At 63.8% G+C, this 98,121-nt stretch carries 100 protein-coding genes and 7 pseudogenes; 57 read left to right on the forward strand and 50 right to left on the reverse strand.

Annotated elements, in window-relative coordinates:
- A pseudogene (locus tag M727_RS36895) lies at positions 1 to 300 on the forward strand (MFS transporter); the annotation flags it as partial.
- Between the two features lie 100 nt (positions 301 to 400).
- Positions 401 to 637, forward strand: a complete 237-nt coding sequence (locus M727_RS41615; RefSeq protein WP_156941568.1) for a hypothetical protein — start codon at positions 401 to 403, stop codon at positions 635 to 637.
- Between the two features lie 16 nt (positions 638 to 653).
- Here the strand turns inward: M727_RS41615 and M727_RS0120435 are convergent, their stop codons facing one another.
- The 3 genes from M727_RS0120435 to M727_RS0120445 all read right to left on the reverse strand — a co-directional run bounded on the left by M727_RS0120435 (position 654) and on the right by M727_RS0120445 (position 3,039).
- Complete coding sequence (locus M727_RS0120435; protein ID WP_027154226.1) at positions 654 to 1,046, reverse strand: VOC family protein; 393 nt, start codon at positions 1,044 to 1,046, stop codon at positions 654 to 656.
- A gap of 87 nt (positions 1,047 to 1,133) precedes the next feature.
- A complete protein-coding gene (locus M727_RS36900) occupies positions 1,134 to 1,703 on the reverse strand; it encodes a histidine phosphatase family protein (protein WP_036262868.1) in 570 nt (189 codons plus the stop codon).
- Between the two features lie 97 nt (positions 1,704 to 1,800).
- A complete protein-coding gene (locus tag M727_RS0120445; protein ID WP_027154227.1) occupies positions 1,801 to 3,039 on the reverse strand; it encodes an MFS transporter in 1,239 nt (412 codons plus the stop codon).
- A gap of 401 nt (positions 3,040 to 3,440) precedes the next feature.
- On the opposite strand from M727_RS0120445, the gene M727_RS0120450 reads away from it, so the two are divergent.
- The 4 genes from M727_RS0120450 (at position 3,441) to M727_RS0120465 (ending at position 5,854) form a co-directional block, all read left to right on the forward strand.
- Complete coding sequence (locus M727_RS0120450) at positions 3,441 to 4,076, forward strand: ankyrin repeat domain-containing protein (RefSeq protein ID WP_036262836.1); 636 nt, start codon at positions 3,441 to 3,443, stop codon at positions 4,074 to 4,076.
- A gap of 141 nt (positions 4,077 to 4,217) precedes the next feature.
- A complete protein-coding gene (locus tag M727_RS36905) occupies positions 4,218 to 4,625 on the forward strand; it encodes a metalloregulator ArsR/SmtB family transcription factor (protein WP_036262839.1) in 408 nt (135 codons plus the stop codon).
- The gene (locus tag M727_RS0120460; protein ID WP_027154229.1) at positions 4,622 to 5,155 is read left to right on the forward strand and encodes an SRPBCC family protein; all 534 of its coding nucleotides are present in this window, start codon (positions 4,622 to 4,624) and stop codon (positions 5,153 to 5,155) included. The genes M727_RS36905 and M727_RS0120460 overlap by 4 nt, the downstream gene beginning before the upstream one ends.
- Positions 5,156 to 5,278: 123 nt before the next feature.
- Complete coding sequence (locus M727_RS0120465) at positions 5,279 to 5,854, forward strand: dihydrofolate reductase family protein (protein WP_027154230.1); 576 nt, start codon at positions 5,279 to 5,281, stop codon at positions 5,852 to 5,854.
- A gap of 69 nt (positions 5,855 to 5,923) precedes the next feature.
- Here M727_RS0120465 and M727_RS0120470 read toward each other — a convergent pair whose 3' ends face one another.
- The 4 genes from M727_RS0120470 to M727_RS0120485 all read right to left on the reverse strand — a co-directional run bounded on the left by M727_RS0120470 (position 5,924) and on the right by M727_RS0120485 (position 9,647).
- Positions 5,924 to 6,673 (reverse strand): glucose 1-dehydrogenase, encoded by a 750-nt coding sequence (locus M727_RS0120470; RefSeq protein WP_027154231.1) that lies wholly within the window; start codon positions 6,671 to 6,673, stop codon positions 5,924 to 5,926.
- 76 nt (positions 6,674 to 6,749) lie between these two features.
- On the reverse strand, positions 6,750 to 7,754 hold the full coding sequence (locus tag M727_RS0120475) for a sugar-binding protein (protein ID WP_023799119.1): 1,005 nt from the start codon (positions 7,752 to 7,754) through the stop codon (positions 6,750 to 6,752).
- 53 nt (positions 7,755 to 7,807) lie between these two features.
- The gene (locus M727_RS0120480; protein ID WP_036262843.1) at positions 7,808 to 8,869 is read right to left on the reverse strand and encodes an ABC transporter permease; all 1,062 of its coding nucleotides are present in this window, start codon (positions 8,867 to 8,869) and stop codon (positions 7,808 to 7,810) included.
- A 37-nt stretch (positions 8,870 to 8,906) separates the two neighbouring features.
- Positions 8,907 to 9,647 (reverse strand): ATP-binding cassette domain-containing protein, encoded by a 741-nt coding sequence (locus M727_RS0120485; RefSeq protein WP_023799117.1) that lies wholly within the window; start codon positions 9,645 to 9,647, stop codon positions 8,907 to 8,909.
- Between the two features lie 193 nt (positions 9,648 to 9,840).
- Between M727_RS0120485 and M727_RS0120490 the strand changes: the two genes are divergently transcribed.
- The 8 genes from M727_RS0120490 to M727_RS40200 all read left to right on the forward strand — a co-directional run bounded on the left by M727_RS0120490 (position 9,841) and on the right by M727_RS40200 (position 17,122).
- On the forward strand, positions 9,841 to 11,292 hold the full coding sequence (locus M727_RS0120490; protein WP_084646810.1) for an FAD-binding oxidoreductase: 1,452 nt from the start codon (positions 9,841 to 9,843) through the stop codon (positions 11,290 to 11,292).
- 11 nt (positions 11,293 to 11,303) lie between these two features.
- Positions 11,304 to 12,035, forward strand: coding sequence for a FadR/GntR family transcriptional regulator (locus M727_RS0120495; RefSeq protein ID WP_027154234.1), 732 nt, complete (start codon positions 11,304 to 11,306; stop codon positions 12,033 to 12,035).
- A complete protein-coding gene (locus M727_RS0120500; protein ID WP_027154235.1) occupies positions 12,032 to 12,475 on the forward strand; it encodes a VOC family protein in 444 nt (147 codons plus the stop codon). The genes M727_RS0120495 and M727_RS0120500 overlap by 4 nt, the downstream gene beginning before the upstream one ends.
- Before the next feature lie 67 nt (positions 12,476 to 12,542).
- On the forward strand, positions 12,543 to 13,589 hold the full coding sequence (locus M727_RS0120505) for an ABC transporter substrate-binding protein (RefSeq protein WP_027154236.1): 1,047 nt from the start codon (positions 12,543 to 12,545) through the stop codon (positions 13,587 to 13,589).
- Positions 13,586 to 14,365, forward strand: a complete 780-nt coding sequence (locus M727_RS0120510; protein WP_027154237.1) for an ABC transporter ATP-binding protein — start codon at positions 13,586 to 13,588, stop codon at positions 14,363 to 14,365. The genes M727_RS0120505 and M727_RS0120510 overlap by 4 nt, the downstream gene beginning before the upstream one ends.
- On the forward strand, positions 14,362 to 15,120 hold the full coding sequence (locus M727_RS0120515; RefSeq protein WP_027154238.1) for an ABC transporter permease: 759 nt from the start codon (positions 14,362 to 14,364) through the stop codon (positions 15,118 to 15,120). Before M727_RS0120510 ends, M727_RS0120515 begins: the two co-directional genes overlap by 4 nt.
- 159 nt (positions 15,121 to 15,279) lie before the next feature.
- Complete coding sequence (locus M727_RS0120520; protein WP_198032665.1) at positions 15,280 to 16,803, forward strand: serine hydrolase; 1,524 nt, start codon at positions 15,280 to 15,282, stop codon at positions 16,801 to 16,803.
- A gap of 148 nt (positions 16,804 to 16,951) precedes the next feature.
- Positions 16,952 to 17,122 carry a GIY-YIG nuclease family protein gene (locus tag M727_RS40200; protein ID WP_084646812.1) on the forward strand — a complete coding sequence of 57 codons (171 nt, stop codon included), beginning with the start codon at positions 16,952 to 16,954 and terminating at the stop codon, positions 17,120 to 17,122.
- A gap of 395 nt (positions 17,123 to 17,517) precedes the next feature.
- Here M727_RS40200 and M727_RS0120530 read toward each other — a convergent pair whose 3' ends face one another.
- The 5 genes from M727_RS0120530 to M727_RS0120550 all read right to left on the reverse strand — a co-directional run bounded on the left by M727_RS0120530 (position 17,518) and on the right by M727_RS0120550 (position 22,437).
- Positions 17,518 to 17,763 (reverse strand): MoaD/ThiS family protein, encoded by a 246-nt coding sequence (locus tag M727_RS0120530; protein WP_023799104.1) that lies wholly within the window; start codon positions 17,761 to 17,763, stop codon positions 17,518 to 17,520.
- Entirely contained in the window at positions 17,751 to 20,027 is a 2,277-nt protein-coding gene (locus M727_RS0120535) for a xanthine dehydrogenase family protein molybdopterin-binding subunit (protein ID WP_027154240.1), read from the reverse strand. Before M727_RS0120535 ends, M727_RS0120530 begins: the two co-directional genes overlap by 13 nt.
- Positions 20,028 to 20,029: 2 nt before the next feature.
- Complete coding sequence (locus M727_RS0120540) at positions 20,030 to 20,506, reverse strand: (2Fe-2S)-binding protein (protein ID WP_027154241.1); 477 nt, start codon at positions 20,504 to 20,506, stop codon at positions 20,030 to 20,032.
- Complete coding sequence (locus tag M727_RS0120545) at positions 20,506 to 21,366, reverse strand: xanthine dehydrogenase family protein subunit M (protein WP_027154242.1); 861 nt, start codon at positions 21,364 to 21,366, stop codon at positions 20,506 to 20,508. Before M727_RS0120545 ends, M727_RS0120540 begins: the two co-directional genes overlap by 1 nt.
- A 135-nt stretch (positions 21,367 to 21,501) precedes the next feature.
- Complete coding sequence (locus M727_RS0120550) at positions 21,502 to 22,437, reverse strand: hypothetical protein (protein ID WP_027154243.1); 936 nt, start codon at positions 22,435 to 22,437, stop codon at positions 21,502 to 21,504.
- Between the two features lie 280 nt (positions 22,438 to 22,717).
- Between M727_RS0120550 and M727_RS41620 the strand changes: the two genes are divergently transcribed.
- A complete protein-coding gene (locus M727_RS41620) occupies positions 22,718 to 23,095 on the forward strand; it encodes a hypothetical protein (RefSeq protein WP_156941569.1) in 378 nt (125 codons plus the stop codon).
- Positions 23,096 to 23,180: 85 nt separating this feature from the next.
- Here M727_RS41620 and M727_RS0120560 read toward each other — a convergent pair whose 3' ends face one another.
- Positions 23,181 to 23,804 (reverse strand): TetR/AcrR family transcriptional regulator, encoded by a 624-nt coding sequence (locus M727_RS0120560; RefSeq protein WP_036262870.1) that lies wholly within the window; start codon positions 23,802 to 23,804, stop codon positions 23,181 to 23,183.
- Between the two features lie 265 nt (positions 23,805 to 24,069).
- On the opposite strand from M727_RS0120560, the gene M727_RS0120565 reads away from it, so the two are divergent.
- Genes M727_RS0120565 through M727_RS0120575 form a run of 3 tightly spaced genes read left to right on the forward strand, consistent with a single transcriptional unit; the run spans position 24,070 to position 27,871 of the window.
- Positions 24,070 to 24,573, forward strand: coding sequence for a (2Fe-2S)-binding protein (locus M727_RS0120565; protein ID WP_027154246.1), 504 nt, complete (start codon positions 24,070 to 24,072; stop codon positions 24,571 to 24,573).
- Positions 24,570 to 25,553: a xanthine dehydrogenase family protein subunit M gene (locus M727_RS0120570; RefSeq protein WP_027154247.1), complete on the forward strand. Its 984-nt coding sequence runs from the start codon at positions 24,570 to 24,572 to the stop codon at positions 25,551 to 25,553. The genes M727_RS0120565 and M727_RS0120570 overlap by 4 nt, the downstream gene beginning before the upstream one ends.
- The gene (locus M727_RS0120575; RefSeq protein ID WP_027154248.1) at positions 25,550 to 27,871 is read left to right on the forward strand and encodes a xanthine dehydrogenase family protein molybdopterin-binding subunit; all 2,322 of its coding nucleotides are present in this window, start codon (positions 25,550 to 25,552) and stop codon (positions 27,869 to 27,871) included. Before M727_RS0120570 ends, M727_RS0120575 begins: the two co-directional genes overlap by 4 nt.
- 276 nt (positions 27,872 to 28,147) lie before the next feature.
- Here M727_RS0120575 and M727_RS0120580 read toward each other — a convergent pair whose 3' ends face one another.
- Positions 28,148 to 28,819: an outer membrane protein gene (locus M727_RS0120580; protein ID WP_027154249.1), complete on the reverse strand. Its 672-nt coding sequence runs from the start codon at positions 28,817 to 28,819 to the stop codon at positions 28,148 to 28,150.
- A 264-nt stretch (positions 28,820 to 29,083) separates the two neighbouring features.
- Complete coding sequence (locus M727_RS0120585; protein WP_245268712.1) at positions 29,084 to 30,229, reverse strand: LuxR family transcriptional regulator; 1,146 nt, start codon at positions 30,227 to 30,229, stop codon at positions 29,084 to 29,086.
- A gap of 110 nt (positions 30,230 to 30,339) precedes the next feature.
- Here M727_RS0120585 and M727_RS0120590 point away from each other — a divergent pair, with 110 nt between their 5' ends.
- A complete protein-coding gene (locus M727_RS0120590; protein ID WP_245268713.1) occupies positions 30,340 to 31,395 on the forward strand; it encodes an AraC family transcriptional regulator in 1,056 nt (351 codons plus the stop codon).
- 27 nt (positions 31,396 to 31,422) lie between these two features.
- Here the strand turns inward: M727_RS0120590 and M727_RS0120595 are convergent, their stop codons facing one another.
- On the reverse strand, positions 31,423 to 32,187 hold the full coding sequence (locus M727_RS0120595) for a slipin family protein (protein ID WP_027154252.1): 765 nt from the start codon (positions 32,185 to 32,187) through the stop codon (positions 31,423 to 31,425).
- On the reverse strand, positions 32,184 to 33,590 hold the full coding sequence (locus M727_RS0120600) for a nodulation protein NfeD (protein ID WP_027154253.1): 1,407 nt from the start codon (positions 33,588 to 33,590) through the stop codon (positions 32,184 to 32,186). Before M727_RS0120600 ends, M727_RS0120595 begins: the two co-directional genes overlap by 4 nt.
- 192 nt (positions 33,591 to 33,782) lie before the next feature.
- Here M727_RS0120600 and M727_RS0120605 point away from each other — a divergent pair, with 192 nt between their 5' ends.
- The 3 genes from M727_RS0120605 (at position 33,783) to M727_RS0120620 (ending at position 37,893) form a co-directional block, all read left to right on the forward strand.
- Positions 33,783 to 34,526, forward strand: coding sequence for a 2OG-Fe(II) oxygenase (locus M727_RS0120605; protein WP_036262853.1), 744 nt, complete (start codon positions 33,783 to 33,785; stop codon positions 34,524 to 34,526).
- A 463-nt stretch (positions 34,527 to 34,989) separates the two neighbouring features.
- Positions 34,990 to 36,075: a phosphate ABC transporter substrate-binding protein PstS gene (gene pstS, locus M727_RS0120615; RefSeq protein ID WP_245268714.1), complete on the forward strand. Its 1,086-nt coding sequence runs from the start codon at positions 34,990 to 34,992 to the stop codon at positions 36,073 to 36,075.
- Positions 36,076 to 36,162: 87 nt separating this feature from the next.
- Complete coding sequence (locus M727_RS0120620) at positions 36,163 to 37,893, forward strand: Na/Pi symporter (protein WP_027154257.1); 1,731 nt, start codon at positions 36,163 to 36,165, stop codon at positions 37,891 to 37,893.
- A 184-nt stretch (positions 37,894 to 38,077) separates the two neighbouring features.
- On the opposite strand, the gene M727_RS0120625 is transcribed toward M727_RS0120620, so the two are convergent.
- The 3 genes from M727_RS0120625 to M727_RS0120635 form a co-directional block, all read right to left on the reverse strand.
- Entirely contained in the window at positions 38,078 to 38,836 is a 759-nt protein-coding gene (locus M727_RS0120625) for a pseudouridine synthase (protein WP_027154258.1), read from the reverse strand.
- Between the two features lie 25 nt (positions 38,837 to 38,861).
- Positions 38,862 to 39,536 carry a GntR family transcriptional regulator gene (locus tag M727_RS0120630; protein WP_027154259.1) on the reverse strand — a complete coding sequence of 225 codons (675 nt, stop codon included), beginning with the start codon at positions 39,534 to 39,536 and terminating at the stop codon, positions 38,862 to 38,864.
- A gap of 243 nt (positions 39,537 to 39,779) precedes the next feature.
- Positions 39,780 to 39,995 carry a hypothetical protein gene (locus M727_RS0120635; protein ID WP_023799088.1) on the reverse strand — a complete coding sequence of 72 codons (216 nt, stop codon included), beginning with the start codon at positions 39,993 to 39,995 and terminating at the stop codon, positions 39,780 to 39,782.
- Between the two features lie 287 nt (positions 39,996 to 40,282).
- Between M727_RS0120635 and M727_RS0120640 the strand changes: the two genes are divergently transcribed.
- The 7 genes and pseudogenes from M727_RS0120640 to M727_RS0120675 all read left to right on the forward strand — a co-directional run bounded on the left by M727_RS0120640 (position 40,283) and on the right by M727_RS0120675 (position 45,701).
- Positions 40,283 to 40,546 (forward strand): metal-sensing transcriptional repressor, encoded by a 264-nt coding sequence (locus M727_RS0120640; protein ID WP_027154260.1) that lies wholly within the window; start codon positions 40,283 to 40,285, stop codon positions 40,544 to 40,546.
- Between the two features lie 8 nt (positions 40,547 to 40,554).
- Positions 40,555 to 41,541: pseudogene (locus tag M727_RS41630) on the forward strand (cation diffusion facilitator family transporter); the annotation flags it as partial.
- 81 nt (positions 41,542 to 41,622) lie between these two features.
- On the forward strand, positions 41,623 to 41,982 hold the full coding sequence (locus M727_RS44010; RefSeq protein ID WP_348627174.1) for a hypothetical protein: 360 nt from the start codon (positions 41,623 to 41,625) through the stop codon (positions 41,980 to 41,982).
- Complete coding sequence (locus M727_RS44015; protein WP_348627175.1) at positions 41,949 to 42,332, forward strand: sulfite exporter TauE/SafE family protein; 384 nt, start codon at positions 41,949 to 41,951, stop codon at positions 42,330 to 42,332. The genes M727_RS44010 and M727_RS44015 overlap by 34 nt, the downstream gene beginning before the upstream one ends.
- Before the next feature lie 218 nt (positions 42,333 to 42,550).
- Positions 42,551 to 43,036, forward strand: a complete 486-nt coding sequence (gene bfr, locus M727_RS36920) for a bacterioferritin (protein WP_036262856.1) — start codon at positions 42,551 to 42,553, stop codon at positions 43,034 to 43,036.
- 309 nt (positions 43,037 to 43,345) lie between these two features.
- Positions 43,346 to 45,115: a YbaL family putative K(+) efflux transporter gene (gene ybaL / locus M727_RS0120670; RefSeq protein ID WP_027154263.1), complete on the forward strand. Its 1,770-nt coding sequence runs from the start codon at positions 43,346 to 43,348 to the stop codon at positions 45,113 to 45,115.
- A 229-nt stretch (positions 45,116 to 45,344) separates the two neighbouring features.
- Positions 45,345 to 45,701, forward strand: a complete 357-nt coding sequence (locus tag M727_RS0120675; RefSeq protein ID WP_027154264.1) for an extradiol dioxygenase — start codon at positions 45,345 to 45,347, stop codon at positions 45,699 to 45,701.
- 61 nt (positions 45,702 to 45,762) lie between these two features.
- Here the strand turns inward: M727_RS0120675 and M727_RS0120680 are convergent, their stop codons facing one another.
- A complete protein-coding gene (locus M727_RS0120680; protein ID WP_027154265.1) occupies positions 45,763 to 46,128 on the reverse strand; it encodes a VOC family protein in 366 nt (121 codons plus the stop codon).
- Positions 46,129 to 46,276: 148 nt separating this feature from the next.
- On the opposite strand from M727_RS0120680, the gene M727_RS0120685 reads away from it, so the two are divergent.
- Together M727_RS0120685 and M727_RS36925 are read left to right on the forward strand one after the other, a co-directional pair.
- Positions 46,277 to 46,588 carry a hypothetical protein gene (locus tag M727_RS0120685; RefSeq protein WP_027154266.1) on the forward strand — a complete coding sequence of 104 codons (312 nt, stop codon included), beginning with the start codon at positions 46,277 to 46,279 and terminating at the stop codon, positions 46,586 to 46,588.
- A gap of 72 nt (positions 46,589 to 46,660) precedes the next feature.
- Positions 46,661 to 47,488: a sigma-70 family RNA polymerase sigma factor gene (locus M727_RS36925; protein ID WP_245268715.1), complete on the forward strand. Its 828-nt coding sequence runs from the start codon at positions 46,661 to 46,663 to the stop codon at positions 47,486 to 47,488.
- A 26-nt stretch (positions 47,489 to 47,514) separates the two neighbouring features.
- Here the strand turns inward: M727_RS36925 and M727_RS0120695 are convergent, their stop codons facing one another.
- The gene (locus M727_RS0120695; RefSeq protein ID WP_084646813.1) at positions 47,515 to 48,612 is read right to left on the reverse strand and encodes an AraC family transcriptional regulator; all 1,098 of its coding nucleotides are present in this window, start codon (positions 48,610 to 48,612) and stop codon (positions 47,515 to 47,517) included.
- Between the two features lie 76 nt (positions 48,613 to 48,688).
- Between M727_RS0120695 and M727_RS40215 the strand changes: the two genes are divergently transcribed.
- Positions 48,689 to 49,801: a DUF1330 domain-containing protein gene (locus tag M727_RS40215; protein ID WP_198032663.1), complete on the forward strand. Its 1,113-nt coding sequence runs from the start codon at positions 48,689 to 48,691 to the stop codon at positions 49,799 to 49,801.
- A 56-nt stretch (positions 49,802 to 49,857) separates the two neighbouring features.
- Here the strand turns inward: M727_RS40215 and M727_RS0120705 are convergent, their stop codons facing one another.
- Entirely contained in the window at positions 49,858 to 51,015 is a 1,158-nt protein-coding gene (locus M727_RS0120705) for a sulfite oxidase (RefSeq protein WP_027154269.1), read from the reverse strand.
- Between the two features lie 262 nt (positions 51,016 to 51,277).
- Between M727_RS0120705 and M727_RS36930 the strand changes: the two are divergent.
- Positions 51,278 to 51,901: pseudogene (locus M727_RS36930) on the forward strand (DUF1326 domain-containing protein).
- A 342-nt stretch (positions 51,902 to 52,243) separates the two neighbouring features.
- Positions 52,244 to 52,732: pseudogene (locus tag M727_RS43125) on the forward strand (DUF2182 domain-containing protein); the annotation flags it as partial.
- 97 nt (positions 52,733 to 52,829) lie between these two features.
- On the opposite strand, the pseudogene dinB reads toward M727_RS43125, so the two are convergent.
- Together dinB and M727_RS0120725 are read right to left on the reverse strand one after the other, a co-directional pair.
- Positions 52,830 to 54,073 (reverse strand): annotated as a pseudogene (gene dinB / locus M727_RS44020) (DNA polymerase IV).
- A gap of 330 nt (positions 54,074 to 54,403) precedes the next feature.
- Positions 54,404 to 54,772 carry a hypothetical protein gene (locus M727_RS0120725; protein WP_027154270.1) on the reverse strand — a complete coding sequence of 123 codons (369 nt, stop codon included), beginning with the start codon at positions 54,770 to 54,772 and terminating at the stop codon, positions 54,404 to 54,406.
- Between the two features lie 193 nt (positions 54,773 to 54,965).
- On the opposite strand from M727_RS0120725, the gene M727_RS0120730 reads away from it, so the two are divergent.
- Complete coding sequence (locus M727_RS0120730) at positions 54,966 to 55,268, forward strand: hypothetical protein (RefSeq protein ID WP_027154271.1); 303 nt, start codon at positions 54,966 to 54,968, stop codon at positions 55,266 to 55,268.
- 278 nt (positions 55,269 to 55,546) lie between these two features.
- On the opposite strand, the gene M727_RS0120735 is transcribed toward M727_RS0120730, so the two are convergent.
- On the reverse strand, positions 55,547 to 56,242 hold the full coding sequence (locus M727_RS0120735; RefSeq protein WP_027154272.1) for a helix-turn-helix transcriptional regulator: 696 nt from the start codon (positions 56,240 to 56,242) through the stop codon (positions 55,547 to 55,549).
- 354 nt (positions 56,243 to 56,596) lie between these two features.
- On the opposite strand from M727_RS0120735, the gene M727_RS36945 reads away from it, so the two are divergent.
- From M727_RS36945 to M727_RS0120750, 3 genes are all read left to right on the forward strand, one after another.
- Positions 56,597 to 57,103 (forward strand): hypothetical protein, encoded by a 507-nt coding sequence (locus M727_RS36945; protein WP_348627176.1) that lies wholly within the window; start codon positions 56,597 to 56,599, stop codon positions 57,101 to 57,103.
- Positions 57,100 to 57,699, forward strand: a complete 600-nt coding sequence (locus M727_RS0120745) for a DUF6456 domain-containing protein (protein ID WP_027154273.1) — start codon at positions 57,100 to 57,102, stop codon at positions 57,697 to 57,699. The genes M727_RS36945 and M727_RS0120745 overlap by 4 nt, the downstream gene beginning before the upstream one ends.
- Positions 57,700 to 57,814: 115 nt before the next feature.
- Complete coding sequence (locus tag M727_RS0120750; protein WP_198032666.1) at positions 57,815 to 58,078, forward strand: hypothetical protein; 264 nt, start codon at positions 57,815 to 57,817, stop codon at positions 58,076 to 58,078.
- Positions 58,079 to 58,362: 284 nt separating this feature from the next.
- Here M727_RS0120750 and efp read toward each other — a convergent pair whose 3' ends face one another.
- Positions 58,363 to 58,929, reverse strand: coding sequence for an elongation factor P (gene efp / locus M727_RS0120760; RefSeq protein WP_027154275.1), 567 nt, complete (start codon positions 58,927 to 58,929; stop codon positions 58,363 to 58,365).
- Positions 58,930 to 59,058: 129 nt separating this feature from the next.
- On the opposite strand from efp, the gene epmA reads away from it, so the two are divergent.
- The gene (epmA, locus tag M727_RS0120765; RefSeq protein ID WP_027154276.1) at positions 59,059 to 60,102 is read left to right on the forward strand and encodes an EF-P lysine aminoacylase EpmA; all 1,044 of its coding nucleotides are present in this window, start codon (positions 59,059 to 59,061) and stop codon (positions 60,100 to 60,102) included.
- Between the two features lie 3 nt (positions 60,103 to 60,105).
- On the opposite strand, the gene M727_RS0120770 is transcribed toward epmA, so the two are convergent.
- The gene (locus M727_RS0120770; RefSeq protein ID WP_027154277.1) at positions 60,106 to 60,474 is read right to left on the reverse strand and encodes an endonuclease domain-containing protein; all 369 of its coding nucleotides are present in this window, start codon (positions 60,472 to 60,474) and stop codon (positions 60,106 to 60,108) included.
- Positions 60,475 to 60,542: 68 nt separating this feature from the next.
- Entirely contained in the window at positions 60,543 to 61,139 is a 597-nt protein-coding gene (locus tag M727_RS0120775; RefSeq protein WP_027154278.1) for a DUF922 domain-containing protein, read from the reverse strand.
- Positions 61,140 to 61,371: 232 nt separating this feature from the next.
- On the opposite strand from M727_RS0120775, the gene msuE reads away from it, so the two are divergent.
- From msuE to M727_RS0120800, 5 genes are read left to right on the forward strand one after another with little or no spacing between them, the layout of a single operon-like run.
- Entirely contained in the window at positions 61,372 to 61,923 is a 552-nt protein-coding gene (gene msuE, locus M727_RS0120780; protein ID WP_027154279.1) for an FMN reductase, read from the forward strand.
- Positions 61,924 to 61,982: 59 nt separating this feature from the next.
- On the forward strand, positions 61,983 to 63,347 hold the full coding sequence (locus tag M727_RS0120785; RefSeq protein ID WP_027154280.1) for an LLM class flavin-dependent oxidoreductase: 1,365 nt from the start codon (positions 61,983 to 61,985) through the stop codon (positions 63,345 to 63,347).
- Positions 63,348 to 63,373: 26 nt separating this feature from the next.
- Positions 63,374 to 64,222, forward strand: a complete 849-nt coding sequence (locus M727_RS0120790; protein ID WP_027154281.1) for an ABC transporter permease — start codon at positions 63,374 to 63,376, stop codon at positions 64,220 to 64,222.
- A 57-nt stretch (positions 64,223 to 64,279) separates the two neighbouring features.
- The gene (locus M727_RS0120795) at positions 64,280 to 65,278 is read left to right on the forward strand and encodes an ABC transporter substrate-binding protein (protein ID WP_027154282.1); all 999 of its coding nucleotides are present in this window, start codon (positions 64,280 to 64,282) and stop codon (positions 65,276 to 65,278) included.
- Between the two features lie 13 nt (positions 65,279 to 65,291).
- Positions 65,292 to 66,053: an ABC transporter ATP-binding protein gene (locus M727_RS0120800; RefSeq protein ID WP_027154283.1), complete on the forward strand. Its 762-nt coding sequence runs from the start codon at positions 65,292 to 65,294 to the stop codon at positions 66,051 to 66,053.
- 90 nt (positions 66,054 to 66,143) lie between these two features.
- Here the strand turns inward: M727_RS0120800 and M727_RS0120805 are convergent, their stop codons facing one another.
- The 5 genes from M727_RS0120805 to M727_RS0120825 form a co-directional block, all read right to left on the reverse strand.
- On the reverse strand, positions 66,144 to 68,111 hold the full coding sequence (locus M727_RS0120805; RefSeq protein WP_027154284.1) for an acyltransferase family protein: 1,968 nt from the start codon (positions 68,109 to 68,111) through the stop codon (positions 66,144 to 66,146).
- A 542-nt stretch (positions 68,112 to 68,653) separates the two neighbouring features.
- Positions 68,654 to 69,016, reverse strand: a complete 363-nt coding sequence (locus M727_RS0120810; protein WP_027154285.1) for an SPW repeat protein — start codon at positions 69,014 to 69,016, stop codon at positions 68,654 to 68,656.
- Between the two features lie 138 nt (positions 69,017 to 69,154).
- Complete coding sequence (locus M727_RS0120815) at positions 69,155 to 69,376, reverse strand: alkylphosphonate utilization protein (protein ID WP_027154286.1); 222 nt, start codon at positions 69,374 to 69,376, stop codon at positions 69,155 to 69,157.
- A gap of 357 nt (positions 69,377 to 69,733) precedes the next feature.
- Positions 69,734 to 69,961 (reverse strand): hypothetical protein, encoded by a 228-nt coding sequence (locus tag M727_RS0120820; RefSeq protein WP_027154287.1) that lies wholly within the window; start codon positions 69,959 to 69,961, stop codon positions 69,734 to 69,736.
- A gap of 249 nt (positions 69,962 to 70,210) precedes the next feature.
- Positions 70,211 to 70,474: a hypothetical protein gene (locus M727_RS0120825; protein WP_023799059.1), complete on the reverse strand. Its 264-nt coding sequence runs from the start codon at positions 70,472 to 70,474 to the stop codon at positions 70,211 to 70,213.
- Between the two features lie 289 nt (positions 70,475 to 70,763).
- Here M727_RS0120825 and M727_RS0120830 point away from each other — a divergent pair, with 289 nt between their 5' ends.
- Positions 70,764 to 71,693, forward strand: a complete 930-nt coding sequence (locus M727_RS0120830) for a hypothetical protein (protein ID WP_023799058.1) — start codon at positions 70,764 to 70,766, stop codon at positions 71,691 to 71,693.
- Between the two features lie 139 nt (positions 71,694 to 71,832).
- On the forward strand, positions 71,833 to 73,842 hold the full coding sequence (locus M727_RS0120835; RefSeq protein ID WP_027154288.1) for an AI-2E family transporter: 2,010 nt from the start codon (positions 71,833 to 71,835) through the stop codon (positions 73,840 to 73,842).
- Between the two features lie 23 nt (positions 73,843 to 73,865).
- Here the strand turns inward: M727_RS0120835 and M727_RS40225 are convergent.
- From M727_RS40225 to M727_RS0120875, 8 genes and pseudogenes are all read right to left on the reverse strand, one after another.
- Positions 73,866 to 74,024: pseudogene (locus tag M727_RS40225) on the reverse strand (phosphatidate cytidylyltransferase); the annotation flags it as partial.
- A 25-nt stretch (positions 74,025 to 74,049) separates the two neighbouring features.
- Positions 74,050 to 74,769, reverse strand: a complete 720-nt coding sequence (locus M727_RS0120845; protein ID WP_156941572.1) for a hypothetical protein — start codon at positions 74,767 to 74,769, stop codon at positions 74,050 to 74,052.
- Between the two features lie 165 nt (positions 74,770 to 74,934).
- Entirely contained in the window at positions 74,935 to 75,864 is a 930-nt protein-coding gene (locus M727_RS0120850) for a phosphatidate cytidylyltransferase (protein ID WP_027154290.1), read from the reverse strand.
- A gap of 207 nt (positions 75,865 to 76,071) precedes the next feature.
- A pseudogene (locus tag M727_RS36950) lies at positions 76,072 to 76,713 on the reverse strand (lysophospholipid acyltransferase family protein); the annotation flags it as partial.
- Between the two features lie 8 nt (positions 76,714 to 76,721).
- Positions 76,722 to 77,150, reverse strand: coding sequence for a hypothetical protein (locus M727_RS0120860; protein WP_027154291.1), 429 nt, complete (start codon positions 77,148 to 77,150; stop codon positions 76,722 to 76,724).
- Positions 77,147 to 78,478, reverse strand: a complete 1,332-nt coding sequence (locus tag M727_RS0120865) for a phosphatase PAP2/dual specificity phosphatase family protein (RefSeq protein ID WP_027154292.1) — start codon at positions 78,476 to 78,478, stop codon at positions 77,147 to 77,149. Before M727_RS0120865 ends, M727_RS0120860 begins: the two co-directional genes overlap by 4 nt.
- Positions 78,479 to 78,480: 2 nt before the next feature.
- Complete coding sequence (locus M727_RS0120870; protein WP_036262863.1) at positions 78,481 to 80,262, reverse strand: bifunctional alpha/beta hydrolase/class I SAM-dependent methyltransferase; 1,782 nt, start codon at positions 80,260 to 80,262, stop codon at positions 78,481 to 78,483.
- Positions 80,263 to 80,292: 30 nt separating this feature from the next.
- Complete coding sequence (locus M727_RS0120875) at positions 80,293 to 80,895, reverse strand: CDP-alcohol phosphatidyltransferase family protein (RefSeq protein WP_027154294.1); 603 nt, start codon at positions 80,893 to 80,895, stop codon at positions 80,293 to 80,295.
- A 236-nt stretch (positions 80,896 to 81,131) separates the two neighbouring features.
- Here M727_RS0120875 and M727_RS0120880 point away from each other — a divergent pair, with 236 nt between their 5' ends.
- Genes M727_RS0120880 through M727_RS0120905 form a run of 6 tightly spaced genes read left to right on the forward strand, consistent with a single transcriptional unit; the run spans position 81,132 to position 87,593 of the window.
- On the forward strand, positions 81,132 to 82,121 hold the full coding sequence (locus M727_RS0120880; protein ID WP_027154295.1) for a TIM barrel protein: 990 nt from the start codon (positions 81,132 to 81,134) through the stop codon (positions 82,119 to 82,121).
- 34 nt (positions 82,122 to 82,155) lie between these two features.
- Positions 82,156 to 83,214 carry a substrate-binding domain-containing protein gene (locus M727_RS0120885; protein ID WP_027154296.1) on the forward strand — a complete coding sequence of 353 codons (1,059 nt, stop codon included), beginning with the start codon at positions 82,156 to 82,158 and terminating at the stop codon, positions 83,212 to 83,214.
- 58 nt (positions 83,215 to 83,272) lie between these two features.
- Positions 83,273 to 84,823 (forward strand): sugar ABC transporter ATP-binding protein, encoded by a 1,551-nt coding sequence (locus M727_RS36955; protein ID WP_051505666.1) that lies wholly within the window; start codon positions 83,273 to 83,275, stop codon positions 84,821 to 84,823.
- The gene (locus M727_RS0120895; protein WP_027154297.1) at positions 84,820 to 85,797 is read left to right on the forward strand and encodes an ABC transporter permease; all 978 of its coding nucleotides are present in this window, start codon (positions 84,820 to 84,822) and stop codon (positions 85,795 to 85,797) included. The genes M727_RS36955 and M727_RS0120895 overlap by 4 nt, the downstream gene beginning before the upstream one ends.
- Complete coding sequence (locus M727_RS0120900; protein WP_027154298.1) at positions 85,794 to 86,672, forward strand: MurR/RpiR family transcriptional regulator; 879 nt, start codon at positions 85,794 to 85,796, stop codon at positions 86,670 to 86,672. The genes M727_RS0120895 and M727_RS0120900 overlap by 4 nt, the downstream gene beginning before the upstream one ends.
- Before the next feature lie 30 nt (positions 86,673 to 86,702).
- Entirely contained in the window at positions 86,703 to 87,593 is an 891-nt protein-coding gene (locus M727_RS0120905; protein WP_027154299.1) for a ribokinase, read from the forward strand.
- A 319-nt stretch (positions 87,594 to 87,912) separates the two neighbouring features.
- On the opposite strand, the gene M727_RS0120910 is transcribed toward M727_RS0120905, so the two are convergent.
- Both M727_RS0120910 and M727_RS0120915 read right to left on the reverse strand, forming a co-directional pair.
- Positions 87,913 to 88,449, reverse strand: coding sequence for an Hsp20/alpha crystallin family protein (locus tag M727_RS0120910; RefSeq protein WP_023799044.1), 537 nt, complete (start codon positions 88,447 to 88,449; stop codon positions 87,913 to 87,915).
- A 58-nt stretch (positions 88,450 to 88,507) separates the two neighbouring features.
- Positions 88,508 to 88,972, reverse strand: a complete 465-nt coding sequence (locus M727_RS0120915; RefSeq protein WP_027154300.1) for an Hsp20 family protein — start codon at positions 88,970 to 88,972, stop codon at positions 88,508 to 88,510.
- A 252-nt stretch (positions 88,973 to 89,224) separates the two neighbouring features.
- Between M727_RS0120915 and M727_RS0120920 the strand changes: the two genes are divergently transcribed.
- Positions 89,225 to 89,437 (forward strand): hypothetical protein, encoded by a 213-nt coding sequence (locus M727_RS0120920; protein ID WP_027154301.1) that lies wholly within the window; start codon positions 89,225 to 89,227, stop codon positions 89,435 to 89,437.
- Positions 89,438 to 89,567: 130 nt separating this feature from the next.
- A complete protein-coding gene (locus tag M727_RS0120925) occupies positions 89,568 to 89,816 on the forward strand; it encodes a DUF982 domain-containing protein (protein WP_027154302.1) in 249 nt (82 codons plus the stop codon).
- A 122-nt stretch (positions 89,817 to 89,938) separates the two neighbouring features.
- Here the strand turns inward: M727_RS0120925 and M727_RS0120930 are convergent, their stop codons facing one another.
- Together M727_RS0120930 and M727_RS42400 are read right to left on the reverse strand one after the other, a co-directional pair.
- Entirely contained in the window at positions 89,939 to 90,226 is a 288-nt protein-coding gene (locus tag M727_RS0120930) for an usg protein (RefSeq protein ID WP_027154303.1), read from the reverse strand.
- Complete coding sequence (locus tag M727_RS42400; RefSeq protein ID WP_198032664.1) at positions 90,213 to 90,368, reverse strand: hypothetical protein; 156 nt, start codon at positions 90,366 to 90,368, stop codon at positions 90,213 to 90,215. Before M727_RS42400 ends, M727_RS0120930 begins: the two co-directional genes overlap by 14 nt.
- Positions 90,369 to 90,602: 234 nt before the next feature.
- On the opposite strand from M727_RS42400, the gene M727_RS0120940 reads away from it, so the two are divergent.
- Together M727_RS0120940 and groL are read left to right on the forward strand one after the other, a co-directional pair.
- A complete protein-coding gene (locus M727_RS0120940) occupies positions 90,603 to 90,920 on the forward strand; it encodes a co-chaperone GroES (protein WP_027154304.1) in 318 nt (105 codons plus the stop codon).
- A gap of 58 nt (positions 90,921 to 90,978) precedes the next feature.
- Positions 90,979 to 92,607 (forward strand): chaperonin GroEL, encoded by a 1,629-nt coding sequence (gene groL, locus M727_RS0120945; RefSeq protein WP_027154305.1) that lies wholly within the window; start codon positions 90,979 to 90,981, stop codon positions 92,605 to 92,607.
- A 198-nt stretch (positions 92,608 to 92,805) separates the two neighbouring features.
- Here groL and M727_RS0120950 read toward each other — a convergent pair whose 3' ends face one another.
- From M727_RS0120950 to M727_RS0120965, 4 genes are all read right to left on the reverse strand, one after another.
- Positions 92,806 to 93,822, reverse strand: coding sequence for an ABC transporter permease (locus M727_RS0120950; protein ID WP_027154306.1), 1,017 nt, complete (start codon positions 93,820 to 93,822; stop codon positions 92,806 to 92,808).
- A complete protein-coding gene (locus M727_RS0120955) occupies positions 93,819 to 95,390 on the reverse strand; it encodes a sugar ABC transporter ATP-binding protein (RefSeq protein ID WP_027154307.1) in 1,572 nt (523 codons plus the stop codon). The genes M727_RS0120950 and M727_RS0120955 overlap by 4 nt, the downstream gene beginning before the upstream one ends.
- Positions 95,391 to 95,621: 231 nt before the next feature.
- The gene (locus tag M727_RS0120960; RefSeq protein WP_027154308.1) at positions 95,622 to 96,572 is read right to left on the reverse strand and encodes a substrate-binding domain-containing protein; all 951 of its coding nucleotides are present in this window, start codon (positions 96,570 to 96,572) and stop codon (positions 95,622 to 95,624) included.
- 247 nt (positions 96,573 to 96,819) lie between these two features.
- Positions 96,820 to 97,701, reverse strand: a complete 882-nt coding sequence (locus M727_RS0120965; RefSeq protein ID WP_036262866.1) for a DMT family transporter — start codon at positions 97,699 to 97,701, stop codon at positions 96,820 to 96,822.
- Between the two features lie 238 nt (positions 97,702 to 97,939).
- Between M727_RS0120965 and M727_RS0120975 the strand changes: the two genes are divergently transcribed.
- Positions 97,940 to 98,121: hypothetical protein (locus M727_RS0120975; protein WP_027154311.1), on the forward strand; the 182-nt coding region annotated here is incomplete at its 3' end.

Genomic DNA, 98,121 nt, shown 5'->3' on the forward strand with positions numbered 1-98,121 from the left:
CCGACGCTCCCTCTGGCGCTCGCTTTGCTGCTGATTCGTGCCGCACTTTCGCAGATGGATGTGCCCACGCGCTCTTCCTACGTGATGGCGGTTGTCACAGAGGTGGAGCGGGCAGCCGCCGCGAGCTTCACATCGGTCCCGCGCAGCCTGGCCGCCGCAGCCAGTCCCGCGCTGGCAGGCGCTCTGTTCGCTGCCTCGTTCCGGGCTTGGCCCCTCCTCATNTGCGGTGCACTGAAGATCGCTTACGATCTGCTGCTGCTGATGCAGTTTCGGCACCTCAAGCCGCCGGAGGAACGGTGATGCAGCCGCACCGGTTTGGGGTGTTTGACCAGGATGGGTCAATCGCGAAGGAAAACGTTGGAAAGGTTGTCGATCACTTCCGGCTGTCGCGGAGCGTGAAATGTCGCCTCGCTTCCTGCTGACGTTATTCGCCGCCCTTTATCCGGCATCATCGGTGCACGCCGGTGTCGATGTCGAGCGCACACTGGAAGCCTTCCACAGCACCTGCCTGGCACACGGTGACCGCTTCGACCGAGCGGGTCACGACCGCGACGAGTTTTGGACGCGATTTCAGCAGACTGATCAGCTGGCTGCGGCAGAACACCGTGACAAGGCTCGCAGAACGTTCGCCGCCTGACTACACCACCGAGCGATCACGGGTTCCATCCGCCGCTGCCGTACTGACGGGTAATGATCTCGAGAAGATGACCGTTCGGGTCCTCGAAATAAACGCCGCGGCCGCCGTCGTGGTGGTTGATCTCGCCCAACTGCGTCCGGCTGGGGTCAGCCCAGTACGGGAGGTTCCGTTCACGAATCCTGGCGAAGATCTCGTCGAACTCGGCTTCGCTGACCAGGAAGGCGTAATGCTGCGGCCTGATTTCGCCGTCGGTATCCATATAGTCGAGGTTGGCACCGTTTTCGGTGGTGACCATCTGGAAAGGACCCCAGCGCCTCGCGGCTGGAAGGCCAAGCATTTCCGCCAGGAATTTTGCCGACGCCTCGCTGTCGCGGGCCGGCAGTATTGTGTGGTTGAAATCGATAGCCATGCCATCACTCCCTTTGATCTCTCCTCGCACGTCGTTGTTCCACAACTGAATCGATGCTGCACGAGATGGGGTTTAAGGCCATGATGCTCAAGCCGGCGTGGCAACCTGCCCGATGACCTGCACAGGGTCAGCTTCATGGATACGGACGATGATCATTTCGCCGCTCTCCGGCACCTCGCCGGTCAAACCGGTGATGTTGACCTGATGCGTGACAAGGACCACAGGTCCGCCGAAACGCTGCCCGCGGAGCCAGGCCAAAAGGGCAGCGGTGCGCACTTCTGCGGCCGAACTGTCGCCAAAGAACGAATTGAGCAGCTCAAGAGGCACGACGTCGCCGATCCCGAGCAGGCGAGCGGTATCCAGGCAGCGACACCACTGGCTCGAATAGACGGCTGCCGACGAGATGCCGTTCGCACGGAACAGGTCGCCGATCGCGCGGGCCTGCGCACGACCTTCTTCCGACAGATTCCGCTGGGTGCTGCAATCACCGAGCCTGAAGCCAGGCGGATCGCCGGAGCCCGGGGCCGCGGCATGGCGCAGCAGCGCAATGGCTTCGCCGGATCGCAGGGCTGCCCAGAGTGGCCCGGAGGCTTGGGCTGTGCCGAAGGCAGCCGTTCCGAGCGAAAGGATGAGAAATCGCCGACGTCCAATTCGCATCTTGCTTCTCACCTTTCCGATTAGCAGCCTGGCGCGGACCAGCACTTCATTCCGCAGGTAGCGACATAAATGTTGGTTTCGACGATTTCAGGACCGATCAGGAGCTGGAAAGATTCCAGCGGCGAGACAGGCCCCGCGTCAGCCTCCGCGACACCCGCCACATCAGCAAGGCGGCGGCCAGGCTGTAGACGCCCATCAACGCCAGTTGCAGCGCGTAGTCGACGCCGGCGTCGATCAGGTATCCGGTGATGCCGGGACCCATCGCCGAGGCCAGAACCATCACGGCCACCACAACCGAGCGGATCGCACCGAGATGCGCGGTGCCGTAGATCTCCGGCCACATGGCGCCCTCCAGGGTCGAGGAGAAGCCGTAGCTGATGCCAAGCAGCGCCATGAAGACGAAGATGGCGAAAGGCGCCGTCAGATAGGCAGCCGCGAAGCATGCCAGCGCCAGCGGCAGAAGGAATAGAGGCAGCAGCTGGACCGCCGAGAAGCGGTCGATCAGCCACCCGGCCAGAAGCGCAAAACCCATCGTCGTGGCGGACAGGACGGCGAAGCCGCTGGCGAAGAGTTGCAGCGGCCAGCCCCGGAGCTCGGTTAGATAGACCTGGTGAAAGAAGATGGTGGTGCCGACGAAGGCGGGAGCCAGGACGCCCAGGCAGATGGCGTAGAAGGTCGGATCGCGCAGGACTTCCGCCCGCGTCCAGTGCTTCACTGCGCGTTGCGCCCTCGGCTGGGCCTCGCTCTGCGGATTGCGTTCCTTCCAGACCAGCGCACAAACCAGAGGCAAGGCCACGACCAGGATGAAGGCTGCGCAGACGAACCAGCTTCCCCTCCAGCCGACGAGGCCGGCCACGAGGACGAACAGGAAAGGCAGCAGAGCGCCGCCGACATGAAAGCCAAGCGTGACGACCGAGACGGCGCGGCCCCGGTTCGCGGCGAACCAGCGACCAGTCGCCGTCAGAGCCGTCTGGGTCATCATCCCCTGGCCAAAAAGGCGCAGCAAATAGAGCGCAAGGAGCAGCGTTGGCAGCGACCCGGCGAACCCCATCGCAATGCTGGCGCAGGCAAGCATGAGCATCGTCGCGATCGCCATGGTCACTGTCGAATACCGGTCCAGCGACCGACCCAAGAACGGCAGGGTCGCCGCGCTAAGCAGCGTTGCCAGCATGTAAAGGCCGCCGAACTCGCCATGACTCAACCCGAACGTCTCGCGCATACCGCCGTTCGACAAGGCGATGAAGAAGGTCTGCCCGAAGGACGAGACGAGGGTCAGCAAAAAGGCGCCGGTGAGCCAGCGGACATTGTTGACGACGAATGCACTGAAGGACTGCATGTTGTGTCTCGATTGAGTGCGCGTTTGCTGTTCGTCTCTATCGGCTCCCGCTGCCGGAGGATATCGGCCAGTTCCGCTTTGAGCAGAGGCCTGGCTTCACGTTCGAGCCGGTCGAACTTCCATGCCGATTACCAACCAGCCAGTCCTACTTCGGCGTCCTCGGCACTCTGCTTGCGAGTGAAGTCAGTCGGACGCCGTCGCGCTCTTAGGTCAGGCACTCAAAGGCATCATGCCTCTCGCTCAAGCTCAGGTTCGCTATCTTCTCCTTCTTCCCCTCTCTGATTGTATTTGCGGACACCGTCGAATGAGAAAGGCTTTTCGATGGAAGCCGGTCATTCGGTGGATGTCGGCCGAACCGGAACAATGGTATCCTGCAGGGAGCATTCGGGGAGGCGACTGCATTGACCGAGAGCTTGGAAGTCGAAGGGGCGAGAGGTTGGTCGAATCTGCTGATCGCGGCAGAAAGCGGCGATGCGGGGGCCGTTCGAGCGGAATTGGCGGCCGGCGCCGATATCAACGAGGCGGACGGCGGCCGCTGGTCAGCCCTTCATCTCGCAGCCCTCAATGCCCGCACCGCGGCGGTCGAGGCGTTGATCGAACACCCAGCAATCGATGTGAATTCCAGAAACAAATGGAAGAGCACGCCTTTGAGCCTTGCTTCGGCCAAGGGCCACTACGCCTCTATTTTAGCCCTCGTGAAACATCCGGAAATAGAGATTAATGCAAGAGCCGACTACTACGGCAGAACGGCCCTTATTGAAGCAGCAAAGAACGGGCATCTGGATGTCGTTAAGTTGCTTGTCGAGAATGGCGCCGACGTGAATCTTACTGACAAGACCGGAAGAAACAACGCGCTTATCGAGGCTATCAAGGGACGGCACTACGAGGTCGCGGGATACCTGCTTGATTCCCGGAAAATGAACTTTCTCAACAAGGATATGAGACTGAACGCCCTGATCTGGGCTGGAAGCTGCCATAACCCTCAACTCATCGAAAAGCTGGAAGTCTCGATTCATACTTTCTTCGAAGGCAAGTGAAGGCCCGCTTCCGCCGCGGTGACCATGTCCGTGGTCTTGCACTGGCCGAATGTCCTCGATCGTCGCAGGCCGCCTGTGAAGTTCCAAGATCATTCAACCAATCGGTTGACAATTCGAAAGCGTGTCTCTATATTCAACTACATGGTTGAATTAGAGACGCCCCAGATCGACGCGGTTTTTCACGCCCTTGGCGACGCCACCCGCCGGCACATGCTTCGCGACCTCGCCGGCGGCGAGCGAACGGTGAGCCAGTTGGCGGAACCCTTCGCCATGTCGTTGGCGGCCGCCTCCAAGCACATCAAGACGCTGGAGAATGCAGGGCTTATTCGTCGAGAGGTGAGGGGCCGCACACATCTGTGCCGCCTCGAACCCGGACCGCTGGCCAGCGCCCACCAATGGCTCGGCTTCTACGAGCGGTTCTGGACCAACCGTCTCGACGTCCTCGAGCGTCTGATTCGCGAGGAGGACGCACGCAAAGCCCCAGGTGATTCCTGGGCCCGGGATGATTCCAGGAAATCGCCCGCCTCAAAAGAAGGAGACGACCAATGAACCAGATGAAAACCATCGAAGCCTATGGCGAGCTGACCGAGCCCGCGACGTTCACCATCCAGCGGCTTTTGCCCGGCCCGATCGAGCGGGTCTGGGCCTATCTCACCGAGAGCGACCTGCGCCGGCAGTGGATGGCTGCTGGCCAGATGGAAATGAAGGCCGGCACCTCGTTCGAGTTGATCTGGCGTAACGACGAGCTGACCGATCCGCCCAGCCAGCGCCCCGCGGGCTTTCCCGAAGAGCATCGGATGGAGGGGCGGATCACAGAGCTCGATCCGCCTTACAAACTTGCCATCACCTGGGGAAACACCGGCGGGGTTTCCTTCTTGCTGGAGCCGCAGGGCAATGATGTCCTGCTCACCGTCATCCATCGCCGGCTGCCGGAACGCGCAATCCAGCTCAACGTCACCGCCGGCTGGCACATGCACCTCGACGTGCTGGCTGCCCGCCTCGCCGGCAAGACGCCGACCTCGTTCTGGGATGGCTGGAGCCGCCTGCGGGCAGAATACGACCGCCGCCTGCCGGCCTGACACGACCGCGTCGGCTGAAGTCACCGCCCAGCCTCCACCGGCATTCGCCCGTGGAAGCTCGCACACCAGCAACGATGAAACGATGAAACGTGCTTGCATTGGGCAAGCCTGATGGAGGAAGTCATGCGCAAATTGATCGCCGGAATGAAGATTTCCGTCGACGGCAAGATGGAGGGACCCGAGGGTTACGCGGATTGGGTCGACGCCTGGTCGGAGGAATACGGGCTGACGCCGGAGATCGATGCCTGCCTGCTCGGGAGCGTCATGTACGCCGGCTACGAGCACTACTGGAGCGCGATCCAGAATGAGCCGGACAAGCCGTTGCCGATGACCGGCAAATTGCCGACGCCGGCGGAGCTCGAATGGGCCCGCTTTGCCGAACAGACCCCGCACTATGTGCTGTCGAACACGATGACTTCGGCGGCCTGGCCAAAGACGTGCTTCGTCCGGAGCCTCGAAGACATCGCTGCCCTGAAGCAGCAGCCGGGCAAGGATATCTATCTCATGGGCGGTGCGCGAATGACCGCGAGCCTCATCGATGCCGGGCTGGTGGATGAACTGCGGCTTATCCTCTATCCACTGCTCGTCGGCGAAGGGAAGGCGCTGTTTGGAGCAACGCAAAATCGTCGCGGGCTTGAACTGCGGAAGGTTCAGCAGCTCACGGATGGGCGCGTGAGCCTGGTCTTTGGAATTGGCTAACGCAGCCGGTCTTCGCAGATTTCGCAGCGCTGCCCGGCTGAAATTTATTCCTGAAAGGCACGTCGCCGGTCAGAGGGAAACCGACAGGCCACCGTCAACGGCCAGCACATGGCCGTTGACGTAGGCGGCAGCGTCTGAGGCGAGAAACACCACGGCTCCGCCGAGCTCCTCAGGCTGGGCCCAGCGGCCCGCCGGGGTTCGTGCCTCGACCCATTTGGTGAAGGCCTCGTCGCTCATAAGTGCGGTGTTGAGCTCGGTAGCGAAATAGCCGGGGGCGATCGCGTTGACGGTGATGCCGTGACGGCCCAGTTCAGCGGCGGTCGAGCGTGTCAGCCCGTGCAGGCCCGCCTTTGCCGCCACATAGGCGTGAATGGTGGGACGGCCAAGGATCGCCGCAACCGATCCGGTGTTTATTATGCGCCCGAACTTGTTTGGCAGCATCAGGCGCACCGCGTCGCGCATCATGCGGAAGCAAGCCGAAAGATTGACGGCAATCACATGGTCGAAATCCTCGTCCTGCCATTCGACCAACGGACTTCGATGCTGGATGCCGGCGTTGTTGACCAGAATATCGAGGCGGCCGTGGCGTTCGACGATCCCTTCGAGCGACGCCCTCGAGATCGCCGCGTCGGTGACATCGAACGGCAGGGCTTCGGCACCGATCCTTTCGGCCGCCGCGGACAGCGCCGCCGGATCGCGGGCATTGACGATCACCGTCGCGCCGTTTTCCTCAAGTGCCTTGGCCATGGCGAAGCCGAGGCCACGCGAAGCACCGGTGACCAGCGCGACACGGCCGTTGAGCGAGAACAATTCCGACATTGATATCCCCCAAGAAAAGGGCGGGCTATGAAAAGGGCGGGAGTTTGCTCCCGCCCAATTAACGCTATTTGGAGCACTATTTGGCGATGCAGGTATCCGCTGTCTCCGGGGTGCAAATGTCAAGGCCGGTGTAGGTCGGGTCGGCCGGCGGAGCCTTGCCGTCCTTCATGTCCTTCAGCGCCATCATCGTCTTGTAGCCCATTTCGAAAGGCCGCTGGCCGACCTGGCCAAGCGAGAAACCTTCGTTCATCTGGTCGATCTGCACGGGAAGCGTATCGGCGACGACCAGGGCCAGGGCCTTCGAGGCGATCTTTTCCTTGTACGGCGCGACCGCGGCGCGGTTGGCATCGGGGATGAACTGCGGGAAGCCGCCGGTTGGGATGAACGCATCGAGGTTCGGGTTTTTCGCCATGATGTCCTCGAACTGCTGCACCGAGCGCGGGAAGTCGTCGTCGGTGTAGAGTGGGCAGCCCTCGATTTCGGTCCAGCCGTTCTGTCCGGTCAGGCGGTCGCCCGGTGAGGCAGCTGATTTGGTCCCTGAAAGCGTGTCGCGAATGCCCTGCATGCGCTCATTGTGGTTGGCCGCCGCCGCGCCGCCCGACTGGATACAGATCGTGCCGCCCTTGGGCTTGATCTGCATGGCGAGCTTGGCGAGGTTCGTGCCGATCTCATAATTGTGCGTGCCGATATAGGCGACGCGCAGGTCCTTGTTCTCGGGCAGCAGATCGGAGTCCCAGGTGAGGACCGGGATGCCGGCGTCCTTGGCGGCCTGCAGCGCAACCGCCATTGCCGCAGCGTTCGATGGCGACACGGCGATGCCGTCCACCCTCTTGGCCACGAGATCCTGCACGATCTGTACCTGCTCGTCGCCGCCGCCGTGCTCGCCGGGGCCGATATACATGCACTCCAGGGCACCATTCGATTCGGCTTCGGCCTTCTTGCAGCCGTCGCGTGCCTGGTCGAAGAAAGGATTGTTCATATTCTTCGGCACCAGGGCGAAGGTGTATTTCGCCTCGGCACCGGAAACGGCGAGCACCATGGCGCCAAGCGCGACAGCCGCCGTCAGCAGATGTTTTTTCATGTGAAGTTCTCCTCCTTGGTGTGATGTCCCGCAGGCCTCCCGCCGGCGGGTTTCTAGCGGTGCTTTTTGGGCATCAGGACTGCCAGCGACGCGGCGAGGATCGACTTGCCGCCGGTTTGCATGCCCAAAAGAACCGCAAGAACGATGAAGGCGCCGACGAAGGCACCCTGCCAGTTTGAATCGATGCCGGCCATCAGCAGCGCATTCCTGATCACTTCGAGGAACGCCGAGCCGATGACCGCACCGAAGGCCGTGCCGGCGCCGCCCATCAGGCTGGCGCCGCCAATCACTGTCGCCGCAATGACGCGCAGCTCATAGCCCTGGCCCATGGCATTGATGGCCGAGCCGTTGTAGCCGAGCAGCAGGAGCGAGGCGATCGAGGCGGTGAAGGCCGAGAAAAGGTAGGCCTGGAATTTGATCCAGTCGACCGGAACGCCGGTGAGCCGTGCCGCCTCCTCATTGCCGCCGATTGCGAACAGATGCCGGGCCCAGGCAGTGAAGTTGAACACGAAGCCGACAATCAGCGCCAGGATGACCATGGTCCAGAATTGCGACGACAGTTCCGGTATCCAGTGCGGCGCCCAGTCCTCGGGTCCATGCCGCGGCCATTTCGCCTGGCCGATCGCCTTCACGATCGGAGCATCGGGCCCGAACTGGTAAAGCATCTGGTTGGCCGAGAAAACCACCGCCAGCGAGCGCGCGACGGACAGCATGCCGAGCGTGACGACAAAGGACGGCATCCCGACATAGGCGACAAAAAATCCGTTGACCGCGCCGCAGGCCAGGCCGGAAAAAAGGCCCATGGCGAAGGCGACATACCAGGGATAATGCCAGGTGAGGAACAGGCCGGCGACGATGACCACGAGGCCCATGATCGAGCCGACCGACAGATCGATGCCACCGGTGATGATGACGACCGTCATGCCGAGCGCCATGATGCCGAAAGGTGCAAGATTGCGCGTCACATTGGCGACGTTTTCGGAGGTGCCGAAGCTCGGCTCCATCGCCGTCATCAAAATGACCAGCGCGATCAGGGCGATCGTCACCCAGAAGGGCTGACTTGAAATCACGCGTTGGAACGCTGTCTGTTCCTTGGTCGGGACGAAGTCCGACATGGCCGGCTGGCCGGCATTCCCGGCCGATTCCTGAACACTATTCGCCACGGATGGCCCCCGTTATCAGTCCTGTGATTTCCTCGGGTGATGTGTTGCCGGTGTCCTTGTCGGCAACCTTGGAACCTCGCCTGAGCACGATGATGCGATCTGCGACGGCAAAAACGTCAGGCATGCGGTGGCTGATCAGCATGACGCCGACGCCCTGCGCTTTCAGGCGCCGGATCAATTCGAGCACTTCCGCCACCTGGCGCACCGAGATGGCAGCGGTCGGCTCGTCCATCAACACCAGCTTGGCGTTTGAAAGCCGGGTTCGCGCAATGGCTACCGCCTGGCGCTGCCCGCCGGACATCTTCTTGACCAGATCGCGCGGCCTGGTTTCCGATTTGAGTTCCCTGAACAGCGCTGCCGAGCGGTCGATCATCGCCTGCTTGTCAAGCACTCTGATCGGCCAGAAACCTTTCTTGATCTCGCGGCCCAGGAAGACGTTCTGCGCCGCCGTCAGATTGTCGGCGAGCGCCAGGTCCTGATAGACGACTTCGATCCCCTTGGCGCGGGCCTGGACAGGTTTATGGAAATGGCAAACCTCGCCGTCCACGACAATTTCGCCGTCGCTCGGCGGGAAGTTGCCAGCCACGGTCTTGACCACGGTGGACTTGCCGGCGCCGTTGTCCCCCATCAGACCCACGACTTCGCCTCGCTCCACCTGGAAGCTGACGTCGCTCAGGGCCTGGATGGCCCCGAAATTCTTCGAAACGTGGCGAACCTCAAGCACCGGCATCGCGGTCCTCCCCGGACAACTTTTGCCAATCTTGTCCCGGACTTATGCAAGATAGCTAATCAGCGAAATGTATTCGACACAATCCTTATTCGAAGGAGACCGGCATCCGTTGTTGGAGGGGGGCAGGTGGACCCTGGAGCATCGAGAAGAATAGGACTTGCGAAGTTGTAGGATGACCGTATGATCTGACCCGATGATCACGGATCGCCCCTCTCAACACGAAGCTTCCGGCGCAATTGCTGAGCTGCCTGCGCAGTTGGCGGGTGATGCGCTGATAGACGGCCAGTCGCCCCAGGCGGAGCGCTACCTCATCGATTGGGGCCGCGACAGGTGCGGAAGTGCCCGCTTCATCGTGCGTCCAGGATCGGTGGAAGACGTCCAGGCGTTTGTGAGATGGTGCTCGCAGAGCGGTATCGCCATCGTCGTGCAGGGGGGCAATACCGGACTTGCCGGTGGCGCCATTCCAGACAATTCAGACTACGCAGTGCTGTCGCTTGAGCGTCTCAATCGGATACGCCGCGTCGACCCGCTCGACTTCACGCTGCAAGCGGATGCCGGGGCCGTGCTGCAGGACGTCAAGGACGCCGCTGAAGCATCCGAGATGACCTTCCCGCTCGCGCTTGGCGCACAGGGATCGTGCACGATCGGCGGCAATGTCGCGACCAATGCCGGCGGCATCAATGTGCTGCGCTACGGCATGACGCGTGACCTGGTGCTCGGGCTTGAGGCGGTCCTGCCGGACGGCACCCTTTGGAACGGCATGAACGGGCTGCGCAAGGACAATCGCGGCTACAGCCTGAAGCAATTGATGATCGGCTCGGAAGGGACGCTGGGAGTCGTCACCGGCGTCGAAGTAAGGCTCTCGCCCCGGCCGACGCAGGTCGAGACCGCCTATGTCGGACTGGGCAGCTTCCGCCAGGCGTGCGAGCTGTTCCGGATGGCAAGGCATCTCTGCTCCGACCTTCTCAGCGCGTTTGAGGTCATCGGCGAGGAGTGCCTGCCGCTGGTCCATCTCATCGATCCGAATCTGCGCTCGCCGTTGACGCGAGTATGTCCGGTTCACGCGATCGTCGAACTCGCCTGTGGGCCAGGGATAGATGCCGGCGGCCTTCTTGAAACGATGCTGGCGCGCGCCCTCGAGGCCGACCTGATCAGGGACGGCGTCGTCGCGCAAAGCCGCTCGCAGGCCGCCACATTCTGGGCCATCCGTGAGGGCCTGGTCGAGGGGCAGGCGCGGCGCGGCTTTCATGTCCGCACCGATCTCTCGGTTCGTCTCAGCCAGGTGCCGACGCTGATCGAGCAAGCACGCGCGTGCATTGTGCGCGACTGGCCTGGCTGGGCATCCCTGACCTATGGCCATGCGGGCGACGGCAACATCCATTTCAACGTGCTGCCTCCGATAGATTGCGAGCCCGGCGAAGCGAGGACCGTGGGGCAGGCGGTTTTGGCCCGGCTCTACGAGCTGGTCGGAGCGCTCGGCGGCTCGTTCAGTGCCGAACATGGCGTCGGTCGCAGCCGCAGTCACGTGTTCTGGGCCGGCCTGTCGCAACGCGAACGGCAGCTTCATACCGCGATCAAGGCAGCCTTCGATCCGGCAGGCCTGTTCAATCCCGCGTGTCTCATGCCTGGTCCGGGCGATTTGTAGGGGAAAGCCGCATGAAGCAGCGTTCGTCCATCATCGGCAGCGTGGAGGCGCTTCCGCATCGCGTCGCTTCGCATCTGAGCCGCGAGATCGAGGGCGGCGATATCATCCCGGGGGCCCGGCTTCCCACCGAAAGCCAGCTCGCCGACAAATTCGGCGTCAGCCGCAATGTTGTCAGAGAAGCGATCGCTCAGCTTCGCGCCGATGGCATGGTCGAGGCGCGTCAGGGCGTAGGCGCATTCGTCATGGCGCCGGAACAGCGAACAGCGATCCGGATCGACCGCGAAGCGCTGAAAGACCAGCGCAACATGGAGCAGCTCTTCGAGCTGCGCAGCATTCTGGAGACCGAATCCGCCACATTGGCCGCGGCGCGCTGCGCATCCGATGATCTTGACGCGATCAAGGCTGCGCTGGACCGCATGGGTGGCGAGGAGCGCTGGGAGGATGGCAGCATCGAGGCCGATCTGCTTTTCCATCGGGCGATCGCCCGGGCCACGGGCAACGGCTACATATACACCTTCATTTCCTTCGTCTGCGAGCAGATCCGCCAGTCGATCCACTATGCCCGCCTAACCAACCCGCTCCACGACCTGGTCGAGGTCAACGTCGCCGAGCATGTGCGGATCTACGACGCGCTCGCCGCGCATGATCCGCAGGCTGCCGGCGAGGCGATGCGCCGGCACATCGATGGCGCCGCATCGCGCGTAGGCGTCGAACTCACCGCGAAGATCAATCGAGGCAAATGACCATGTCGCTCGGGCAGACCAAGGCAATCACCGACATCTGCCTCCTTGTGGAGGATATCGACCGCACCATCGACTTCTACACGCAGAAGCTTGGCTACCGGATCAGACGCCGCGCCGAGGGCTTTGTCGATTTTCATTCCGAGCGCGTGACGCTCGCTGCATGGCAACTGGACCACATCAATCGCCACTGCGGCGTCTCGAATGTCCGCTCACCGAAGCAGGCGCACAAGGCATGCGTCGCCATGGAACTCGAAAGCGCCGGCGAGGTCGACCGGCTCTACGCCGAACTGTCGGACAAGGGCGTGCCGTTCGTCGGGCCGCCCGGCGACTATGTCTGGAACGCGCGCTGCGCCTACTTCCACGATCCGGACGGCACGCTGTGGGAACTCTATGCCTGGACCGGCGCCGGACCGGGCGACTATCACGACACGCAAGGATGATCCGATCGCGACGGCCTCGCAAGAAGGGCCGCGCCGCATGCAAACAATCCAACAACGGAGCAAGAAGATGAGTGGGAACGCATCACAGTGGAATCGCAGATCGATCCTGAAGGCCGGCGCCGCCGGCCTGGCGGCTTTCGGGCCGGGACTTCAGCTGTTTGGCGCCAGCGCCTCGGCAGCTGCCAAGCTCGTCGTCCAGTATGACTGGCTGATGTCGAACGGCCAGATCGGCGACGTGGCAGCCGTCGCCAATGGCTACTTCAGGGAAGTCGGCCTCGAAGTCGAGTTCAGCCCCGGCGGACCGAACGCTGCCACCGTGCCGCCGGTGGTGTCCGGTGCCGCTCAGCTCGGCCAATTCTCGGAATCGCCTCAACTCTATGCCGCGCGGGCGAGCGGCGTTCCGATAAAGATCATCGCCTGCGGCTATCGCACCGGGCCTTATGCGCTGACGTCGAAACCGGCGAAGCCGATCCGGTCGGTGGCGGATCTGAAGGGGATGCGGATCGGCACGCAGCCGACGGCGCGCTTCGCCATCGACGCGATGCTCGCGAAGAACAAGATCGACCCTTCCGAGGTCACCATCGTCAATGTCGGGTTCGACAAGGCGCCTCTGGTTCGTGGCGACGTCGATGCGATCGGCGGCTGGATCACCAACACGCAGGCGCTCAGCGTCGTCGGCGACGATCGCATCGATCTGCTGTTGTCGGAGCTGGGCCTGGCGTCCTATGCCGACGTCTACTTCGCGACCGACAGCGCCATCGAATCCGATTCCGAGACCCTGGCGAAATTCATCGGCGCGGTGGCCAAGGGGTGGGGCTGGGTCCATGCCAATCCCGAGCAGGCGGTCGACAAGCTCGTTGCTGCCTATCCCGAGATCGACGCAGGCTGGGAAAAGAAGACGATCCCCCTGGTCCTGAAACTGTCGTTCGACGACAACACGAAAAAGGATGGATGGGGCACGTTCGATCCTGCCTCGATCGAGAGCCAGATCGCGCTGCTTGACCAGATTGGCCAGTATCCGAACGGCAGGCCGAAGGCCGAGGACGTTTATACGACCAAGGTTCTCGAACTCAGTGCGGCTGAACGGCCGAAGCTCGGCGCGCCCGCCTCTTGATGGCGGCGCCGGCCATCGAAACCTCCGGGCTCGACGTCGGCTATCCCGGCCGGCACTCGCCCGTGACGGTGATCTCCGGTCTCGAACTGACAGTCGAGGCCGGGACGTTCCTGTCGATCCTCGGGCCTTCGGGGTGCGGAAAGTCGACGTTTCTGCGGGTTGTCGCCGATCTGTTGGCGCCACTCGCGGGCATGATACGCGTGATGGGCGAAACGCCGTCGGCGGTGCGCTCCGGCCGGGGCGTGGGCTTTGTCTTCCAGGACTCGACCCTTTTGCCGTGGCGCACGGCGCGCGAGAATGTGCGGCTGCCGATCCAGGTCGGCCGCCGCAGCCTGTCACGCATGATAGACGACCGCGCCGACGAGCTGCTCGAACTCGTCGGCCTGTCGGCGCTCAGCGAGCGCCTGCCGCATCAGCTTTCCGGCGGACAGCGCCAAAGGCTGGCGATCGCCCGGGCGCTGCTTGGCGAGCCACGTCTGCTGCTGATGGACGAGCCCTTTGGCGCGCTTGACGAGATCACCCGCGATCGCCTCAACGACGAATTGCTGAACCTTTGGCGGCGGACCGGAGCGACCGTGCTGTTCGTCACGCATTCCATTGCCGAAGCCGTCTATCTCGGGCAGCGCGTGATCGTGCTCGCAGCCCATCCCGGCCGGATCGTCGCCGACCACGACCTTCGTCCGCTGAAGGGCCCGGACAACAGATGCTCGCGCGAGAATCCGGCGATCGTCGCGGCAATGGCCAGGATGCGCTCCGCCCTCGGAGCGGCGTCGTGAACCAGGGCGCGCTTTCGCCATTCGCACAGGCTGCGCTGCCGATCCTCGGCGCCGGCTCGCTCATTCTCGCCTGGCAATTCCTGCTGCCGCTCGCCGGCGTGCCCGCTTACATCGTTCCGACGCCGACCGCGATAGCGGGCGTGTTTGCCAGGAACGGATCGCTTCTCCTGTCCAATCTCTGGCCGACGGCCATCGAGGCGCTCTCCGGCTTCGTGCTCGGCAACCTCGCCGCAGTGCTGCTGGCGGTCGTCTTCGTGCACAGCCGTACGCTGCAGGCTGCCTATTTTCCGGTCGTGCTGTTCTTCAATACGATCCCGGTGCTGGCGCTGGCCCCGGTCGTCATCCTGATCTTCGGCCTCGGCATGCTGCCTAAGATCGTGATCGCGGCGGTGATCTGTTTCTTCCCGACGCTCATCAACATGATCCGGGGGCTGGAATCGGCGAGCCCCAGCGAGCACGAGCTGTTCCGCGTGCTGTCGGCGACGCGCTGGGAAATATTCTGGCGCCTGCGCCTGCCGCGTGCGCTGCCAATGCTGTTCGCTTCGCTGCGGATCGCCTCGGCAACCGCGGTGATCGGCGCGATCGTCGGCGAATGGATCGGCTCCGACAAAGGTCTCGGCGCGCTGATCATCCAGGCGACCTTCAACTACCAGTCCGACCGGCTCTACGCCGCCATCGTGCTCTCATCGCTGTTGTCGATCGGGTTCTTCATGACGGTCGTTGCCGCTGAGCGGTGGTCGGTTCGATACCGTTGACCGGCTGGCTCCAGGGACGGCCGCTTGGCGTCGCGCGGCGGACTTCGCTCGACCGCACAGGCGAGGGTTGCCTCGCCTGGGCCTGCCTGTACTATGACCAGGTACATGCAGGGGAGGAGCTCTAGCGTGGGCCTGGGTCGGAATTTCCGCCGTTGGGGGATGCGGGCCTTCATCGCCGTCATGGTGCTTTCGCCGCATGCGGCGTCGGCCGACACCATTACGCCCGACCGGATCGCTGCCGCCCTGTCGAAGCTCGAGGCGCTCGCCGAAGGCGTCGTCGCGGATGGTGGGGTGCCTGGTCTCGGCATCGGGGTCGTCCATGACGACAAGGTGGTCTTCCTCAAGGGCTTCGGGCATCGCGAGGCCGGCAAACCGGAGGCCGTCGACGCCGACACGGTGTTCCAGATCGCCTCGCTGTCCAAGCCGGTCTCGGCAACGATCGTGGCGGCGCTGGTCAGCGAGGGCATCGTTTCCTGGGATGCGAAAATCGCCGATCTCGATCCGGCCTTCCGGCTGTCCGAGCCCTATCCGACTAGCGAACTCACGGTCCGCGACCTGTTTTCGCACCGCAGCGGACTTCCCGGCACCGCCGGAGACGACCTCGAGGACATTGGCTATGACCGCGCCGAGATCCTGCATCGGCTGCGCTTCGTGCCGCCATTGTCGAGCTTTCGCGCCGGCTATTCCTACAGCAATTTCGGCCTGACCGAAGGCGCCACGGCGGCGGCGAAGCCGACAGGCAAGCCCTGGGAGGAGATCGCCGAGGAGAAGCTCTACCGTCCGCTTGGAATGGCCTCGACCAGCTCCCGTCATGCGGACTTCATCAAGCAGGCCAATCGCGCCGCGCTCCACGTCAAGATCGACGGCGTCTGGGCAGCGAAGGTAAAGCGCGATCCGGATGCGCAGGCGCCCGCTGGCGGCGTCAGCTCCACGGCGCGCGATCTCTCGCAATGGGTGCGCCTCATGCTCGGCAACGGCGTCTGTAGCGGCGAGACACTCATTAAAGCCGATGCGCTGGACCAGACGCATGTTCCGCTGATGGAACGCGGCCAGAACCCCGTCTCCGGCGGCACGTCTTTCTACGGCCTCGGCTGGAATGTCGAATTCGGCCGTCACGGTCTGAGCTGGGGCCATGCCGGCGCCTTCAGCGTCGGCGCCCGCACCCTGGTGACGCTCTTCCCGGAGGAGAAGCTTGGCATCGTCGTCGTCGCCAATGCCTTTTCGACAGGCGTGCCGGAAGGCTTGTCCGAGAGCTTCGCCGATCTCGCCTTTGACGGGACGGTCGAGAAGGACTGGGTCAAGGCATGGGACGATGCCTATGCGAGCCTGTTCGGTCCGGCAATCGCGGCGGCCAAGGCCACCTATGCCGCGCCACCGTCTCCGGCAAGTCCGGCCCGGCCAGCCAATGCCTATGCAGGCCGTTACTTCAACGATTTCATCGGCGATGCGGTCGTGTCGACTGCGGGAGACGCTCTTGTGCTCAAGGTCGGGCCGGCCGGCGCCCGGTCCTATTCGTTGAAGCATTTCGACGGCGAACTCTTCCTGACCTTCCCGGACGCCGAGACGCCGGACAGGCCCTCGGGCGTAGGCTTCGACATTGGCCCCGACGGCAAGGCGTCGGCCATGACCATAGAGTTTCTCGACGATAACAATCTCGGCACGCTGCAGCGCGTTGGAGACTAGCTCCTCTGCGCCTTCGTCATCCCAGGGCGGAGCAAGGAGCGAAGCTACGCGGTGCAGACCCCGGGGAGCCATTCCGTGACATCCGCCGAACAATGCAGCGGCCCAGAACGGCGCTTGTATCCGCAACGGAGCCAGGTACCCTTTCACCATGACCGGCTATGCCTATATGACCGCGAGCCAAAAGCGCGGCACGATCTACATGGGCGTCACCAACGACTTCGGCCGCCGCATGCCGGAGCACAAGTCCGGCGATGGCTCGCGCTTCACCAGCCGCTACGCGCGTTCGGTTCTGGTCCGCTGCATTCTTCGGCTTGGGTAACGGCATGGATCCTAGGGTCTGCGCCGCGTCGCTTCGCTCCTTGCTTGCCCTAGGATGACGAAGGCGTGGTGGGATTTGGCTAATCGCCAGCGTTGGCGATTGGCTGGCGACCGGCCGGCAGCGAAGGTCCACAGCCCCTTTCATGAGCGAAATCTCAGTGGCAATCGCAAACCTCTAAGATTAGCCGAAGCATCCCTCCGCTTCGTCATCCTAGGGCGGAGCAAGGAGCGAAGCGACGCGGCGCAGACCCTGGGATCCATTCCGTTACATAAGCCGAAGAATGCTGCGGCTCAGAATAAAAGCGCTCTGTAGCGATCTTTCGCGCCCCCCTCGCGCTGTTCCTCCGCGATCAAAGGTTCTGCACCGCAGCAGCGCTCGAGGTAAGATGGTGCCACTCACCCTCCGGCAAGCCTCGGCAGCAGGAATATCTCAGCGCCTTGCGGCAATTCCTTCGACCAGGTGTCGCGATAGATAACCCCGTCTATGGCGACTGCGATGCCGCGGTCGATGTAGGGCTCGAAGCCGGGATACTGCTCAGCCAGCTTCCTGAACAGCTCCCGAATATCCTTTGCCTCGATCTCGACCTTGCTCTTGCCTCCGGCGATTGCGCCGAGCGATCCCCAGAGCGTTACTTCGACCATCGGCCTCCCCGTTCCGCCTCGATCGCCGCGAGAATCCGCGGCGGCGACATCGGGATATGCGTCATCCGCACGCCCGCGGCGTTCGACACCGCATTGGCGATCGCCGCCAGCGGCGGCACGATCGAGGTTTCGCCGACGCCCCGCACCCCGTAAGGGTGGTTGGGATTGGGGATCTCGAGGATCTGCGTGTCGATCATCGGCAGGTCGGAGCAGACCGGGATGCGGTAGTCGAGAAAGCCGGGGTTCTGCAGCCGCCCGTCCTTGCCGTAGACGTACTCTTCGTTGAGCGCCCAGCCGATGCCTTGCGCGGCACCCCCCTGGTACTGCCCCTCGACATAGGTCGGGTGCACCGCCTTGCCGGCATCCTGCACGACCGTGTAGCGCAGCACCCTCGTGGCGCCGGTCTCCGGATCGACCTCGATATCGCAGATATGGGTGGCGAAGGAGACGCCGGCGCCGTCGGCGACGAGCTCGCTGTGGCCGGCGATCGGCCCGCCGGTCTTTCCTGACCCGGCCGCGATCTCCTTCAGAGACAGCGCCGCAAGGTTGCCGTACTTCTCGCCTTTGGCGATGGCGTGGCCGTTTTCCCAGACCACGTCGTCGACGGGAACATCCCACATCTGCGCGGCGCGTTCCCGCAGGATCTTGATGGCGTTGCGGGCGGCCGAGATCGTCGCCATCGAGGAGGAGAAGGTGCCGCGGCTGCCGTCCGTCATGTCGTTGTAGCCGAGGCTGGAGGTGTCGGCGACCACCGCCTTGACCTGCTCATAGGCGATGCCGAGTTCCTCCGCCGCCACCAGCGACAGCGACGCGCGGGAACCACCCACATCGACCGTGCCGACGGCAAGCGAGACCGAGCCGTCCATGCCGATGTTGAGGTCGGTGCAGGTCTGGCCGCCGAAGTTGAACCAGAAGCCGCAAGCCATGCCGCGGCCCTGGTTCTTGCCCAGCGATGCCTTCATGTGCGGATGGTTCTTCGCCGCCTCCAGCGTCGGGCCGATGCCGATCGGGCCGTAGACCGGGCCGTAGGACGATCGGGTGCCTTCCTGGGCGGCGTTCCTGATCCGGAACTCGACCGGATCCATGCCGATCTCCTTGGCCAGTTCGTCGACGGCACTTTCCACTGCAAACGCCGCCATCGGCGCCGATGGCGCGCGATAGGCCGCCGTCTTCGGCCGGTTGACCAGCACTTCGTAGCCGACCGTCCTGACGTTAGCGAGATTGTAGCAGGCAAACGCGGTCATGGCGCCGAGCTCGGCCCACATGCCGGCATAGGGGCCGCAGGAATAGCGCAGCGTCGCCTCGGCCGCGGTGATCGTGCCGTCCTTGCGGGCGCCGATCCTGACGTCGATCGAGGTGGCACTGGTCGGCCCGGAGGCGCGGAACACCTCGTCGCGCGTCATCACCAGCTTGACCGGCCGCCCGGCCTTGCGCGACAGCGCCAGCGCCACCGGCTCGGCCCAGACGTGGGTCTTGCCGCCGAAACCGCCGCCGATCTCCGACGAGGTGACGCGCAGCTTGGAAGCTTCCATGCCAAGCAGTTGGGCGCAGTGCTGGCGGTAGACGAAATGGCCTTGCGTGCAGACCCAAAGGTCGGCGGTGCCGTCGGCGCTGACGCTCGCCACGCAGGCATGCGGCTCGATATAGCCCTGGTGCGTCTGCTCGGTCTTGAAGGAGCGTTCGACGACGTAATCGGCCTGGCCAAATCCCTCATGGATGTCGCCATGGCCATACTGGCTGCGCTTGGTGACGTTGGAAGGCTTGACCGGCTTTTGCTCAAGGCCCTCGGTGAAGATGGTGTCGTCGAGCACGGGCGCCGAGTGCTTCATCGCCTCGTCGACATCGGTCACGTGCGGCAGCACTTCATAGTCGACCTCGATCAGCTTCAGCGCCTGCCTTGCCGTGCGGGCGTCGACCGCGGCGACCGCGGCCACCGCATGGCCGTCATAGAGCGCCTTCTTGCGCGCCATGCAGTTGTCGAGGATGTCGTACATGGCGGCATCGCCGTCGGTGAGGTCGGGCAGGTCGGCCGCGGTGATCACCGCCTTCACGCCGTTGAGCTTCTCCGCCTTCGAGGTGTCGATCTTCCTGATCGTGGCGTGCGCGTGCGGGCTTCTCAGGACACGCCCGACCAACTGGCCGGCCATGTTGAAATCCGCGCCATAGCGGGCGCGGCCCGTTACCTTGTCGACGCCGTCGGGGCGGATGGGACGCGTGCCGACGGAGGCGAAATTGCGTCCGGAATAGCGCGGATCGAAGTTCATCGTCAGGCTCCCTTCATCACGCTTGCGGCGTCCTGGACGGCGCGCACGATCTTGTCATAGCCGGTGCAGCGGCAGAGGTTCCCGGCGAGGCCGAAGCGGATTTCCTCCTCGGTCGGGTCGGGGTTCTTGGCCAGCAGGTCTTTCGCCGCGATCAGGAAGCCCGGCGTGCAGACGCCGCATTGCAGCGCTGCGTGCTCGAGGAACTTCTGCTGCAGCGGATGCAGCCTGTCGCCATGCGCCATGCCCTCGATGGTTTCGACGCGCCGGCCTTCGGCCTCCGCGCCAAGCACCAGGCACGAGCATACCAGCCGGTCGTCGAGGATGATGCTGCAGGCGCCGCAGTCGCCGGTGCCGCAACCTTCCTTGGCGCCCGTCAGCCCGAGGCGGTCGCGCAGCACGTCGAGCAGCGTCTCGTCCGGGTGGCAAAGGTACTCGACATTGTCGCCGTTGATCGTCGTTGAGACTGCAATTGCGGCCATCACTTGCCTCCTGCACGCGCATAGGCGGTCGTGGCGGCACGCCTGGCCAGCACACCCGCAACTTTTCTTCTGAACTCGACCGTGCCCCGCTTGTCGTCGATGGGGCGGCAGGCCCCCGAGCAGACCTTGGCGAGCCGCTCAAGTGCTGCTTCGTCCAGCTTCCTGCCGATGAGGGCCTCGGCCGCCTCTTCCACCAGCAGCACCGTCGGCGCCACTGCGCCCAGCGCGACGCGGGCCGATTTGACGACACCTTGCTCATCGAGAGTCAGGTTCACCCCGGCGCTGACCACGGCGATGTCCATCTCCGTGCGTGGAATGAAACGCAGATAGGCATCGCCTGAGCGCGGCGCGCGCCTGTCGAGCAGGATCGCCTCGATGATTTCTCCCTTGGCGAGCGACGTCTTGCCAGGCCCGGTCGGCACTGCCTCCACCGCGACCGTGCGCCTGCCTCCTGGTCCGATAATCAATGCCCTGGCGCCGGCGGCCACCAGCGCCGGCACGCTGTCGGCCGCCGGCGAGGCGTTGCAAAGATTGCCGACGATTGTGCAGCGACCCTGCACCTGTTTCGAGCCAATCAGCTTGGCCGCTTCGACGACGCCCGGCCATTCCCTTTTCAAGGCCGCGCTCTCTCCCATCAGCGCGCAGGAGACCGCGGCACCGATGCTGAAGCCCTCCGCCGTTTCCCTGATCTCGCCCAGTCCGTCGATTGCCTTGATGTCGACGATCAGGTCGGGCTCGATAAAGCCGCCTTTCATTCTCACCAGGAGGTCGCTGCCTCCGGCGAGAATGGCGGCGGTGCCGGGCGAGCCGGCCAACTGGCCAACGGCATCTTCCATTGAAAGCGGACGTATGTAGCGCATCGTCTCCCCTTGATCATCGCAATTCTGTCGGCCCGTTATAGAGCCTTGGATCGGAATGGTCATCCGGTTCTGCATGAGCAGCGATTAGGCCAGGCCGCGGCGGGGCGGCGGGCCGCTTGCCGGCGCGTTCTCAACTCAAGGCGCCGGGTTGAACTGGAGCAATTTGAAACAATCGCCGCTTCCCGACTTCAACTGCGTCAGGAAGCGTTTCGACCGGTCGATCCATTCCTGGTGCGACCTGGCATCGGCTTCGATCTCGTCGACCGGTCCAAGCTTGACGAAGCTGCGCCCCTTGCTGAAAAGCCAGCACGCACGGCCGAGAAGTCTCCGGCTGCGCTGGCGCAAGAGGTCGGCATCATAAAAGATGTCGAGCACCTCCTGTTTGATCTTTGCCTCCTTTTCAGGATTTGCAATCGCAACCGCGATTGGCTCTCCGCCGATCGCATCCTGAAGGTCCTTGTAGTCGAGGGCGAGCTGAGTGGTGGCATATTTGATCTCGCTCTCATCCTGGACGATGTTGAACCACAGCATGGGATCGAGTTCGTTGACGACGAACGATGCTTCGAAATCGCGCGACAGGTTCAGGATCTCGAACGTTTGAACTTCAACGTCGCGCTCAACCAAAAGGATCTCGGCGACCTGCTTGCCGAGTTCCGCCCCATGCGCGCTGATCGCGGCGTTGGTCCCGCCGAGTTCCGGACTGGTATAGGGTCCGCCATCATCCAGCAGCGCATCGAATTCGCCCAGGTATTCGACGACGGCAGCCCCGCGAGCAATGCGCGCGGCCAGTTTGGCAAGAACCAGCTGGAGCTCCGTTTCGCGTTTGCGCTGGTCCTGATAATTCTGCTGAAAAAAGAAGATGAACAGAGAAACGCCAATTCCGATCAGGATGACGCCGAGCTGGGAAAAGATGTTGCGGTAATATTCCAGCAACTTTTCACGATGGCGCATGTCGTGGCGCACGCTGTGCGCCACACGAGCATTGACGATCAGCGAAAGGATCAGCAGCCCGGCACCGACCAGGATGAGGCCGCCGATGAGGAAATAGCCTTGCCCTGAACTGAAATCCATTCTTTTGCCCGCGTCCCTGAAGCCCCGACGGCGCAGACTAATACCATTCCGTTTCAATACCTACGTCTTCGTAGCGGCTGCTCGTTCGCTATCACCCCTGCATCTTCATGTGATTTGAAGGGGCCAAGGGTGCGTCTACCGCGACCGTCGACGTTCACTTTAATATACGGCGACCCGTCCATCTCGTCGACGTCGATCGTTGTCTGCGGACGCTTCGGCAATGAGATGGCACCACTTCTGTTTGCCCAAGGTGAGAGAGCATTCGCGGCACTCGGGCAAAATGCGGCATACCAAGGTGCAGCGTGCCGAACGACCTCCCGAAGCGCGCTCGCCTAATACTTTAGTTGTAATATCTCGCCTGTTTGATATCGTGACGGCGGGAGGAATTCAAATGGCAGTGGAGTGCACATCCGCGCCCCAGATGGGCGTCTTTTCAACCATTGAACTGGATCTCTTGAGGGGTGTGGTTCGGGAAATTTTGCGGTCCGGCGAAGCGGAGCTTGACAACGAGGACGCCGAATTAATCGCGCGCGTGGTCATCGCAACCTACAAGGACGGCGCCTCGGGTCGCGAGGAATTGCTTGAAGCCGCCCGGATTGCCGCCAGGCGCTGCGCTCTCGACCATTTTTACGATCGAGCAGTCGGCTTGTTCGCATGAGATTTCGCATCTGACGCAATTCAGGGCGGAGTTACTCGTTCGTGCTCCGCTGGCAGTTCGCGCACCGGGCGCGGCGGCCCAGCCTTCACCCACTACCCTTCGCCGCCCCAAACCTCAGCCCGTCCATCAGCAGCGAGACCAGCCGGCGGGAGCGGTCGCGCCAGTCCTTGGTATCGGGCGCCGAATAGATGCCGCCCAGCGCATGCAGCACGTCGGAGGCGTCGACATCGCTGCGGATCGAGCCGTCGGCCACCGCCGCTTCGATCAGCTGCCGCAAGGCGAGTGTCACCCGGCCGGACATGTCTGAGAACAGGGTTGAATTGGTGTTGAGCAGGATACGCAGGCTTGTCGCCAGGCCGCGCTTGGTGGCGATGTAGTCGACGAAGCGCTGCATCCACTGTTCGAGCGCGGTATCAGGCGGATGGTGAAGGGCGAGCTCGTCGGCAGCCGCGCACAGGCTTTCCACTTCGCGCCGGTAGACCACTTCGACCAGATGCTCGCGCGTTGGAAAGTGCCGGTAGAGTGTGCCGATGCCGACACCGGCCTGGCGCGCGATCTCCTCTAGCGAGGCATCGACGCCATGCGCGGCAAAGGCCACCGCGGCGGCCTCGACCAGCTCATCGCGGTTGCGCTGCGCATCGGCGCGCAGCGGTTTCGCCGCTGTCGCGTCGGACTTGTCTTTGGCGTTTGCGGGCGGCGGCGAAGCCAATTTTTTCTCCACTGCGAATACGGGGCTTGAACCCGACGGGTTCAGCTCCCACGTAATAAACGGAGGCGCCTCCGTTTTAGTGGAGCACCATCATCATATAATCAGGGGAACCGGTATGTCACCTCCTTCCAGCCTGCAAGCCGATGACAGCGCAATCTCCCCTCGGCCTTCGCCCTTTCAGACCTAGCCATAAGATGACCTTGCCGCTCGCCGGCCGGGCACCAGATCACCCCCTCCGCGTCAAGCAACTGGAGCCAGACGCCCCATGACAAGCAAAACCCGAATTTCCATCCAACTTCAAATCAACGGACATCGCCATAAACTGGAGGTCGAGCCGCGCGTCACGCTGCTCGATGCCTTGCGCGACCATCTCGGCCTGACCGGAACTAAGAAAGGCTGCGACCAGGGCCAGTGCGGCGCCTGCACCGTGCATGTCGACGGCCAGCGCGTGCTGGCCTGCCTGACGCTTGCCGCCCAAGCCGAGGGCAGGACGGTCACATCAATCGAAGGGCTTGCCGAGGGCGACGGCACGCTGCACGCCGTACAGGCCGCCTTCCTCGAACAGGACGCCTTCCAGTGCGGCTACTGCACGCCGGGACAGATCATGTCGGCTGTCGCTTGCATCCGCGAGGGCCATGCCGGTTCGGATGACGAGATCCGCGAATATATGGCCGGCAATCTTTGCCGCTGCGGCGCCTATCCGCACATTGTCGCCGCCGTGCGCCAGGCGGCACTGGAGGTTGCGTCATCCATGGAGACCGCATCATGAGGGACTTTTCGTATCTGCGCGCCAATTCCATCGATGCGGCACGCCAGGCGGCGGCGCTGCCCAGCGCGATGCTGCTCGCCGGCGGCACGACGCTCATCGATCTCGCCAAATGCGGCGTCGCCGAACCCGAAACCGTGGTCGACATCACCCATCTCAACGGACTGGATGGGATCACGGTCGACGACCGGGGCGCCACGATCGGCGCGCTGGCAAGGATGAGCAGCGTCGCCGACCATGCCGACATCAAGAGCCGGTTCCCCGCCGTCTCGGAAGCGCTGTGGCAGGCGGCTTCGGCGCAGCTGCGCAACATGGCGACCATCGGCGGCAATCTGATGCAGCGCACGCGCTGTCCGTATTTCCGCGATCCGGCGAATTTTCCCGCCTGCAACAAGCGCACGCCCGGCAGCGGCTGTTCGGCGATCGGCGGCGTCACCCGCGGCCATGCCGTGCTCGGCACCAGCGAAGCCTGCATCGCCACCTATCCGGGCGATCTGGCGACGGCGCTGGTCGCCTTCGACGCGACAGTCCATCTCGGCGACCGCCAGATCGCAGCCGACGACTTTTTCCTGCTGCCGGGAACCACGCCCGACAGGGAACATGCGATCGAGCCAGGCGAGATGATCACCGCGATCAGCATTCCTGCTTCCGCCGCCGCAGGACGTTCGACCTATCTGAAGGTCCGCGACCGGCAATCTTACGAATTCGCCGCTGCAAGTGCCGCCGTCGGCATCGAGTTCGAGGCCGACGGAAGGACGATCCGGGACCTGCGCGTGGCGCTGGGCGGTGTCGCCACCAAGCCGTGGCGCGTACGGGCGGTGGAAGAGGCGCTGAAAGGCAAGGTGCTGAAGGCTGATATCGCCAAGCAAGCCAGCCTGCTCGCCATCGAAGGCGCCGTCGACCACGGCGCCAACCATTACAAGATCGAACTGGCGCCGCGCGTCGTCGCCCGCGCCATTCTCAAAATGGGAGAAACGGCATGACCGTTCACGAGATCAGAACCAGACATGGTGATTCGAAGAGGGGCGACGCATCGGACGGGGCCGTCTTCGCAGAGGCAGTGGGCGGGCGGCTGTCGCGCGTCGATGGCCCGGCCAAGATCACCGGTGCCGCAAAATACGCAGTCGAGCAGCAGCTCGAAGGGCTCAACCATGCTGTTCTCGTCGAGAGCACGATTGCCGCCGGCAAGGTGCGTTCGATCGACACGGCCGCTGCTCAAGCGTCGCCGGGCGTGCTTCTGGTGCTGACGCCGGACAATGCGCTGCGCCTCAACACCGCGACGGACTGGCTGGGCACGCCGCCGCCCGATGTTCCTTATTGCCCGCTGGCGCGCGACATCACCTTCAGCGGCCAGCATGTCGCGGCGGTGGTGGCCGAGAGTTTCGAACAGGCGGTCGCGGCGGCGGCACTGGTCAAGATCAGCTATGACGAGACGCCGGCAATCGTCGATCTCGACGATCCGAAGGCCGGCGACGGCATTCCGATCGACACACTGACCAAGGAATGGGGCGATGCGCAGGCGGCTTTCGCCACCGCCCCGGTGCGGATCTGCGCCGCCTACAACACGCCGCGCGAATACCAGACGCCGATGGAACCGCATGGCCTGATCGCGCACTGGCGGGGCGACCGGCTGACGGTGTGGGAGCCCAGCCAATGGCTCGACGGCATGGCGCGGACCTATGCCGAATGGTTCGGTGTGCCGTTCGAGAATGTGCGCCTTGTCTCGCCCTATATCGGCGGCGGCTTCGGCTCCAAGGCGTTCGCCTACGGCTACGGCGCGGTGGCGGCGATGGCGGCGAAAATGCTGGGACGGCCGGTGAAGCTCGCGGTCACCAGACCGCAGACCTTCACCGCCTATGGCGGACGGGCGGCGACACGGCAAACGGTGGCGCTCGGTGCCGACGCCGAGGGACGGATCCAGTCGATCGTGCACCGCGGCGTCAACGAGACTTCGGTCGACGGCATGTGGGTCGAGCCGCTCGGCTCGGTCACCTCGATCATGTATGCGACGCCGAATTTTTCGTCGCGGCAGAATGTCGTGCGGGTGAATACGGTGGTGCCGGGCGCGCTGCGCGCGCCGGGCGAGAACCCGAGCGCCTTCGGCATCGAAAGCGCGATCGACGAGCTCGCCTATGAGGTCGGCATCGATCCGCTGGAAATCCGGCTCAGGAACTACGCCGAGCAGGATCCGGAGGCGAAAAAGCCGTGGTCGACACGGCAGCTGCGCGAGGCTTTCGCCGCGGGAGCTGAGGCCTTCGGCTGGTCGAAACGTGCACCAGAGCCGCGCTCGATGCGCGACGGCAACCAACTGATCGGCTGGGGCGCTGCCGCCGGCACCTATCCGGTGCGGCGCGCCTATGGCGAGGCGATGGTGCGCATTCTCGCCGACGGCTCGGTCGAGGTCGAAAGTTCAAGCATCGATATGGGGCAGGGCACCTACACGATCCTGGCGCAGACCGCCGCCGAAGTGGTGGGCGTGCCGGCTGAGAACGTCGTGGTGAAGCTGGGTGACTCACGCTATGGCCGCGCCGGCGTCACCGGCGGTTCGCGGCTGGCCGGCGTGATGACGGGCGCGGTGCACAAGGCGGCGACTGCCGCGCTCGACCAACTGGTTGGGCTGGCGATCAGCGATCCAAATTCGCCGTTCCATGCGCTGCAGGCCAACACGCTGGTCGTCGCCAATGGCCGCATCGCCTCGCCGCGCGGCGGCGGCCCTGAGGTCTCGATCGCCGAGCTGCTCGGCAGCGTCGGACGCAGCCAAATCGAGGCGATGGGCGATACCACGCCGGCCCATTGGACGGCGGAGGATCGCTACAAAAATAATACGACCATCGCGATGGCGCTGTCGCATACCGAAGGCGACTATTCCCGCCACAGCTGGTGCGCGCATTTCATCGAGGTGCTCGTCGACGAGGACTTCGGCACGGTTCGCGTGTCACGCGTGGTGTCGGCGCTGGATTCGGGCCGGCTCTACAATCCCAAGCTTGCCGAAAGCCAGTGGAAGGGCGGCATCATCATGGGCATCGGCCAGGCGCTGCTGGAGGAAGGCATAGTCGACCGCCGCCACGGCCGCATCGTCAACAACAATCTGGCCGACTATCTCATCGCGACCAATGCCGACATTCCCGACATCGAGGTGATCTCGGTCGGCATCCCCGACCCGCACTCCTCGGCGCTCGGCGGCAAGGGAGTGGGCGAACTCGGCATAGTCGGCGTGGCGCCAGCGATCGCCAATGCGGTGTTCCACGCCACCGGCAAAAGGGTGCGGGATCTGCCGATCACGCTGGAGAAGCTGATCTAGGGGGTCCGAGCCGGAAATGCCGGGGGCGAAGCTGCCAATCTCTTCCCTCGTAGGGGAGATGGCCGGCAGGCCAGAGGGGGGCGTGAAGGATCGCCAACGTTTGGTTCCTGTGACCGGTCGAATACCCGCAACAGCCCAGATTGCGATCTGACAGGCCGGCGGGACAGCGCCCCCCTCTGTCCTGCCGGACATCTCCCCCACTTGGGGGGAGATTACGCTCTCATTGGCTTTCGCCAATCTTCAACGTTGCAGGATCGTCACGCCGGTGCTGGCAGATCAGAACTTGTAGCTAAGGCCGACCCGGATGTCGTGCGTCTGGAGATCGACGTCCGCGATCGTGTTAACACCATCTGCTATCGAGAGATCCTGATTGCCGAAGTCGGAGTAGCGATATTCGACGCGAGCCAGCCACTTATCGGTGAAGGCGTGCTCAATGCCGGCTCCAACCGTCCAGCCAATATGGGTTTCGTCGTGGATCGGTATGTTGCCTTGGGGGGTGCCGGTGATCAAAATCGTTTCATACTTCGCCGCGGCCACGCCTGCAGTGATGTAAGGCAAAGTCCGATCGAAGGCATAGCCAGCCCGCAGCCGCGCCGAACCCGACCACTTGATTTCGCTCTTAAGCAAACCGCTGGAGAAGGTCGTCAGCCCATCCACGTCATTGTACGAAATGTCGGCCTCGGCACCGAGCACGAAGCGGTTCGCCATTTCTTGATTGAACCCGATGTGGATGCCACCGATAAAACCGTCGGGATCCAGGGGCCTGGTAACGCCGGGGTTGGCGATGAAAAAATCGGAGGTTCCGGCTGCGTAACCGACGTGAACGCCAGCATAAAGGCCGGACCAACTGTAGGCGGCGTCAACAGGCAAAACCTCATTGATGTCCGCCGCCGACGCCATGCCGACAGGCGCGAGAATGAAGGCTGTAGCGAGAAGAATCGTTTTCATTGTTTGTTTGCTGCCCCAAAAGGTGTTGCGTTCCCCGCCGCGGAAAAGCTCCGTGGTGATCCAGGTGTTGTGGAGACGCCGGTGTTGCATTGTCCGCCGACCGCGTCTTGGGCAGGACCGCACCCGAATTGTCCTGGAACGCACCGCAGCACTTTCCCGGTCAGTGTGGCTGTTCGGCCTCAGTCGACCGAGGTGACGGCCGATCTCCCGACTTGGGGATTGGCCGTCATCGAGGGGAGATTGGCAGCTTCAGCGGGCTCACCATTATCCGGCCGGCGCGAGGGGCGTGCCTATGTCCGAGATGAGTTTAACGAGATCCGCTTGGCGCCTCGTGCCGGTTTTGGCGAAGATGCGGTTGAGGTGGGTCTTCAAAGTGTTTTCACCGATACCGAGGGACAAAGCGGTCTTGGACGCATTCAATCCGCTGCCAACCCGCAGGAGGACGCGCGCCTCTGCAGGCGTAAGGTCGAATAGCGTGGTGAGAACGGCCTCCGGGAGCGGCGAAGAGGACGTCGTGGTCGACACAAAGACGGCGGCGCATGCGGGCCGAAAAACCGCGCGCGCGGTTCCTTCGGTCAACGGCAAGACATACGCGACGGCCGGCGGTTGACCAGGGCCTGAAACAGGCAGCCCTATGCCGCGGGAGCCAAGTGAAGCATCCGCGCCCGCGGCACTGGCGATTGCTTCCAGCAGAGCGCGGGCTACCCCGGGGTTCTGCGCCTGGACCAGGCCGTTCCTGGAAAAGATAGGACCCTGCACGGAAAACATCTGATCGGCAGCCGCATTCGCATACAGGATTGCTCCGTTGGCGCCAGTAAGAACAATAGGCACAGCCAGATAGTCGAGCGCCTCGCGATAAAGACTGGCGGTCACGCGGGCCTGATCGAGCAGGTCCCCAATCAGGGAAGCGCGGCGCAGATGCGGCGATAGCAATGCCAGGAAACGCTGATCTTCAACTGATATAGTCCCCCTGCTGGCCCGCGTAGTGCAGCCCAGGAGACCGATCCGGTCTGCCGTATGAACGAATTTGGTGATGCAAGCCTCGCGCAATCCCTGCGGTTTGGCCCAATTCTGAAAAAAAGGCGTTTGCTGGAGTTCGGCTTCACTCATATGCGACAGCGTCGTAACGGGCGTGTCCATGTCGCCAACGACTGCTGCCTTCAGCCCGGGAATACCATCAAAGTCATAGTCCTCCTGGAGCGTGCGCATTTGCATGGGATCCCAGGGCGATTGAGCGGTGAAGCGGCCATGATTGTCGGCGGTGCTGGCAAGCGCGATGGTGGTATAGGCCGCGTCGACGGCCTGTGTGATCCGGGTCATTACATCAGCCCAGCCTGCCGGATTCAAAACGCAATCGTAGATATCACCGATGATCGAACTCAGTGCTTCGCTGCTCAGCCTCTCCACCACGCCTCCTATCCCCTTACATGCCCCGATCCAGCGTCGGAGGATTTCACGGCGTCACACTTTTGGGTGACGCCACGTGTGGTTGAGCTCGATTAAGGGTTCAATTCGATCCGTTGAACGCCAAGCGGTTTGTCGCTGCTTATTCCTCGAATGGAAAGCAGCGCGTTCGATTTTTTGAAATTGCGGATGTTTATCGGAGTGCCGCATTGTCGCAAAAGACGGTGTTTTCGTCGGCTCAGTTGCCCTCGCATCTAAGCGAACGTGATCGATTTTCCCTCTGGCAAGACATCCATGTCGCGGAGATATGGTCGGTCGAATACGGCATATCCGAAAATCTGCCTTTCGAGGCCACCATCGAAGCCGCGGCCATCGGCCCCGTGGTTCTTGGGCAGATGTCCGGAACGATCAAGCATGCGACGAGGAAGGCGAGCAACATCGCCGATGACGACAATGACGGCTACCTTCTGCTGATCAACGAGGCCGACACCGTACTGGCCGGAGCCCAAGTCGGCCGAGACTATGATGTCGGCCAGGGAGAAGCGGCCCTGGTCACAGCGGCAGAGCCTCTGAAAATGATCGGCAGCGACAAGAACGTATGGATGAACGTGGTGATCCCGCGTGCCATCCTCGCGCATGCCTTCCCGCGCATCGATGACAGGTTGGCGCTGAAGATCGACAGTCAAAACGAAGCCCTGGGGCTGCTCAAGCGTTACTGCCGGTTTCTCGAAGCCGGCGATCCTCTCGTCGCCCCGGACCTGATAACCCATGCCACGGAAACGATCGTCGATCTGATCGGCCTGGCGACCGGAGCAAAAGGCGAGGCGGCGGAATTGGCCGGCTTGCGCGGTTTGCGCGCGGCGAGGTTGCAGGGTGTTTTGGCGAAGATCGCGGACAATTTTGCCAACCCTGGCATTTCGGCGCAGCGCGTGGCCGAAGAACTCGGCCTGTCGTCTCGCTATATCCATGATCTTCTTCAGGAAACCGGTATCAGCTTTGCCGAGCGCGTGCTCGAACTGCGTTTGCAAAGAGCACACAAAATGCTCTCGCAGCGACGCAACGACGGCATGCGGGTCAGCGAAATTGCCCTGATAAGCGGATTCAGCGACGTATCGTATTTCAATCGCTGCTTCCGTCGTCGCTTCGGCTATACGCCAACGGGCGTCAGATAGGAGCCGGACGCCGGCCCATCGGTGAACTCACGTCTCCTCGCCGGGCTGCTTGATGAAATGGCCGAGCAGATCCATCGGCACCGGAAACACGACCGTCGACGAGCGCTCACCGGCGATGTCATGCAGCGCCTCGAAATAACGCAGCTGCATGGCCTGCGGTGTCCCGGCCAGCATCTTGCCGGCCTCGACGAGTTTTGCCGCCGCCTGCTGTTCGCCGTCGGCATTGATCACTTTGGCACGCCGCAGCCGTTCGGCCTCGGCCTGCTTGGCGATGGCGCGGACCATGTTCTCGTTGAGGTCGACATGCTTGATCTCGACATCGGAGACCTTGATGCCCCAGGCATCGGTCCGCTGATCGAGGATCTCCTGGATATCGCTGTTGAGCTTGTCACGTTCGGCCAGCATTTCATCGAGCTCATGCTTGCCGAGCACCGAGCGCAATGTGGTCTGCGCCAGCTGGTTGGTCGCGGTCATGAAGTCCTCGACCTGGATCACCGCCCGCTCAGCGTCGACGATACGAAAATACAGCACCGCGTTCACCTTCACCGAGACGTTGTCGCGCGAGATCACGTCCTGCGGCGGAATATCCTGGACGACCACCCGCAGATCGACCTTCACCATCTGCTGCACGAAGGGGATGAGGATGATCAGGCCGGGCCCCTTGACCCCGGTGAAGCGGCCGAGCGTGAAGACCACGCCACGCTGATATTCCCTCAGGATGCGAATGGCCGCGGACAGGAACATGACCACGACGAGCGCTGCCACCAGATAGGCCACATAACCGATGATCATTGCCTTGCTCCATCGCTTCCCGCATTGCGACGCCGTATCGTCAGCACGAGACCCCTGACGTCAGCCACCTCGACGCTGTCGCCCACTGCAATAGGTTCGTCGGCTTTCGCTCGCCAGCGCTCGCCTCGGGCCAGCACGTGGCCCTCGCTGCCCTCCCAGTCGAGGACCTTGGCCGGCAGCCCTTGCATGGCCTGTGCGCCAACACGCGGAACGTGCTTGCGGGCCGCCCAGAGATAGCTGCCGGTCAGCAGCGCCAGGCCGAGCGTCAGGACGGCTGCGGTGCCGATGACGGCCCACGACATCTCGAAGCCGGGTCCCTCGATCCTGAGCAGCATGGCAGCGCCCAGCAGAAACGCAGCCACGCCTCCCAGCCCCAGGACCACTGTGGGATTGAAGACCTCGACGACGAGGAAGATGATGCCAAGCAGCATCAAGGCAAGGCCGGCATAGCTGATCGGCAGGAGATTGAGCGCATAGAGCCCGAGCAGCAGGCAGATCGTGCCGATCACGCCGGGCGCGACCGCGCCCGGGCTCGTGAACTCGAAGACGAGACCATAAACGCCGATCAGCATCAGGATCACGGCGACGTTCGGGTCGGTGATGACGGCGAGAAGCCGGATGAGCCAGCCGGGCTCCAGCGTTTCAACCGGCAGCCCTTTGGTCGCCAACACCTCTTTCCTGCCGGCTATTTCCACTGTCCGGCGGTCAGCCAGCTGGAGCAGTTCGGTCGTGTCGCGGGCGACGAAATCGACGACACGCTCCTGCAGCGCCGCGTTGGCCGACAGGCTGGCCGCCTCGCGCACGGCCTTCTCACCCCAATCGGCATTGCGCCCGCGCAGTTCAGCCAGACTGCGGATCAGGGCAACCGCGTCGTTCGTCGCCTTGGCGATCATCGCATCGCCCGCCGGCGCTCTGGTGCCGTTCTTCTGGTCCTTGCCGGCTTCCGGACCATCGTTCTTGTCGTCGCTGCCGGGAAAGGACGGCATTGGCCCGCCCATCTCGATTGGCGTTGCCGCGCCCAGATTGGTGCCGGGCGCCATCGCCGCCACATGGGTCGCGTAGAGGATGTAGGTTCCGGCGCTCGCGGCATGCCCGCCGGCTGGCGCGACATAGCCGATGACGGGAACCGGTGAGGCGAGGATGTCGGCGATGATCTCGCGCATGCTGGTGACCAACCCGCCGGGCGTGTTCATCTGCAGGATGAGAACCTCGGCGTTGCGCTCTGCGGCCACCGTCAGCGCTTCCTCGAACTGCATGGCACTCGCCGGACCGATGGCGCCGTCTATCTCGACGCGCAGCGCAATCCTCTCCTGACCGTCCGCTTCTCCGGTTGCGAGAGAAGAACAAACAGCCACAGCGGCTAAAACAGCCGCGGCGAACAGGGCCACACGCGCGAGTTTCACGCTCAAAGCTCCCTATCAGGGATATGGGCCCGATTTTGCCGAAATCCATGCTGCGTGGCGGCGATTAAGCAGCGGCGCAGTGGCGATTGGCCAGCTTCAACTCGGTGCGCAACCCATCGGCAGGAAACGGGTGGTTTGCGCGCGCTGTTTCATCCATCTCTGAGGGCAGAAGAAGCCAGAGGAGGCAGAGCCATGACCATTCATTTGACAGGTTCGAAGGCAGCGGCTCGATCGGCCGAAGCGCGCGTCGCCGGATATGACTGGCAGGCATTGGCCGAGGAACTGAGCGGCTATGGCTGCGCGGTGATGGAAAAGCTGCTGACGTCAGAAGAATGCCGGGAGATCGCCGGGCTCTATCCCGACGAAAGCCATTTCCGCAGCCATGTCCACATGGCGCGGCACGGCTTCGGCAAGGGCGAGTACCGCTACTTCCGCTATCCCTTGCCAGAGTTGATCGGCGGCTTGCGCACCGCGCTCTATCCGCGCCTTGCCGCCGTCGCCAACGACTGGAACGAGCGCATGGGCATCGCCCAGCGCTACCCGGACGAACACGCCGCGTTCCTCAAGCAATGCCACGAGCAGGGCCAGACGCGGCCGACGCCGCTCCTGCTGCAATATGGTGCCGGCGACTTCAACTGCCTGCATCAGGATCTCTACGGTGATCTTGCCTTCCCGCTGCAGGTGGCAATCCTGCTGTCCGAACCCGGCGAGGACTTCACCGGCGGCGAGTTCGTGCTGACCGAACAGCGCCCGCGCATGCAGAGCCGCGCCGAGGTGGTGTCGCTGCGCCAGGGCGATGCCGTCGCCTTCGCGGTCCACAATCGTCCGGTCCAGGGCAGCAAAGGCAGCTACCGCGTCAATCTCAGGCACGGCGTCAGCCGGCTTCGCTCCGGCCTGCGCCACACCGTCGGCATCATCTTCCACGACGCGAAATAGGGGCTGTCCCTGCGTGGAGGCGACCAGCAACTTCGTGCCAAGGGGGTCAGTTGTCGGAGTCGGCGCCGGCCCTCATCGCCCTGCCGGTGTCCTCTCCCCCGTATAGTGACGGGGAGAAGGGACTGGTCGCGCCGTGGCGGATATTCTGCAACGCTGGTGATTGGCGAAACCATCGATGAGAGCGCCCCCTCTCCCCGTCACTATACGGGGAGAGGATGCCGGCAGGCAGGTGAGGGGCAGCGCAAAGCTGAAGCGATTCGCTGCCGAACAATTCTTCAGGCAACCGCGGCAATCGCGGAAAAATAAAAATCTCGCTCACAAAGATCTTTGTCATCCAATCGTTAACCAAGGTTCATACGGTGAGCGGTGTTGTTTCTCTGCCGGCGTTCGTTCGCCGGGCGGATGACTGTTGATATCTGCCAAGACTGAAAACTAGCTATTTGTTCGCGCGTCGGGGATCGCCATGATGTTTCCAGCAAGCTTTGCGTCACTACGGCGCAAATCGGCGAAGATAAGCGGCGCCGTCACGCTTGCTGTTGGCTTGATGATCGGGGCCGCTGCACAGGCCGAGCCTATTCGCGGCGCCGGATCGACACTGGCCGCCCCGATCATCGGCAAATGGGCAACGGCCTACGAGAACGCCCGCGCCGACGGCGGCGACTATGTCTCGCCCGACTGGAAGGTCGACTATGAAATCGTCGGCTCGCTCGCCGGCGTCCTGCGTCTCGATCAGCCGGACATCGACTTTGCCGCGACGGATGCGCCGATCAATGGCGCCGAACTCAAGAAGGCCGGCCGCCAGCAGTTTCCGATCGTCATGGGCGCCATCGCCGTCGTCGTCAATCTCGACCGCATTGGCCCGGGAAGCCTTCGCCTGACGGGGCCGCTGCTGGCCGACATCTATCTGGGCAAGATCCAGTCATGGTCCGATCCCGCGATCAAGGCGGTGAATCCGGATCTGACGCTGCCCGATCTCAGGATCAGCGTTGTTCACCGCAAGGATGGCTCCGGCTCGACCTTTGTCTTCACCGAGTACCTGTCGGCGGTCAGCGGGGAGTGGAAGGCCAAATACGGCGCCAATACACTGATCTCGTGGCCGCTCGGCACTGACGCGGAAGGCACCCAGAACCTCATTCAAGCCGTGCACGACACGAAGGGCGCGATTGCCTATGCCGAATCCGGCCAGGCCCAGCGCGCCAACCTTGTCTACGCGCTGATCGAGAACAAATCCGGCAAGTTCGTCAAGCCGGGGCCGGAGGGCGTGCAGGCTGCGGCGACGTCCATCGACTGGGCGCAAACGACCGACTTCTTCGCCTCGCTGACCGATCGAGACGGCGATGCCGCCTATCCGATCAGCACGGCGGTGTTCGCGGTCGTTCAGGTCTCGGGCCGTTCGGAACATCGCTATCGCCGCGTGCACGACCTCTTCCGGCTCGCCTTCGCGCACGGCGCTGATGACGCCGCCGCGCTCGGCTACGTGCCGCTGCCGAAGGCACTGGTCGCCCGGATCGAGCAATACTGGGCAGGGCAGGAGCCCGTCGCAAACTGAGCGGAAGAACCAGGCTGCTGCTTGGCGCAGCGCCTGAACTGAAATTCATATCGCGCCGTGATGGCGGCTTGTTGGGGACTGCGTGACATGGACATCGATATCTTCAAGGACATCCTCGTGCCGGTGATCGGCGGGTTGGGCATCTTCATGCTCGGCCTCGACTTCATGGCCAACGGCATCCAGGCGCTGTCGGTCAACCGGATGCGCGCCTTTCTCGCCAAGGCCGCCGGAACGCCGATCAAGGGCGTGCTGGCAGGAACGCTGATCACCGGCGTCATCCAGTCGTCGACGGCGATGAGCGTCATGGTCGTCGGCCTGGTCAATGCCGGCGTCATTGCGCTTCGACCGGCGATCAGCGTGATCATGGGCGCCAATATCGGCACCACGCTCGGCAACGGCCTCATCGCGCTGCCGCTCGGTCCGCTCGGGCTGATCCTGGCCGGGGTGTTCTCGCTGATCTACTGCTTTGCCAAAAGCGAGAAGGTCAAGAACATAGCGCTTGCCGGCATGGGCTTCGCGCTGATCTTCTATGGCCTCAACCTGATGACCGGCGGCCTGCGCCCGTTGCGCAACCTGCCCGAAGTCATGGCCCTGCTGCAAACCCTGACGGCCGACTCCTACCTCAACCTGCTCAAATGCGTGTTCATCGCCGCCGGCGTGACCGCCATGATCCATTCGTCCTCGGCGACGATCGGCATCGTCATGGGCCTTGGCGCCGCCGGCATTCTCGACTGGACGACAGCCGTCGCCTTCTCGCTCGGCGCCGATCTCGGCACCACGATCACCTCGTGGATGGCTTCGCTCAATCTTTCGAAAAACGCCAGGCGCACCGCTTACGCGCACATCTCGTTCAACATCATCGGCGTGTGCATCACCATCCCGCTGTTCTTCGTCTCCATGCAGGTCCTGGAATGGGCGATGCAGTTCTTCGGCGGCGATCCCGCCATTCCGGTGATCGTCGACGGCAAGGAGACCTTTCCCCTGGTGCCGGTCGCGGTCGGTCTTTACTCGACTTTCTTCAACGTCTTCAACACGCTGTTGCTGTTTCCGTTCATCGGGGTGTTCGAGCGGGTCCTGTCGCGTGTCGGTCACACGGATGCCGAGGACACGGAAGATTTCTCGACGCCGCGGTTCCTCGACCGCAAGCTGGCCGGCGATTTCGCCAAGGCCGTTCCCGCCGTCCAGCAGGAGACGGCCCGCCATCTGCAAGCCGGCGCCATGTTCCTCGACATCGCCCGTTCGTCGAAGAAGGCGCCGTCGGATCCGGGCGAGCACTATCTCGCAACCGATATCCTCAGCCGCGATATCCGTGCCTACACCGCCGAATTGATGAAGGAGGATTTGCCCTACGACCAGCTCGACCTGATCGCCAGCCTGATCGAGGAAGCCGACTTCACCGCCGCCCTGACGGAATCGATGCATCAGGTGGCGCGCCGCGTCAGGCGCGAGAAGTTCAGCAGTCCGGCGCAGGCCATCGTCGACGTCGCGCTGAGCAAGCTCGATGCCTCGCTGCGGCAGATCTTGCCGACTTACGGCATCTCCGATCCGAAGGTGCCGGCCGGACATGCCAATCTGCCGGAGGTTGAGGAACTGCGTGCCCGCACGCTGGCGCTCGGACCCAATGCAGGCGCCGCCGAACGCGGCACGATCCTGGCGATGCTCGGGTCGATCGAGCGCGCGGAAATCCTGATCCAGCGCATCGATGCCGAGCGCAAATCGGTCAACCGGCAAAGCGTGCTCGCCCGGGCGTCGGCACGCAAGGAATCCAGGCCGCACGCGCTGGGCGATCCCGGCCTCAGCCCGGTCCCGGCCGAGTAGCGGGGCGCCGATCTTCCTTCTCCCCTTGTGGGAGAAGGTGGCCTCGCAAAGCGAGATCGGATGAGGGGTGTTCCAGCTTGGCGCCGACGGCGATCCTTCCAACACCCCGTCTCAACCGTCTTGGCGCTACGCGCCAATCCACCTTCTCCCACAAGGGGAGAAGGGAGCGCTTCGGCGCCTTCGCTCAGGCGGCAAACAGCGCCAGCTCTTCCTTCGTGAGGTGGCGGGCCTTGCCCTTGGCGAGGTCGCCGAGCGGCAAGCGGCCGATCGCCACCCGCACCAGGCGAAGCACCTCGACATCGTGCGCGCCGAGCAGCCGGCGGATGTGGCGGTTGCGGCCCTCGTCGAGGGTGATTTCCAGCCAGGCGGTGCTGGCGCCGCTGCGCAGGATGTCGATCGACCGCGCCGTCAAATTTTGGCCATCGACCGTGGCGCCGGCGCGCAGCCGCGCCAGCAGGGCCGCGTCGGGCAGGGCGCCGATCTGCACGTGATAGATCTTGGCGACGTGCGAGGCGGGGTCGAGCAGGCGCTGGGCGAAACGGGTGTCGTTGGTCATCAAAAGCAGGCCCTCGCTGGCCTTGTCGAGGCGGCCGACCGGCGACACGAAGGGCAGGTCGAGTTCTGCCAGGCAGTCGTAGACGGTGCCGCGGTCCTGCGGGTCGTCGCGGGTGGTGACCAGGCCGCGCGGCTTGTTGATCATCAGGTAGACCTTGCGCTCGGCGACGACGCGGCTGCCGTCGACCTCGATGCGATCGCGGCCGGGATCGACGCGCAGCGAGCCGTTGCGCACGATTTTGCCGGCGACCCGGACGCGCCCTTCGGCGACCAGAATTTCCGCCTGCTTGCGCGAGCACAGGCCAAGCTTTGACAGCGCACGGCAAAGGCTGACGCCGGGGGAACTGACGCCTGGGTTGGGCCGGCCGGCGTTCGGCCGTGGCGCCATGGTTTTGCGGGATCGTTCCGGCAAGTCAGGTCTTTCCCGCCAGCCCATCTCCAGCCCTGGCAAGCGTTTCCATGCCTTCGCTGAGGTGCCTTTTCAGGACGCGGACGGCTGCCTCGGCGTCGCGGTGGCGGCAGGTCGTCAAAAGGTCGCGGTGCTCCGACTGCGAGCGGCTGCGATCGTCGAGGTTGGACAGGAGAATGCGGACGTAGCGATCGGCCGCATTGTGATGGGCTTCGATGAGGCCGAGCAGCCGGACATTGCCGCAGGCGCTGTAAATGGCGAGGTGAAAGGCACGGTTCAGCGTTCCCCGGCGGCCGACATTCGGCTCGGCATCGATCTGGTTGAGCACATGACCGGCCTCGTCGAGCTTCTCATTGCCAAGCTTCGGGATCGAGAGCCGCAGCGCTTCGCTTTCGAGCAGTGCGCGGACCGCAAAGATCTCCCTGATCTCGGCCGCGTCCATCCCGGCGACATGCGCGCCCTTGGTCGGATGGATCGACACGATGCCTTCGGCTTCGAGCTGGCGAAGCGCGTCGCGGACCGGCATGCGGCTGAAGCCGAAGCGCTCGGCCAGGTCGTCCTGACGCAGCGGCGTGCCGGCCGCCAGGCTGCCGTCGGCGATCGATTCGCGCAGCACATTCGCCACCTGCTCGGCCACCGTCAGCGGTCGCTGCATGAAACCTTCGGCAAGTCCGCGCAATCGATTCTCCAGTCAGGTGAGCCTTGCTAACAGAAAGCCACCCGTGTGGATATCTGTATCCTCGTATACGAGTATCCGGAAGTGTGAGCTAGGGCGCCTTCGTTGCGACCGAGCGCCTCGGACATTCTGGCAAAGGTCAGCGGGACAGAGCGGCGCCGTAGAGCGCCAACATCGCGAGCCCCGCACGCCGCTTCGCTGGCCTCCGACGTGGTGCCTAGCTGATCGCCGGGGGCGCCACGATCTTCAGTTTGCCCTGGGCTCGTCCTCGACAACGAAAGATGCGGCAATCAGGTCGTCGGCATCGATCCGCAGGGAGCCTTCACCTGCTCCCATGACAGCGGCTACCTTCTGAAAAATTTTCATCTCGTGCTCGGTAATCCGGGCGCTCCGCATCCTGGCTTTGAGATCAGCGATGCGCAGCCCCAATGTGTGGGACGTTCCAATTTCACGGTTCGACATGACAACATGCTCCTCCCCGACCCATGCTTTTTGCCTCCCCACCGGTATTCGCCCGTCGCCTATCATGTTTGCCCAAAAATAAGGCATCGCGAATACAGCGCCCCGAACGCTGGTGCGAGGGGAAGGTTCCGGCGCAACATGGTCACGAAATAATACGGGCCGCCGCCGCCGGCGGGTGACCCGCAGGAGGTGGCTGGCCGTCATTCTTCGATTTGTGACGGACTCGCCGGCAAGGTGAGCTCAAAAGAAGATTTGACTGGATCCTCCCGGGGAGGATACAAACAGGCATGTCCGAAGGCATCCATCGTTCGCATCCGGCTATCGTGAAGCGTCTGAAGCGCGCGCAAGGCCATCTTGCGGCGGTGCTGTCGATGTTCGAGGCGCATCGTCCTTGCGTTGACCTGGCGCAGCAGCTCCACGCCGTGGAGAGCGCCATCAGCAGCGCAAAGCGCGAACTGATCCACGATCATATCGAGCATTGCCTGACGGACACCGCGGAAGCCGGCGGCAACTCGCTGGCGGAACTCAAGCAACTGGCGAAATATTTGTGAGCCGTCAAATGCCTGTGCTCGGCGCGCGCATCCTCGACTGGTTCGGGTTCGGGCCGCGCGATCACGCCGCGCATGGGCATGGCCATCACGATCATGTGAGCGGGTCGCATAGCCACGGGGTCATCGATGCGACCATTGCGACGACCGACCGAGGCATATGGGCGATAAAATGGTCGTTCGTCATCCTGGCAATCACGGCGGCGATGCAGATGGTCGTGGTCGCGCTGTCGGGCAGCGTGGCGCTGCTGGCCGACACGGTCCACAACATCGGTGACGCCACCACCGCCATTCCGCTGTGGATCGCCTTCCTGCTGGCCCGGCGCAAGCCGTCGCCGACCTTCACCTATGGCCTGGGCCGGGTCGAGGACCTGGCCGGGATCATCATCGTCGGGATCATCCTGTTCAGCGCCATCGTCGCCGGTTACCAGGCCATCGACCGTTTGATCAATCCACGCGTGGTGACGCATCTGGGCTGGCTGGCGGCGGCTGGCATTGTCGGCTTTCTCGGCAACGAGGCCGTCGCGGTGTTCCGCATCCGCGTCGGCCGCGAAATCAACAGCGCCGCACTGATTGCCGACGGCTACCACGCCCGCACCGACGGCCTGACCAGCCTTGCCGTGGTCCTCGGAGCGTTCGGCGTCTGGCTCGGCTTTGCGCTGGCCGACCCGATCGTCGGCCTGCTCATCACGCTTGCGATCTTCGGCATCGTCTGGCAGTCGGCGCGCTCGGTTCTGACCCGCATGCTCGACGGCGTGGAGCCTGATGTCATCGGCGACATCCACCATGCCGCCGCGCATGTGCCGGCAGCGCGCATTGTCGAGGCCAAGGCGCGGTGGATCGGTCACAGGCTGCACGCCGACATTGCCATCGCCGTCGAAGAAAGCCTGCCGGTCAGCGAAGCGAAAAAGATCACCGCAGCGCTGGAGCACCAGCTGTTCGAGCACATGCCGGCGCTTGCGGTGGCGAATATAAGATTGGCGAGCGCGGATGCCGATCATCGCCATGAACATGCTCACGGCGAGCACGGCAGCTACTAACGGTCGCTCCGACCGGCTCGTTTCTGTTACCCTCAGCTGATGTTCCAAATTCTTGTCGAGTTGCAACGAACGATCTATCTGGCGGTCGGCGAGCAAATCAAACTGCTCTCGGCGGGAGGCGACTGGCTGGCGTTCATGGGTTTCCTGCCGATGGGCGTCGTCTTCGGGGCTGCGCATGCGCTGACGCCTGGCCACAGCAAGGCGGTGCTGGCAACATATCTTGCGGGCTCGGATGCAAAGGTTTCGCGCGGCCTTCTCGCATCGATAATTCTGTCCTTCACCCATGTGACGATTGCCGTTCTGATTGCGGTTCTCTCGCTGCCGCTGGTTTCCATCGCCTTGGGCAGCGTCGGTCCTCTCCGCTTTTGGAGGATATCAGTCGTGCGCTGCTCGGCCTGATCGGTGTCTGGATGCTCTGGCGCGCTTTGAGCCGCGGCCACCACCACAAGCATGAGGGCGAGGCAGTCGGCGTCATGGCAGGTCTGATCCCGTGCCCGCTGACGCTGTTCGTGATGACCTTCGCGATGTCCAGAGGCGTTCCCGGCGCCGGCGTGCTGTTCGCTGTCACCATGATGGCCGGCGTGGCGCTGACGCTGTCCTGCGTCGCGGTGTTGTCGATCCTGTTTCGGCAACGTCTGGTGGGTTTCATCGCCGGCAAGCCACTCGAAACCATTTCCCGAACCATCGAAGGCGCTGCCGGGCTGGCGCTTGCGGGCGTTGCCGTATGGCAGATCATGGTCGCCGCCTGATCTTGCTCAAGGGCGAGATCGAGTTGCACACCGATCGGCGCGCGCCGGGCCGACGACCTGAGCCGCTCTACTTCGACGAGGCATGCCAGTTCAGCCCTCCGACCCCCCGATCGAAATGACGGTTGAGTCGTCACGTGCTATCCTGCGCCCGGAGGTGAACAGGGCGCATCGTTCCACATGGTGCGTGCGGGGCGCGCGCCAAAACGGGAGCAGAACCCATGAAAGGCGAAGATAGGATCATTGAACGTCTTAACGAAGCGCTGTTTCTGGAACTCGGTGCCGTCAATCAATTTTGGCTGCATTATCGCCTGTTGGAGGACTGGGGCTACTTCAAACTGGCGAAGAAGGAGCGCGAGGAATCTATCGAGGAAATGCACCATGCGGACCGGATTATCGAACGGACCATCTTCCTCGAAGGGCACCCAAACCTGCAGGCGGTGGCGCCGCTTCGCATCGGGCAGAATGTGAAGGAAGTGCTGGATTCGGACCTCGCCGGCGAATACGACGCGCGCACTTCTTACAAGAAATCACGCGAGATTTGCCAGGAACTGGGTGACTACGTGACCATGCACCTGTTCGAGGATCTGCTCAAAGACGAGGAGGGCCACATCAACTTTCTCGAGACCCAGCTCGATCTGCTCGCCTCGATCGGCGAAGAGAGATACGGCCTCCTCAATGCCGCTCCCGGGGATGAGGCAGAGTAGTATTGGGAAAGCCACGCGGCGGAAATACTGCGCGACAGGTTTGAGGATTCCGCAGCCACGGCGCATCAGGTGAACGGCACCCAAGGCTCGACGTGACGCCTCCAAGCTCTGTGCCGTTCGCCGGTATCCTGCGGACGACGCAAGCACTTGTCCAACCGTTGCAGAACTCCAGTTCGCCATTGGCGAGATCTGCTGCGTGAAAGATGTTGAGACCGCCGCGTCTTAGTCCATTATCCCCGGGTCCATTATCTCTGGCTCGTGCAACGCGTGACCCGAGCGCCAAGCGTGGCCGGAAACCGGATTGGGAAGATGCCTCAGGCGCCACTTATCGCAACCCTTGTCGCCGGCCTCGGACTCGCCTTCATTCTCGGCACGTTGGCGAACCGACTTCGCCTGTCGCCACTGGTCGGCTACCTCGTCGCTGGAGTCTTGATTGGTCCGTTCACGCCCGGCTTCGTTGCCGACCAGGCGCTGGCGCGCCAACTCGCCGAACTCGGCGTGATCCTGCTGATGTTTGGCATAGGGCTGCATTTTTCGCTGAACGATCTGCTGTCGGTAAGAAAGATCGCGCTTCCTGGCGCTGTCGGTCAAATGGCGCTGGTGACTATGCTCGGGCTCCTCGTGACGCAGGCGATCGGCTGGCCGATCGGAGCCGGAGTGGTGTTTGGGCTGGCCCTGTCGGTTGCAAGCACAGTCGTGGTTCTACGGGCGCTGCAGGAAATGCGGCAGGTCGAAACCGATGGCGGACGCATCGCAGTCGGCTGGCTGGTCGTAGAGGACCTCGCCATGGTCCTCGCGCTCGTGCTGTTGCCGGCCTTCGCCGGCGTGCTCGGTGGCAATGTCAACGGGGCAAACCTTAACGGCAATGACCTGTTCACATTGTTTGAGCCGCAGACCATCTGGAGCGCGCTCGGGCTTACGCTGGGCAAATTGGCGGCTTTCTTCGCGATCATGGTTGTCGTCGGGCGACGTGTCATTCCGCCGATACTCCACTACGTTGCTCACACTGGCTCGCGAGAGCTTTTCCGTTTGGCCGTGCTGGCAATTGCCCTTGGTGTCGCTTTCGGGGCAGCCGAGCTGTTTGGCGTCTCGTTCGCTCTTGGGGCGTTTTTCGCAGGAATGATCCTTGCCGAATCCCAGTTGAGCCAAAGGGCCGCTCAGGAAACGCTGCCGCTGCGCGACGCATTCGCCGTGCTTTTCTTCGTCTCCGTCGGCATGCTGTTCAACCCGATGATCTTGGTCGAGCAGCCGCTGCTCGTCGGCGTGACATTTCTGATCATCGTCATCGGCAATGCCACGGCCGCATCGGCAATCGCATTGATGTTCGGCTATCCGTCCTACGTGGCCCTGACACTCGGCCTGAGCCTGGCACAGATCGGCGAGTTCTCCTTCATCCTGGCGGGACTGGGTGTCGAACTCGCGCTTCTCCCAGAGGCTGGACGTGACCTGGTGCTTGCCGGAGCCATCCTTTCGATCCTCGTCAACCCGCTGCTATTTGCGGCGTTGGATCGGCTGACGCCGTGGCTGAAAGCACGAGAGCGAACCATTGCCACGCAAGAAGGCAGAGCCGAACCGCCCGAACTCGCGGCTACCAGCCTGACAGACCACGCGGTGCTTGTCGGCCATGGACGGGTCGGAAGCCTGGTCGCAGAGACGTTGCAAAAGGCAAGGCAGCCTTACCTGGTGATCGAGGAACGACAAGTGATAGTAGAACAGCTGCGCGCCCGCGGCGTTGATGTCATTGCGGGAAATGCCGCCCAGCCGGGACTGCTTGAGGCGGCCAACGTTGCCTCGGCCCGGTGGTTGATCAGCGCCATTCCCAATCCGTTCGAGAGCGGCAATCTCATCGAGCAAGCCCATGCCATCAATCCAAAGCTCGAGATCATCGCCCGTGCGCATTCCGATGCCGAAGTGGATTACCTGAAGAAGTTCGGCGCCGATCTGATCATCATGGGCGAGCGGGAGATCGCGCCCGGCATCTCGGATCACATTCTGAGCCGGATCGATGCCCCAGCCGCCCCGGTCGCAGACCAGAGCCAAGACGCGCGCCAGGTCGACTCAAAACCGATGGCCGGGTGATGGCGGCAGGTGCGCGAACAGTATCTCCAGCTTCTTCCGCTGATAGCGTGAGGTCTGGCAGGCGTCGGTCTTTGAAGCAACGCCGGGTTTCGGCACCTGCAATCACGCCCGGCCGACCTATATCCAACTGAAGCTTGCCGATATCGAGCGGCTGTGTCGACGGGCGGAAACGTCGTTTGCAACGGCAATAGCTTGTTTGTTCGCATCACTTTCAGGGAGATAAGGAGCCATGATTTCTGGCGCACACATGATCATCTACAGCACGGATGCCGAGGCAGACCGCGCATTTTTTCGCAATGTCCTACGTTTTCCAGCAGTCGATGCTGGCGAAGGCTGGTTGATCTTCGCATTGCCGCCGGCCGAGATTGCCGTTCACCCGGCCGCCGAAGTCGACAGCCACGAAGTCTATCTCATGTGCGAAGACATCAATGCCACAATCCAAGAGCTGAAATCGCACGATGTTGAATGCACTTCGGTCGCCGATGAAGGCTGGGGCCTGCTCACGCATGTCTCGCTTCCCAGTGGCGGCTCGCTTGGCCTCTACCAGCCGAGGCATGCTTTGGCGCACAAGGCTGGGGCTGCTTAAGTGGCCGTTTTCCGCCCGGACGCACGACCCATTCAGATGCCCGCCCTCCGGCTGCACCCGCTCACTGGCTGCCGATCACCATGCGGTTGCCCTCGCTGTCGCGAAATTCCGCCACCGTGCGGCCTGGCTGCCAGGGCGCCTCCTTCGGTTCGGTGATGATCTCGACGCCGTCCGCCTTCAACGCGGCGATGGTGGCCTCGACATCGTCGTCGACCAGCACCAGCACCGGCTCCGCGCCTGGCGTGTCGTCGGCGCGCCTCACGAAATGCAGGTTCGTCACGGCGTCGGGAAATTTCAGCTCGATCCAGCGCCAGCCGCTATCGCCCATCTTCTCGTCGGCCGTCACCTTGCAGGCGAAATGCCTGGTGTAGAACGCCTTGGCGCGGTCCTGGTCGAATACCGGCAGTTCGGCAAACTGGATGTGCATGGTCGTCGCTCCTGCTCCTCGATGGCTGCTGCGTAGCCGTCCGCAGGTGGAAGTCGATCCGGGCGGCCGAAAAAATTTATAGCGTGCGAGAATCTTTTCGGGAACGCGAAACGTCTTCTGCTCAGACCAACCATTCAGGAGACGAACCATGGGCTACAAACTCATTCGCTACAGCGTGAAAGACACCGGGCTGGAAGAGAACCGCGCGCTGGTGGCAAAAGTGTTCGAGACGCTGGATGAGACGGCGCCGCAGAGCGTGCGCTATCTCGTGCTCGAACTCGACGACGGCGAGTTCATCCATGTCGTCGGCGAGGGAAATGACACATCCGCGCTGACCGGGCTTGCGGCCTTCGAGGCGTTCACGCAAAACCATGCGGATCGGCGCTCGACGCCGGTCAAGCGATCGCCTGCCAAAATCATCGGCAACTACCGTGTGCTTGAGGAGAGCAAGGCCGGATAGAATGGACGCCATGATCCAACCGAAATTCGATCGACCGGCGCTTGAGGCGATGCTCTCCGGGTTACGCCCAAATTGCACCGCTACTGCGCCCGCATGGCCGGCTCGGTGATCGACGGCGAAGACATCGTGCAGGAGACGCTGATCAAGGCGCTGCAGGCGGTCGACGGCAGCATGACGGTCGAACGGCCCGAGCAATGGCTGTTTCGCATCGCGCATAATGCCGCGCAGGACCATCTGCGCCGGCGCCATCGGGAAAGGTCGCGCATGACCGAGACCGACATGACCATGATCGAGGATCCTTCCGGCAGCGCCGACGCAAGGCTCGCCGCGGCGGCCGGCCTGCGCAGCTTCATGCAGCTCTCGGTGGCGCAGCGCAGCGCCGTGATCCTGGTCGACGTGCTAGGCCTTTCCCTGCACGAGACCTGCGAGGTGACCGGCGCGACGCTGGCCGCCACCAAGGCGGCGCTGCATCGCGGGCGGGCGCAGCTGCGCCTGCTGGCATCGCAGCCTGAGCACGTCGCCGCACCCAGGCTCGACGCCGATGACGAGCGAAGGCTGCACCGCTATGTCGATCTGTTCAACGCGCGCGACTTCGACGCGGTCAGGGCGCTGATCGCCGAGGATGTCCAGCTCGAATTGGTCAGCCGCCTCCGCATGCGCGGCAAGGCCGAAGTGTCGACCTATTTCGGCAATTACGAGCGCATGAGCGACTGGGCGCTGTCGCTGGGTTTTGTCGACGGCAGGCCGGCGATCCTGATCCGCAACCCGCAGGAGCCGGACGGCGCGGTGCGCGGCTTCATGCTGGTCGAATGGCGGGACGAGCGGGTCGTCCAGATCCGCGATTTTCGTTATGCACCCTGGTGCCTGATCGATGCCGAGATCAGCACGATGGAGGGGTAGGGGGAGGGTCGGCCTCCGGCCGCCCGCTATCCGCGCCGGCCGTCGCGCCAGCCAGCCGGCGAGACGCCCGCGAGCTTCTTGAAGCTCCGGCTGAAGGCCGCTTCGGACTCGTAGCCGACATCACGCCCGACCGCCGAGACTTTGGCCAGCCCATCGGTGAGCAGTCGTGCCGCCAGTTGCATGCGCCATCGCGTGAGATATTGCATCGGCGGGCAGCCGACGAGACGCGTGAAGCGGGCCGCAAGGACGGACCGCGAGACGCCGGTTTCGCGTGCGAGTTCTTCAATTGTCCAGCCACGCGCCGGATTCTCGTGGACAAGCGCAACGGCCCGGCCGACGGCGGGGTCGCGCAAGCCGGCCAGCCAGCCGGTCTGCTCCGGCGGCAGTGCCTCAAGATAGCGGCGAACGACCTCAACGAACATCAACTCGCTGAGGCGCAGGCGGATGCATTCAGCGCCAGGCCGCTGAGCGGACACCTCTGCCAGCGTTAGCTCGATCAGCCCGTCGAGCAGGTCGCTCGGTGCGCCGGCCGCGCGCCGGATGCGTATCAGCGGAGGAAGGGCCCCAAGCAGAGGATTGAACGGCCGTGCATCGCAGCCAAGGAAACCGCAGACATATCTGGTCAGGAGGGGGCCGTCGCCACCTTCGTTGACCACGAAGGGCAGTTGTCCGGCCGCCATGGCGCGAAAGAAGTCGAGCGAATCTTCCGGGCTCAAACCTGGTCGCACTCCGGGCGCACTGCACATCGCGTACGAATCCTCATGCGGGATCACAAGTATGTCGCCTTCGGCAAATTCCATCGGCGGACCGTCACCGATGCTGACCGAGCCCGATCCTTGGGTGATGATGTGGTAGGAAATCACATGTTGGGCGCGCGGCAGGATGAGATGGGCAAATGAATCCGCGCGCGGCACCTCCACGCTCCAGGGCGAAGAGGCATCGACCCAGAAGAAAAGCGCGCCGGTGAGCTTTACTACGCGCAGCACATCCGAAAGCACATCCTTGTCCGGCGCGGCCGAAGGTGCGGCATCGGCAACGACCTCTTCCGGTGGCCGCCCAGGCGATCGCGCCAGAACGGACGCTGCGGCAAGCGATTGAGACGCTGGGTCATGGAGCGTGCCCATGGCCAAGTCTACTATGCGCCGAACAGTATATCCACCGCGCATCCCGTGGAGTCCATGCGATCAACGGAGGTCGGCCATGTCTACCTATTGCTTCTTCGACGTGCGTGAAATCACCGACCAGGCCAAGGTCGAGCAGTATCTGGCAGGGGTCTTTGCAACGGTTGAACAGTATGGAGGGCGCTATCTGGTGCTGGGCGGGAAATGCGACCTTGTCGAAGGAGACTGGCAGCCGGTCTATCCGGTCATCGTCGAATTTGCCGACGGCGAGCATGCCCGGCGCTGGTATTCATCGCCCGAATACGAGCCGCTGAAGGCGCTTCGCGTCGCCGGAACCCGATCCAACGCAGTGTTCCTTGAAGGTGCAACGCCGGGATCGGAGCAAGCGGCGGCCCAGACCCGTCGGGGCAAGACATCGAAAACTCCGGCTGAAATCTACGACTCACTGTTCGTTCCAGCGCTGTTCCGACAATGGGGGCCTATCGTCGCCGCCGAGGCGCGAATAGGGAGGGGCGACTGCGTGATCGACATCGCCTGCGGTACGGGTGTGCTGGCGCTCGCGGCCCTCGACCGCGTTGGCGCGGAGGGCAAGGTGGTCGGGCTTGACCCCAATCCCGATATGCTTTGCGTTGCCCGCCGCAAAAGCACTCGCATCGAGTGGCGAGAAGGGCGCGCCGAGCAGGTTCCTTTCCCGGATGAAAGCTTCGACGCCGCAGTCAGCCAGTTCGGCCTGATGTTCTTCGACGATCGAGCAGCCGGACTGCGGGAAATGATGCGCGTGGTCAAGTCCGGCGGCCGGCTCGCCGTCGCGGTCTGCGACTCGCTCGACCAGTCGCCCGGCTATGCCGCAGTGGCGGATATGCTTGATCGGCTGTTTGGAAGCGACGTTGCCAACGCGTTCCGGGCGCCCTTTGTGCTCGGCAATGCGGAGTTGCTGCGCTCGCTCTGCGCGAAGGCAGGCATAGAGCGTGCCGAAGTGAAGCGGCACCGCGGAACGGTCCGTTTTGCCTCGATCGAGACGCTGATCTCGACTGAAAGAGCCTGCATCTGGACGTTGGGCGGGCTTTTGGACAACAAGCAGTTCAAGCGGCTTCTGGAGGAGGCCGAGCGGGCACTTATGCCTTACGTGACAGCAGCCGGCGCCGTCGCTTTCGACATGCCGGCGCTCGTCATCACGGCATCCAAGGACTGACGCTGGCGACCAGTCTGCGGTCAGGCGCTGCCTGCTTCACCTTCCCGCAAAGTCTATCAAACGACACGCACGCGGCGCGTCACCTGGCCATTGCTTTCCCAGTATGTGTGTTTCTTGGCAATCAAGGGATCGTCCATTGCCGGTTGAACCTGTCCCGTGGTGCTGACCGCGCGCGAGGTCACCGTGTGTTCTCCAGGCGACGGATTTGGCCAATCCAGGGACCAGATCTTCCAGGCGTGTTCGGCCTCCTCGCTGCGGTCGATGGTCGCCGGTGCCCATGGCGCTTGATCGATTTGCACTTCGACCCGATCGATCGGTGCCCCCCAGGCTGCCCCAATGATGCGGCAGTCCGAGTCCTTGCGGGTGACCTTCGCGGGCGCGGACTTGATCAGCGCTCGCCCGACTGAGTCCTCGGTCCACACGGTCTCGCCATTGCGCTCTTCCTCCCGGATGGTGACATAGTCACGCGCCATCAGAAGGCTCATGAAGCGGGTGTCGCGCACCTCGATGCGCTCCAGCCACTTGACGTTGGCGATGCCGTACCAGCCCGGAGCAATCAGCCGCAGCGGAAAACCATTGGCCGCCGGCAAGGCAGCTCCGTTCATTTCATAGCAGAGCAGGTTGTCTGGGTTGGTCGCTTCGGCAAGCGACATGCTGCGCGCGAAGTTCTGCTGCATCTTGACGTCGCGTATGGCGACTTCGCCTGTGTCAGTGCCGAAAAAGACCACCTCGATGCCATTTTCCAGGACGCCGGCTTCCTCGAGGATCGGGGCGAGCGGCGTCCCTGCCCAGCGGGCATTGCCGATGCCGCCGGTGAAAAACGGAAAACCGTGGTTGCCCGAGCATTCGACTGTGAAAACGACCTCCTGGCGCGGCCGCGCCTTGATGTCGGCGAGAGTCAGTTTCAAGGGCTTCTTGACCAAGCCACCGATCTCCATCGACCATGTCTTCTCGTCGATCGTTGGTCGATTGAAATGCGAGATGCTGAAGAACTTGTCGTTCGGCGTTATCCAGCTGTCCAGATCCTCCCAGACAAGCTGCTTCTGGATGCCGACCGGATCGGGATTTTCGGTCGGCTGGTCCAGCCACCGAATAACCTCCTCGCTCGCCCGTGTTGGAAAAGCGTAAGCCCGACGCGAGGTATAGAGAGCAGCAATTGCGGCAAGGGCAGCACTTCCCTGAACAAGAAGTTCTCTGCGTTGAAGATCAGGCATGTTGTTTCCTCCCAGTTGATCCGGGACCGGGCTGCACGTGCCTTAGGCCGCAGCCTGAACACGGATAGGCGCAATGAGCGTTTGCCCCACCCGGAAATTATCCGGACAGGTCAGGCAATCAGCGGCGCATCTCAAACATGTGAAGCCTTGGACGAAACTCTCGCTGGGTTTCGCCTTTTTAAGGGTGCGCCTTTGAGAGGAAAGAGTCCAGGTGTATGATGATCGTCTAATATTTCGGGATCAGGGAGGACAGCATGACGTCTTGGGAATCAAGGGACGCGAACTCGTCAATTGCACTGCGAATATGGCTGCAACTGTCAATTCAATGCGCTGCCCGACAAGGGCCATTGCCATGCCGTGGCCGGCATCCAGATCGATGAAGGTCATCATGGCGAGACCGTTCTCGACGGCCTGCGCATCGCCGCTATCTTCAAATGGCCCCGGCGCAATCCACGAGGGCAACGGCGAAGCCATCGCTTTCGTCGACGAGAAGGCAACCGACCAGCAGCGTGACGCGCTGCTGCGCATCATGACCGGCCAGGACACCGATCCGTTCGCGACGATGTTCGCCGTCTACGCCTCGACCGTGACAAAAATGAATGAGCCGGTCTTCACCAGGATCGATCTCGACCTCGATGTCGACGGCCGCAGGGGCCGCATCTTCGTCAAGGACTACATCGAAACGGTAGGCGAACCGATCCGCAACAAGGTGACTGGCGCGGACGCGCGCGCCCAGATCGTGTTGCCGAACGGCTTCGAATATGCGGTCGCCGAGATCGGCAGTGCTTCGAGCACAACCAGCGGGCCGGTTCAGGTGACCACTAAGGACAGTTACGGCCAGTTCGCGCGGCTGCATCTCAACAATCACGGGGTGGTGCGGGCCTGACGCGGTGCATGAACGGCGGATCGCCACTGGAACGGCTGCTCAGGCGCGACCGCGTCGTCACGATTGCGGGCGTGGTGGCGCTGTGCCTGCTGGCCTGGCTTTACATCGCCGCCGGCGCAGGGATCGGCATGAATGCGTGGGAGATGTCGAGGCTCGCGCTATTCCCCCACCTGCAAACTCCGAACATGACATCCGATATGCCCGGTATGGATATGTCTGGCATGGATATGTCTGGCATGTCCGGCATGGACATGAGCGCGATGGCGACGGAGCCGCGGGCCTGGGGGGGGCGCGAACTGGGCGCTGATGATCGCCATGTGGTGGGTCATGATGATCGCCATGATGTCGCCGAGTGCGGCGCCGACCATCCTGCTCTATGCGCGCGTGCATCGCCATGCGCTGGCACGGGGTCAGATCCAGGACAAGCTCGCGCCGACCGGCGTGTTCATGGCAGGCTACCTCCTGGTCTGGCTGGGGTTCTCCGTCGCGGCAACCGCATTGCATTGGCTGCTCGAACGCGAAGCCTTCGTTTCGGCGACGATGATGAGTTCGCAGAGCCGCTGGCTTTCAGCCATCGTCCTGATCGGCGCGGGGATCTATGAGCTCTCGCCCTTCAAGAACGCCTGCCTGTCGCATTGCCGGGCACCGACGGCGTTCCTTGCCCGCCACTGGCGTCCCCACGCAGTTGGCGCGCTGCGTCTGGGCGCATTGCACGGAGCGTTTTGTGTCGGATGCTGCTGGATACTGATGGCGCTGTTGTTCGTGGGTGGCATCATGAACCTGGTGTGGATTGCCGCGCTCGCCATTCTGGTGCTGGTTGAAAAGGCGTTTCCTGCCGGCCAGTGGGTTGGCCGGGCAGCCGGCATCGCCCTGATCGCCTGGGGCAGCGCAACGCTTTTGGCTGACGACCAGGGCCGCCTCTGTCGGCTCACAGTTCCTTTTCGGCCAGCTCGCGAAACGCATCGGGGACCGATTGCGATTGGCCAAGCGCGACCGAGGCATAGCCGACCGCCTCCCAGCCGAAGCGGTCGCGGATCTGGTCGATGGCGCGGTCGGCGGTCCAGCGCGCCGCGCCCTTCCTGGTGCCGGGGCGGCGGCTGTCGTCGTCGAGGCCGAGCGGCAATTCCAGCTGCAGGGCCGGTTGGTTCTCCAGATGCGAGACGGCGATCGCCAGCAGCGAGATGGTCTTTTCGTGCGGATGATCGACAAGCACCTTGCGCACCAGCGCCTCGGCGATCTCGGCCAGCATCGCGGTTGCCGAAATCGGCTGGTCGAGCGTGATCGAACGCGTCACCGAGCGCAGATCGGCAAAGCGAACGCGGACCGCCACCGTGCGGCCGGGCCGGGATTTCGCCCGCAGCCTGGTGGCGACCCTGTCGGCCAGATGCAGCAGGGTGGGCACGAAGATTTTTGCCTCGGCCGGTTTCCTGCCGAGCGCCGATTGCGCGCCGGCCGATCGTGCCCGGCGCTGCGTCTCGAGTTTTCGCGGGTCGCGGTTCCAGGCCAGCGCGTTGAGTTTATCACCTGCCGCCGGGCCGAGCAGACGCTCCAGCGACCCACCATTGGTCTTCGCCAGCTCGCCGATGGTGCGCACACCAATGCCGGCCAGCCGCTCCCTGGTGACCGGACCGACGCCCCACATCAGTTCGACCGGCAACTCGTGCAGAAAAACTCCAGCTCGTGGCGCGGATCGACCACCACCAGCCCGTCGGGCTTGGCCACCTGCGAGGCGATCTTGGCCAGGTGCTTGGTGCGCGCCACGCCGACCGAGATCGGCAAGCCAAGCTCGGCCCGCACGCGGCGGCGGATGGTTGTCGCGATCTCGGCCGGCGGGCCGAACAGGTGGGTGCAGCCGGCGACGTCGGCGAAGGCCTCGTCGATGGAAATCCGCTCGACCACCGGCGTGAAATCGCCGAGCACTTGAATAGCCGCATCGCCGAGCCGCTGATAATCCTTGAAATGGCCGCCGACGAAAATCAGCCCGGGGCAGAGTTCCCGCGCGCGCCGCCCCGGCATGCCGCCACGCACGCCAAAAGCCCTGGCCTCGTAGGACGCGGCCAAGACGACGCCGCCGCCGACGGCGATCGGCTTGCCGCGCAGGGCGGGGTCGAGCAACTGTTCGACCGAGGCATAGAAAGCGTCCAGATCAGCGTGGAGGATGTTGGCTTCCATCCGGCCCGTTCGCCCGCGGCGGTTCGAACGCCGCATTGTCTTGAGGGTTGGTTTTTTTGTTTTGAACAAAAAGAGAACAAATAGGGTGGATTGTCAAGGAGCCAGGAGGGTAGGGCGCAGGGCAATCGCTTCAGGTTTGCGCTGCCCCTCATCGCCCTGCCGGGCACTTCTCCCCGTATAGGGACGGGGAGAAGGACGCCGTCGCAAAGGATTTCGCCAATCTCCGGCGTTGCAGAAGTGGAGCCGACGCTGCGGCCAGCCCTTCGCCCCGTCACTATACGGGGAGAAGGTGCCGGCAGCGGGGCAGCGCCGACGTTACTCACCTCCAGCTTACGCCGCCTGCCGTGACCAGAGGCGGTGGCCGTAGCGGCGGAAGAAGCGCGCCAGGATCCGCTGCTGCCTGGCGCGGGCGAGATCGGCGCCGCGCCTTTCCTGGCGCCAGCGCGGCATGTTGCGATAACAGGCAATGAAGCGGGCGGCGTCCTCGAGCGCCTCCTCCGCCGACTGCGCCGGGCGGATCGCCGCCAGGAACAAGGCCTCGCCGAGCTTCAGCCGGTCGACCAGCGCCTTGCGCTGGCCATGGCCGAGGCGCGCCCGGCCTATGCCGTCGAGGCGGATAGCGGCGAAGGCGACGAGCATCGCCGGGCTGTCGCCGGTATAGCCGCAATCACGGGCGAACTGGGCGGAGAGGGCGTCCATCTTCGTCTCCTTGACTGGCGGCGGCGCGACGGAGACCCGGTCCCGTCGCCCATTCGTCTGGGGAATCTGACGCAAGCATAACTCACAAAGTGGCACAAGTTAAACTTTTGCATGGGTTGAGCGGAACCGACTCGACTCTTCGGGAAAATCCCGTAATGATGTGAACAAAACAGGAACTGAGGCATCAGGGACGATGGCATTGCCGGGCAAGGAAGCAACGATCGCCGAGGTCGTCTCGATCGCGGTCGAGTGTATCGATTGCGGTCGAAACAGATGGTGGAAGCCGGCCGAGCTGAGGCGTTTCGGGGTGACCGCGCAGACGCCGCTGGCGGCGCTGTCGGGGCGGCTTCGCTGCTCGGCCTGTCGCGCCGATGGCCTGCCGGGCGCGGCGGTCTCGATCCAGGCGGCGTTCATCGACGAGCGGCAGCAGCGCCGCGCCGAGGCGCGGATGCTTGGCGAGCGCGAGGTTCTGCTGGAGAGATCCAGGCGGGCTTGATGGCGCCCGCTTGCGGGCAGGGGAATCGCATGGGAAGCCGAGGCTTCGAGGCTTTCGCTCTACGATGGACCCCCACCCTAACCCTCCCCACAAGGGGGAGGGAGACTCCGTTGGCGCTGACCTCGGCAGATTGCTTGACTCGGCGCTAAGGGAAGTAAAGGCGCGGCAGCATTCCCTCCCCCTTGTGGGGAGGGTTAGGGTGGGGGTCCTCTTCGCAAGAATCCCTATTGCCCCTGCCGGCGATGCCGTTGCAGGGGAAGAAGGCGCTCGCCGCCGCCCTAGTACCCCAGCAGTTCCTTGAGCGGGATGACGCGCCAGACGTGTTTTATCGCGTAGCGGTTGAAGGTCAGCGTCTTCGGCGGATTGTACTGCTCGACGACCAACTCGGCGGCGGTCCGCTTGACCAGCTTTTTGATGAAGGCCTTGCCGTTGCGCTCGTTTTCCTCGGGAAACATCTCGATCACCACGTGGTCGCCGGGCACAGCGTCGCGGCCGCCGCAATAGAGCATCTCGCCGGGCTCGTAGCGCGGCACCATCGAGTCGGAGAGCACGTGCAGCGCGAACACCTTGCGCAGATGGGCGATGCCGGGCGGGCGCTGGACATAGCCGGCAACCTCGCCGTTGAAGGTGAAGTCGCCGTCGTCGCCGCCGACCGCGGCACCCAGAAGCTCGATGTCCATCGGGCCGCCGGGCAGGGGGGCGGCGTCGGTGACGATCTCGGCGTCGGCGACATTGTCGGCGTCGTCGAGGAAGACGATCTCGCCCTTGCCGAGCGCCACCGGGTCGACGCGCAGGAAGGCGGCGGTCTTCAAAAGGTTCTCGGTTTTCGGCAGGTTGCGGCCGGTTTCCCAATTGCCGACAGCGGCGACGTCGGTGTCGTTGTGCTCGGCAATATGGCGCATCACCAGGCCGCGCTGCTTGCGCGCCTTGCGGATCGCCGCCCCGACCTTGATCGACAATGAGGTTTTCGCCATGGCGCCATCTGAAACATAAGAATCGGTTTCGTCCATGAAAGAATAGCTTGCATATTTTTTGAGTTATGCTTATATATAGCTATGCACAAGCCACGTCGCTCCATCTCGCTTTCCCATCCGTCCCGGCTGTCCTCCTCCCCGGCCGGGACGAAGCCCGAGGCTCGCGCCCTCGGATCCGGTCGCCCTGCCGTCAGCGGCGGCGACCGGAACGGCCGGATCCGTCCCCTCACGGCTCCGGCCCGGAATTTCGGCGCCGCCGCGCCGCCCCTCACCTGCCTGCCGGCATCCTCTCCCCGTCAACGGGGAGAGGGGCGCAACTTCGGCATCGACGCAACCTTTCAATGGACCAACGCCATGCCCGCCTACACCGATACAGTATCGCAAAGCATCGCCCGCACGCCGGCCAGGCTGGCGCCGCCGGTCTGGCTGCCGCAGCGCCCGTTGGTGCGCGAGATCCACGGGCCCGACGGCGAGGCCCTCAAGCTGCCGGCGCCGCGCCCCGCTGCCGCCGTCGGGCGCCAGCCGCATGTCGCGGCCATGCGCTTCATCGACTGCCTGTTCAACCGCTGCCGCGCACCGCTCGACCTGACGCTGGAGGAGGACCCCGAAAACGACGCGCCCGGCAGCCGGCCGGCACTGGAGATGCTGTGCTGCGGCCTGCGCACGCGGCCGCTGAAAAGCTACTGCGCCTATCACGCGGCGCGGTTCTGCGACCATCGCCGTACGGCTCTCGCGGACGCAGCGCGAGCGGCATCGGTCGAGAGTTTTCTCGCCAAGCCCGGCGGCCCGGTTCCTCGCCCCCGCTGCGCGGAGGAACCCAGGTTCTGCGAAGGCAGCAATGAAACGAGGAGCCACAGATGAGCAAGAAGACCGCCCAAAAGGCCAAGCCGCCCAAATTACCCACGGGCGAGGCCGAGCAGGTGCGTATCCGCACGCAGGTCGGCCATGATTTCGCGCTGAAGGACGATGCTTTCGGCCGCAAGCGGCTGGCGACCGGCACGCTGGAGGCGAGGCGCGTCTATGAGGTGTCCAATAGCGGCCACACGGCGACCGGCGGCATTGTGCGCGTGCGCAACGTCGACCCGCTGACCGGCATCACCTCGCTGTCGCGCCAGCAGCGCGAGGCGGGCATGCGCTACCGCGAGGATTTTCGCGTCTCGGCACAGGACGGCGTCAAGCCGATGGCGCTGACCGAGCGCGTCGACGGCGGACGCATCGGCGGCGGCGTTGCCGACCGCATCCTGTCCGCCGGCCGCGCCTATGCCGACGCCACCAGGGCGCTTGCGCATTGGGAGGTGTCGGTCGTGGTGCAAAAAGTCTGCTGCGCCGGCGAAACGGTGAAGAGCCTCGCCGAACAGACCGGCGAGCCGCGGGATGTGCTGTCGAAACTGCTCAAAATCGGGCTGGACTTGCTGGCGGTGCATTACGGCATGATGCTGATGCGGCGGCCGCGGTGAAGGGGCAAACGGGGCGTTTGGCAATGCGTTTTGGCCAGCGTCCTCCAATTGAAGGGCGCGGGTTTCCCGACGGCCTGTTACGCTGCGCCATTGCTGGTAGATCACAATGCCAAAGATGCCGCAAAACGCTCATTTCGCAGATACGGCGCCGACGTCTTCGGCGCTGACCGCGTATGACGAGCACTGCATGCTGACTTACATCCAGCTGCTCGATGCTTCGGCGGACGGGGCCGATTGGCGTGAGGTCGCCCACAGCGTCCTGCACATTGACCCTGAGCAGGAGCCGGAGCGGGCATTCCGCGCCTGGGCGACGCATCTGGCGCGTGCCCGCTGGATGACCGGGGTTCGTGTCGATCGGCATGATCGTGGCACGGAATGACGCCGGAGATTTTTTGTGGAACTGCCATCCCAATCTGACCGTTTAGATAGGAAATCAACTGGGAAGCGCCCGATGAACTCTTGGCAAATCAACACTTTGGAGGCCTGCTGCCTGCTTGCCGTCCCGCTGTCGATGATCCTTACGGTTCTGGTGGCGGGTTTTATCCTTGGCTGAGTCTGCACCGTTTCAGTAAAGGAGACGGCACGCATCGCGCCAGCGGCGCGAGTTGCGCCCTGGCATTCATCGCGCGACACCTTCAGCGACGACAAAAGCGATCCTGCCTCTCAGTCCTTGGCGCGTTCCACATACGCGCCATCAGCCGTCATCACCACCACGCGGGTGCCGGCGGTGATGTGCGGCGGAACCAGCGTGCGCATGCCGTTGGACAGCGTCGCCGGCTTGTAGGACGAGGACGCCGTCTGGCCCTTGGTCACCGGCTCGGTTTCGACCACCTCGAAGGTGGCGCGCTGCGGCAGCACCAGCGAGATGGCGATGCCGTTGTACTGGGAAATCTGCACCGCCATGCCTTCCTTGAGATAGGGCGCCATCTCGCCGACCACGCTTTCCGGCACCGCGACCTGGTCGTAGCTTTCCGGGTTCATGAAATGATAGCCTTCGGCGTCGTGGTAGAGGAAGGTATGCTCGCGCTCCTCGACATAGGCGCGCTCGACCTGCTCGGTGGTGCGGTAGCGCTCCGAGACCTTCACCCCGTCGGAGATGCGGCGCATGTCGAGCTGGGTCACCGGCGTGCCCTTGCCCGGATGGATGTTTTCGGCAAAGAGGATCACATAGAGCTTGCCGTCCTTTTCGACGACATTGCCTTTGCGTAGGGAACTGGCGATGACCTTCACGGGCTTTATTCCTAACAGCGTTGACTGGCCTGGGAGCGCCGACCGGCGCAAATCGGCTGCGGGAGCCGTCCGGTGCGGCCTAGCGCATCTTGGCGGCAATCGCCAGTCCTCGATGCAAATCCTGTCGTCATGACCGCCGCCTCGCCTTGGTGGACGCCCGATGTTCACGCCGACCGGCGGCCGCGGCTGATCCTGCGCAATGCCATCACCGCGGCCCTGCGCGACTGGTTTGCCCGCGGCGACTTCGTCGAGGTCGAGACGGCGGCGCTGCAGGTCTCGCCCGGCAACGAGGCGCATCTGTCGGCCTTCGCCACCGAGGCGATCGGCCCGGATGGGCGGCACCTGCCGCTCTATTTGCACACCTCGCCGGAATTCGCCTGCAAGAAGCTGCTCGCCGCCGGCGAGAAACGCATCTTCAGCCTGAGTGCCGTCTATCGCAACCGCGAGCGCGGCCCATTGCACCATCCGTCCTTCACCATGCTCGAATGGTACCGGGCCGATGAGACCTACGACAGCCTGATGCAGGATTGCGCCGGGCTTGTCGCGCTGGCCGCCGAGCGCGCCGGCACGAAACGCTTCGCCTTTCGCGGCCGCGAGGCCGATCCGTTCGCCGAGCCGGAACGGTTGAGCGTCGCCGAGGCTTTTATCCGCTATGCCGGTATCGATCTGTTGGTCACGGTCGCCGCCGACGGCAGCACCGATCGCGAGGCGCTGCATGCGGCTCTGGTCCAGGCCGGCTTGCGCACCGCGCCCGACGACAATTGGGCCGATCTGTTCAGCCGGGTGATGGTGGAAAAGATCGAACCGGGGCTGGGGCAGGGGCGCGCCACCATTCTTTACGGCTATCCGATCTCGGAGGCCGCCCTTGCCCGGCCGAGCGCCGATGACCCGAGGACCGCCGAGCGCTTCGAGCTCTATTGCTGCGGCGTCGAACTGGCCAATGCGTTCGGCGAGCTGACCGACGCCGACGAGCAGCGCCGGCGCTTCATCCTCGAAATGGACGAGAAGCAGCGCATCTACGGCGAACGCTATCCGATCGACGAGGATTTCCTCGCCGCACTGGCCATCATGCCGCAGGCAAGCGGCGCCGCGCTCGGCTTCGACCGGCTGGTGATGCTGGCGACGGGGGCGGGCAGGGTCGAGGATGTGATGTGGACGCCGGTGGCGGGGTGAAAGTCAGCGCCTGTCCGCACCGGCCTCGATGATTATGTGCTGGCAGACATTGTCGATGTCGCGAATGACGTCGTCGTTCCAGAAGCGCAGGATGGTCCAGCCGCTGCTCTTCAAATAAGCGCTGCGTGCTGCATCGCGCTCCGCGTGTTCAGTGTTCGCGTGCTGGCTGCCATCGACCTCGACGACTAGGCGGTGTGTCGGACAGGCAAAGTCAACAATGTAGGGTCCGATTGGCACTTGCCGGCGAAAGCTCAGCCCCATCAATCGATGGGCGCGAAGCTCGTTCCATAGTTTCAACTCGGCGTCGGTCATCACACGACGCATCGATTTTGCGTTCTTGCGCTGATGCGGCGGAACGAGATCGTGACCCATCAGACACCCTCGCTTTGGAGATTAGCGACGTCAATGCCTTCGCCAGCCTTGCCGCGGTTTCCATCCCCCTACCGCCCCATCAGCAAAGCGACGATCAGCCGCTGCAGATTGCCGCGCGGGGCGAATTCTACCCGGTCGAAATCGCGGCTTGCCTGCCGCTGCGCCTGGGAGAGTTCGGCAAGCCGCCTGGTCATTTCGGTCCTGATCTTGCTGCAGCCGGGATCGTCGGGGACGGACAGGCCGATGGTCGCCGTCTCGATCTTGCGGACCATGTCGACGATGATATCGCCGTGCACCTTTTCGTGGGCGGCGAGGCCAGCGGCAAAAACGTCCCAGCTTTTCTGCACGGCGGCCGGAATTGGCCCGGACGCTTTGGGCAAGGTATAGGTTATGATGAGTTTTGGGCGCGCCGACACCAGCGCGCAGGCATTGCCTTGCCGCTGATAGTCCCTGACCCAGGTCAGCTTGAAATTGGTATAGGCCATGGCGCGGACCCTGCTTTTGCCGATCGTCGGCCCGCGCTCGCCCATCGAGGCATGGAGTTGGGGACCGGTCTGCCCTGAAACGGCGTAGGTCTCGACCTTCTCGACCGGCTTCCAGCCCGCCTGCGCCGGCGACGCCAGCAAAATGGCCAGGAGCAGGTACGTCAGAACGGCTGTTTTCATGCGAATCCCCGGGGCGATGCCTTTGGTGTGCTGAGATCATCAACGCATGGCCGGAATGCGGTCAAGGCGCCGTTGCCAAACTCGCCGTTCGCATTTCGCGTCGAAAGAACCAATCAACGGCGATGTGCCGCAAACTCAATCCTCTTGGCGGGTTCGTTTTGAAATCTTCTTTCTCATTAAACTCTATAAACTTAGTAGAGTTAACGCCACAAGCGTTTTGCGAGGAGCCCAAATGTCGAAAAATCTGGTGGTGGGGCTGTCGGGCAACCTGACCCGTCCGTCGAAGACCAAGGCGTTCATCAGCCACATCGTTGCGGAGGTGGCGAGCAGCACCGGTGCAGCCTCGACCGTTTTCGACATCGAGGATCTCGGTCGGTCGTTTCCGCTGGCAAGGCGCATTGGCGATCTGGATCCATCGGCCAGGAACATCGTCGAGCGATTGCTGGGCGCCGACGTCCTGGTGGTTGGCTCGCCGACTTTCAAAGGCAGCTACACCGGGCTTTTCAAGCATTTCTTCGACCTGCTCGACCCGTCATCCCTGCGGGGAAAGCCGGTCATCCTTGCTGCAACCGGCGGCGGCGATCGTCATTCGCTGATGGTCGAACATCAGCTGCGGCCGCTGTTCGGCTTCTTCGAGGCGCTGACCCTGCCGACCGCGATCTACGCCTCCGACAAGGACTTCGCCAACGGCGTGCTGGTGTCCGAAGCCATCCATGCTCGCGCCAGGCAAGCGGTCGCCGAAGCATGCCGGGCGGTGCCACGCAGCGTCGGTCTTGCCGCCTGAACACGCCACCGGCCCCGTGTCCTCAATCCGCTTCCCGCACAGCTCAGAAGGAGCCCGCAATGACCAGACCCAGCAAGTCGAGGCAGATCAAGCTTGGTGCTTTCCTGCCCGGTGGCGGACAGCATATCGCAGCCTGGCGCCATCCTGACGCGCCGGCCGACGGCGCCACGAATTTCGAGTTCCACAGGCAGCTCGCGCTGACCGCCGAGCGCGGCCTGTTCGACGCCTATTTCCTCGCCGACAATCTGACCGTCGGCCTCGGCGCCCGCGAAGGCGGCAATGCCAAGATCGCCGGGTTCGAGCCGGTGACGCTGTTTGCCGCATTGGCGCCGCTCACCACGCATCTGGGCTTCATCGCCACCGCCTCCACCACCTATGAGGAGCCCTATACGCTCGCCCGCAAGTTCGCCTCGCTCGACCTGCTGTCGAACGGCCGGGCCGGCTGGAATGTCGTGACCTCGGCGGGTGACGAGACCGCGCGCAATTTCAATCGCGAGACGCAGCCTGCCCACGCCGAGCGTTATGCCCGCGCGCATGAACATGTCGAGACGGTCAAGGCGCTGTGGGACAGCTGGGAAGACGATGCCTTCATCCGCGACAAGAAGTCGGGGCGCTTCTACGACAAGGACAAGCTTCACGACATCGACCACAAGGGCCGGCATTTCAGCGTCAAAGGCCCGCTCAATGTGCCGCGCCCGGTTCAGGGCCACCCGGTGGTGGTGCAGGCCGGGCAGTCGGAGGACGGACGCAAGCTCGCCGCCCAGTCGGCTGAGGTCATCTTCACCGCCCATCAGAACCTGGCCTCGGCGCAAGAATTCTACCGCGATATCAAGGCGCGCGAGGCGGCGGTCGGCCGCGATCCCGGGCAGGTGCTGATCATGCCGGGCGTAGCCCCCTTCGTCGGCCGCACCGAAGAGGAAGCCCGCGCCAAGTACCAGCAGCTGAACGAGCTGATCCTGCCCGAGGATGGCGTGGCCCTGCTCAATGGGTTGGCCGGCCAGACGCTCGACATCCGGGGTTACCCGCTCGACGGACCGCTGCCGCCGAGCCGGGAAACCGAAGGCATGAAGAGCCGCCAGGCGCTGATCCGCCAGATTGCCGACGAGCACAACTTCACCATCCGCCAGCTCTACCAGTGGGTGGCGACGGCCCGCGGCCACTACACCGTCATCGGCAGCGCGGCGCAGGTTGCCGATCAACTGGAGGAATGGTTCGGCAACGACGCCGCCGACGGCTTCAACATCCTGCCGCCGTGGCTGCCCGGCGGGCTCGACGATTTCGTCGACCTGGTGATCCCCGAGTTGCAGCGTCGCGGCCTGTTCCGCACCGCCTATGAGGGCAGGACGCTGCGCGAGAATCTCGGTCTCAGGCGGCCGGAAAATCCCTGGACCGCCGCCCGCTCCAAGCTGCTGGCCGCCGAATAGATTCTCTTGAAGCAAAGGGCAAGACGATGAGTTTGCAACACATCGAGCAGTCGGTCACGATCCGGGCACGTGAAGGCAGAACCGGCCTTGGCACCGATTTCCCGCGCCTGGCCAACCGCACTGTCATCCGCTTCCTGTCCCGCTACGGCATCCTGATCGCCTTCCTCGCGATCTGGCAGGTGTCGAGTAGCGCGGGATGGGTCAACGCCGCGGTGCTGCCGCCGGTCGACACGATAGTCACCGCACTGTGGAACGGTCTGGCCGGCGGCACCTTGCTTGGCGACATCGCCATCAGCCTGCAGCGCGCCGGCCTCGCCTTCGCGGCGGCGGTGGCGGTTGCCATCCCGCTTGGTCTGTTCATGGGCCAGGTGCGCGCCGTCGAAACCGCGCTTGACCCGATCCTGCAGGTTTTCCGGCAGACCTCGGCGCTGGCACTCTATCCGGTGTTCATCCTGCTGCTCGGGCTGGGGGAGGCATCAAAGGTCTTCGTCATCTTCTGGGCGACGCTGTTTCCGCTGCTGCTCAACACCATCAGCGGCGTCAAGCAAGTCGATCCGAAACTGCTCGAGATGGCCCGGGTCTACGGCGCCACGCGGCTCACCGCGTTTCGCCGGGTCGTGCTTCCGGGGGCCGTCCCTTCGATCTTCGTCGGCTTGAGGCTGAGTGCGACCACGGCGCTCTTGTTGCTGATCGCTTCCGAAATGATCGGCGCCAACAAGGGCATCGGCTTCCAGGTGATGAACGCGCAGTACAACTTCCAGATCCCGCTGATGTTTGCAGCGATCGTCATCCTTGCCGGCCTCGGCCTGATCGCCAACCAGGCGCTGGTCAGCCTGCAGCGGCGGCTTTGCCGCTGGAGCAGTCCCATCGACTGACCAGCTTTCGACCATCCTCTCCAACAGGCCCCATCCTCCAACACGAAAGTCCGGACCATGCCAATCACTCGCCGTTCCCTGCTTGCGGGCGCTCCCTTTGCCGCCGGCATCATCGCCACCGGCCTGCCTCGCTTCGCCGTTGCGCAAGCCGCGCCGGTCACGTTGCGCTACCTCGCCAGCCGTGGCAGCATCTCGCCGCATGAGCTGGCGGACGCGCTCGGCTATTTCAAGGACGTCGGCGTCAAGCTTGAGAATGTCGGCTACTCCAGCGGCGGCCCGGAATCGCTGTTCGCGCTCGCCTCCGGCAGCGTCGATCTCGGCTCGGCCGCAACCGCTGCGGTGATCAATTCGATCTCCGGCGGCAACGACTTCGTCGCTGCCTATCCAAGCAACGGCATCAACGGCCAAGTGCGCAGCGTGTTTTACGTGCTGGAAGACAGCCCGATCAAATCGATTGCCGACATCGCCGGCAAGACCATTGCGGTCAACACGCTCGGCGCCCATCTCGACTATACCGTCCGCGAGGCGCTGCACGGCGTCGGCCTGCCGCCTGATGCCGCCAACCTCGTCGTCGTGCCCGGGCCGCAGCTTGAACAGACCTTGCGGTCACGCCAGGTCGATATCGCGGCACTGGGCTACTGGCAGGCGACGTTTGCCGGCGCGCTGGTCGACAAGGGTGGTGTGCGCGGCGTGTTCAACGACACCCACGTGCTGGGCGAACTGGCCGGCGGCTTCATTGTCCTGCGGCGCGACTTCATCGCGGCGCATCCGGATGGCGCCCGCAATTTCGTCGACCAGTCGGCCCGCGCCGCCGACTGGTCGCGCCAGAACCCGAACGAGGCGCGCAAGGTGCTTGCGGAGATCCTCGATAAACGCGGCGAAAATGGCGAGCTGGCGCGCTACTGGACCGGCTTCGGCCTGCGCGAAGGGGCGAAGGCTGACGGCCGCGACATAGACTTCTGGGTCGGCGTGCTCGAGCGCGACGGCCGGCTGCCCAAGGGCAGGCTGAAAGCCGCGGATATTCTTTACGGGCGCGGCGAAACGAAAACCAATTGATCGGGAGACGGCCATGGCCAGCACAAGCGGCGGCGAGGTCACGATACGCGACCTCTCCAAATCCTTCACCCTCGGCGGGCGCCCGCTTGCCGTGCTGAGGGCGCTCAACCTCGACATCCGCTCCGGCGAATGTCTCGTCATCGTCGGCGCCAGCGGATCGGGCAAGACCACGCTGCTGCGCATCCTTGCCGGTCTTGAGGCCGCCGACAGCGGCGGTGTCGCGATCGACGGCAGGCCGGTCCATGGCGTCGGTGCCGAGCGCGCGGTCATCTTCCAGGAACCGCGCCTGCTGCCCTGGCTGACGGTGCTTGGCAACGTCGCCTTTGGCCTCGAAGTGCGGGGCGTGCCCGAGGCGGAGGCCGAGGACAAGGCCCGCTTCTATACCGCGCTCGTCGGCCTGGCCGAATTCAGCGATGCCTATCCCAGGCAGCTTTCGGGCGGCATGGCGCAGCGCGTCGGCATTGCCCGGGCCTTGACCGTGCAACCTGAAATCCTGCTGCTCGACGAGCCGCTAGGCGCGCTCGACGCCATGACCAAGATCGGCATGCAGGAGGAACTGGCGCGCATCTGGAGCGAGGAGAACGTCACCATGGTCATGGTCACCCATGATCTGGAAGAAGCGATCTATCTTGCCGACAGGGTGCTGATCCTGCCCAGGGAGAAGGGCGGCACAGCACGGCTGGTCGAGGTTGAACTGCCGCGCCCCCGCGATCGCAGCGAGAGCCGGTTCGTGCGCTACCGCGAAGAACTGCTGCGCGAGTTTGGCTTGCACTGAGACTGGGGGGCACTGAGACTGCGAGCACTGAGACTGCGAGCACTGAGACTGGGGCACCGAGACGCTGGTGAAAGGCGCGTCTTGCGCGCCTTACTTCCCGGCCGCCCCGGTCGAGAACAGCGCGCGCTCGACCGTCGGCTCCAGCGTTTGCGCAAAGGGCGTCGCCATGTGGTGGCGGTCGCGATAGGCCAGCTTGCCGTCGATGAAGACATGGCAGGTCTTGGCGTCGCAGAACCGGTCGGTCATGTCGATGTAGGTCGCGTTGGGGACGGCGCGCACGATGTCACGCTCCACCGCGGCCATGGCGTCGTTGGCGGCGTCGGTTCGCGGCGCGTCACATACCGATGGCGTCTGTCCACGCCACAGCGCGCGGGCCACGCAGGTGTCGACAAACAGGGTGTTGAACGGCACATCGCGGATGAAGGCGACTTTCAGCCCGGCCTGGCTGAACGCCTCCAGCGTTGCGCGCAGGCCACCCTGCCAGTCCTGATCGAGGCTTTCGGATTGCCGGGCGTCGGGCGACAGTTTGCGCGAACTGGTCAGCGAGATCTCCGAGATCACCACCAGGCTCGGGCGCAGGGCGATGATCTCCTTGATCGATTGCTCGCGCCATTGATCGCACTCGGTGTAGTCGCGCTTCAGCTTCGAGCTCCAGACCGTCAGCCGCGACGCCCGGCAGGCGGCTTTGAGCCAGGTGACGACCTTGTAGTCGTTTCTCTTCGCCGCCTCGATCAGCGGCGTCGACCAGTGATCGGCATGCGAATCGCCGAACAGCGCGATCGAGCGCTCGGCATTCTCGGCGCCGAACTCGCAGGCCTTCGGCGTCACGGTCTCGTAGTCGACAACGCAGCCTACCTTGGCGCGCGCGGTGGAGGGCTGCGCGGCAGTTTCGGCAATGATGCGTTGCGAGGGGTCGAGGCCGTCCACGGCAAGGCGCGCATTGGCGTAAGTCGCCACGACGCCGGCGCCGGTCAGCATTGCGGCGGGGATTAGTGCGCGCGCCGCGTTCGCCATCAGCCAGCCATTGCGACGGATCGGGTTTTCGATGAAATTATAGGTGAAGAGCGACAGCGCCAGCGTCAATGCCGCGCAGCCAAGCCGCCCGGGCCAGGACAGGTCGGGCACCATCATCGTCGCATAGACGATGACCGGCCAGTGCCAGAGATAAAGCGAGTAGGAAAGTTTCCCCACCCATTGCAAAGGCGGCAGCGCCAGCATGGCGCTCGGCCCTCTTTGGACATTGCCGGAGCCGCTGAGCAAAAGGAGCACGGTGCCGGCCACCGGCACCACCGCCGCGAAGCCGGGGAAGGGGGTGTCCTGCTCGCTGAAGGTCAGATAGGCACCGGCGATCAGCGCCAGGCCAAGCCATGCCAGCGCTGCGCCCAGTTGCGGGCGCTCTCGCCAGAATTGTGCCGGCGCCATCGTCGCCAGGCCGCCGGCGGCGAACTCCCAGGCCCTGAGCGGCGAGAAATAGAAGGCCCAGGGCTGCGCCACGGTGGTGAGCCAGGCGCAGACGGCGAACGACACCGCGCCGGTGAGGCCGATCACCAGGATCGCCGTGCGCTTGCCCGGGCGCAGCCATGCCGCCAGCAGAAGCAGCCCCGGCCATACGAAATAGAACTGCTCCTCGACCGAGAGCGACCAGAAGTGGATGAAGGGGTTGTTCGCCGCGTCGGGGGCGAAATAGTCGAACGACCAGCGTATCAGCCAGAAATTGATCGCATAGGCCGAGGCGAACATGGCGCCTTTCGAATAGAGCGACTGTTCGTCCGGCGACAGGATGAAGTAGCCGGCGACCAGCGTGGCGAAGATGACGAACAGCGAGGCCGGCAGCAGGCGCCGGGCGCGCCTTGCATAGAACCGCCACAGGTCCAGCCTGCCGTCCTCGGCGATTTCCCGCAGCAGCTGGCCGGTGATCAGGTAGCCGGAGATGACGAAGAAGATGTCGACGCCGGTGAAGCCGCCAGGCAGGTCCGACAGACCAAAATGGAACGCGACGACGCCGGATACCGCCAACGCACGCAGCCCTTCGATATCAGGCCGAAACGATGCTGACACGGCAAAACCTCGCGACGTCGTTGAAAAGCCACCCGTGCGAAGACTCGACGCAATGCATTGATATTGCAATGCAACAAATCTAACGCAGTGCAACATAAGTGGAAGTTTGCCGGGTGCAGCGCGGCATGCTCGTCGGCGTGTCCTCAGCGAACGCCGCGCCAGCGCTGCCATCCGCATCCGCGGCGGCGGATTTTGGGCGGCGGGATTTTGGAGCACAAAAAGACAATTTGGTCGGGATACGGCGGGCGGGAGGCGTGCGAATTTGACTGGCGCCCGCTCCATCTGTTCGCATTAGCCGCATTTCTGCAACGCCAAGTGATTCCGCCTGGCTGCAAAAATACTCTAGCGGGCCCGATCTCAGGCTTTAGAAGGAGCCCGCCGCTCGCGCGCCGCGCTCCTCCCCTTAAAGCGCCTCGCGTTCGAAAGGAAATCAACGCGCTTTAAGTCTTTGTTTCTGTGCGTGTCGTTACCCCAAAGCCGCTGCGCACCCTCGGGCCCGCCCGAGGGCATGCTTTTGGGCGACAAGCATCAGTCGTCACCGATCACGCATGCGCTGGCGGATGATGACGGGAGTCCCAGACTGCCCAGGCCGATGCCGCAACCACCAGCACGCCGAGGACAACGTGGGTCGCCATTGCGTTGGCGTTTGCCACGAAGCCGAGCAGCCAGGGCGAGGCGATCAGCCAGAGCCCGACGACAAGGTTCACCCACTCTTCCCATTCGGCGAATACTGAAAGCGCCGCGAGAGCCAGGGCGCCGAGCAAGATCGCGGCAATCCAAGCGTTCCAGGCAGCAGTGGTTTCAGCAGCGAAGCCGACAACCCAGGGTGAGATGAACAGGCATGCCGCTAGGATCAGGTTGATCCAATCCTGAGGCTTCTTTCCTTCCATCAGATCGTTTGCCATGACAACCTCCACAGATGAAGCTTGACCAAAGCACTACGTCGCGTGCAACGCACGCTTAGTCATTGATATATCGCACTTTCGGCGGCTTTCAAGGAGTGGCTCCGGGGCGGCCGGTTACGCACTGAGTGCCGGGCGCGATCACGCCTTTTTCAGGAACTCGGTCTTCAGCACCAGGCCCTTGACCTGCTTGGTGCTGCACTCGATCTCGCCGGGATTGCCGGTGAGGCGGATGTTCTTCACCAGCGTGCCTCGCTTGATCGTCTCCGACGTGCCCTTGACCTTCAAATCTTTGATCAGGGTGACGGAATCGCCCTCGTTCAACTGGGCGCCGTTGCTGTCTCTTACGATCGCGTCTGTCATATCAGGGTCTTTCATCGAAGCCGGATAGCGGACTATCCGGCGGATGGCGGCAAGGTCAAGCGTGGTGGCAAACCGTGCCATCTCGGCCGCATGAAGCGGGCAGGGCACCCTTGTTGCTCATGTCAGGAGGCCGCATCACCCGTCGAAGTCGGCGATGCCTCGTGGTTGAAGCCGATTTCACGGGAACGTGGAGGATCACAGCCTGGCGCGCCGCCGGCTAAGCCTGTCGATCAAGTGGCCTGTCGAACAAGTGACTTGTCGAACAGGTGACCTGTCGAAATGCGGACCCGTCGATCGTGGACACCGCAAGCGGCGTACGGCCGATTAAAGATGAGCCCCACAACGGATGGAGGGACTCTAGAAATTGAAATAGATCGCCGGCGGATACAGACTGGATCCATTGTTGTCGGCTGGCGCCGCCGTCGCATCAGACGACGTGATCCCGCTGGTGGATTTGTTGTCGAGCGGAGGCCGGTTTTTCTCGGCTGAGGACGCTTTGGCATCGGTGGCAACGGCTTTCGTCTTGGCCTCCACGGCTTGCGAAAGTGCGAGCACGGTGAGAAGTGCAGACAGGGCAAGTTTCATGACGAGGTCCCTCCATGGTTAACGTAAGGTTAACCGCGGTCGCCGGCCCGAACACGGCCGCTGTGTGGAAGGACGTGGAATTCTCCGGAATTTCTGGAATATTAGCTTGTGGAAAAGTACAATGTGAGCAGGTGCCGGCACGTGTAGGCTTGCAGCCGCATCAGGCCGAAGCTTGGAGCGGCCGCGACAGAACCCAGACATCCAGTTGCGCTTGGCCGCTCAATGTCGCGGCCAACGCTGGTGTTAAGATCAATCCCTGAAGCCGTTCGAGTCGAGCAGAGCGACCTGCTTGCCGTCGATGAAAAAGCGTATCACGTGCGCGCCGCCGTCGACTTCGATGCGCGTCGGATCGATGACCGGCGCCGCAGGAGCCGCCTTGCCATATGTCGCTGCCGCGCGCGAGCCGGCAGCGGCACGCGACGGTCCATCCGGCCCGAACGTCAGCAGCAGCAGTGCAGCGGATCCAGCCGCAACCGCGGTGAAAGGGATTTTGGGGGAGGCAATCCAGGACATCGAATTATTCCTTCCTTGTTGAGGCGGCATCTACGCTGGTTTGTGCCGGTGCCGAGAGCTCGGCTTCGCCGTCGTTCAAATGACCGAGGAAGGGTGTTGGTATTCAGGCCTAAATAGCGTGAGTTTCATAACTTGCCCCTGCCCTGCGCGACCTTAGCGCCGCCCGGCGGGGCGAAAAGCGCAGGCGCGTGGAGGGGCGTGGAATTCTCCGGAATTTCTGGAATATTAGCTTGTGGAAAAGTATAGCCGGCGCGTGCTATCCTCGCGGCGGCATAAAGGGGCGGGTAGGATGGCACAGCATATCGCGCAGAAATTGCGGCTGACCGCGGCCGTGCTGGGGACCGTCACCCGCAAGGACCTTGCGGCGGCGTTCCGGGGCGTCAACCCGAAGACGGCGTTCGACCTCGGCCGCGCCGATAAATGGCTGCAGGGGCGCTCCCAGCCACGCGAGCTCAGCGTCTACGACGACTGGACGAAGCTGCTCAAGCTGGAGCAGCCCGGCGCCTGGATCGCCGAGAGCGACCTGCCAGGTTTTACCGCGGCGATCTGTGCCCGCCACGGCATCGACAGGGCCGAACTGGAGCGCCGCGCCAATGCGCATTTCGAAACCGCTGCCGGGCATGAGGAGCGGAGCCCTGGATTGGCCCTTGCCGGAACCTACGCCTGTTATTCGAGCGCCTTGTCGCCCTACTATCGCGGCCAGCTGATCAGGGGCAGCCTGTCGATTGAGGTCGGGCCGGGGGCGAACGGCCTGACCGCCGCCTATCGCGAGGCCTTGCCGACCGGGCAGCTGCTGCTCGGTGGGCAGATGACGTCGGCAAAACGCGGGCTTTATGCGCATCTGAAGGAAGCCAGCGGCGAGGCGCAATTCTTCTTGTGCCTGTTTCCGCACTCGCGGCCGGGAAGCGTGCTTGGCGGCTATTTGTGCGGCACCACCATCATCGGCCCGGAGCCGCAGCCGTCGCTGACCCGGATCCTGATGGTCCGCTTGCGCAATCCGGCGCCCCAGGCATGGGGCGGATATCTGCCGCCCGACGGATCGATCGCCGCCGATCTGGCATCGCTTGGCCTGTCCGTCGAGCAGACGGAAGCGGTTGACCGGCAGCTGGCGCAATTCCTCGTCGGAGACAGCGACGGCGGCGCCAGCCAGATCCCGCCGGCCGAGTTCCGCGCTATCGTCGACGTGTTCGACCGTCATTGGCTGAGCCATTCCGCCTGACACCGGGCCGTCTGACCCCGGGCTGAGCGAGAGACGAAGACCGCTTGTCGCTCGCGCGGGGCTCGCTGGCACGAAGGTGGGGACGTTGCATGCCGGCTCAATATGCCCGATCATGGTCATGGCAGGGTGGAGGCATCAAGTGGCGGCCAATCGGCGAAACGGCATGCATCCGTCGGAGCCCGGGCTGGTGGGCGTTGTTTCGGCTGCCATGGCCCTGCCGCGCATGTCGCTGCCCACCGTCGCGACCGTCGTGGCGGCGGTTGCGGCCCTGTATTTCGGGCGCGAGGTTTTCCTGCCGATCGCAATCGCGCTGCTGCTGACCTTTGCGCTTGCACCCTTGGTTTCGGCACTCAAACGGGTCGGCATTCCCCGTCTTCCTGCGGTCATCGCCAGTGTGCTGGGCGCATTCACCGTCCTTGCGCTGTTCTCCTTCATTGTCGCCACGCAGGTCAGCGAACTGGCGCAGAACATCCCGCTTTACCAGTCAAATATCCTGACCAAAGTCCGATCCCTGAAGGAGACCGGCGTCGGCGGCGGCGTCATCGCCAGGCTGAGCGAGGCGATCGAACGTGTTGGCCAGGAACTCGACAGGCAGGAAACCTCGCCGCCCGCCGCGGATCAGCCACGGCGCGAGCCGGTGCCTGTCGAGATCATCGCACGCGAAAGGCCGCTCCAGGTTCTGCAGAACCTGATCGGCCCGCTGATCAGCCCGCTGGCATCGGCCGGCCTGATCGTCGTCGTCGTCATATTCATGCTGCTCGAGCGCGAGGACCTGCGCGATCGTTTCATACGCCTCGTCGGCTACGGCGACCTTCATCGGACCACCGAGGCGCTCCAGGAAGCGGGCAAGCGGGTCGGCCGATATCTGCTCATGCAATTGGTCGTGAATATCGTCTATGCCATACCGGTTACAGCAGGGCTTTGGATTCTGGGGATACCCAATGCGCTGCTGTGGGGCTTGCTGGCGCTGGCGCTGCGCTTTGTTCCCTATATCGGCCCGATCATTGGTGCGCTGCTGCCGCTGTTCCTGGCGCTTGCCGTGGCGCCTGGCTGGTCGCTCGTGCTGTGGACCGCCGGTCTGTTCGTGGTCATGGAAATGATCACCGGCAATGTCGTCGAACCGTGGCTCTACGGTTCACGAACGGGGCTTTCGCCATTGGCCATCATCGTTGCGGCGATCTTCTGGACCTGGCTCTGGGGCCCGCTGGGCCTGGTCCTGTCGACGCCGCTCACGGTCTGCCTCGTCGTGCTCGGCAGGCACGTGCCGCAATTCGAATTCCTCGACGTCCTGTTCGGCAACGAACCGGTGCTCGAACCCCACGCCCGGCTCTACCAACGGCTGCTGGCCGGCGATCCAGAGGAAGCCACGGATCACGCCGAGGAGATGCTGGAGGAAAAATATCTGTTCGAATTCTATGACAAGGTCGCCATTGCCGCACTGCTGCTCGGCGAGCAGGATCGGGTGCGCGGCGTCATGGGCGATGAGCAAAGACGGCGGGTGGCGGCCAGCGCGCAGATGCTGGTGGCGAACCTCGACGACAGCGCACGGGAGGAAGCGGAGGAGGACGATGATCCGGCCACAGCCGAACCTGCGCCGGCGGACAAATACAAGGACAAGGACGGGGACAAGCAGGCTCAAGCGGAGGGCGAGGACGACACCGAGCTGCCGGATGGCACTGACACCTCGGTGCTGTGTGCCGGCGGCCGCGGCGAACTCGACGATGCCGCCGCCGCCATGCTGGCGCAGGTGCTCGAAGTCCAGGGGGCGACGGTCTCGAAGGCGAGCTTTGCCGATATGGATCCGACTGGCATTCGCCGGCTCGAGCTCGACGCTGTCGACACCGTTGTGGTCGGATTCCTGAACCGCGACTCGGTCAAGCACGCCCGTTTTCTGGTTCGTCGGCTGAAACGTGCCAGGTCGGCGCTGCGGGTAGGGATCGTGTTCTGGTCGAAGGACGGCGACGACAAAAAGACAGAAGTCGAATGGACCAATGACATCAACGCCGATTTTGTGGCGTTTGGCATGGTCGAAGCCGTTCTGGGCGCATTGTCGAGCGATCCGCCGGTTGCGCTGAAGGTCGCTGCCAAGCGCCGCATGCGCCGCCGGCCGCGCCCGGCCAGGAAGGCGCCGCTTGCCGCTGCAAAGTGAGAGACTGAGACCGCAGCTCGCCCTCACGTCCAGAAATAGCGCGCCGTGTGAAAGAAAACCGGGGCGGCGAAGATCAGGCTGTCGGCGCGGTCCATCATGCCGCCATGGCCCTCGATCAGATGGCCCCAGTCCTTCACCCCCTGGTCGCGCTTGATGGCGGAGGCGACCAGCCCGCCCAGAAAGTTGCGCCGCCTCGGTGGCCTGACCTTACTCAGCCACCTTCGCCACGATGCAATCTAGCGAAGGACGTGGCGTCAAACCGTCCCTAGTCCTTTCTCTTGGCTCGGCGGTTCCGTCCCCTTCAGCAGCACATTTATAGGTCGCTTCAATCACCAAGCCCCGAATTCTCGCGTCAGGAAGCGTTGAGTAGTCGAAGTATCCCTCTCTCGTTGGAAACCCTTGCAAGTAATCAAGTGCCGCATGAACACATCGATCAAGCGTTGCCGTGCCATTTTCGGGGAAGTTGAGCTCGTTTATCAAAATGACACCTACAGATGCCCAAGTGTCTCTGCTTGTAAACTTATACGTCGTACATCCGTCCAAACTGAGCTCCGCCTTTGCAACGAAATCTTTGTACCATGGCAGCAGGCGCGAACTGGTTAAGGCCGACGCTACGTCCTTTTGCCAGTTCGCGCCGTCGGCAGCGATTATGGAAATCTGGGCCGTGCCAATGGCCGGGAGAAGACCATTCAGATCGCCTCTGAGAGCTTTATATCGCTCGATCGAGCTGCGTACGTTCAGACGATCGGCTACAACTTCGTAAGGCCGATGCCATGACGGCCAAACATGAATTTTCCTATCATGCGGCAGCGACCGCAAATAGTTAACGGCGGCGTCTTTGGTGGCCTGCGCTTGAACAACTTCTTTTTCAGTTGGCCAAGCATGATTGCTCAATAGCATCACCGACAGCGATGCGTATAACCACATCTGGAGCGCCTTACAGGTCATCATCCCCACCCGCCAAAGAAAGTGCCAGAACTCACTGGCTGGAGGAGGCTTAACAGACCTCAGAGCGAAACGGCCAGTCAGATTGCTGAATTGGGTCGATGCGTTAATGACTAGCGGGTGCCGGCCCTTGTAGCTGGAGCGCTCTCACGTCCAGAAATAACGCACCGTGTGAAAGAAAACCGGGGCGGCGAAGACCAGGCTGTCGGCGCGGTCCATCATGCCGCCATGGCCCTCGATCAGATGGCCCCAGTCCTTTACCCCCTGGTCGCGCTTGATGGCGGAGGCGACCAGCCCGCCGAGGAAGCCCATCAGGCAGGCGATGAAGGCGACGGCCGCTGCCTGGAGCGGCGAAAACGGCGTCAGGAACGACAGCAGCGCGCCAAGCAGGCTCGACGTCGCCAGCCCGCCGACCAGCCCTTCCCAGGTCTTCGACGGCGAAACCTTCGGCGACATCAGGTGCCTGCCGAACAGCTTGCCGAAGATGTATTGCAGCACGTCGCTGCCTTGCACGGTGATGATCAGGAAAGCGACCAGCAACAAGTTGCGGCCGTCGAAGCCGGGCACGTCGAGCGTCAGCAGGGCCGGCACGTGGCTGACGCAGTAGACCGAGATCATGACGGCCCATTGCTGCGCCGAGACGCGCTCGAGAAAGCGCTCGGTGTCGCCGTGCAGCGCGGTGATCGCCGGCATCAGCAGGAAACAGTAGACCGGGATGAAGATGGTGAACAGGCCGTACCAGGCGGTCCACACCAGCCAGTACTGGAACGGGATGATGATGCCGAACATGCCGAGCAGCACCCAATGGTCGCTGCGGCGGCTGTGCGTCAGCGTCACGAATTCGCGCAAGGCGGCAAACGAGATCAGCGCGAACAGGATGGTCATGCCGGCGCGGCCGAAGAAGAAGGCGACGGTGATCGCCACCACCATCACCCACCAGGCGTTGATGCGCTGGTTGAGGTTGACCAGTGTCGACGACAGCGGCTTCGGCGCGCGCCACGACAGGATGCCGGCGACCAGGCTTGCCGTGGTCAGCACCGCAGCGAGGCCGACAACCATGATAAGCGTCTCGTGCATTGGCATGTTGTTCTAGTCGTCTCTTGGAACATCGTGTCTGGGAGCATCGTGTATTGGAGGATCGTGTCTGGGCGCATCGTGCCGGATACCCGATCCGGCACGATCTCCAACTCTTTGGGCTCTACACTCTTTGGGCTCGACGCTGTTTTGGTCGCATGATGTTTTTCGGTAAACCGGATTCCACTTTTCCGCATCATGCGTTGGCGGGCGGGGGTTCAGCGCCAGCAGTGTTTGGCGGGCGCGCTCGAGAAAGGCGCGGCGTTCCTCGCCGGGCGCAATGGCGATCGGCGCGCCGAAGACCACCCGGCAGAGCAGCGGCACCGGCACGAACTGGCCCTTGGGCAGCACCCGCGACATGTTCTCGATCCAGCACGGGATGAGTTCGACGTCGGGCCGCGCCATCGACAGATTGTAGAGGCCGGAGCGGAACGGCAGCAGCTGGTCTGTCATGTTGCGCGTGCCCTCGGGGAAGATGATCAGCGAATGACCTTCGTCGAGCACCGACAGCATGATCGAGATCGGATTCTGCGCTTCATTGGTCCACTGCCGGTGGATGAGCACCGAGGACAGCATGTCCTGCGCGATGAACCGGCGCAGCCGCGATTTTCCCCAATAGTCGGCGGCAGCGACGGCATGGGTGCGGGCGCGCTGCTTCTCACTGAGGCAGGCCGACAGCAGGATGAAATCGCCGTGGCTGGCATGATTGGCGAAGTAGATGCGCTGCCGGTTCGACGGCTGGCTGCCGTTCCAAATCGGCCGCACGCCGGTCACCGCCCAGGCCAGCGCCGACAGGCCGACCGAGGTCAGGGTCTGCAGCAGGGTGAAGCTCCTTGTGCCGAGCTTGCTCATCGTCGGGCTCAGAAAGACAAGGCGACGAGCGACGCCGCCACGAACAGGCCGAGTGCGATGCGCTGCTTCATCAGCAGGCGTTGCGTGCCCGCGATGCGCCGGTCGAGCGAGCGGATGCCGGCAGCGGCCGGTTTGACGCGCATGCGCGCCAGCACGTCGTCGACCGAGGCACCACCGGCGGCCTCGCTGATGTGGCTCGCCATCAGCCAGAACAGCAACGCGTCGAAGGCAAGCAGGGCCGAGACGGCGAGAGTGACCACGCCGCTCGCTGCCGCGACCAGCCAGGCCGCTGCCGCCAGCGTGGTTGCCTGTGGCTGCGCTGCCACGGCAATGACCGGCGCGGCCGCCAACGCGGCCAGCACCAAAAACAGCGGCCACACCGCCTGCGTCATCAGCCCGGCGGCGAACGCTTCGGCCTTGTCTCGATGGGCACTCATGCCGGCTGGTCCACGTGAAGATGCACCGGCCGGCCCGCGGTGGCGAGCTTGGTTCGCGCTTGCGCCAGCGTGTCGGCGCGGCCGGTGGCAACCAGCCAGGCGGCGACGGCGCCGGCGCTGCGCTGGAAGCCGAGCGCGCAGCAGACAAGCACCGTGCCGTAGCTGCGCGCGTCCTCGATCGCCGCCACCGCTTGCGCCTGCGCCTCGGGCGAGGGCGGCAAAAGATCGACCATGGCGACAGCCGTCCAGCGGCAGGCGACGCCGCGCGGCCGCTCCAACTCGCCGGCAAGGTCGATCACCGTGCCGAAGGCGCCGGCCTCGGCGACGGCGGGAAAGCGGCCGAGGAAGACACCGTCGGCAATGGCGACATGCGGCGGCAGCTTGCGCGTCCATATCCATGCATTGATCCTGGCGCCGACCCGGTGGGGCAGCAGCAAAACACGGCTGGCCAGCGAGACACTGCCGTCGGCCGTTTTCTGGAACACTTTGGCGCCGGCTCCAGCATAGGCGAAGGCAACGATGGCCAGCGCCAGCGCCGGCCACAGCAGGATGAGCCACAGCGCCGAAACGAAGGCGCCGGCAGCGGCGCCGGCCAGCGCCAGCGCTGCGACCAGCGCGTAGAACAGCGCCAGCCGCCGCGCGCCGGCGTCAGCGGTCAGCAGGAAGCCGGCGAACGGCAATTCGCCGTGGCGCGGAAACAGCCACAAGGCGAAGAAGCCGAGCAAAGCGCCGGTCGGGATATCGATGACATGGTGCTGCCATGTCGTCAGCACCGAGGCGCCGATCAGCAGACACCAGGCATGCCAGGCGACGCCGGCCATGCTTTTCAGCCGATAGCGCCAATGATCCCAGATGATGACCAGCAGCGCGATGTGCAGCGACGGCGCCTGGTTGAACGGCTTGTCGAAGCCGCCGAGCACCGCGAACATGGAGCCTGGCAGGCCCGATGTCTGCGGCCGCACGAAGGTCGCCGTCAGCGGGAACAGGATGAAACAGGCGACGGCGACGATCTGCGCCGTCAGATAGCGGCCGGCAAGCCGATCGACGCCGCGCTTGGTATGGTTGAGCAGCAGCGACATGCCGTAGAACAGATTGATCGACCAGTAGGGCACGATCGTCCAGGCGATGAACGGGACGTTGCGCTCCCAGGTGAATACGATACTGCCGACATCGTCGCGTTGCGACGCCAGCCAGTTGGCGAAGCCGTAGCTCGCGTAGAAGAACGGCGCCAGAAAGGCCAGCCACAACGCCGCGCGCAGCACGATGCCGGCGTACGGCTCGCGCGCAGGGGCAGAAAGGGCGGCAGGGCCAAGGACAGGCAAGACCATGCTCAGACGCGCCGCGCGACCGATACGGTGAAGATGCCCCACTGGTCGATGCGCTGGTCGAGCTTCTCGAAGCCGGCCGCCGCCACCAACTGGTCCATCTCGCCTTGGGTGCGCCGGCGCATCACCCAGGCCTGGCCGCCGCGGTGCGAGGTCAGGCTGCGGGCGATCATTTCGAGCTGCGGATGCCAGGGCTGGTTGGTGTAGACAAGCAGGCTGCCGGGCTGCATCGCCCTGGCCAGCCCGCCGAGCGAGCGGATGATCATGGCGTTGTCGGCAAACAATTCGTAAAGCCCGGAGACGATGGCCAGGTCCGGCGCCGGATCGAGCCCGGAAAGCATCTCGGCGTCGAAGGCGTCGGCCTGATGGAACGAGACGCTGGTTGCCAGGTGCCGCTCGGCGATCAGCTTGCAGCCGAGCGAAACGTTGAGCTCGGAAAAATCCTGCAACCGCACGCTGGCCGGCGGCTCGGCGCATTTGGCGACGGCGTCGAGCACGTAGCGGCCGTGGCCGGCAGCGATATCGACGATATGGACAGAGCGGCCGGCGGCCTTCAGCGTGCGAGTGGCGCTGCCGATCAGTTCTTCGAGATGCAGCTTGCGCTGGCGGATGCCGCGCCAGCCGATGGCGTCGAGAAAGGTGCGGTCGATCATGCGGCCGAGCGGACCGGCGCCCCGCGCCTGGTTCTCATAGATGTAGTCGAGGGTCGAGCCGGAATCGAAGCCGGTGGCGATCCCGGTCTTCATGCCTGACGAAAGCCAGGCGCCCGCGCGGATCGAGGCGCGGCTCATTGCCCAGTAGAGGCCTTTCGGTGACAGCAAAGCGAGCGGCGAGGCCAGCCGGTCGGCCTCGTCGCGTGTGTAGCCGGCACGGTCGGCCGCGGTCAGGTCGACGGACTTCTGTGGCGTCGAGAACTGTCTTTCGAGGAACGGCTTGATCAGGTCGAGTGCCTTGCGGCGGTCGCGTTCGCCCAGCGTGTCGTGGAAGAAGCCGGGCAGCACATGCCGCTGCTTGGCCGGGCTGGCGAGATTGACGAAGAATTCGTGCTGCGGTCCATGCCGCACAACCCAGTCGCTGCCGGAGATCAGCAATTGCGTCGGCACGGTGATGGCGCGGGCATCCGAGACGATGCGGGCGGCGTGGTCGTAGAGCTCGACCAGGATGTTGGAAGCGATCGGCCGCGTGATCAGCGGATCGGCCTCGAAGGAGGCGATGCGCTCGGGGTCATGCGTCAGGAACTTGGCCTTGACGTAGGAATTGACGAAGAAGCGGCCCTTGATCTTCTGCCACAGCGCAATGCCTTGCTTGGCGAAAGGCACGTAGAGCTTGACCGAGAAGGCCGGCGAGGCCAGCACCAAGGCGCGAATCTGCGGTGCATAATCATGCACCCAGGCGGCGGCGAGCACCGCGCCGAAAGATTGCGCAATCAGCGCGATGTCGCGCTGGGAAAAACCGTCCCTGCCGATCTCACGCACCAACCAATCGATGTCGCGCACAAGCGCGGCAAAAGACGGCGCATAGCCGCGCTCGCCGGCCGAGCGGCCATTGCCGCGCGCGTCCCAGGCGTAGAAGGCATGGCCGGGCATATCGAGTTCGTCGACCAGATGCGCCATGCGGCCGCCATGCTCGTGGCCGCGGTGGAACAGCACAATCGCGCCCCTGGCGGGTTGCCCGACCGCCGGCCAGTAGCGGTAGAAGATCTCGGTGCCGTCATGGCTGCGGAAGCTGCGCTCCTGCGCCACCCGCTGCTCAACTGCGGAAGCAGCAATCGTCGGTTCGTGAAGCATGTTTTTCCCCAGGCGGATGCGACCGGAATTTCAGTCGCCGCTCCCGTTAAGGCCGCTGCGTATCCGGTTGATGGCGGTCACCAGCGACAGTGTAGCCATTGCCGGAAACACGAACGGCGTGATCGCGTCCACCCACAGGCCGCAGGCGACGAGGACGGCGACAATGCCGAGCGCCAGCGCCCGGTCGCTCTTGCCGAACGGCCCGGCATAATTGCGCCCGGTGCCTGCCGCGATGCCGAGCACGCCGGCGAACTCCACAAGCACTGCTGTGACGGCAAAGGCGACGACGCCCCAGGAAGGGAAGAGAGCGGCAAAGGCCAGGATCAGCGCCAGGTCGGAGACGGCGTCGCAGAGCTCGTTGAGATACATGCCGAGTTTTGAGGCCTGGCCATGTTCCCGCGCAAGCATGCCGTCGATGGCGTTGAGCGCCATGCGCGCAAACAGCACCACCGGCATCAGCAGGAAGACCGCGCGATGGCCGGCAAGGGCCGCGACCACAACGCCGGTGGCAACCGACAGGGCGGCAGCCAGCAGCGTGATCTGGTTGGCGGTGACGCCGGCCGCGGCCAGCCGGTCGGCGAGCGGCCGCAGCTTGGCCTGGAAGGCCGGTTTCAGCGCATAAAGCGTCGGCATGTGCGAACCCCCCGGCCGCGGTGGAACTGCGGCGAGGATGATCAATTGGCCCGCAAGACGCAAGGGCGACGAGCGGTTGTACAGGGTTACGATCAGCAGCGCCCGCCCGGAACCTTACCTGCGCAGGCCCTACGGTTTGGCGGCGCCGCCTCAAGGTCGAATTTCCTAGAGTTCTCAAATGAGAACTTTACAAATTTTCGTATATATGTGAAGTTATGTTCACCAAAGGGTCATCCATGACAGCCAATCGTTTCGCCACACGCCTGAATTCCTTTGCCTCGCGGCCACAGGCCGAATGGCCGGATCTTGTCGGCAAGCCGTCCATGCTGCAGATGGCGGCGCGTGCGGCGAAGGTTGCGGGGCTGACCGACCTTGACCTCAACTTTCCCGATCATGTCGAGGAAAAACCTGCGGAAATGGCGCGAAAGCTCGGCGATCTCGGGCTTTCCATCAATGGTTTCGCCATGCGCTACTACTCCAATCCGGCCTTCAAGCTCGGCGCCTTCACCAATCCCGATCCGGGTGTTCGCCGCGAAGCCATCGACCTGACCAAGGCGGGCATCGACGCCGCGCGTGAGGCCGGTGCCAATCTGATGACGCTGTGGCTCGGCCAGGATGGCTTCGACTATGCTTTTCAGGCCGATTACGCGACGCTATGGCAACACGAAATGGATGGTATTCGTGAAGTGGCAGGGCATGATCCCGACTGCCTGATCAGCCTGGAATACAAGCCCAACGAGCCGCGTTCCTACAGCCTGATGCCCGACGCGGCGACGACATTGCTGGCGATCCGCGAGATCGGCCTGCCCAATCTCGGCGTGACGCTCGATTTCGCCCACGTGCTCTATGCCGACGAGCAGCCGGCCTTTGCCGCGGCACTGGTGGCGCGCCACAGCAAGCTCCTGGGCGTGCATCTCAACGACGGCTACGCCAAGCGCGACGACGGCCTGATGGTCGGCGCGGTGCATACGCTGCAGACGATCGAGCTGCTCCGCCAGATCCGCCGCGACGGCTACGCCGGCGCCATCTACTTCGACACATTTCCCGACATGACCGGGCTCGATCCGATCCACGAATGCGAAGTCAACATCGCCACCGTCAAGCGCATGCTGCGCGTCGTCGACCGGCTGGAAAGGGACAACCGCCTGTCCACCGCCATCGACCGTCAGGACGCGGTCGCGTCGCAAGCCATCATCCAGGAAGCCATGCTCGGGCCGGAGAACTGAGGCCGGCGCCGTTTTCAACAAGGGAGGAAAGACCATGAAATTTCTGCTTGCCACCGCCACCGCTGCGCTGATGGCGCTGTCCATCGGCTCGGCCTTTTCCGCGGACCTCGCGCCGCTCAATTCCGACACCGAGAAGGATCGCATCGACTGGTCGCAACTCGAGGCCAAGTTCGGAGCGTTTCCGAAGCTGCCCGATGGTACCAGGGCGGGCGCCGTCTCCAAGACGCTGACCAACGAATACTGGCGCTCGCTGGGTGAGGGCTACAAGTCGTTCGGCGATCGCGTCGGCGTGCCGGTCGTCTACCAGGCGGCGCAGAGCGAGGGCGACCAGCTCGGCCAGCTGACCATCGCTGAAGGCCTGGTCACGCAGGGCTACAACGTGCTGCTCGTCTCGCCGCAGACCGACTCCAACCTGCAGCCGATCATGGAACAGGCCAAGGCCGCCAACGTGCCGGTGGTCAACGTTAATGACGCGGTCATCCCGCAGGCTGAGCACTATGTCGGCAATGTCCAGCGCGACAATGGCGTGCGCGTCGCCAAATGGTTCATCAAGAACCGGCCGGATGGCGGCAAGGTCGCCATCGTCGAAGGCCAGGCCGGCGTCTATGCCGCCGTCCAGCGCACCGATGGCTTCAAGACCACGATCACCGAGGCCGGCAAGTTCGAGGTCGTCGCCAGCGTGCCCGGCAACTGGGATCGCCAGACCTCCTACGACGCTGCCAGCAACATCCTGCAGCAGCACCCCGACCTGATCGGCTTCTATGCCAACAATGACGGCATGGCGCTGGGCATCGTCGAGGCGGTCAAGGCCGCCGGCTTGCAGGACAAGGTCGCCGTCTTCGGCACCGACGGCATCTCCGACGCCTATGCCTCGATCCGCGCCGGCGAGCTGACCGGCACCGTCGATAGTTTCCCGGTGCTGACCGGCGAGGTGGCGCTGGATTCGGCGCTGCGGCTGGTGGCCGGGCAGAAGCTGCCGCGCGTCGTCGCCACGCCGCAGGCGCTGATCACCAAAGACAATGCCGACCGCTATTCCGGCGCCGGCGAGGCCGTGCGCAAGGCGCTGCTCGAAGACGCGGCGGCGGGCAATTAAGGCAGGTGTGCGGGTGCCGGCCCTTCGGCTGGCGCCCTTTGCCTGGAGAATAGAACCAATGTCTGTCGCGCGGCTGCAATTCGAGGGCATTTCCAAGGTGTTTCCGGCCGTGCGGGCGCTGAGCGATGTGTCCTTTTCGGTCGGCGCCGGAGAAATCCATGGCCTGCTCGGTGAGAACGGCGCCGGCAAATCGACGCTGCTGCGCATCCTGTCGGGGGTCTACAGGCCGACCGCCGGAAACGTGCTGATCGACGGCAGACCGGTAACGTTGAACAATCCGGTCGCGGCGCGCGCAGCGGGCGTCGCCATGATCCACCAGGAATTGCAGCAGGTGCCGCGTCTCAGCGTCGCCCAGAACATGTTCCTCGGCCATCCGCTGACGCGCGGCGGCATCTTCGTCGCCCGGCGCGAGCAGGAGCGTCGCGCTGCGGAAGCCCTTGCCGCCCTCGATCCGACGATCGATCCGGCAGTCCCGCTCGGCAGCCTGAAGGTCGCGCAGCGGCAGATCGTCGAGATCGCCCGGGCGCTGCTCGATCGGGCACGCATCCTGGCGATGGACGAGCCGACATCGAGCCTGACGCCGAGCGAGTTCGAGCGGCTGGCAGAAGTCATTGCCGGACTGGCGCGCGACGGTGTCGCGGTCGTCTATGTCTCGCACAAGCTGGACGAGGTGTTCGGCATCTGCCAGCGCGCCACCATCATGCGCGACGGCGTCGTGGTCGGATCCGTCGATCTGGCGCAAATGTCGGAAAAGACCGTCGTTTCGATGATGGTCGGCCGCGAGCTTGCCCAGGAACAGCACCGCTCGCACGCCTCCACCGACGTCAGGCTGAGCGTGCGTGGCCTCGCCTCGGCGACAAAAGTCCGTGACGTCTCGTTCGACCTGCACCGCGGCGAGGTGCTGGGCATTGCCGGCCTGGTCGGCTCGGGCCGCACCGAACTGCTGCGGCTGCTGGCCGGCGCAGACCGCGCCTCGTCGGGCAGGGTCGAGATCGACGGCAAGGCGGTGAAACTTTCCAGTCCGCGCGACGCCATCGCCGCCGGCATCGGCCTGGTGCCGGAGGAGCGCAAGCGCGAAGGCATCGTGCCGCTGCGGTCGATCTCCAGCAATATGGCGCTGGCCTCGATGGGCGTGTTCGCACCGCGCGGCGTCATCGATCACGCCAGGCTGAAACGGGTCGCGGCCGAGAAGATGAAGCGGGTCAATCTCAGGCCGTTCCTGCTCGAGCGGCCGATCCGGCTGTTCAGCGGCGGCAACCAGCAGAAGGCGATCATCGGCCGCTGGCTGGCGGCGGGAACGCGCATCCTTTTGTTCGACGAGCCGACGCGCGGCATCGATGTCGGCGCCAAGGCGGAGATCTACCATTTGATCGAGGAGCTCGCCGCCGAAGGCCATTCGGTCGTCGTCGTGTCGTCCGAGCTTCCCGAGGTGATCCGGCTCGCCGACCGCGTGCTGGTCATGCGCGACGGCACGGTCGCCGCCGAACTCGACTGGGCGCATCTCAGCGAACAGGCGATCGCGGCGCACGCCATACCCCAATCGGAGACTCAAGGCCGGCAAGGCGCAGGGCCATCGGGCCGGTGCATAACGGACAGGACGAGCAGATGACTGATGTAACCGAACACACAGCAGCGCGCCCACGGGCCGAATTCCTGCACCGGTTTTCCCTGCGCGATGCCGGCACGCTGATCGGCCTGGTGGTTATCCTCGCCGTCTTCGGCGCGCTGGTCCCGGGCTTCTTTGCCGAGCGCAATTTGATCAACATCCTGCAGCAGTCGAGCATCAACGCCTGCCTGGCGTTGGGCATGACGCTGGTGATCATCTCGGGCGGCATCGATCTGTCGGTCGGGCCGACGGCAGCCCTTTCGGCCGTCATCTCGGCCTCGATGCTGGTTGCCGGCGTGCCGTTTCCACTGGCCATCGCCGCCGGCGTCGCCATCGGCCTCGTCTGCGGCCTGCTCAACGGCGTGCTCGTCGCCTATGCCGGGCTGCAGCCTTTCATCGTCACGCTGGGAACGCTCAGCACCTACCGGGCGCTGGCGCTGATCTATACCGGCGGCAATCCGGTGCTCGGCCTGCCAGCCGGCTTCCGCGCCATCTTCAACGGCTCGCTGTTCGGATTGCCATTGGCGGTCATCATCGTGGCCGTGGTCGCGCTGATTACCTGGATCATCCTCAAGAAGACGCCGTTCGGCGAATATCTGCTCGCCGTCGGCGGCAATGAGGAGGCGGCCTACATAGCCGGCGTGCCGATCGCTCGCACCAAGATCGCCGCCTACATGATCTCGGGCCTGCTGGCGGCCCTCGCCGCGCAGATCCTGATCGGCCGGCTGGGTGCCGCCGAGCCCATTCTCGGCAATCTCTGGGAGCTCGATGCGATTGCCGCGGCGGCCATCGGCGGCGCCTCGCTGATGGGCGGCAAGGGCAGCGTCGTCGGCACCATCCTGGGCGCCGTCATCCTCGGCACCATGCGCAACGGCCTGACGCTGATGAATGTCCAGTCTTTCTATCAGCTGCTGGCAACTGGCCTTATAATCCTCGCCGCGATGCTCATCGATCGCGTGACGAGGGGACGTGGATGACCTTGACCAGCCTGGATCTGAAAGCAGTAGGACCGCGCATCCGCATGATGATGCCGCATTTGACACCGCTCGAGGCGAAGGTGGTGGAAACCGTGTTCGGACGGCGCGGCTTCGACGAGACCATTCCGCTCAGGCAGATCGCCGAGGAGGCCGGCGTGTCGGAGGCGATGGTGGTGAAAATCGCCAAGAAACTGGGCTTTTCCGGCTATCGCGACTTCCGCACCGCAGTCTATGAATACAGCCGCCTGCCGACCGCAGAAATGCACCAGGAGCTGTCGGTCGACGACAGTTCGGCCGAGATCGTCCAAAAAGTGTTCCGCACCTCGATCCAGGCGCTGGAGGAGACGCTGGCGATCCTCGACATGGACGATTTCGACCGCGCCGCAGATCTTTTGTACCGCGCCAGGAACCGCGATTTCTATGGCGTCGGCGGTTCGGCGCAGATCGCGCGCGACGTCTCGCACAAATTCCTGCGCATCGGCATCCGCGCATCCGTCTACGACGATTCGCACATGATGCTGATGTCGGCCTCGCTGCTCGGCGCCGACGACATCGCCGTCGGCTTCTCGCATTCCGGCAACACCAGCGCCGTCATCGATGCCATCCATCTCGCCCGCAAGAGCGGTGCGCGGACGCTGGCGATCACCAATTACGACAACTCGCCGCTGGCCGCCGTCGCCGACATCGTGCTGTGCTCGACCGCGCAGGGCTCGCCATTGATGGGCGAGAACGCGGCGGCGCGCATCGCCCAGCTCAACATTCTCGACGCGCTGTTCGTCGCGGTGGCACAGCGCGACTACCAGGCGGCGGAGCGCAATCTCGGCCGCACGATGTCGGCGGTGACCTCGAAACGCCGGGACAAGGGCGGCTCATGAAGGATCGGGACACATGAAAGATTGGAACACATGACAGCTCCGCTGGTCACCGTGTTCGGCAGCCTGCATTACGACATCATGGTCGAAGCGCCTGACCGCCCGCGCAAGGGCGAAACCGTGACCGGCCATGCCTGGCAGCCGAAATGCGGCGGCAAGGGCGGCAACCAGGCGGTCTCGGCGGCGCGGGCCGGCGTGCGCTCGGCAATGATCGGCGCCGTCGGCGATGACGATTTCGGCCGCGCGCTTGTCGGCAATCTCGCGCGCCGCGGCGTCGACAGCCGCTTCGTGCGGGGCGCACCTGGCGCCGGCTCGGGCATGAGCGTGGCGATCTTCGACGCCGGCGGCGATTATGGCGCGGTGATCGTCTCGGGCAGCAATCTCACCTTGGGCGAGAAGGACATCGTGGCCGCGACCGAGATGGTTGCGCAAACGGCGGTGCTGCTGCTGCAGAACGAGGTGCCGGAAGCCGCCAACATTGCCGCAGCGCGGGCGGTGAAGGCGCATGGCGGCCGCGTCGTGCTCAACGCCGCCCCCGCGCGAAAACTGTCCGGCGAATTGATCGCACTCACCGATATCGTCATCGTCAACGCCATCGAGGCGGAATTTTTGGCCGGCGTTGCGGTCGTCGATACGCTCGAGGGTGCTGCCGAGGCGGCACGCATGCTGATCGATTTCTACCCGGCGGCGATCGTCACGGCCGGCGGGGAGGGCGTTGCCTATTGCGGCCGCGACGGCCAGGCGTTCGCGCGGGCCGCCCTTCCGGTGAAGGTGGTCAGCACCCATGGCGCCGGCGACGAGTTCGTCGGCGCGTTCGCGGCAGGCCTTGCCCGCGGCCATCGGGTCGAGGCCGCACTTGCTGCCGCCAACGCCGCCGCGGCCTTGCTGGTCGCCACGCCGGAACGGCAGCGCGAGGCGATTTGAGACGGGTGGCTGCCGCCTCCGCCCGCGATCGTGACAGGTGACAAGAAGCGGATGGGGAAGGACTTTTCGCTCGGCTCCGACAGGCCGATAAAGCCGACAATTGATACGAAAGCCCGCCACCCCAAGGGATGACGGGCTCCGTAGCCTGTGCGCCAGGAACGCCACGGTAGCGACGCTGCTACTCAATGCTCCGTAGATACTCACTATGCGGCCTTCGCACCGTCAGGCGCATCGGCCAAACAAATGAAGCCCGCGCCTTTGGCGGGGAGCGCGGATCTGCGCAGCCGGGCGCGGCTGGCGCGTCCGGCTGCCCATGTCGTCAGTGCTTGCTCTTGCCGGGGCTGGCGGCACTGCCACTGATGGCGATGCGCTTGGCTTTCGTCCGTGCGCGCTCCGTCTTGGGCAGCGTCACGGTGAGCACGCCGTTATGGAAGGCGGCGTTCACCTTGTCCTCCTCGACCTCGTAGCCGAGCGGGATGCGGCGCTCGAAGCGGCCGTAGAACCGCTCGGAGAACTGCCTGTCCTTGTCCTCGGTCTCGGAGCGCTTCTCGCCACGCAGCGTCAGCACGCCGTCATCGAGCATCACCTCGACGTCCTTTTCGTCCATGCCGGGAATTTCCGCGGTCACGCGGATCTCCTTCTCGCCGTCGGCGATTTCGACGCTCGGCCAGCTGCCGCGCGCCGACGAAAATCCGCTGAGCATCGGCATGCGCGTTTCGAAGCCGCGGAAGGCGTCGTCGATCAGGCGGTTCATCTCGCGATGCAACGCCATGAACGGGTCGCGGTCCTCGTCACGATAGAAGCTGGGAACCGGACTGTTCTCCCGGCCCCAGGGTATGAGATCACGAATAGCCATTGCTGTTCTCCTTTCTCGACTGGTTGTGTCAAAGGCGAACGCCAGATATCGCCTTCGCTCAGGCGGCCTGCTTCGGCTTCTCGACCTGTCCGGCCTTCGGCGCGCCGTCTTGCTTGGCGATCGTGATGCGACGCGGCTTCATCTCTTCGGGCACTTGGCGCACGAGGTCGATCGTCAGCAGGCCGTTGTTGAGCGAGGCGCCGGTGACCGTCATGTGATCGGAAAGCTCGAAGCGCCGTGTGAACGGGCGCACCGGAAGGCCGCGATGGAGATATTCAACCTCGTCCTGTTCCTTGCGCTCGCCAGAGACGATGAGAAGGTTCGGCTCGTGGCTGATGTCGAGATCGTTCTCGGAAAAGCCGGCGACGGCGATCCTCACCCGATAGGGGTTCTCGTCGCTTCGCTCGATGTCATAGGGCGGCCAGGTTTCGACTGCCTGAGGCGCGTTTTCCAGCAGGTTGAAGATGCGATCGAAACCGATGCTCGACCGATAGAGCGGGGAAAAGTCGAATGCGGTTCTCATAGCTACATCCTCCGTGGAGCAACATAGTACGAGGGACGCCAAAGAGCTTGGCGCTCCCTGGGTTCTGCCGGTCCCATTCGGCAACCGGCAATTTTCATTTGGTTATTGTCAGGCCGAAATCAAGACCCAGATTCTGTCCCGCTGCCAGAATTTTTGTTGCCGGATTGTACTGGCCCCGATTGTGCTGGCAATGCCAGTTTCAACCGTCGTTTGAGGGTCGCGCCGGCACGCCGCATGGAGGACATCATGACCATGACACGCGACGACATCATTTCGGTGCTGGGCCCGGTCGACGACGCCGTCATCGCCGACATCGCCTCGACCGGCGCGACGATCGAAGAGTTGCGCGAGGCCTTTGCCTGGGTTGGCGCCGATGAGGCGCTGGTCAACGAGGGCCGCCCGCTGCCGTCGGCAAGGGTGGCGACGCTGATCGGGCTTCTCGAACCGCCGGACGACGACATATAGCGCCGGGTTTCGGCAAGCAGACTGGGAGACGGGGGAGGTCTTGAAGCGTGCAGCCATACGAACCATCTCGTCAGTCGGGCGCCGATCGGGCCGCCTTCCTGGTTATTCTCAAAAAGAAAAGGAGGAAGTGATGAACGACGTCCCATTTTCCGAGCCGATCACGCTGAAGCTCCAATCCGTCGGAGAGCGCAAGGTCGCCAGCAGCTGGGAAGCCATCGAATGCATGAAGCAATGGCCGGACCGAGCGCGCGGCCGCAACTGGCGCGCAGCCTATCGCGCCTGCCGCGACGCGCTCGACGGTTGGCGCACCGCCCGCGAGGCGCGCACCGCCTTCGTCAAGGCGGCGCGCACCGCCGGACTGCTGGTCACGGGACGTTAATCCACCCGAATATCAATCCACCTGAACGCCAATGAACCTGAAGCCGGGGAACCTGAAGCCGGGGCGGAAGCGCTGTGCTGCAGAGGCGGCGCCTTTCATGAAAAGCGCCGCCTTTCATCATCTCACTGCAGCGTAATGACGCCGTCCACCGCCCGCCATTCGGAGGGCTGGATCAGACGGTGATGGGCGACGCGCACGGAATGCAGCGGGCCCTCGATCTCACGTTCCCAAAATTCGAGGAAATGCTTCAGCGTCGGGAAATCCGGGGCGATGTCGTATTCCTGCCAGATGAAGAGCTGCAGCAGGTCCCGATGGTCGGGAAGACGATAATGGATCTCTGCCGTCGTCAGGCCAAAACCCTGCATCTGGAGCTGGAATTCGTTGCTGACCTGGAACTCATTGCCGACCATGGCCGTCTCCTTTCCGAACGATCGGACGTCCATCCTCCGCATGCAAAAACGCCTCCGCTTCCTCATCGGTTCCGGCCGCCAGGCAGACGGTGCCGGGATCGACAACGCTGTCGGAAGGTTGCGCCCCGATTTCAAGCGGCATCCGTCGTTTCAAATCCTGGAATAGCGCCATTATTACAGTGCGTTATTACGGTGCGTTGGCACTCGGCAACGGCGAGTGCTAAAATTTTGTCGGCGTCCTCTTGAAAGGCTGGATAGGCAGACTAATTCGATAGGCGCGTGATGCCTGAGCGGGGTCGCGCACCGTCGCACCGACCCACTGGTCGCCTGCGAAGGGAGGTCCAAGAAAATCTGTTTGTCCCATGAGGAGAACGACATGGCGTTCCGTCCATTGCATGACCGTATCCTGGTCCGCCGCATCGAGGTCGACGAGAAGACCGCGGGCGGCATCATCATTCCTGACACAGCCAAGGAGAAGCCGCAGGAAGGCGAGGTCATCGCCGCCGGCCCCGGCGCGCGCGACGATAGCGGACAGTTGCAGCCGCTCGACGTCAAGGTCGGCGACCGCATCCTGTTCGGCAAATGGTCGGGCACCGAGATCAAGCTCAACGGCGAGGACCAGCTCATCATGAAGGAAAGCGACGTGCTGGGCGTGATCGAATTGACCGACCAGATAAAAAAGAAGGCCGCCTGAGTGGGGCCTGAACAAGCAATCAGTCAACGAAAAGCTGCCTATTTGAAGGAGTTATCCAATGGCTGCCAAGGATGTGAAATTCCATACCGAAGCCCGCGAGAAGATGTTGCGCGGTGTCAACATCCTCGCCGACGCGGTGAAAGTGACGCTCGGTCCCAAGGGCCGCAATGTCATCCTCGACAAGTCATTCGGCGCCCCGCGCATCACCAAGGACGGTGTTACCGTCGCCAAGGAAATCGAACTTGAGGACAAGTTCGAGAACATGGGTGCGCAGATGGTGCGCGAGGTCGCCTCGAAGACCAGCGACGTCGCCGGCGACGGCACGACGACCGCTACCGTTCTGGCGCAGTCGATCGTCCAGGAAGGCGCCAAGGCGGTTGCCGCCGGCATGAACCCGATGGACCTGAAGCGCGGCATCGACAAGGCGGTCGACGCCATCGTCGCCGAACTCAAGGCCAATGCCCGCAAGGTGACAAGGAACGACGAGATCGCCCAGGTCGGCGCCATCTCGGCCAATGGCGATGCCGAGATCGGCCGCTTCCTCGCCGAAGCGATGCAAAAGGTCGGCAATGAGGGCGTCATCACGGTCGAGGAGGCCAAGACCGCCGAGACTGAGCTCGAAGTCGTCGAGGGCATGCAATTCGATCGCGGCTATCTCAGCCCTTATTTCATCACCAACCAGGACAAGATGCGCGTCGAGCTCGAAGAGCCCTATGTGCTGATCCACGAGAAGAAGCTGTCCAACCTGCAGGCCATGCTGCCGGTGCTCGAAGCCGCAGTGCAATCGAGCAAGCCGCTGCTGATCATCGCCGAGGATGTCGAAGGCGAGGCGCTGGCGACGCTGGTCGTCAACAAGCTGCGCGGCGGCCTGAAGGTTGCAGCCGTCAAGGCGCCGGGTTTTGGTGACCGCCGCAAGGCGATGCTGGAAGACATTGCCATCCTGACCGGCGGCACGGCAATCAGCGAGGATCTCGGCATCAAGCTTGAAAACGTCACGCTGGAGATGCTCGGCCGCGCCAAGAAGGTGCTGATCGAGAAGGAGAACACCACGATCGTCGACGGTGCCGGCCGCAAGGACGAGATCCAGGCGCGCATCAGCCAGATCAAGGCGCAGATCGAGGAGACCACCTCCGACTATGACCGCGAGAAGCTGCAGGAACGGCTGGCCAAGCTCGCCGGCGGCGTCGCCGTCATCCGCGTCGGCGGCTCGACCGAGGTCGAGGTCAAGGAGCGCAAGGACCGCGTCGACGACGCCATGCACGCCACCCGCGCTGCGGTCGAGGAAGGCATACTGCCCGGCGGCGGCGTGGCGCTGCTCAGGGCGGCGAAGGCGCTTGACAATGTCGCCGTCGACAATCCCGACCAGAAGACCGGCGTCGAGATCGTGCGTCGCGCCATCGAGCAGCCGGTGCGCCAGATCGCCGAGAATGCCGGTGCGGAAGGTTCGATCATTGTCGGCAAGCTGCGCGAGAAGACCGAATTCGGCTATGGCTGGAACGCTCAGACCAACGAGTTCGGCGATCTCTACGCGCAAGGCGTGATCGACCCGGTCAAGGTGGTGCGCGCCGCTCTGCAGGACGCCGCGTCGGTCGCCGGCCTGCTCGTCACCACCGAGGCGATGGTGGCCGAGAAGCCGAAGAAGGAAGCTGCCGCACCGGTAATGCCCGGCGGTGGCATGGATTATTGAGGCGCACTTCCCTTCTCCCCTTGTGGGAGAAGGTGGATCGGCGCGTTAGCGCCGAGACGGGGTGTTGGACGGAATGAGGCGTCGGTAATAGTGCCCATCCCAGCATTGACTCCGCGTAGCGTCAAGCTGGAGCACCCCTCATCCGTCGCCTTCGGCGACACCTTCTCCCACAAGGGGAGAAGGGAAGGCAGTTCCCCCTCACCGCCGTACCCGCGATTTCAGCCAGCGGTCGAAGGCCACGGCGAGGATCAGGATCAGGCCGATGACGATGCTTTGCGTGTAGGACGAGACGTTGTTGAACTGCAGCCCGTTCTGCAGCACGCCGATCAGTGCCGCGCCCACCACCGTGCCGCCGACCGAGCCAATGCCGCCGAACAGCGAGGTGCCGCCGATGACCACCGCCGAGATCACCGTCAGCTCGTAGCCGATGCCGGCGACGGCTTCCGAGGAATTGAGCCTGGCCGACAGCACGAAGGCGGCAAGGCCGGCGAAGAAGCCGACGATGATGTAGACCGAGATCAGGATGCGGTCGACGCGCAGGCCGGAGAGCCGCGCCGCCTCGGCATTGCCGCCGACGGCGTAGACGGCGCGGCCGTAGCGCGTGTAGCGCAGGACGATGTGGCAGAGGACCGCCGCCGCCGCGAAGATGATCGCCGGCACCGGGACCGGGCCGATCAGCCCGGTGCCGAACCAGCGCATCGAGGCGTCGAAGCCGGAGATCGGGCCGCCATTGGAGATCGTCAGCGTCAGGCCGCGAAAGACGGTGAGACCGCCAAGCGTGACGACGAAGGGCGGCACTTTCAGCCGGGTGATGGCAAAGCCCTGGACGCCGCCGGCCAGGGCGCCGACGACGACGGCAGCCAGAAGGGCGGCGAACCAGCCATAGCCTTGTGCGCCAGACGTCGACAGCGACAGCGTGTTGGCGGTGCCGCCCTTGGCCACCACCGCCGCGACCATGCCGCAGAAAGCCAGCAGCGAACCGACCGACAGGTCGATGCCGGCGGTGAGGATGACGAAGGTCATGCCGAGCGCGATCAGCCCGGTGATAGAGATCTGCCGCATGATGTTGAAGATGTTGATCGGGTCGATGAAGCTCGGCTTCAGCACGGTGAAAACGACGATCAGCAGCGCCAGGAACATCAGCGGGCCGAAGCTCATCAGCAGGCGCGCGACATTGATGCCGCCGCGCTGGCTCTGTTCGGTCGTGCTGGTCATTGCGTCGCTTCCTGCGTTTGATCGAGCGCCATCAGTTCCATCAGTTTTTCCTCTGTCGCCTCGATGCCCGGCATCTCGCCGGTGATGCGGCCGCGCCGCATGGTGACGATCCTGTCCGACACCGCGAGCACTTCGGGCAATTCGGACGAGATCATCATGATGGCGATGCCGCGCCCGGCGAGCTGCACCAGGATCTGGTGCACCTCGGCCTTGGCGCCGACATCGACGCCGCGCGTCGGCTCGTCGACGATCAGCACCTTGGGGTCGCGCGCCAGCCAGCGGGCGAGGATGACCTTCTGCTGGTTGCCGCCGGACAGCCCCTCGATGGGCTGCTCGGGCGAGGCCATGCGGATCGACAGCGTTTTTCTGTAGCTCGCCAGCGCCTGGCGCTCGCGGCGCTCGGCCATGAAGCCGAGAGCGTTGGAGTAGCGGCCGAGCGCTGCGACGGAAAAGTTGGTGAGAATGCCGAGCGCGGCGAAGATCGCCTGATGCTTGCGGTCTTCCGGCACCAGGCCGATGCCGAGGGCGATGGCGTCGGCCGGTGTTTCAGGCGCGATCGTCTTGCCGTCGAGGGTGATGGTGCCGGCGGCGATGCGGTCGGCGCCGAAGATGGCGCGGGCAAGCTCGGTGCGGCCGGAGCCGACGAGGCCGGCGACGCCGAGGATCTCGCCGGCCTTGAGGTCGAGATCGATGCCTTCGAGCACGATGGCGTGCGGCGCCTGCGGATCGCGCACCGTGCGCAGGCCGCGCACGGAAAGCCTGACGTCACCGGCGACATCGCGCAGCGTCGGCCTGGCATAAAGCTCGGACGCGGCGCGGCCGACCATTTTTTCGATGATTTTCGGCAGCTTGATCGGCCCGCCATCGCGGTCGAGATGGCCGGCCAGCCTGCCGTCGCGCAGCACTGTCATGCGGTCGCAGATCGCGGAGGCCTCTTCCAGCCGGTGGGTGACGAACATGATGGCGACGCCGTCCTTGCGCAGCCGGCCCATGATCGACATCAGTTTTTGCACTTCGGTTTCGGTCAGCGCCGAGGTCGGCTCGTCCATGATGATGAGCCGGCTCTTCAGCGACAGCGCGCGGGCGATCTCGACCAGCTGCTGCTCGGCCACCGACAGCGCCGACACCGGCGTCGCCGGGTCGAGGTCGAGGCCGACGCGGGCGATGATCGCGCGCGAGTCTACCTCCATCTTCCGCCAGCTGACCAGGCCGAAGCGCCCGAGCGGCGCGCGGCCGATGAAAATATTTTCCGCTACGGTCAGCGTCGGGATCAGGCTCAGTTCCTGGTAGATGGTGACGATGCCGAGGCGCTTGGCATCCTGCGGATTGTTCGGATTGAATTCGACGCCGTCGAAGACGATGCGGCCGCTGGACGGCGGCATCACGCCGGACAGGATCTTGAGCAGCGTCGACTTGCCGGCGCCGTTCTCGCCGAGCAGGCCGAGGATTTCGCCGGGCCGAACCTCGAGCGAGACATCGCTGAGCGCAGTCACGCCGGCAAAGCGCTTGGTCACGCCTTCGACGGCGAGGAGGGGGGGAGATGGCGCGACGGCTTCAGTGACGGACAAAAGTTGCTTCCTCGATGCAGTTTTCACGCCATCTCTCGGCGCTTGAACACCCCCCTCTGTCCTGCCGGACATCTCCCCCGCAAGGGGGGAGATCGGATGTCGTCACGGCTTTCGCCAATCACCAACGTTGAAGAAAAGGCGTAGCCAGCGAAGCTGCCAATCTCTCCCCTTGCGGGGGAGATGGCCGGCAGGCCAGAGGGGGGTGCTGTCCCGCCGGCCTTACCAATTGCTCTACTTCGTCTCGCCCAGCCTTTCCGCCTTGTCGAGATTGTCCTTGCCGATGACGATCGGCGTCAGCAGGACGAGCTTTTCCTTGGGCTCGGTCTTGTCCTTGGCGTAGGCGACGGCGATCTGCACCGCGGTGCGCGATTGCTCGCCGGGGAACTGTTCGACGGTGCCGGCCAGCTTGCCGTCGCGCACGGCGACCAGCGCTTCGGGAAGCGCATCGAAGCCGTAGATCTTGACGTCGGTGAAGTTGCGCGCCGCGCAGGCTTCGACCGCGCCAAGCGCCATGTCGTCGTTGGCGCAGATGATCGCGTCGGGCTTGCCGTTGGCGGCAAGGCCGGCCTCGGTGACCGAGAGCGCCTCGGCGCGGGCGAAATTGGCGGTTTGCTCAAAAATGATCTGGTACTTGTCCTTCATCGGGTCGAGGACGTTGTGCACGCCCTTGTTGCGGTCGATCGCGGGCCCAGCACCTGGCTGGCCCTGCAGATGGAAGATCTTGGCGCCGTTCGGGAAAGCCGCCACCATGGCCTGCGCTTCGGCCTCGCCGCCCTTGACGTTGTCGGCGCCGACATGGGCGAGGATGCCTTCGACCCCGTCGACGCGGCGGTCGATGGTGACGACGGGGACGCCGGCCTGGATCGCTTGCTCGATGGCCGGGGCCAGCGCGTTGACGTCGAGTGGCGAGATGACGATGGCGTTGACCTTCTGCACGAGCGCTGCCTCGATATCGGCGGTCTGCTTGGGCGCCGAGTTCTGGCCGTCGCTTTCGACAAGATTGACGCCCTGCGCCTGAGCTTCCGCCTTGATCTGGTTCAGCATGTGCACGAAGAACGGAAAGCCGAGGCTCGGCACCGAACCAAGGATGGTCAGCTTGTCCTGGGCGAAAGCCAGTTGCGGAGCGGCCAGCGCCATCGTGCCCATCGCCACGGACGACAGCAGGAATTCACGTCTGTTGATCAATTTAGTCTCCTCCCACATGAGCGCATGAACCCGAAAACCGGTTCCGGTTTTCCGAAAATTCCTGCGTCGATCCAGAAATGGAGTGTCCTTTGAGCGCCCAAGGGGACGCAACGGCGCTCCAGCCGGTCCACCGCGACGTTCTCCTCCGCTCGGCGCCGGCGGGCGGATGCTAGCCAAGGCCGGAGATTTCCGCAAGAACGGGCGGGCGGCTTCGCGGGGTTCGCCGGACTGCCGGGACGATCTCTCAGTCTGCCACCGCCGGCTTGCTGATTTTGTCGGTTGTCAGCGACAGCAAGGTGATTGATCCAAATATGACCGCAGCACCGGCTGCTCCGATCGGCGACAGCCGCTCGCCCAGAAATATGGCGGCGCCAACCGCTCCGAACACGCTCTCTGCGCTCACGATCACCGCGGCATGGCTGGCCGACGTGAAGCGTTGAGCGATCGTCTGCATGCCGAAGGCGGCCCCGGTCGAGAAGATGCCGAGCACGGCGAGTTCCGGGGCGGCATCGCTGATGGCGGCCAGCGACAGATTACCCAGAAGGGCGCCGAGCGGCAGCGTGATCACGGCGGCGCCGAGAAATTGCGCGGCAGCCGCCGCGACCGGCGCGCCGTGGGTCTGCATGTGGCGACCAAGCTCCACCATCCACAGCGCGTAGCACGCGGCCGAAAGTGTCGCAGCGAGATCGCCCTGGCTGAAGCTGGTGATCAAGCCTCCGGACAGCAGCAGGACACCGGCCAATGTCATGGCAGCCGCAAGCCCGCCGACAGCAGTCGGGCGCTCGCCAATCAGCAACCAGGCGGCAAGCGGTGTCATCACCGTTGCGGTGCTCACCAGGAAACTCGCATTGGTAACCGACGTCTCGAGATAGGAGACCTGCTGGATGATGATGGATATCGAGAACAGAGCGCTGACTTTGGCGAGGCTCATCCGGTAGCCTGGCCCGGATTTCGTTCCCCATTCGAGCCCCGTCAGCGGCGCGGCCATGAGCCCCGCGATCAGGCAGCGCATGCCCAAGGCGCTGAGCGGATCGAGATGATCCAGCACAGTCTTCTGCGCAACATTGCCGAAGCCCCAAAAGGCAGCGGCAAGCAGAAGCAGACAGTTGGCCTGCACCTTCGACATATCGATGTCTCGGCAAAGCTTGCGCCGCAAAGGGCGGATCGCTGGTTGCTAGCGGGCGGCGAGCTTATCCCACCGCTTGCAATACAGGCGGACGCCGACGGGCATGATCTCATAGCCGGCGTCATTCAACTGGAGCTTCATCTCCTCGAAATGCCGCTTTGAGCCGCTGACGATCGATTCAGGCGTGTANTCCCAGCCGTTGCGGGCGGCATTGGCCAGGATGTCGGCATAGAGGCGCATGCTCGTGATTTTCACATCCGATTCCAGCACCTGCCTGCATCCTCTTGCGAACGACGGCGACTGGGCGGCGGAAAAACTCAAGATCGTGCATGCCAGCATTATCGAAACAGGACGCATGGAAACCTCCCCCGGATTGCCGCTTTTTGCGGCAAACGACCTTGCAATTTCTGCGCTTGCAAC

Origin of the sequence: Mesorhizobium sp. WSM2561 (genome assembly GCF_000513915.1) — a bacterium.
GTDB classification, from domain to species: Bacteria; Pseudomonadota; Alphaproteobacteria; order Rhizobiales; family Rhizobiaceae; genus Mesorhizobium; species Mesorhizobium muleiense.

What these genes read in the sequence shown, in the direction of transcription:
- M727_RS41615 (WP_156941568.1), top strand. Translation starts at nt 401, where the DNA reads ATGTCGCCTCGCTTCCTGCTGACGTTATTCGCCGCCCTTTATCCGGCA.
- M727_RS0120435 (WP_027154226.1), bottom strand. Translation starts at nt 1,046, where the DNA reads ATGGCTATCGATTTCAACCACACAATACTGCCGGCCCGCGACAGCGAG.
- M727_RS36900 (WP_036262868.1), bottom strand. Translation starts at nt 1,703, where the DNA reads ATGCGAATTGGACGTCGGCGATTTCTCATCCTTTCGCTCGGAACGGCT.
- M727_RS0120445 (WP_027154227.1), bottom strand. Translation starts at nt 3,039, where the DNA reads ATGCAGTCCTTCAGTGCATTCGTCGTCAACAATGTCCGCTGGCTCACC.
- M727_RS36905 (WP_036262839.1), top strand. Translation starts at nt 4,218, where the DNA reads ATGGTTGAATTAGAGACGCCCCAGATCGACGCGGTTTTTCACGCCCTT.
- M727_RS0120460 (WP_027154229.1), top strand. Translation starts at nt 4,622, where the DNA reads ATGAACCAGATGAAAACCATCGAAGCCTATGGCGAGCTGACCGAGCCC.
- M727_RS0120465 (WP_027154230.1), top strand. Translation starts at nt 5,279, where the DNA reads ATGCGCAAATTGATCGCCGGAATGAAGATTTCCGTCGACGGCAAGATG.
- M727_RS0120470 (WP_027154231.1), bottom strand. Translation starts at nt 6,673, where the DNA reads ATGTCGGAATTGTTCTCGCTCAACGGCCGTGTCGCGCTGGTCACCGGT.
- M727_RS0120475 (WP_023799119.1), bottom strand. Translation starts at nt 7,754, where the DNA reads ATGAAAAAACATCTGCTGACGGCGGCTGTCGCGCTTGGCGCCATGGTG.
- M727_RS0120480 (WP_036262843.1), bottom strand. Translation starts at nt 8,869, where the DNA reads ATGTCGGACTTCGTCCCGACCAAGGAACAGACAGCGTTCCAACGCGTG.
- M727_RS0120485 (WP_023799117.1), bottom strand. Translation starts at nt 9,647, where the DNA reads ATGCCGGTGCTTGAGGTTCGCCACGTTTCGAAGAATTTCGGGGCCATC.
- M727_RS0120490 (WP_084646810.1), top strand. Translation starts at nt 9,841, where the DNA reads ATGATCACGGATCGCCCCTCTCAACACGAAGCTTCCGGCGCAATTGCT.
- M727_RS0120495 (WP_027154234.1), top strand. Translation starts at nt 11,304, where the DNA reads ATGAAGCAGCGTTCGTCCATCATCGGCAGCGTGGAGGCGCTTCCGCAT.
- M727_RS0120500 (WP_027154235.1), top strand. Translation starts at nt 12,032, where the DNA reads ATGACCATGTCGCTCGGGCAGACCAAGGCAATCACCGACATCTGCCTC.
- M727_RS0120505 (WP_027154236.1), top strand. Translation starts at nt 12,543, where the DNA reads ATGAGTGGGAACGCATCACAGTGGAATCGCAGATCGATCCTGAAGGCC.
- M727_RS0120520 (WP_198032665.1), top strand. Translation starts at nt 15,280, where the DNA reads ATGCGGGCCTTCATCGCCGTCATGGTGCTTTCGCCGCATGCGGCGTCG.
- M727_RS40200 (WP_084646812.1), top strand. Translation starts at nt 16,952, where the DNA reads ATGACCGGCTATGCCTATATGACCGCGAGCCAAAAGCGCGGCACGATC.
- M727_RS0120530 (WP_023799104.1), bottom strand. Translation starts at nt 17,763, where the DNA reads ATGGTCGAAGTAACGCTCTGGGGATCGCTCGGCGCAATCGCCGGAGGC.
- M727_RS0120535 (WP_027154240.1), bottom strand. Translation starts at nt 20,027, where the DNA reads ATGAACTTCGATCCGCGCTATTCCGGACGCAATTTCGCCTCCGTCGGC.
- M727_RS0120540 (WP_027154241.1), bottom strand. Translation starts at nt 20,506, where the DNA reads ATGGCCGCAATTGCAGTCTCAACGACGATCAACGGCGACAATGTCGAG.
- M727_RS0120545 (WP_027154242.1), bottom strand. Translation starts at nt 21,366, where the DNA reads ATGCGCTACATACGTCCGCTTTCAATGGAAGATGCCGTTGGCCAGTTG.
- M727_RS0120550 (WP_027154243.1), bottom strand. Translation starts at nt 22,437, where the DNA reads ATGGATTTCAGTTCAGGGCAAGGCTATTTCCTCATCGGCGGCCTCATC.
- M727_RS41620 (WP_156941569.1), top strand. Translation starts at nt 22,718, where the DNA reads ATGCGGCATACCAAGGTGCAGCGTGCCGAACGACCTCCCGAAGCGCGC.
- M727_RS0120565 (WP_027154246.1), top strand. Translation starts at nt 24,070, where the DNA reads ATGACAAGCAAAACCCGAATTTCCATCCAACTTCAAATCAACGGACAT.
- M727_RS0120570 (WP_027154247.1), top strand. Translation starts at nt 24,570, where the DNA reads ATGAGGGACTTTTCGTATCTGCGCGCCAATTCCATCGATGCGGCACGC.
- M727_RS0120575 (WP_027154248.1), top strand. Translation starts at nt 25,550, where the DNA reads ATGACCGTTCACGAGATCAGAACCAGACATGGTGATTCGAAGAGGGGC.
- M727_RS0120580 (WP_027154249.1), bottom strand. Translation starts at nt 28,819, where the DNA reads ATGAAAACGATTCTTCTCGCTACAGCCTTCATTCTCGCGCCTGTCGGC.
- M727_RS0120595 (WP_027154252.1), bottom strand. Translation starts at nt 32,187, where the DNA reads ATGATCATCGGTTATGTGGCCTATCTGGTGGCAGCGCTCGTCGTGGTC.
- M727_RS0120605 (WP_036262853.1), top strand. Translation starts at nt 33,783, where the DNA reads ATGACCATTCATTTGACAGGTTCGAAGGCAGCGGCTCGATCGGCCGAA.
- pstS (WP_245268714.1), top strand. Translation starts at nt 34,990, where the DNA reads ATGATGTTTCCAGCAAGCTTTGCGTCACTACGGCGCAAATCGGCGAAG.
- M727_RS0120620 (WP_027154257.1), top strand. Translation starts at nt 36,163, where the DNA reads ATGGACATCGATATCTTCAAGGACATCCTCGTGCCGGTGATCGGCGGG.
- M727_RS0120625 (WP_027154258.1), bottom strand. Translation starts at nt 38,836, where the DNA reads ATGGCGCCACGGCCGAACGCCGGCCGGCCCAACCCAGGCGTCAGTTCC.
- M727_RS0120635 (WP_023799088.1), bottom strand. Translation starts at nt 39,995, where the DNA reads ATGTCGAACCGTGAAATTGGAACGTCCCACACATTGGGGCTGCGCATC.
- M727_RS0120640 (WP_027154260.1), top strand. Translation starts at nt 40,283, where the DNA reads ATGTCCGAAGGCATCCATCGTTCGCATCCGGCTATCGTGAAGCGTCTG.
- M727_RS44010 (WP_348627174.1), top strand. Translation starts at nt 41,623, where the DNA reads ATGTTCCAAATTCTTGTCGAGTTGCAACGAACGATCTATCTGGCGGTC.
- bfr (WP_036262856.1), top strand. Translation starts at nt 42,551, where the DNA reads ATGAAAGGCGAAGATAGGATCATTGAACGTCTTAACGAAGCGCTGTTT.
- ybaL (WP_027154263.1), top strand. Translation starts at nt 43,346, where the DNA reads ATGCCTCAGGCGCCACTTATCGCAACCCTTGTCGCCGGCCTCGGACTC.
- M727_RS0120675 (WP_027154264.1), top strand. Translation starts at nt 45,345, where the DNA reads ATGATTTCTGGCGCACACATGATCATCTACAGCACGGATGCCGAGGCA.
- M727_RS0120680 (WP_027154265.1), bottom strand. Translation starts at nt 46,128, where the DNA reads ATGCACATCCAGTTTGCCGAACTGCCGGTATTCGACCAGGACCGCGCC.
- M727_RS0120685 (WP_027154266.1), top strand. Translation starts at nt 46,277, where the DNA reads ATGGGCTACAAACTCATTCGCTACAGCGTGAAAGACACCGGGCTGGAA.
- M727_RS0120695 (WP_084646813.1), bottom strand. Translation starts at nt 48,612, where the DNA reads ATGGGCACGCTCCATGACCCAGCGTCTCAATCGCTTGCCGCAGCGTCC.
- M727_RS40215 (WP_198032663.1), top strand. Translation starts at nt 48,689, where the DNA reads ATGTCTACCTATTGCTTCTTCGACGTGCGTGAAATCACCGACCAGGCC.
- M727_RS0120705 (WP_027154269.1), bottom strand. Translation starts at nt 51,015, where the DNA reads ATGCCTGATCTTCAACGCAGAGAACTTCTTGTTCAGGGAAGTGCTGCC.
- M727_RS0120725 (WP_027154270.1), bottom strand. Translation starts at nt 54,772, where the DNA reads ATGGACGCCCTCTCCGCCCAGTTCGCCCGTGATTGCGGCTATACCGGC.
- M727_RS0120730 (WP_027154271.1), top strand. Translation starts at nt 54,966, where the DNA reads ATGGCATTGCCGGGCAAGGAAGCAACGATCGCCGAGGTCGTCTCGATC.
- M727_RS0120735 (WP_027154272.1), bottom strand. Translation starts at nt 56,242, where the DNA reads ATGGCGAAAACCTCATTGTCGATCAAGGTCGGGGCGGCGATCCGCAAG.
- M727_RS36945 (WP_348627176.1), top strand. Translation starts at nt 56,597, where the DNA reads ATGCCCGCCTACACCGATACAGTATCGCAAAGCATCGCCCGCACGCCG.
- M727_RS0120745 (WP_027154273.1), top strand. Translation starts at nt 57,100, where the DNA reads ATGAGCAAGAAGACCGCCCAAAAGGCCAAGCCGCCCAAATTACCCACG.
- M727_RS0120750 (WP_198032666.1), top strand. Translation starts at nt 57,815, where the DNA reads ATGCCGCAAAACGCTCATTTCGCAGATACGGCGCCGACGTCTTCGGCG.
- epmA (WP_027154276.1), top strand. Translation starts at nt 59,059, where the DNA reads ATGACCGCCGCCTCGCCTTGGTGGACGCCCGATGTTCACGCCGACCGG.
- M727_RS0120770 (WP_027154277.1), bottom strand. Translation starts at nt 60,474, where the DNA reads ATGGGTCACGATCTCGTTCCGCCGCATCAGCGCAAGAACGCAAAATCG.
- M727_RS0120775 (WP_027154278.1), bottom strand. Translation starts at nt 61,139, where the DNA reads ATGAAAACAGCCGTTCTGACGTACCTGCTCCTGGCCATTTTGCTGGCG.
- msuE (WP_027154279.1), top strand. Translation starts at nt 61,372, where the DNA reads ATGTCGAAAAATCTGGTGGTGGGGCTGTCGGGCAACCTGACCCGTCCG.
- M727_RS0120785 (WP_027154280.1), top strand. Translation starts at nt 61,983, where the DNA reads ATGACCAGACCCAGCAAGTCGAGGCAGATCAAGCTTGGTGCTTTCCTG.
- M727_RS0120790 (WP_027154281.1), top strand. Translation starts at nt 63,374, where the DNA reads ATGAGTTTGCAACACATCGAGCAGTCGGTCACGATCCGGGCACGTGAA.
- M727_RS0120795 (WP_027154282.1), top strand. Translation starts at nt 64,280, where the DNA reads ATGCCAATCACTCGCCGTTCCCTGCTTGCGGGCGCTCCCTTTGCCGCC.
- M727_RS0120800 (WP_027154283.1), top strand. Translation starts at nt 65,292, where the DNA reads ATGGCCAGCACAAGCGGCGGCGAGGTCACGATACGCGACCTCTCCAAA.
- M727_RS0120810 (WP_027154285.1), bottom strand. Translation starts at nt 69,016, where the DNA reads ATGGCAAACGATCTGATGGAAGGAAAGAAGCCTCAGGATTGGATCAAC.
- M727_RS0120815 (WP_027154286.1), bottom strand. Translation starts at nt 69,376, where the DNA reads ATGACAGACGCGATCGTAAGAGACAGCAACGGCGCCCAGTTGAACGAG.
- M727_RS0120820 (WP_027154287.1), bottom strand. Translation starts at nt 69,961, where the DNA reads ATGAAACTTGCCCTGTCTGCACTTCTCACCGTGCTCGCACTTTCGCAA.
- M727_RS0120825 (WP_023799059.1), bottom strand. Translation starts at nt 70,474, where the DNA reads ATGTCCTGGATTGCCTCCCCCAAAATCCCTTTCACCGCGGTTGCGGCT.
- M727_RS0120830 (WP_023799058.1), top strand. Translation starts at nt 70,764, where the DNA reads ATGGCACAGCATATCGCGCAGAAATTGCGGCTGACCGCGGCCGTGCTG.
- M727_RS0120845 (WP_156941572.1), bottom strand. Translation starts at nt 74,769, where the DNA reads ATGTGGTTATACGCATCGCTGTCGGTGATGCTATTGAGCAATCATGCT.
- M727_RS0120850 (WP_027154290.1), bottom strand. Translation starts at nt 75,864, where the DNA reads ATGCACGAGACGCTTATCATGGTTGTCGGCCTCGCTGCGGTGCTGACC.
- M727_RS0120860 (WP_027154291.1), bottom strand. Translation starts at nt 77,150, where the DNA reads ATGAGTGCCCATCGAGACAAGGCCGAAGCGTTCGCCGCCGGGCTGATG.
- M727_RS0120865 (WP_027154292.1), bottom strand. Translation starts at nt 78,478, where the DNA reads ATGGTCTTGCCTGTCCTTGGCCCTGCCGCCCTTTCTGCCCCTGCGCGC.
- M727_RS0120870 (WP_036262863.1), bottom strand. Translation starts at nt 80,262, where the DNA reads ATGCTTCACGAACCGACGATTGCTGCTTCCGCAGTTGAGCAGCGGGTG.
- M727_RS0120875 (WP_027154294.1), bottom strand. Translation starts at nt 80,895, where the DNA reads ATGCCGACGCTTTATGCGCTGAAACCGGCCTTCCAGGCCAAGCTGCGG.
- M727_RS0120880 (WP_027154295.1), top strand. Translation starts at nt 81,132, where the DNA reads ATGACAGCCAATCGTTTCGCCACACGCCTGAATTCCTTTGCCTCGCGG.
- M727_RS0120885 (WP_027154296.1), top strand. Translation starts at nt 82,156, where the DNA reads ATGAAATTTCTGCTTGCCACCGCCACCGCTGCGCTGATGGCGCTGTCC.
- M727_RS36955 (WP_051505666.1), top strand. Translation starts at nt 83,273, where the DNA reads ATGTCTGTCGCGCGGCTGCAATTCGAGGGCATTTCCAAGGTGTTTCCG.
- M727_RS0120895 (WP_027154297.1), top strand. Translation starts at nt 84,820, where the DNA reads ATGACTGATGTAACCGAACACACAGCAGCGCGCCCACGGGCCGAATTC.
- M727_RS0120900 (WP_027154298.1), top strand. Translation starts at nt 85,794, where the DNA reads ATGACCTTGACCAGCCTGGATCTGAAAGCAGTAGGACCGCGCATCCGC.
- M727_RS0120905 (WP_027154299.1), top strand. Translation starts at nt 86,703, where the DNA reads ATGACAGCTCCGCTGGTCACCGTGTTCGGCAGCCTGCATTACGACATC.
- M727_RS0120910 (WP_023799044.1), bottom strand. Translation starts at nt 88,449, where the DNA reads ATGGCTATTCGTGATCTCATACCCTGGGGCCGGGAGAACAGTCCGGTT.
- M727_RS0120915 (WP_027154300.1), bottom strand. Translation starts at nt 88,972, where the DNA reads ATGAGAACCGCATTCGACTTTTCCCCGCTCTATCGGTCGAGCATCGGT.
- M727_RS0120920 (WP_027154301.1), top strand. Translation starts at nt 89,225, where the DNA reads ATGACACGCGACGACATCATTTCGGTGCTGGGCCCGGTCGACGACGCC.
- M727_RS0120925 (WP_027154302.1), top strand. Translation starts at nt 89,568, where the DNA reads ATGAACGACGTCCCATTTTCCGAGCCGATCACGCTGAAGCTCCAATCC.
- M727_RS0120930 (WP_027154303.1), bottom strand. Translation starts at nt 90,226, where the DNA reads ATGGTCGGCAATGAGTTCCAGGTCAGCAACGAATTCCAGCTCCAGATG.
- M727_RS42400 (WP_198032664.1), bottom strand. Translation starts at nt 90,368, where the DNA reads ATGCCGCTTGAAATCGGGGCGCAACCTTCCGACAGCGTTGTCGATCCC.
- M727_RS0120940 (WP_027154304.1), top strand. Translation starts at nt 90,603, where the DNA reads ATGGCGTTCCGTCCATTGCATGACCGTATCCTGGTCCGCCGCATCGAG.
- groL (WP_027154305.1), top strand. Translation starts at nt 90,979, where the DNA reads ATGGCTGCCAAGGATGTGAAATTCCATACCGAAGCCCGCGAGAAGATG.
- M727_RS0120950 (WP_027154306.1), bottom strand. Translation starts at nt 93,822, where the DNA reads ATGACCAGCACGACCGAACAGAGCCAGCGCGGCGGCATCAATGTCGCG.
- M727_RS0120965 (WP_036262866.1), bottom strand. Translation starts at nt 97,701, where the DNA reads ATGTCGAAGGTGCAGGCCAACTGTCTGCTTCTGCTTGCCGCTGCCTTT.